The sequence below is a fragment of the Klebsiella quasipneumoniae subsp. quasipneumoniae genome, assembly GCF_020525925.1.
Lineage (GTDB): Bacteria > Pseudomonadota > Gammaproteobacteria > Enterobacterales > Enterobacteriaceae > Klebsiella > Klebsiella quasipneumoniae.
On the sequence record NZ_CP084876.1, the window covers coordinates 1,868,879 to 1,981,422 of the forward strand.

109 protein-coding genes and 3 pseudogenes (2 of these 112 running past the window's edge) are annotated in these 112,544 nt (G+C 58.6%); 59 read left to right on the forward strand and 53 right to left on the reverse strand.

The features are described from left to right. Positions 1–197 carry the 3' end of a copper homeostasis protein CutC gene (gene cutC / locus LGM20_RS09045; protein WP_044523991.1) on the forward strand. Its footprint begins 547 nt before the window's first position, so 197 of the gene's 744 nt are visible here — the last part of the coding sequence; the start codon falls outside the window, past its left edge; its stop codon occupies positions 195–197. Positions 198–277: 80 nt separating this feature from the next. On the opposite strand, the gene cmoB is transcribed toward cutC, so the two are convergent. From cmoB to LGM20_RS09070, 5 genes are read right to left on the reverse strand one after another with little or no spacing between them, the layout of a single operon-like run. Further along, positions 278–1,282, reverse strand: coding sequence for a tRNA 5-methoxyuridine(34)/uridine 5-oxyacetic acid(34) synthase CmoB (gene cmoB, locus LGM20_RS09050; RefSeq protein WP_044523989.1), 1,005 nt, complete (start codon positions 1,280–1,282; stop codon positions 278–280). Beyond that, positions 1,279–2,022, reverse strand: a complete 744-nt coding sequence (gene cmoA, locus LGM20_RS09055) for a carboxy-S-adenosyl-L-methionine synthase CmoA (protein ID WP_004203422.1) — start codon at positions 2,020–2,022, stop codon at positions 1,279–1,281. Before cmoA ends, cmoB begins: the two co-directional genes overlap by 4 nt. Before the next feature lie 39 nt (positions 2,023–2,061). Beyond that, the gene (locus LGM20_RS09060; RefSeq protein WP_008804243.1) at positions 2,062–2,457 is read right to left on the reverse strand and encodes an MAPEG family protein; all 396 of its coding nucleotides are present in this window, start codon (positions 2,455–2,457) and stop codon (positions 2,062–2,064) included. A gap of 52 nt (positions 2,458–2,509) precedes the next feature. Beyond that, a complete protein-coding gene (locus LGM20_RS09065) occupies positions 2,510–3,328 on the reverse strand; it encodes a DUF72 domain-containing protein (RefSeq protein WP_044523987.1) in 819 nt (272 codons plus the stop codon). Further along, on the reverse strand, positions 3,325–3,891 hold the full coding sequence (locus LGM20_RS09070) for a hydrolase (RefSeq protein WP_025711105.1): 567 nt from the start codon (positions 3,889–3,891) through the stop codon (positions 3,325–3,327). Before LGM20_RS09070 ends, LGM20_RS09065 begins: the two co-directional genes overlap by 4 nt. A gap of 267 nt (positions 3,892–4,158) precedes the next feature. On the opposite strand from LGM20_RS09070, the gene aspS reads away from it, so the two are divergent. The 6 genes from aspS to ruvB all read left to right on the forward strand — a co-directional run bounded on the left by aspS (position 4,159) and on the right by ruvB (position 9,425). Beyond that, positions 4,159–5,946 carry an aspartate--tRNA ligase gene (gene aspS / locus LGM20_RS09075; protein ID WP_023290254.1) on the forward strand — a complete coding sequence of 596 codons (1,788 nt, stop codon included), beginning with the start codon at positions 4,159–4,161 and terminating at the stop codon, positions 5,944–5,946. Between the two features lies 1 nt (position 5,947). Further along, on the forward strand, positions 5,948–6,391 hold the full coding sequence (gene nudB / locus LGM20_RS09080; protein ID WP_002911477.1) for a dihydroneopterin triphosphate diphosphatase: 444 nt from the start codon (positions 5,948–5,950) through the stop codon (positions 6,389–6,391). 27 nt (positions 6,392–6,418) lie between these two features. Then, positions 6,419–7,159 (forward strand): YebC/PmpR family DNA-binding transcriptional regulator, encoded by a 741-nt coding sequence (locus tag LGM20_RS09085; protein ID WP_002911459.1) that lies wholly within the window; start codon positions 6,419–6,421, stop codon positions 7,157–7,159. Between the two features lie 34 nt (positions 7,160–7,193). After that, the gene (gene ruvC, locus LGM20_RS09090) at positions 7,194–7,715 is read left to right on the forward strand and encodes a crossover junction endodeoxyribonuclease RuvC (protein ID WP_004203412.1); all 522 of its coding nucleotides are present in this window, start codon (positions 7,194–7,196) and stop codon (positions 7,713–7,715) included. Positions 7,716–7,794: 79 nt separating this feature from the next. After that, positions 7,795–8,406: a Holliday junction branch migration protein RuvA gene (ruvA, locus tag LGM20_RS09095; RefSeq protein WP_002911454.1), complete on the forward strand. Its 612-nt coding sequence runs from the start codon at positions 7,795–7,797 to the stop codon at positions 8,404–8,406. 8 nt (positions 8,407–8,414) lie between these two features. After that, positions 8,415–9,425: a Holliday junction branch migration DNA helicase RuvB gene (gene ruvB, locus LGM20_RS09100; protein ID WP_004148860.1), complete on the forward strand. Its 1,011-nt coding sequence runs from the start codon at positions 8,415–8,417 to the stop codon at positions 9,423–9,425. Positions 9,426–9,487: 62 nt separating this feature from the next. Here ruvB and znuB read toward each other — a convergent pair whose 3' ends face one another. Further along, a complete protein-coding gene (znuB, locus tag LGM20_RS09105; RefSeq protein ID WP_044523985.1) occupies positions 9,488–10,273 on the reverse strand; it encodes a zinc ABC transporter permease subunit ZnuB in 786 nt (261 codons plus the stop codon). Beyond that, positions 10,273–10,992 carry a zinc ABC transporter ATP-binding protein ZnuC gene (gene znuC, locus LGM20_RS09110; RefSeq protein ID WP_228958578.1) on the reverse strand — a complete coding sequence of 240 codons (720 nt, stop codon included), beginning with the start codon at positions 10,990–10,992 and terminating at the stop codon, positions 10,273–10,275. Before znuC ends, znuB begins: the two co-directional genes overlap by 1 nt. 111 nt (positions 10,993–11,103) lie before the next feature. On the opposite strand from znuC, the gene znuA reads away from it, so the two are divergent. The 3 genes from znuA to lpxM all read left to right on the forward strand — a co-directional run bounded on the left by znuA (position 11,104) and on the right by lpxM (position 14,472). Continuing rightward, complete coding sequence (gene znuA / locus LGM20_RS09115) at positions 11,104–12,048, forward strand: zinc ABC transporter substrate-binding protein ZnuA (protein WP_032428922.1); 945 nt, start codon at positions 11,104–11,106, stop codon at positions 12,046–12,048. A gap of 15 nt (positions 12,049–12,063) precedes the next feature. Further along, positions 12,064–13,383, forward strand: a complete 1,320-nt coding sequence (gene mepM / locus LGM20_RS09120) for a murein DD-endopeptidase MepM (protein ID WP_023290249.1) — start codon at positions 12,064–12,066, stop codon at positions 13,381–13,383. Positions 13,384–13,500: 117 nt separating this feature from the next. After that, on the forward strand, positions 13,501–14,472 hold the full coding sequence (lpxM, locus tag LGM20_RS09125) for a lauroyl-Kdo(2)-lipid IV(A) myristoyltransferase (protein WP_044523984.1): 972 nt from the start codon (positions 13,501–13,503) through the stop codon (positions 14,470–14,472). A gap of 30 nt (positions 14,473–14,502) precedes the next feature. On the opposite strand, the gene dcuR is transcribed toward lpxM, so the two are convergent. The 3 genes from dcuR to LGM20_RS09140 all read right to left on the reverse strand — a co-directional run bounded on the left by dcuR (position 14,503) and on the right by LGM20_RS09140 (position 17,968). Further along, positions 14,503–15,219, reverse strand: coding sequence for a two-component system response regulator DcuR (dcuR, locus tag LGM20_RS09130; protein WP_023290248.1), 717 nt, complete (start codon positions 15,217–15,219; stop codon positions 14,503–14,505). A gap of 53 nt (positions 15,220–15,272) precedes the next feature. Next, positions 15,273–16,958 carry an NAD-dependent malic enzyme gene (locus tag LGM20_RS09135; RefSeq protein WP_044523983.1) on the reverse strand — a complete coding sequence of 562 codons (1,686 nt, stop codon included), beginning with the start codon at positions 16,956–16,958 and terminating at the stop codon, positions 15,273–15,275. A gap of 62 nt (positions 16,959–17,020) precedes the next feature. Then, entirely contained in the window at positions 17,021–17,968 is a 948-nt protein-coding gene (locus tag LGM20_RS09140; RefSeq protein WP_044523982.1) for an AEC family transporter, read from the reverse strand. Between the two features lie 416 nt (positions 17,969–18,384). Between LGM20_RS09140 and LGM20_RS09145 the strand changes: the two genes are divergently transcribed. After that, entirely contained in the window at positions 18,385–19,719 is a 1,335-nt protein-coding gene (locus LGM20_RS09145) for a 2-hydroxycarboxylate transporter family protein (protein ID WP_044523981.1), read from the forward strand. A gap of 63 nt (positions 19,720–19,782) precedes the next feature. On the opposite strand, the gene pyk is transcribed toward LGM20_RS09145, so the two are convergent. Together pyk and LGM20_RS09155 are read right to left on the reverse strand one after the other, a co-directional pair. After that, positions 19,783–21,225 carry a pyruvate kinase gene (gene pyk, locus LGM20_RS09150; RefSeq protein ID WP_002911440.1) on the reverse strand — a complete coding sequence of 481 codons (1,443 nt, stop codon included), beginning with the start codon at positions 21,223–21,225 and terminating at the stop codon, positions 19,783–19,785. 125 nt (positions 21,226–21,350) lie between these two features. After that, positions 21,351–22,256, reverse strand: a complete 906-nt coding sequence (locus LGM20_RS09155) for a MurR/RpiR family transcriptional regulator (RefSeq protein ID WP_072096624.1) — start codon at positions 22,254–22,256, stop codon at positions 21,351–21,353. 159 nt (positions 22,257–22,415) lie between these two features. Here LGM20_RS09155 and LGM20_RS09160 point away from each other — a divergent pair, with 159 nt between their 5' ends. From LGM20_RS09160 to LGM20_RS09175, 4 genes are all read left to right on the forward strand, one after another. Next, complete coding sequence (locus LGM20_RS09160) at positions 22,416–22,565, forward strand: hypothetical protein (protein ID WP_032453387.1); 150 nt, start codon at positions 22,416–22,418, stop codon at positions 22,563–22,565. Between the two features lie 10 nt (positions 22,566–22,575). Next, positions 22,576–24,051: a glucose-6-phosphate dehydrogenase gene (zwf, locus tag LGM20_RS09165; protein ID WP_044523979.1), complete on the forward strand. Its 1,476-nt coding sequence runs from the start codon at positions 22,576–22,578 to the stop codon at positions 24,049–24,051. Positions 24,052–24,273: 222 nt separating this feature from the next. Next, positions 24,274–26,085, forward strand: coding sequence for a phosphogluconate dehydratase (gene edd, locus LGM20_RS09170; protein ID WP_023290242.1), 1,812 nt, complete (start codon positions 24,274–24,276; stop codon positions 26,083–26,085). Positions 26,086–26,123: 38 nt separating this feature from the next. Next, positions 26,124–26,765 (forward strand): bifunctional 4-hydroxy-2-oxoglutarate aldolase/2-dehydro-3-deoxy-phosphogluconate aldolase, encoded by a 642-nt coding sequence (locus LGM20_RS09175; RefSeq protein ID WP_002911423.1) that lies wholly within the window; start codon positions 26,124–26,126, stop codon positions 26,763–26,765. A gap of 58 nt (positions 26,766–26,823) precedes the next feature. Here the strand turns inward: LGM20_RS09175 and purT are convergent, their stop codons facing one another. Further along, positions 26,824–28,002 (reverse strand): formate-dependent phosphoribosylglycinamide formyltransferase, encoded by a 1,179-nt coding sequence (purT, locus tag LGM20_RS09180; RefSeq protein WP_044523978.1) that lies wholly within the window; start codon positions 28,000–28,002, stop codon positions 26,824–26,826. Between the two features lie 135 nt (positions 28,003–28,137). On the opposite strand from purT, the gene LGM20_RS09185 reads away from it, so the two are divergent. The 3 genes from LGM20_RS09185 (at position 28,138) to ptrB (ending at position 31,533) form a co-directional block, all read left to right on the forward strand. Beyond that, complete coding sequence (locus LGM20_RS09185; RefSeq protein WP_044523976.1) at positions 28,138–28,485, forward strand: YebG family protein; 348 nt, start codon at positions 28,138–28,140, stop codon at positions 28,483–28,485. A 207-nt stretch (positions 28,486–28,692) separates the two neighbouring features. Continuing rightward, a complete protein-coding gene (locus tag LGM20_RS09190) occupies positions 28,693–29,352 on the forward strand; it encodes a tellurite resistance TerB family protein (protein ID WP_032453375.1) in 660 nt (219 codons plus the stop codon). Between the two features lie 120 nt (positions 29,353–29,472). Further along, positions 29,473–31,533 carry an oligopeptidase B gene (gene ptrB, locus LGM20_RS09195; RefSeq protein ID WP_044523975.1) on the forward strand — a complete coding sequence of 687 codons (2,061 nt, stop codon included), beginning with the start codon at positions 29,473–29,475 and terminating at the stop codon, positions 31,531–31,533. Positions 31,534–31,536: 3 nt separating this feature from the next. Here ptrB and exoX read toward each other — a convergent pair whose 3' ends face one another. Continuing rightward, the gene (gene exoX, locus LGM20_RS09200; RefSeq protein ID WP_023290237.1) at positions 31,537–32,196 is read right to left on the reverse strand and encodes an exodeoxyribonuclease X; all 660 of its coding nucleotides are present in this window, start codon (positions 32,194–32,196) and stop codon (positions 31,537–31,539) included. A gap of 78 nt (positions 32,197–32,274) precedes the next feature. Then, complete coding sequence (locus LGM20_RS09205; protein WP_002911406.1) at positions 32,275–32,505, reverse strand: DNA polymerase III subunit theta; 231 nt, start codon at positions 32,503–32,505, stop codon at positions 32,275–32,277. A gap of 112 nt (positions 32,506–32,617) precedes the next feature. Here LGM20_RS09205 and yobA point away from each other — a divergent pair, with 112 nt between their 5' ends. Genes yobA through LGM20_RS09220 form a run of 3 tightly spaced genes read left to right on the forward strand, consistent with a single transcriptional unit; the run spans position 32,618 to position 34,220 of the window. Further along, positions 32,618–32,992 (forward strand): CopC domain-containing protein YobA, encoded by a 375-nt coding sequence (gene yobA, locus LGM20_RS09210; protein ID WP_032453372.1) that lies wholly within the window; start codon positions 32,618–32,620, stop codon positions 32,990–32,992. 3 nt (positions 32,993–32,995) lie between these two features. Then, positions 32,996–33,865, forward strand: coding sequence for a copper homeostasis membrane protein CopD (copD, locus tag LGM20_RS09215; RefSeq protein WP_044523974.1), 870 nt, complete (start codon positions 32,996–32,998; stop codon positions 33,863–33,865). Positions 33,866–33,881: 16 nt separating this feature from the next. Next, entirely contained in the window at positions 33,882–34,220 is a 339-nt protein-coding gene (locus LGM20_RS09220; protein ID WP_002911404.1) for a YebY family protein, read from the forward strand. Positions 34,221–34,859: 639 nt separating this feature from the next. On the opposite strand, the gene LGM20_RS09225 is transcribed toward LGM20_RS09220, so the two are convergent. Both LGM20_RS09225 and LGM20_RS09230 read right to left on the reverse strand, forming a co-directional pair. Next, positions 34,860–35,003 (reverse strand): Ecr family regulatory small membrane protein, encoded by a 144-nt coding sequence (locus LGM20_RS09225; protein ID WP_032425946.1) that lies wholly within the window; start codon positions 35,001–35,003, stop codon positions 34,860–34,862. A 100-nt stretch (positions 35,004–35,103) separates the two neighbouring features. Next, the gene (locus LGM20_RS09230; RefSeq protein ID WP_072413392.1) at positions 35,104–36,072 is read right to left on the reverse strand and encodes a VirK/YbjX family protein; all 969 of its coding nucleotides are present in this window, start codon (positions 36,070–36,072) and stop codon (positions 35,104–35,106) included. Positions 36,073–36,228: 156 nt separating this feature from the next. On the opposite strand from LGM20_RS09230, the gene pphA reads away from it, so the two are divergent. Next, positions 36,229–36,882, forward strand: coding sequence for a protein-serine/threonine phosphatase (pphA, locus tag LGM20_RS09235; protein WP_044523971.1), 654 nt, complete (start codon positions 36,229–36,231; stop codon positions 36,880–36,882). Here the strand turns inward: pphA and LGM20_RS09240 are convergent. The 5 genes from LGM20_RS09240 to yebS form a co-directional block, all read right to left on the reverse strand. Further along, the gene (locus tag LGM20_RS09240; RefSeq protein WP_002911395.1) at positions 36,879–37,070 is read right to left on the reverse strand and encodes a YdfD/YebW family protein; all 192 of its coding nucleotides are present in this window, start codon (positions 37,068–37,070) and stop codon (positions 36,879–36,881) included. The two genes, pphA and LGM20_RS09240, sit on opposite strands and share 4 nt — an antisense overlap. A gap of 97 nt (positions 37,071–37,167) precedes the next feature. Continuing rightward, entirely contained in the window at positions 37,168–37,407 is a 240-nt protein-coding gene (locus LGM20_RS09245; protein WP_044523970.1) for a YebV family protein, read from the reverse strand. 115 nt (positions 37,408–37,522) lie between these two features. Beyond that, entirely contained in the window at positions 37,523–38,953 is a 1,431-nt protein-coding gene (rsmF, locus tag LGM20_RS09250; RefSeq protein WP_044523969.1) for a 16S rRNA (cytosine(1407)-C(5))-methyltransferase RsmF, read from the reverse strand. 129 nt (positions 38,954–39,082) lie between these two features. Beyond that, positions 39,083–41,716 carry a PqiB family protein gene (locus tag LGM20_RS09255; protein ID WP_044523968.1) on the reverse strand — a complete coding sequence of 878 codons (2,634 nt, stop codon included), beginning with the start codon at positions 41,714–41,716 and terminating at the stop codon, positions 39,083–39,085. Then, on the reverse strand, positions 41,685–42,968 hold the full coding sequence (gene yebS / locus LGM20_RS09260) for a membrane integrity lipid transport subunit YebS (protein ID WP_032428915.1): 1,284 nt from the start codon (positions 42,966–42,968) through the stop codon (positions 41,685–41,687). The genes LGM20_RS09255 and yebS overlap by 32 nt, the downstream gene beginning before the upstream one ends. Positions 42,969–43,100: 132 nt before the next feature. On the opposite strand from yebS, the pseudogene LGM20_RS09265 reads away from it, so the two are divergent. The 4 genes and pseudogenes from LGM20_RS09265 to htpX all read left to right on the forward strand — a co-directional run bounded on the left by LGM20_RS09265 (position 43,101) and on the right by htpX (position 47,559). Then, a pseudogene (locus LGM20_RS09265) lies at positions 43,101–43,614 on the forward strand (GAF domain-containing protein). A gap of 81 nt (positions 43,615–43,695) precedes the next feature. Next, on the forward strand, positions 43,696–44,373 hold the full coding sequence (gene proQ, locus LGM20_RS09270; protein ID WP_023290227.1) for an RNA chaperone ProQ: 678 nt from the start codon (positions 43,696–43,698) through the stop codon (positions 44,371–44,373). A 19-nt stretch (positions 44,374–44,392) separates the two neighbouring features. After that, positions 44,393–46,441: a carboxy terminal-processing peptidase gene (prc, locus tag LGM20_RS09275; RefSeq protein WP_032453364.1), complete on the forward strand. Its 2,049-nt coding sequence runs from the start codon at positions 44,393–44,395 to the stop codon at positions 46,439–46,441. A gap of 233 nt (positions 46,442–46,674) precedes the next feature. Further along, positions 46,675–47,559: a protease HtpX gene (htpX, locus tag LGM20_RS09280; protein ID WP_023290225.1), complete on the forward strand. Its 885-nt coding sequence runs from the start codon at positions 46,675–46,677 to the stop codon at positions 47,557–47,559. Positions 47,560–47,628: 69 nt separating this feature from the next. On the opposite strand, the gene LGM20_RS09285 is transcribed toward htpX, so the two are convergent. After that, positions 47,629–48,999, reverse strand: a complete 1,371-nt coding sequence (locus LGM20_RS09285; RefSeq protein WP_044523967.1) for an MFS transporter — start codon at positions 48,997–48,999, stop codon at positions 47,629–47,631. A 177-nt stretch (positions 49,000–49,176) separates the two neighbouring features. On the opposite strand from LGM20_RS09285, the gene kdgR reads away from it, so the two are divergent. After that, on the forward strand, positions 49,177–49,968 hold the full coding sequence (kdgR, locus tag LGM20_RS09290) for a DNA-binding transcriptional regulator KdgR (protein ID WP_004203369.1): 792 nt from the start codon (positions 49,177–49,179) through the stop codon (positions 49,966–49,968). Between the two features lie 57 nt (positions 49,969–50,025). Here the strand turns inward: kdgR and LGM20_RS09295 are convergent, their stop codons facing one another. Next, positions 50,026–50,265 (reverse strand): YobH family protein, encoded by a 240-nt coding sequence (locus LGM20_RS09295; protein ID WP_023290223.1) that lies wholly within the window; start codon positions 50,263–50,265, stop codon positions 50,026–50,028. 159 nt (positions 50,266–50,424) lie between these two features. On the opposite strand from LGM20_RS09295, the gene mgrB reads away from it, so the two are divergent. The 6 genes and pseudogenes from mgrB to rlmA all read left to right on the forward strand — a co-directional run bounded on the left by mgrB (position 50,425) and on the right by rlmA (position 54,691). Continuing rightward, positions 50,425–50,568, forward strand: a complete 144-nt coding sequence (gene mgrB, locus LGM20_RS09300; protein ID WP_002911375.1) for a PhoP/PhoQ regulatory lipoprotein MgrB — start codon at positions 50,425–50,427, stop codon at positions 50,566–50,568. A 74-nt stretch (positions 50,569–50,642) separates the two neighbouring features. Beyond that, positions 50,643–50,933: a YebO family protein gene (locus LGM20_RS09305; protein WP_023290222.1), complete on the forward strand. Its 291-nt coding sequence runs from the start codon at positions 50,643–50,645 to the stop codon at positions 50,931–50,933. Between the two features lie 599 nt (positions 50,934–51,532). Continuing rightward, positions 51,533–51,604: pseudogene (locus LGM20_RS09310) on the forward strand (DUF2627 domain-containing protein); the annotation flags it as partial. Between the two features lie 85 nt (positions 51,605–51,689). After that, positions 51,690–51,899, forward strand: coding sequence for a transcription antiterminator/RNA stability regulator CspE (gene cspE, locus LGM20_RS09315; protein WP_001062678.1), 210 nt, complete (start codon positions 51,690–51,692; stop codon positions 51,897–51,899). Positions 51,900–52,086: 187 nt separating this feature from the next. After that, positions 52,087–53,835, forward strand: a complete 1,749-nt coding sequence (ftsI, locus tag LGM20_RS09320; protein ID WP_044523964.1) for a peptidoglycan glycosyltransferase FtsI — start codon at positions 52,087–52,089, stop codon at positions 53,833–53,835. A 61-nt stretch (positions 53,836–53,896) separates the two neighbouring features. Further along, positions 53,897–54,691: a 23S rRNA (guanine(745)-N(1))-methyltransferase gene (rlmA, locus tag LGM20_RS09325; RefSeq protein ID WP_044523963.1), complete on the forward strand. Its 795-nt coding sequence runs from the start codon at positions 53,897–53,899 to the stop codon at positions 54,689–54,691. 3 nt (positions 54,692–54,694) lie between these two features. Here the strand turns inward: rlmA and mntP are convergent, their stop codons facing one another. From mntP to manX, 5 genes are all read right to left on the reverse strand, one after another. Then, entirely contained in the window at positions 54,695–55,261 is a 567-nt protein-coding gene (mntP, locus tag LGM20_RS09330) for a manganese efflux pump MntP (RefSeq protein WP_023290219.1), read from the reverse strand. A gap of 419 nt (positions 55,262–55,680) precedes the next feature. Continuing rightward, complete coding sequence (locus LGM20_RS09335; protein ID WP_044523962.1) at positions 55,681–56,139, reverse strand: DUF986 family protein; 459 nt, start codon at positions 56,137–56,139, stop codon at positions 55,681–55,683. A 62-nt stretch (positions 56,140–56,201) separates the two neighbouring features. Next, positions 56,202–57,053, reverse strand: coding sequence for a PTS mannose transporter subunit IID (locus LGM20_RS09340; protein ID WP_004145526.1), 852 nt, complete (start codon positions 57,051–57,053; stop codon positions 56,202–56,204). Positions 57,054–57,065: 12 nt separating this feature from the next. Continuing rightward, the gene (locus tag LGM20_RS09345) at positions 57,066–57,866 is read right to left on the reverse strand and encodes a PTS mannose/fructose/sorbose transporter subunit IIC (protein ID WP_004203359.1); all 801 of its coding nucleotides are present in this window, start codon (positions 57,864–57,866) and stop codon (positions 57,066–57,068) included. Between the two features lie 56 nt (positions 57,867–57,922). Next, the gene (manX, locus tag LGM20_RS09350; protein ID WP_004203357.1) at positions 57,923–58,894 is read right to left on the reverse strand and encodes a PTS mannose transporter subunit IIAB; all 972 of its coding nucleotides are present in this window, start codon (positions 58,892–58,894) and stop codon (positions 57,923–57,925) included. Between the two features lie 446 nt (positions 58,895–59,340). Here manX and yoaE point away from each other — a divergent pair, with 446 nt between their 5' ends. Beyond that, positions 59,341–60,900 carry a CNNM family cation transport protein YoaE gene (yoaE, locus tag LGM20_RS09355; RefSeq protein WP_023290217.1) on the forward strand — a complete coding sequence of 520 codons (1,560 nt, stop codon included), beginning with the start codon at positions 59,341–59,343 and terminating at the stop codon, positions 60,898–60,900. Between the two features lie 36 nt (positions 60,901–60,936). Here yoaE and LGM20_RS09360 read toward each other — a convergent pair whose 3' ends face one another. From LGM20_RS09360 to pabB, 4 genes are all read right to left on the reverse strand, one after another. Continuing rightward, entirely contained in the window at positions 60,937–62,493 is a 1,557-nt protein-coding gene (locus LGM20_RS09360; protein ID WP_044523960.1) for an EAL domain-containing protein, read from the reverse strand. A gap of 189 nt (positions 62,494–62,682) precedes the next feature. After that, the gene (gene sdaA / locus LGM20_RS09365) at positions 62,683–64,047 is read right to left on the reverse strand and encodes an L-serine ammonia-lyase (protein WP_004203344.1); all 1,365 of its coding nucleotides are present in this window, start codon (positions 64,045–64,047) and stop codon (positions 62,683–62,685) included. Positions 64,048–64,209: 162 nt separating this feature from the next. Then, complete coding sequence (locus LGM20_RS09370; protein ID WP_023290215.1) at positions 64,210–64,788, reverse strand: CoA pyrophosphatase; 579 nt, start codon at positions 64,786–64,788, stop codon at positions 64,210–64,212. A 3-nt stretch (positions 64,789–64,791) separates the two neighbouring features. Continuing rightward, positions 64,792–66,147 (reverse strand): aminodeoxychorismate synthase component 1, encoded by a 1,356-nt coding sequence (gene pabB / locus LGM20_RS09375; protein WP_044523959.1) that lies wholly within the window; start codon positions 66,145–66,147, stop codon positions 64,792–64,794. An 88-nt stretch (positions 66,148–66,235) separates the two neighbouring features. Between pabB and LGM20_RS09380 the strand changes: the two genes are divergently transcribed. Further along, positions 66,236–66,421, forward strand: coding sequence for a YoaH family protein (locus LGM20_RS09380; protein ID WP_004203339.1), 186 nt, complete (start codon positions 66,236–66,238; stop codon positions 66,419–66,421). On the opposite strand, the gene LGM20_RS09385 is transcribed toward LGM20_RS09380, so the two are convergent. After that, positions 66,422–66,766 carry a RidA family protein gene (locus LGM20_RS09385; protein ID WP_002910910.1) on the reverse strand — a complete coding sequence of 115 codons (345 nt, stop codon included), beginning with the start codon at positions 66,764–66,766 and terminating at the stop codon, positions 66,422–66,424. A gap of 131 nt (positions 66,767–66,897) precedes the next feature. Between LGM20_RS09385 and LGM20_RS09390 the strand changes: the two genes are divergently transcribed. The 5 genes from LGM20_RS09390 to rnd all read left to right on the forward strand — a co-directional run bounded on the left by LGM20_RS09390 (position 66,898) and on the right by rnd (position 73,357). Then, positions 66,898–68,808, forward strand: a complete 1,911-nt coding sequence (locus LGM20_RS09390; RefSeq protein WP_004175456.1) for an ATP-dependent DNA helicase — start codon at positions 66,898–66,900, stop codon at positions 68,806–68,808. Positions 68,809–68,953: 145 nt separating this feature from the next. After that, positions 68,954–69,649, forward strand: a complete 696-nt coding sequence (tsaB, locus tag LGM20_RS09395; protein ID WP_023290213.1) for a tRNA (adenosine(37)-N6)-threonylcarbamoyltransferase complex dimerization subunit type 1 TsaB — start codon at positions 68,954–68,956, stop codon at positions 69,647–69,649. A 38-nt stretch (positions 69,650–69,687) separates the two neighbouring features. Continuing rightward, a complete protein-coding gene (locus tag LGM20_RS09400; RefSeq protein ID WP_032453356.1) occupies positions 69,688–70,269 on the forward strand; it encodes a Slp family lipoprotein in 582 nt (193 codons plus the stop codon). Between the two features lie 205 nt (positions 70,270–70,474). Then, positions 70,475–72,160 carry a long-chain-fatty-acid--CoA ligase FadD gene (fadD, locus tag LGM20_RS09405; RefSeq protein WP_085551111.1) on the forward strand — a complete coding sequence of 562 codons (1,686 nt, stop codon included), beginning with the start codon at positions 70,475–70,477 and terminating at the stop codon, positions 72,158–72,160. 81 nt (positions 72,161–72,241) lie between these two features. Next, positions 72,242–73,357 carry a ribonuclease D gene (rnd, locus tag LGM20_RS09410; protein WP_074186631.1) on the forward strand — a complete coding sequence of 372 codons (1,116 nt, stop codon included), beginning with the start codon at positions 72,242–72,244 and terminating at the stop codon, positions 73,355–73,357. Between the two features lie 77 nt (positions 73,358–73,434). Here the strand turns inward: rnd and minE are convergent, their stop codons facing one another. From minE to minC, 3 genes are read right to left on the reverse strand one after another with little or no spacing between them, the layout of a single operon-like run. After that, positions 73,435–73,704 (reverse strand): cell division topological specificity factor MinE, encoded by a 270-nt coding sequence (gene minE / locus LGM20_RS09415; RefSeq protein WP_004103270.1) that lies wholly within the window; start codon positions 73,702–73,704, stop codon positions 73,435–73,437. 3 nt (positions 73,705–73,707) lie between these two features. Continuing rightward, positions 73,708–74,520: a septum site-determining protein MinD gene (minD, locus tag LGM20_RS09420; RefSeq protein ID WP_002910900.1), complete on the reverse strand. Its 813-nt coding sequence runs from the start codon at positions 74,518–74,520 to the stop codon at positions 73,708–73,710. A gap of 23 nt (positions 74,521–74,543) precedes the next feature. Then, the gene (gene minC, locus LGM20_RS09425) at positions 74,544–75,242 is read right to left on the reverse strand and encodes a septum site-determining protein MinC (protein WP_023290209.1); all 699 of its coding nucleotides are present in this window, start codon (positions 75,240–75,242) and stop codon (positions 74,544–74,546) included. Positions 75,243–75,368: 126 nt separating this feature from the next. Here minC and LGM20_RS09430 point away from each other — a divergent pair, with 126 nt between their 5' ends. The 3 genes from LGM20_RS09430 to LGM20_RS09440 all read left to right on the forward strand — a co-directional run bounded on the left by LGM20_RS09430 (position 75,369) and on the right by LGM20_RS09440 (position 76,867). Further along, on the forward strand, positions 75,369–75,650 hold the full coding sequence (locus LGM20_RS09430; RefSeq protein ID WP_004203320.1) for a YcgL domain-containing protein: 282 nt from the start codon (positions 75,369–75,371) through the stop codon (positions 75,648–75,650). Positions 75,651–75,666: 16 nt separating this feature from the next. After that, complete coding sequence (locus LGM20_RS09435) at positions 75,667–76,326, forward strand: fumarylacetoacetate hydrolase family protein (RefSeq protein WP_044523955.1); 660 nt, start codon at positions 75,667–75,669, stop codon at positions 76,324–76,326. Positions 76,327–76,420: 94 nt separating this feature from the next. After that, positions 76,421–76,867, forward strand: a complete 447-nt coding sequence (locus LGM20_RS09440) for a YcgN family cysteine cluster protein (protein WP_017900197.1) — start codon at positions 76,421–76,423, stop codon at positions 76,865–76,867. Between the two features lie 6 nt (positions 76,868–76,873). On the opposite strand, the gene LGM20_RS09445 is transcribed toward LGM20_RS09440, so the two are convergent. From LGM20_RS09445 to nhaB, 3 genes are all read right to left on the reverse strand, one after another. Next, the gene (locus LGM20_RS09445) at positions 76,874–77,218 is read right to left on the reverse strand and encodes a TehB family protein (protein WP_044523954.1); all 345 of its coding nucleotides are present in this window, start codon (positions 77,216–77,218) and stop codon (positions 76,874–76,876) included. A gap of 150 nt (positions 77,219–77,368) precedes the next feature. Continuing rightward, positions 77,369–77,899: a disulfide bond formation protein DsbB gene (gene dsbB, locus LGM20_RS09450; protein ID WP_004203315.1), complete on the reverse strand. Its 531-nt coding sequence runs from the start codon at positions 77,897–77,899 to the stop codon at positions 77,369–77,371. A 128-nt stretch (positions 77,900–78,027) separates the two neighbouring features. Continuing rightward, a complete protein-coding gene (gene nhaB / locus LGM20_RS09455; protein ID WP_044523952.1) occupies positions 78,028–79,578 on the reverse strand; it encodes a sodium/proton antiporter NhaB in 1,551 nt (516 codons plus the stop codon). 248 nt (positions 79,579–79,826) lie between these two features. Here nhaB and fadR point away from each other — a divergent pair, with 248 nt between their 5' ends. Continuing rightward, positions 79,827–80,546, forward strand: a complete 720-nt coding sequence (fadR, locus tag LGM20_RS09460) for a fatty acid metabolism transcriptional regulator FadR (RefSeq protein WP_004203311.1) — start codon at positions 79,827–79,829, stop codon at positions 80,544–80,546. 74 nt (positions 80,547–80,620) lie between these two features. Here the strand turns inward: fadR and LGM20_RS09465 are convergent, their stop codons facing one another. Next, on the reverse strand, positions 80,621–82,153 hold the full coding sequence (locus tag LGM20_RS09465; protein ID WP_004203310.1) for a SpoVR family protein: 1,533 nt from the start codon (positions 82,151–82,153) through the stop codon (positions 80,621–80,623). A 76-nt stretch (positions 82,154–82,229) separates the two neighbouring features. On the opposite strand from LGM20_RS09465, the gene LGM20_RS09470 reads away from it, so the two are divergent. From LGM20_RS09470 to dadX, 3 genes are all read left to right on the forward strand, one after another. After that, on the forward strand, positions 82,230–82,376 hold the full coding sequence (locus LGM20_RS09470) for a hypothetical protein (RefSeq protein WP_032428909.1): 147 nt from the start codon (positions 82,230–82,232) through the stop codon (positions 82,374–82,376). Between the two features lie 98 nt (positions 82,377–82,474). Further along, a complete protein-coding gene (locus LGM20_RS09475; protein WP_044523951.1) occupies positions 82,475–83,773 on the forward strand; it encodes a D-amino acid dehydrogenase in 1,299 nt (432 codons plus the stop codon). 9 nt (positions 83,774–83,782) lie between these two features. Continuing rightward, positions 83,783–84,853 carry a catabolic alanine racemase DadX gene (dadX, locus tag LGM20_RS09480; RefSeq protein ID WP_023290204.1) on the forward strand — a complete coding sequence of 357 codons (1,071 nt, stop codon included), beginning with the start codon at positions 83,783–83,785 and terminating at the stop codon, positions 84,851–84,853. Between the two features lie 16 nt (positions 84,854–84,869). Here dadX and LGM20_RS09485 read toward each other — a convergent pair whose 3' ends face one another. Further along, positions 84,870–86,603 carry a potassium/proton antiporter gene (locus LGM20_RS09485; RefSeq protein WP_023290203.1) on the reverse strand — a complete coding sequence of 578 codons (1,734 nt, stop codon included), beginning with the start codon at positions 86,601–86,603 and terminating at the stop codon, positions 84,870–84,872. A 92-nt stretch (positions 86,604–86,695) separates the two neighbouring features. Next, complete coding sequence (gene ldcA, locus LGM20_RS09490; protein WP_044523947.1) at positions 86,696–87,610, reverse strand: muramoyltetrapeptide carboxypeptidase; 915 nt, start codon at positions 87,608–87,610, stop codon at positions 86,696–86,698. Between the two features lie 175 nt (positions 87,611–87,785). Here ldcA and emtA point away from each other — a divergent pair, with 175 nt between their 5' ends. After that, a complete protein-coding gene (gene emtA, locus LGM20_RS09495) occupies positions 87,786–88,397 on the forward strand; it encodes a membrane-bound lytic murein transglycosylase EmtA (protein ID WP_044523945.1) in 612 nt (203 codons plus the stop codon). A 32-nt stretch (positions 88,398–88,429) separates the two neighbouring features. Here the strand turns inward: emtA and LGM20_RS09500 are convergent, their stop codons facing one another. From LGM20_RS09500 to LGM20_RS09515, 4 genes and pseudogenes are all read right to left on the reverse strand, one after another. Further along, complete coding sequence (locus LGM20_RS09500; RefSeq protein ID WP_044523943.1) at positions 88,430–89,254, reverse strand: DUF2207 domain-containing protein; 825 nt, start codon at positions 89,252–89,254, stop codon at positions 88,430–88,432. 12 nt (positions 89,255–89,266) lie between these two features. Next, positions 89,267–89,986, reverse strand: coding sequence for a hypothetical protein (locus LGM20_RS09505; RefSeq protein ID WP_224222698.1), 720 nt, complete (start codon positions 89,984–89,986; stop codon positions 89,267–89,269). A gap of 311 nt (positions 89,987–90,297) precedes the next feature. After that, a pseudogene (locus LGM20_RS09510) lies at positions 90,298–92,418 on the reverse strand (TonB-dependent siderophore receptor). Between the two features lie 255 nt (positions 92,419–92,673). Then, complete coding sequence (locus LGM20_RS09515) at positions 92,674–94,407, reverse strand: alpha,alpha-trehalase (RefSeq protein ID WP_044523940.1); 1,734 nt, start codon at positions 94,405–94,407, stop codon at positions 92,674–92,676. A gap of 486 nt (positions 94,408–94,893) precedes the next feature. On the opposite strand from LGM20_RS09515, the gene LGM20_RS09520 reads away from it, so the two are divergent. From LGM20_RS09520 to LGM20_RS09545, 6 genes are all read left to right on the forward strand, one after another. Then, complete coding sequence (locus LGM20_RS09520; RefSeq protein ID WP_004180417.1) at positions 94,894–96,333, forward strand: circularly permuted type 2 ATP-grasp protein; 1,440 nt, start codon at positions 94,894–94,896, stop codon at positions 96,331–96,333. Then, complete coding sequence (locus tag LGM20_RS09525) at positions 96,327–97,256, forward strand: alpha-E domain-containing protein (RefSeq protein WP_002910835.1); 930 nt, start codon at positions 96,327–96,329, stop codon at positions 97,254–97,256. The genes LGM20_RS09520 and LGM20_RS09525 overlap by 7 nt, the downstream gene beginning before the upstream one ends. Continuing rightward, positions 97,253–98,068: a transglutaminase family protein gene (locus LGM20_RS09530; protein WP_044523937.1), complete on the forward strand. Its 816-nt coding sequence runs from the start codon at positions 97,253–97,255 to the stop codon at positions 98,066–98,068. Before LGM20_RS09525 ends, LGM20_RS09530 begins: the two co-directional genes overlap by 4 nt. 16 nt (positions 98,069–98,084) lie before the next feature. Then, positions 98,085–98,831 carry a proteasome-type protease gene (locus tag LGM20_RS09535; protein WP_023290198.1) on the forward strand — a complete coding sequence of 249 codons (747 nt, stop codon included), beginning with the start codon at positions 98,085–98,087 and terminating at the stop codon, positions 98,829–98,831. A 422-nt stretch (positions 98,832–99,253) separates the two neighbouring features. Beyond that, the gene (locus tag LGM20_RS09540; protein WP_162823517.1) at positions 99,254–100,240 is read left to right on the forward strand and encodes a fatty acid desaturase; all 987 of its coding nucleotides are present in this window, start codon (positions 99,254–99,256) and stop codon (positions 100,238–100,240) included. Beyond that, positions 100,233–101,033, forward strand: a complete 801-nt coding sequence (locus LGM20_RS09545) for a phosphate/phosphite/phosphonate ABC transporter substrate-binding protein (protein ID WP_044523933.1) — start codon at positions 100,233–100,235, stop codon at positions 101,031–101,033. The genes LGM20_RS09540 and LGM20_RS09545 overlap by 8 nt, the downstream gene beginning before the upstream one ends. A gap of 47 nt (positions 101,034–101,080) precedes the next feature. On the opposite strand, the gene LGM20_RS09550 is transcribed toward LGM20_RS09545, so the two are convergent. From LGM20_RS09550 to LGM20_RS09575, 6 genes are all read right to left on the reverse strand, one after another. After that, positions 101,081–102,505, reverse strand: coding sequence for an LLM class flavin-dependent oxidoreductase (locus LGM20_RS09550; RefSeq protein ID WP_319921955.1), 1,425 nt, complete (start codon positions 102,503–102,505; stop codon positions 101,081–101,083). After that, entirely contained in the window at positions 102,483–103,382 is a 900-nt protein-coding gene (locus tag LGM20_RS09555) for an ABC transporter substrate-binding protein (protein WP_044523928.1), read from the reverse strand. The genes LGM20_RS09550 and LGM20_RS09555 overlap by 23 nt, the downstream gene beginning before the upstream one ends. 61 nt (positions 103,383–103,443) lie before the next feature. Continuing rightward, the gene (locus LGM20_RS09560) at positions 103,444–104,112 is read right to left on the reverse strand and encodes an ABC transporter permease (protein WP_023290193.1); all 669 of its coding nucleotides are present in this window, start codon (positions 104,110–104,112) and stop codon (positions 103,444–103,446) included. Further along, positions 104,112–104,741, reverse strand: a complete 630-nt coding sequence (locus LGM20_RS09565; RefSeq protein ID WP_044523926.1) for an ABC transporter permease — start codon at positions 104,739–104,741, stop codon at positions 104,112–104,114. Before LGM20_RS09565 ends, LGM20_RS09560 begins: the two co-directional genes overlap by 1 nt. Further along, on the reverse strand, positions 104,734–105,822 hold the full coding sequence (locus LGM20_RS09570) for an ATP-binding cassette domain-containing protein (protein ID WP_044523923.1): 1,089 nt from the start codon (positions 105,820–105,822) through the stop codon (positions 104,734–104,736). Before LGM20_RS09570 ends, LGM20_RS09565 begins: the two co-directional genes overlap by 8 nt. Positions 105,823–106,259: 437 nt before the next feature. Further along, complete coding sequence (locus LGM20_RS09575) at positions 106,260–106,382, reverse strand: hypothetical protein (RefSeq protein WP_218811005.1); 123 nt, start codon at positions 106,380–106,382, stop codon at positions 106,260–106,262. Between the two features lie 197 nt (positions 106,383–106,579). Here LGM20_RS09575 and tdcA point away from each other — a divergent pair, with 197 nt between their 5' ends. The 5 genes from tdcA to pflB all read left to right on the forward strand — a co-directional run. Further along, a complete protein-coding gene (gene tdcA, locus LGM20_RS09580) occupies positions 106,580–107,518 on the forward strand; it encodes a transcriptional regulator TdcA (protein ID WP_032453338.1) in 939 nt (312 codons plus the stop codon). 93 nt (positions 107,519–107,611) lie between these two features. Further along, positions 107,612–108,601: a bifunctional threonine ammonia-lyase/L-serine ammonia-lyase TdcB gene (gene tdcB / locus LGM20_RS09585; RefSeq protein WP_044523922.1), complete on the forward strand. Its 990-nt coding sequence runs from the start codon at positions 107,612–107,614 to the stop codon at positions 108,599–108,601. A gap of 25 nt (positions 108,602–108,626) precedes the next feature. Beyond that, complete coding sequence (tdcC, locus tag LGM20_RS09590; RefSeq protein ID WP_032453337.1) at positions 108,627–109,958, forward strand: threonine/serine transporter TdcC; 1,332 nt, start codon at positions 108,627–108,629, stop codon at positions 109,956–109,958. 27 nt (positions 109,959–109,985) lie between these two features. Continuing rightward, a complete protein-coding gene (gene tdcD / locus LGM20_RS09595; protein ID WP_044523920.1) occupies positions 109,986–111,194 on the forward strand; it encodes a propionate kinase in 1,209 nt (402 codons plus the stop codon). 29 nt (positions 111,195–111,223) lie between these two features. After that, positions 111,224–112,544 carry the 5' portion of a formate C-acetyltransferase gene (gene pflB / locus LGM20_RS09600; protein ID WP_044523919.1) on the forward strand. Its footprint extends 974 nt past the window's final position, so only the first 1,321 of its 2,295 coding nucleotides appear in the window; the start codon lies at positions 111,224–111,226; its stop codon lies off the right edge, out of view.

Here is a 112,544-nt window from a genome sequence, read left to right on the forward strand (position 1 = left end):
ACCTGCCGCTGTTTCTGCAGGCGGGGGTGAAAGAGGTTCATAGCTCTGCAGGCCAGTGGTTGCCATCGGAAATGCGCTTTCGTCATCCAGGCGTTTCGATGTCAGCCGATCCCGATGCGGACGAATACAGGCGCTACGCCGTCAATGGCGCAGCGGTGGCGGAGATGAAAAAGATAATTTCCGCTGACAGAAGTTAAACGGTTTTTGCTGCACATCATGTCGCCCAATATGATGATTGCCCGTACCAGGCCCCTGCCCATTAAACAGGGGCCTTTTTTTATCTCGCTTTCTTCGCCAGCGACTGCTGCGTTTCCGGTTTGGTGGCGATAATCACCGCGCGCAGCGGCGCCGGATAGCCTTCCACGGTTTTGCGCTGATCCTGTGGGTCGAGGAAATCGGCCAGCGATTCGCTGGTCATCCATTCGGTGCGCCGCTGCTCTTCCGTCGAGGTGACGCAGGCGTCGACGATGCGCACATCGATAAACCCGCACTTCTCCAGCCACATTTTCAGGGCCGCCGCGGAGGGAATAAAATAGACGTTGCGCATCTGCGCATAGCGATCGCCCGGAACCAGCACCGTATTTTCATCGCCTTCGACCACCAGCGTCTCCAGTACCAGCTCGCCACCCGGCGCCAGCTGATCTTTCAGCTGCCACAGGTGGTCCAGCGGCGAGCGGCGATGGTAGAGCACGCCCATCGAGAACACGGTGTCAAAGGCCTCCAGCGCCGGGAGCTGCTCGATGCCCAGCGGCAGGAGATGCGCCCGCTGGTCGTTGCCAAGCAGCTTACGCACCGCTTCAAACTGGCACAGGAACAGCTGGGTGGGATCGATGCCGACCGCCAGATGCGCGCCCGCGCCGATCATCCGCCACATGTGATAGCCGCTGCCGCAGCCCACGTCGAGGATGGTCCGTCCGCTAAGATCGGACAGATGCGGCATGACGCGCTCCCATTTCCAGTCGGAGCGCCATTCGGTATCGATGTTGATGCCATACAGCGAATAAGGGCCTTTGCGCCATGGCATCAGGTTTTTAAGCAGGTTTTCTACCCGCAGCCGATGGCCTTCGCTGAGCGGCGTTTCGCTTTCGGCGGTGACGCTGTGCAGGAGGTCCAGACGCCAGGGCGTTAATTCCGGAAGAAACTCAACGGCGCGCTCCCATTCGCGAAACTTGCCGTGCAGGGCCTCGCGCTGCCAGGCGGCTACCTGGGCAGGCAGCGTCTCCAGCCAGTGAGACAGCGGGCTTTTGGCGATCAGCTGATAAAAGTTACTGAAGTCGATCATGCCTGCTCCCCGGATTTTACTGCCACCAGCGAGCCAAAGTTAAAGCACTGGAACCACAGTTCAGCATGTTCGAACCCCGCCTGACGCAGGCGTTTTTTATGGGTTTCCACAGAGTCGGTCAGCATCACGTTTTCCAGCATGCTGCGTTTCTGGCTAATCTCCAGCTCGCTGTAGCCGTTCGCGCGCTTAAAGTCATGATGCATATTGAACAGCAGCTCACCGACGTGGGCGTCTTCGAAGCTGAATTTCTCCGAGAGCACCAGCGCGCCGCCGGGATTCAGCCCCTGATAGACTTTATTCAGGATCGCCTGACGATCGCCCGGCTCAAGGAACTGAATGGTAAAGTTCAGGATCACCAGCGAGGCGTTTTCAATGGCCACATCGCGGATATCCCCTTCAATCACCTCGACCGGCGTCGGCGCTTTATAGGCGTCAATATGGCGACGGCAGCGCTCCACCATCGCCGGGGAGTTGTCGATGGCGATAATGCGACATCCCGGATGGCTAATATTGCGGCGCACGGAGAGGGTGGCGGCGCCCAGCGAACAGCCAAGATCGTAAACCTGGGTGTGGGGCTGAACGAAGCGCTCGGCCAGCATGCCGATCATCGAGATGATATTGGAGTAGCCAGGCACAGAACGCTGGATCATATCGGGGAAGACTTCAGCAACCCGTTCATCAAAGGTCCAGTCGCCAAGGCTGGCAATCGGCGCGGAAAAAAGCGTATCGCGGTGAGACATAACGTTAAACCCGAAAAAACGAAAACGGCGTATTGTGCGCTAACGGAGGGAGAAAACCAACTCCCAGGGCATATACCAGAGATTGGCCAGCACCATCAGCAACAACGCGCACCAGGTGGCGCTCATGCCGGAGCGGCGCCAGTGGTAGACGCGGTGATGAAAACCCCAGGAGTGCATCAGTCGTCCGACGATCAATAAAATGCCGCAAACGTGCACCATCCAGGTCTGGGCGCCGTTCATCTCCATAAATAACAGTAAAATGAGGCCAATCGGCACATATTCGACGGCATTGCCGTGAACGCGGATGGCGACCTGCAGCTCGCTGAAGCCGCCGTCGCCGTAGCCTACATGGTATTGGGTGCGCAAACGCACCACGTCAAATGAGAACTTCACTAACAATAACGCACCTAAAACGGCATACAGCGCGCTGACCATACGAAAACTCCCTTTAACTCTGGCAGATGGCTCCGGATATGATAGCAGGATATCAGAAAAGAGAAGATTGCTGCGGAATCGACGGCGCATTTCCTGCCGCCGGCAGGGCGGCGCGCAGATCGCCCCACAGGGTATCGACCAGCGTCGGCGCGTAGGCAATATCGGGGGTATGCAGGAACAGCCACGGCGTCCCTGACTGATGCCATTTCGGCAGCGTCTGCAGCCAGACGCGAAACAGTTCCCGGTTATGGACCATATCGTCGCCGCCGATAAAGCGCACCATTGGCTGCCGGGCGGTCATCACCGCATGCACCGGCACCTTCGGTTTCTTTTGTTGCGCGTCGATCATCGCCGGACTGGTGGCCGCAGCGCTATGGACCGGGCGGCTGTCGAGGATCACGCGGTTGACGCTGCGCTGGTGCAGCCCGCGGTTGAGCTGCTGTTCCGCTTCCCCTTTGGCGAAGAACTCGGGGTGACGAACTTCGACGCCGTAGGTGAAATCCTTCGGCAGTGCGTCGAGAAAATGCCATAGCGCCGGGAGATCGCGAGGGCCGAAGGTCGCCGGCAGCTGCAGCCAGTACTGGCCGATGCGCGAGGCCAGCGGCGCCAGGCGGGTGAAGAATTCATGGCTTAAATCGTCGCAGTGGCGCAGGGCGGCCTGGTGCGAGATAGTCGCCGGGAATTTAAAGCAGAAGCGGAAGTCATCGTGGGTCTGTTCGTACCAGCGGGCGACAATCTCCGGCTTCGGTAGCGCATACAGGGTGGTGTTGCCCTCGACGCAATTGAAGTGGCGGGCGTACTCTTCAAGGCTGGTGATGCCAAGGCGCACCCATTTCGGGTGCGACCACTGGGGAAGCCCAATATAAATCATAACGCGGCGAGGATCTCCTCGGTGCTGCGCACGCGGCCGATGCGCGGGAAAATATGCGTCATACTGCCCTGATGCTGCTCGGCGGAGGCGGCGCTGCAGGCATCTTCGGCAATGACCAGGTTAAAGCCCAGCTCCCAGGCGTTGCGGGCGGTGGATTCGACGCCGATGTTGGTGGAGATGCCGCAGAGAATAATGGTGTCGATACCGCGGCGACGCAGCTGAAGCTCAAGGTCGGTGCCATAGAACGCGCCCCACTGGCGTTTGGTCACTTCGATATCGCTCTCCTGCTTACCCAGCGTGGCCGGGTAGGTCCACCAGTTCTCAGGCAGCGTATGCGCCCCGGCCTGCGCGTCGACAGGCTGTTTCAGCGCTTCGGCGAAATCGGCCGACCAGCCGACGCGGACCATGATGACCGGCGAACCCTGTTGTCGGCACTTGTCTGCCAGGCGGGCGGCGCGCGCCACCACCTCGTCAGCCCGATGTGGGCCGCCGGCAAAAGGCAGAATGCCTTCCTGCAGATCGATCACCACCAGCGCCGTGTTTTTCGCATTGAGTTCTAACATGGTATCCCCGTATCTTCATCTGTTGTCAGGCGGCTACAATACCTTTGCGGCTTCAGCAAAAGGGTAACAAATTTTGTTAATTTATGTGAGTGTGGACGTTAAGCGCGCAGCAAAGCAGCGTACATCGTGCGTCGGACTTATCGAACGACAGAATTTCCAGTATAATAGCCGCCTTTTTTCATTCAGTTGTGACATCAGCTAAAGCTGCGACCTCGTCGCCTGCAGGGCAGACGACAATCCGCCGACGGCTAAGTTAAGGGATATCTCATGCGTACAGAATATTGCGGACAGCTTCGACAGTCCCACGTTGGGCAGCAGGTGACTCTGTGTGGTTGGGTCAACCGCCGTCGCGATCTCGGTAGCCTCATTTTTATCGATATGCGCGACCGCGAAGGCATCGTTCAGGTGTTTTTCGATCCGGATCGTGCGGATGCGTTGAAGTTAGCCTCTGAACTGCGTAATGAGTTCTGCATTCAGGTCACTGGCACCGTTCGCGCGCGTGAAGAGAAAAACATCAACGCGGACATGGCCACCGGCGCTATCGAAGTGCTGGCTTCCGATCTGACGATCATTAACCGCTCAGAATCGCTGCCGCTGGACTCCAATCACGTCAACACCGAAGAAGCGCGTCTGAAATACCGCTACCTCGACCTGCGTCGTCCGGAAATGGCGCAGCGTCTGAAAACCCGCGCGAAAATCACCAGCTTTGTGCGCCGCTTTATGGATGACCATGGCTTCCTCGACATCGAAACCCCGATGCTGACCAAAGCCACCCCGGAAGGCGCCCGCGATTACCTCGTGCCTTCCCGCGTGCACAAAGGCAAATTCTACGCGCTGCCGCAGTCGCCGCAGCTGTTCAAACAGCTGCTGATGATGTCCGGCTTCGACCGCTACTATCAGATCGTCAAATGCTTCCGCGATGAAGACCTGCGTGCCGACCGTCAGCCTGAATTTACCCAGATCGACGTGGAAACCTCCTTTATGACCGCGCCGCAGGTGCGTGAGATCATGGAAGCGATGGTGCGTCAGCTGTGGCTGGAGATTAAAGGCGTCGATCTGGGCGATTTCCCGATCATGACCTTCGCCGAAGCCGAACGTCGCTACGGCTCCGATAAACCGGACCTGCGTAACCCGATGGAGCTGGTGGACGTCGCCGACCTGCTGAAATCAGTGGAGTTCGCGGTCTTTGCCGGCCCGGCCAATGATCCGAAAGGGCGCGTGGCGGCGCTGCGCGTGCCGGGCGGGGCTTCTCTGACCCGCAAGCTGATCGACGAATACGGCAACTTTGTCAAGATCTACGGCGCGAAAGGGCTGGCCTATATTAAAGTGACCGAACGTGCCAAAGGCATGGACGGGATCAACAGCCCGGTGGCCAAGTTCCTGACCGCTGAAATCGTGGAAGCGATCCTCGACCGCACCGGCGCGCAGGACGGAGACATGATCTTCTTCGGCGCCGACAACAAGAAAGTGGTGGCCGACGCGCTGGGCGCGCTGCGTCTGAAGCTGGGCAAAGATCTGAGCCTGACTGACGAGAGCAAATGGGCGCCGCTGTGGGTGATCGACTTCCCGATGTTCGAAGACGACGGCGAAGGCGGCCTGACGGCGATGCACCATCCGTTCACCTCGCCGAAGGATATGACGGCGGACGAGCTGAAAGCTGCGCCGGAAGAGGCCGTGGCCAACGCCTACGATATGGTCATTAACGGTTATGAAGTCGGCGGCGGTTCGGTGCGTATCCACCGCGGCGACATGCAGCAGACGGTATTTGGTATTCTGGGCATTAACGAACAGGAACAGCGTGAGAAATTCGGCTTCCTGCTCGATGCGCTGAAATACGGTACCCCGCCGCATGCGGGCCTGGCGTTCGGTCTTGACCGTCTGACCATGCTGCTGACCGGCACCGATAACATCCGCGACGTTATCGCTTTCCCGAAAACCACCGCTGCCGCCTGCCTGATGACCGAAGCGCCAAGCTTCGCCAATCCGGCGGCGCTCAGTGAACTGGGTATTCAGGTTGTGGAGAAAGAGGCAAAAGCGTCTCTGGAGAACAAGTAATATGTCATTTAAGCTGCCCGTTTCGGTGCTGGTGGTGATTTACGCCGAAGATACCAAACGGGTGCTGATGTTGCAGCGGCGCGACGATCCCGCGTTCTGGCAGTCGGTCACCGGCAGCCTGGAAGCAGGAGAGACCGCGCTGCAGGCCGCCGCGCGTGAAGTAAAGGAAGAGGTCGCCATTGACGTTGCCTGCGAGCAACTGACCTTAATCGACTGTCAGCGCACGGTGGAGTTCGAGATATTTTCTCATTTGCGTCATCGCTATGCGCCGGGAGTGGAGCGTAATACGGAATTTTGGTTCTGTCTTGCGCTGCCTCATGAGCGGGAAATTACCTTTACCGAACATCTGGCCTACCGCTGGGTCAGCGCGACGGAAGCCGCTGCGCTGACCAAGTCGTGGAGCAACCGGCAGGCGATTGAAGAATTTGTAATTAACGCCGCCTGAAAGGGCGCGCTTTTTGGAGAGTTTTTTATGGCAGGTCATAGTAAATGGGCCAACACCAAACACCGCAAAGCGGCACAGGATGCCAAGCGCGGTAAAATCTTTACGAAAATCATTCGCGAACTGGTTACCGCAGCGCGTCTGGGCGGCGGCGATCCGGCGTCCAACCCGCGTCTGCGTGCGGCGGTGGATAAAGCGCTGTCTAACAACATGACCCGCGACACCCTGAACCGCGCCATCGCGCGCGGCGTCGGCGGCGATGAAGACGCGAACATGGAAACCATCATTTATGAAGGCTATGGCCCTGGCGGCACCGCGGTGATGGTGGAATGCCTGTCCGACAACCGTAACCGTACCGTTGCGGAAGTACGTCACGCCTTCACTAAAACCGGTGGTAACCTCGGCACCGACGGTTCCGTCTCCTACCTGTTCAGCAAAAAAGGCGTCATCTCCTTCGAGAAAGGCGATGAAGACACCATCATGGAAGCGGCGCTGGAAGCTGGCGCTGAAGACGTGGTGACCTATGACGACGGCGCGATCGACGTCTACACCGCCTGGGAAGAGATGGGCGCCGTGCGCGACGCGCTGGAAGCCGCTGGCCTGAAAGCCGACGCTGCCGAAGTCTCGATGATCCCGTCCACCAAAGCGGATATGGATGCCGAGACGGCGCCGAAGCTGCTGCGTCTGATCGATATGCTCGAAGACTGCGACGACGTGCAGGAAGTGTACCATAACGGCGAGATCTCCGACGAGGTCGCAGCCACCCTGTGATGCAGTCGCATCCACGGTTAACCGGAGGCGCGTGATGGCTATTATTCTCGGCATTGACCCGGGGTCGCGCGTTACCGGTTATGGCGTGATTCGTCAGGTTGGCCGGCAGCTGAGCTACCTTGGCAGCGGCTGTATCCGCACCAAAGTGGACGATTTGCCGTCGCGGCTGAAGCTGATCTACGCCGGAGTGACGGAGATCATCACCCAGTTCCAGCCTGACTTTTTCGCCATTGAGCAGGTCTTTATGGCCAAGAATGCCGACTCGGCGTTAAAGCTCGGGCAGGCGCGCGGGGTGGCGATCGTGGCGGCGACCAATCAGTCGTTACCGGTGTTTGAATATGCCGCCCGCCAGGTTAAGCAGACGGTTGTCGGCATCGGCAGCGCTGAAAAGAGTCAGGTCCAGCACATGGTGCGCACCCTGCTCAAGCTGCCTGCCAATCCGCAGGCGGATGCGGCGGATGCGCTGGCGATCGCCATCACCCATTGCCATGTCAGCCAGAATGCCGCGCAGATCAGCGAGACCCGGCTCAATCTGGCGCGAGGGCGCTTACGATAATCGCAAATCAGGCTGGATATCTATCCAGCCTTTTTTTATGATACCGCCAGATACTTAGACCATAACGCAGGAGCCCCACGTGATAGGCAGACTCAGAGGCATCATTCTCGAAAAACAACCCCCGCTGGTGTTGCTGGAAACGGCGGGCGTCGGCTATGAAGTGCACATGCCAATGACCTGCTTCTATGAGCTGCCGGAGGCCGGGCAGGAGGCGATTGTCTTCACCCACTTTGTGGTGCGTGAAGATGCCCAACTGCTGTATGGGTTTAACAACAAACAGGAGCGTACCCTGTTTAAAGAACTGATCAAAACCAACGGCGTAGGGCCAAAGCTGGCGCTGGCGATCCTCTCCGGCATGTCGGCGCAGCAGTTCGTCAACGCCGTTGAGCGGGAAGAGGTCGCCTCGCTGGTTAAGCTGCCGGGGATTGGCAAAAAAACCGCTGAACGCTTGATCGTTGAGATGAAAGACCGCTTCAAAGGGCTGCACGGCGATCTGTTTACCCCGGCCGCCGATCTGGTACTGACCTCACCGGCAGGCCCAACGGCGGACGATGCCGAGCAGGAAGCGGTTGCCGCGCTGGTCGCGCTGGGCTATAAACCGCAGGAGGCCAGCCGGATGGTCAGCAAGATCGCGCGTCCGGACGCCAACAGTGAAACGCTAATCCGCGAAGCGCTGCGCGCCGCGTTGTGAGGTAAGGGATGATTGAAGCAGACCGGCTGGTATCGGCAGACAGCAGCGGCTTCGAAGAGGCCGCTGACCGCGCCATCCGCCCAAAATTGCTGGCAGAGTATGTCGGCCAGCCGCAGGTGCGTTCGCAGATGGAGATTTTTATCCAGGCGGCGAAGCTGCGCGGCGACGCCCTCGATCACCTGCTGATTTTTGGCCCGCCAGGGTTGGGGAAAACCACCCTGGCCAATATCGTCGCCAATGAAATGGGGGTGAATCTGCGTACCACCTCCGGCCCGGTGCTGGAGAAAGCGGGCGATCTCGCCGCGATGCTCACCAACCTTGAACCGCATGATGTGCTGTTTATCGATGAGATCCATCGCCTCTCGCCGGTGGTGGAAGAGGTGCTCTATCCGGCAATGGAAGATTACCAGCTGGATATCATGATTGGCGAAGGTCCGGCGGCGCGCTCGATTAAAATCGACCTGCCGCCGTTTACCCTGATCGGCGCCACCACCCGGGCCGGTTCATTGACTTCGCCGCTGCGCGACCGCTTTGGCATCGTGCAGCGTCTGGAGTTCTATCAGATCCCCGATCTGCAGCATATTGTCAGCCGCAGCGCCCGCCATATGGGGCTGGAGATGAGCGACGAGGGCGCGCTGGAAGTGGCCCGCCGTTCACGCGGCACGCCGCGTATTGCCAACCGTCTGCTGCGTAGGGTGCGTGACTTCGCGGAAGTGCGCCACGACGGCACCATCTCCGCCGACATTGCCGCCCAGGCGCTGGATATGCTCAACGTCGATGCGGAAGGTTTCGACTATATGGACCGCAAGCTGCTGCTGGCGGTGATAGATAAGTTCTTCGGCGGACCGGTGGGGCTGGATAACCTCGCCGCCGCGATTGGCGAAGAGCGGGAAACCATTGAAGATGTGCTGGAGCCCTACTTAATTCAGCAGGGTTTTCTGCAGCGTACGCCGCGGGGAAGAATGGCGACGGTGCGCGCCTGGAATCATTTCGGGATTACGCCGCCGGAGATGCCGTAGTTCGCTACGGATGTGTCGTTCATCGGGAGACCCGGTCAGCAGCGCGACCGGGTTTTTCATTTTTAGCTGGCGGCTTTTTTCGTCATGCTGAGAATAAACAGCGCCGCGGCGCACAGCACCACCGATGGACCGGCCGGCGTGTCGTAGAAAGCCGAGAAGGTTAACCCGCCGGTGACGGCCAGCATGCCCACGCCCACCGCCACGGCGGCCATCTGCTCCGGCGTGTGGGCAAAACGGCGGGCGGTGGCGGCCGGGATAATCAGCAGGGAAGTGATGATCAGCGCCCCGACGAACTTCATCGCCACGCCGATAGTCAGGGCGGTGACCAGCATCAACAGCAGTTTGACCCGCTGCAGCTTCACGCCATCGACAAACGCCAGGTCCGGACTGATGGTCATCGCCAGCAGATTCCGCCACTGCCAGAGCAGAATGCCAATCACAATCACCACGCCCATGGCAATGGCGATCAGGTCCTGCGGGGTAACCGCCAGCAGATCGCCGAACAGGTACGCCATCAGATCGACGCGGACGTTAGACATCAGACTGACCACCACCAGCCCCAGGGAGAGCGCGCTGTGCGCCATGATGCCCAGCAGGGTATCGATCGCCAGATGCGGCCGTTTTTCCAGCCATACCAGCCCGCCGGCCAGCAGCAGGGTGACGGCGATCACCGCATAAAACGGATTGACGTTCAGCAGTAAACCGAAAGCGACGCCGAGCAGCGAGGCATGCGCCAGCGTGTCGCCGAAATAGGACATACGGCGCCAGACCACAAAGGAGCCCAGCGGGCCGGCGGCGCAGGCCAGCATCATCCCGGCCAGCCAGCCAGGTAACAAAAGTTCAATCATTAGCGGCTGTTTCCCCGACGCAGTACAATTCGCCCCTGAAGATCGTGGCGGTGATTATGGTGATGGCGGTAGATCCCCAGCTGTTCCGCGCCGCGCGGGCCGAACATGGAGATAAACTCCGGATGCATTGAGACGACCTCTGGTGCGCCGGAGCAGCAGATATGCTGGTTCAGGCACAATACCTCGTCGGTTTTGGCCATGACCAGATGCAGGTCGTGGGAGACCATCAGCACCGCGCAGTCCAGCTCATGGCGCAGCTGGTCGATAAGATCGTAGAGCGCAACCTGACCATTGACGTCGACGCCCTGGGTCGGTTCATCCAGCACCAGCAGTTGCGGGCGATTGAGCAGGGCGCGGGCCAGCAGCACGCGCTGGGTTTCTCCGCCGGAAAGTTTTTGCATCGGGGCGTCGATCAGATGCCCGGCCTGCACGCGCTTCAGCGCCGGCAGGATGTCGTCTTTGCGGGTGCCCGGACGCAAACGCAGGAAGCGGCTGACGGTCAGCGGCAGCGTGGCGTCGAGATGCAGTTTCTGCGGCACATAGCCGATCCGCAGGCGTTCTTCGCGCTTGATAACACCCTCTGTCGGTGCTACCAGCCCCAGAACCACCCGCACAAGCGTCGATTTGCCGGCGCCGTTGGGGCCCAGCAGGGTCAATATTTTGCCTGGCGTGAGAGCCAGCGAGATGTCAGACAGCACGCGGCGTTGGCCAAAGGCCACCGAGACATTTTCCAGCGTTACAAGGTTTGTCATAATCATTTAGGGGTTGCACAAGCTAGTGAATGTTATAATATCACATCACACTCACTCGTTTCGATGACTAGACGCATTATGTTACATAAAAATACGCTTCTTTGCGCTGGACTTGGCGCTGTTTTTTTGTTCGCACAGGTACCGCAGGCCAGTGCCGCCGTGGTGACTTCCATGAAACCGCTGGGCTTTATCGCGGCGGCTATCGCCGATGGGGTTACCGACACCCAGGTGCTGCTGCCCGATGGCGCCTCCGAGCATGATTATTCTCTCCGTCCTTCCGATGTAAAACGCTTACAGAACGCAGACTTAGTGGTGTGGATCGGTCCGGAAATGGAAGCCTTTATGGATAAGTCGACGCAAAGCATTGCGGCGAATAAAAAGGTGACTATCGCAGAGCTGGATGGGGTCAAACCGCTGCTGATGACCGGCGCTGACGACGATGACGATCATCATGGTCATGACCATGGCGCAGCGGAAAAAAGTGACGGCGATCACCATCACGGTATCTACAATATGCATCTGTGGTTATCCCCAGAGATAGCGCGGCTTTCGGCGGTTGCAATCCACGATAAATTATTGGAACTTATGCCGCAGAGTCGAGCCAAACTCGACAGCAACCTGCAGCAGTTCGAGGCCGCGCTGGCGGCGACCGACAAGCAGGTTAGCAATGAGCTGGCACCGCTGAAAGGAAAGGGCTATTTCGTTTTTCATGACGCCTACGGTTACTTTGAAAAACACTACGGTTTGACCTCGCTGGGGCATTTTACCGTCAACCCTGAAATACAGCCCGGTGCGCAGCGTTTACACGAAATCAGAACACAACTGGTTGAGCAGAAAGCCACTTGCGTTTTTGCTGAGCCACAGTTCAGGCCAGCGGTTATCGAAGCTGTTGCCCGGGGCACGTCTGTGCGCATGGGGACCCTGGATCCACTGGGTAGCGGAATTAAGCTGGGTAAAGCGAGTTACCCGCAATTCCTCACCCAGCTGGCGAATCAGTATTCGAGCTGCCTGAAAGGAGATTAACGAGGAAGTGAATACGTGCAACAGATAGCCCGCGCTGTCACTCAGGCATTTAACAATCTGCCACGACCTCATCGCGTCATGCTGGGGTCGCTTAGCGTTCTTACCTTAGCGGTCGCCGTCTGGCGACCCTACATTTACCACCCGGAATCCGCCCCCATCGTCAGAACCATTGAACTGGAAAAAAGCGAGATCCGCTCCCTGCTGCCGGAAGCCTCCGAGCCGATCGACCAGGCCCCGCAGGAAGAAGAAGCCATTCCTCAGGATGAACTCGACGAAAAAGCCGATAGCGATGCCGGCGGGCACGAATACGTGGTGTCGACCGGCGATACCCTCAGCAGCATCCTGAACCAGTACGGTATCGATATGGGTGATATCGCCCAGCTCTCCTCCGCCGATAAAGAGTTGCGTAATCTGAAGATTGGCCAGCAGCTCTCCTGGACCCTGACCGCCGACGGCGATCTGCAGAGTCTGACCTGGGAGATGTCCCGCCGCGAAACCCGCACCTACACCCGCGTGGCTAACGGCTTTAAAATGAGCAGCGAGCTGCAGAAAGGCGACTGGGTCAACAGCGTGCTGAAAGGCACCGTCGGCGCCAGCTTTGTCTCCAGCGCGCGCGATGCCGGGCTGACCAGCACGGAAATCAGCGCGGTGATCAAGGCCATGCAGTGGCAGATGGATTTCCGTAAGCTGAAGAAAGGCGATGAGTTCTCGGTATTGATGTCGCGCGAAATGCTTGACGGCAAACGCGAGCAAAGCCAGCTGCTTGGCGTGCGTCTGCGTTCTGACGGGAAGGACTACTTTGCCATCCGTGCCGAAGACGGAAAATTCTACGACCGCAACGGGACGGGGCTGGCGAAAGGCTTTATGCGCTTCCCGACGGCGCGTCAGTTCCGCGTCTCCTCTAACTTTAACCCGCGTCGTCTGAACCCGGTCACCGGGCGCGTCGCGCCGCACCGTGGCGTCGATTTCGCGATGCCGCAGGGAACGCCGGTGCTGGCGGTGGGTGATGGCGAAGTGGTGGTGGCCAAGCGTAGCGGCGCCGCCGGGTATTACGTGGCCATCCGCCACGGCCGTACCTATACCACTCGCTACATGCACCTGCGTAAGCTGCTGGTGAAGCCGGGGCAGAAAGTGAAGCGCGGGGATCGTATTGCGCTGTCGGGGAATACCGGACGCTCAACCGGGCCGCACCTGCACTACGAAGTGTGGATCAACCAGCAGGCGGTCAACCCGCTGACGGCGAAACTGCCGCGTACCGAAGGGCTGAGCGGCTCCGACCGTACCGATTATCTGGCGCAGGTCAAAGAGGTCGTTCCGCAGCTACGGTTTGACTAACCACCGGTCAGTGGAAAGCCGGTGCCCCAGGGCGCCGGCTTTTTATTTTGTAGGATACCCAACGTCTCGCTACACTATCCCATTATCTTGATTAAGCAGTCGATCTGCGGATTGGGCATGGAAACGAAAAAAAATAATATTGAGTTTATCCCTAAGTTTGAAAAATCTTTTTTACTGCCGCGCTACTGGGGCGCCTGGCTGGGGGTCTTTGCCTTCGCCGGTATTGCGCTGACGCCGCCTTCCTTTCGCGATCCGCTCCTCGGCAAACTCGGTCGTCTGGTCGGGCGTCTGGCGAAAAGCTCGCGCCGCCGGGCGCAGATTAATTTGCTGTATTGCTTCCCGGATAAAAGCGAGCACGAGCGGGAAGCGATCATCGACGCCATGTACGCCTCGGCGCCGCAGGCGATGGTGATGATGGCCGAGCTGGGCCTGCGCGATCCGCAGAAAATTCTCGCCCGCGTCGACTGGCAGGGTAAAGCGATCATCGACGAGCTGCAGCGCAATAATGAAAAGGTGATTTTCCTCGTCCCGCACGCATGGGGCGTGGATATCCCGGCGATGCTGATGGCCTCCGGCGGGCAGAAGATGGCGGCGATGTTCCACAACCAGGGTAACCCGGTCTTCGATTACGTGTGGAATACCGTACGTCGTCGTTTTGGCGGAAGGATGCACGCGCGCAACGACGGGATCAAACCGTTTATTCAGTCGGTGCGCCAGGGTTACTGGGGCTACTATCTCCCCGATCAGGATCACGGCGCTGAGCACAGCGAGTTTGTGGATTTCTTCGCGACCTATAAGGCCACGCTGCCGGCGATTGGCCGTTTAATGAAGGTATGCCGCGCCCGCGTCGTTCCGCTGTTCCCGGTCTACGATGGCAAAACGCATCGCCTGACGGTGCTGGTGCGCCCGCCGATGGACGATCTGCTGGACGCTGACGATACAACGATCGCCCGGCGGATGAACGAAGAGGTGGAGGTGTTTGTTACGCCGCACACCGAGCAGTACACCTGGATCCTGAAGTTGCTGAAGACGCGCAAGCCGGGTGAAATCGAGCCCTACAAACGCAAAGAGCTGTACCCTAAGAAGTAGTCTGCAGGCGCGCCAGTGGGCATTCCCGGCTCACTGGCTATATTGCGTCAGCAACATCATGTTCTCAGCCGCAAGCCGGTAACGATACTCCGGTCGGCCGGTGATACCGTAGTGATTGCTGGTGAAGAGCACGTTGATCTGCTCCAGCCAAATCAGGTATTTGCGGCATGAAACTCTGGAGATCTGCAGTGCCGCCGCCAGCTCATTGGTTGAAAAATCTCGCGCCTGATGAGCGATTATCCACCGGCACACCAGGCGAAGCGTTTGCGGCGTCAGCCCTTTCGGCAAGCGGCGGGGGCCGTCCTGTTGTTGAACCCCGCGGCGTAGCAGGGTGTCGATATCCGCCTGGGCGTAGCAGGATTTCGCTTGCTTCGCATCGCGTTTATTGCGCCAGGTTCGCAGGGCTTCCTCAAAGCGCGGAAACTGAAACGGTTTAATCAGGTAATCAACCACGCCATAGCGCAGCGCCGTCTGCACGGTGAGCGCATCGGCGGCGGACGTCATCATGATGACATCAATATTCCGCCCATCAGCGCGAAGCGCCGGCAGCAGGTCCAGGCCGCTCTCCTGTTGCATATAGACATCCAGCAGCAGCAGATCGATCGGCGCCAGATGGCTCAGCATCGCGTTAGCATCGGCGATCGTCGCCGCGACTCCGCAGCAGTGAAAATCAGCTACCTGGCTGATAAACAACCGGTTCAGTTCGGCCACCATAGGATCATCATCGACAATCAGCACATTGAACATGGGTGGTTCCCCCGAGTGGCGGGAAGCCAGCCGGCTTCCCGCGAGATGAGCGATCACAATGACGAACGTTTATACGCGGTGTAGCGCGCTCGCCAAAAGGTTTTATCGATGTTCGCCGCCAGCTGCGCCTCGTCAATCTGCGGCGCTACGCCGTCGAGTTGAGCCGCGCGGGCGACCTCTGCGGCAATAGCCCGTGAGATCATCTCGATCTCTTCCACCGGCGGCAGTAAACCGCCGGTTTCGCGGGTCGCCAGAGGCGAGTGGGCGGCCAGCGTTTTACTGCAGGTGATAAGCATTGCTTCGGTGACGCGCTCGGCTTTACTGGCAAGGATCCCCAGCCCCAGACCGGGGAAAATATAGGCGTTGTTGCACTGGGCAATGTCGTAGGTTTTGCCGTTATAGAAGACAGGGTCGAACGGGCTGCCGGTGGCGATGAGCGCGCTACCCCGGGTCCACTCCAGCAGATCCTTCGGCTGGGCCTCGGCTCGGGAGGTGGGGTTAGAGAGCGGCATAATAATCGGGCGCGGGCAGTGCCGATGCATCTCTTTCACTATCTCTTCGCTAAACAGCCCCGGCTGGCCTGACACGCCGATCAGCACGGTAGGGTGGACGTTGCGTACGACATCCATCAGCGACAGCTGGGCCGCCTCGGTATCCCAGTGGGCGATATTGGCTCGGGGGGTGACCAGCTCGCGCTGAAAATTGAGCAGATTAGGCATCTCATCAGTCAGCAGACCAAAGCGGTCAACCATAAAGATGCGGCGACGTGCTTCCGTTTCTGAGAGCCCATCATCCACCATCAGCGCAATGATTTTTTCCGCAATGCCGCATCCGGCCGAACCGCCGCCCAGGAAAACCACCCGCTGGTCGCGGAGCGACGTCCCGGCGGCGGCAGCGGCAGCGATCAGGGTTCCCGAGGTCACGGCGGCGGTTCCCTGAATATCATCGTTAAAACAGCACAGCTGGTGTCGATAGCGGTTGAGCAGTCGCGTGGCATTCTTTTGGGCAAAATCTTCAAACTGGAGCAATACAGTCGGCCAGCGCTGCTGAATGGCATGGACAAACATGTCCATAAACTCCAGGTACTGCTCATCGCTGATGCGCGGATGTCGCCAGCCCATATACAGCGGATCCTCCAGATGCTGCGGATTGTTGGTCCCGACATCTAACATAATGGGCAGCGTTGATGCCGGGTGAATGCCCCCGCAGGCGGTATATAACGAGAGTTTGCCAATGGGGATCCCCATACCGCCGATCCCCTGGTCGCCCAGCCCCAGAATACGCTCGCCATCGGTTACCACGATGACTTTAATATCGTTGCGGGAAAACCCCTGCAGCATCTCGTCAATATGGTGACGGTTGGGCCAGGAGATGAACAGGCCGCGTCCCCGGCGATATATTTCTGAAAAGTGTTCGCACGCTTCACCCACCGTCGGGGTATAAATAATGGGCAGCGTCTCTTTCATATGGCTGCGCAGCAGGTTATAGAATAACGTCTCGTTTGTGTCCTGAATATTTCTGAGATAAATATGGCGCGAAATGCTTTTTTTGAACTGACAAAACTGACCCCATGCGCGCTCGGTTTGTTCCTCAATGGTTTCCACATTGTGCGGTAACAGTCCCTGAAGATTAAACGCTGTGCGTTCGCTTTCCGTAAACGCGAGGCCTTTATTTAATAACGGGTTTTCCAGCAGGACAGCACCGTTATAGGGGGTGTATAAGGTTTCTGTGGCTAACATTACGTGACTCCTGAATATCAAATTAAAACATTGCCTGATGTCTTGGTGTTTTATTTCTGTGATTACGAAATGAGATAAATCATGACGCCTTCGGTGACCACACCGATGGCGGTGCCCAGCAAAATAGAAGATGAGGCGGGTTCAATATAGGTATCGCTGCGCAGGGCAAACATCCCCGCCGCGATAGCGGAAGGCGTCGCACCAATGATAATAACCTGTTGCATCAGGGTATGACTGAGCCCAAAGGCCAGCCCGGCCAGCGCCATCATGGCCGGCTGGATCAGGTTTTTAATACTAATGTTGGTGCAGGTTTGAATATTGACCGTCGGACGTTCACCGTAAAACAGCAGCCCAAGGGCGAACAGTGACAGACCGCCGGCGATTTTACCCACCATTTCGACGGGCACGCTGAGCAGAGGCGGCAGCTGGATCCCGGCCAGGCTGAGCAGCACCCCGGAAATGGGGATCCAGACAATGGGATTTCGCACGGCGTTAAGTAGGTTTTGCAGGATCAACTGCTTGGCGTGGAGCTGGGGAGCCTCAGCGTCTCCGGGCTGGTCTCCCATGCGGATCAGGATGATGGTCAGAGGGATCATCAACACGCTGGTCACCAGGTTTCCGATAAGCACCCCGAGAAAGCCCTCCGGACCTATCAGCACCGCCAGCACGGGGGCGCCAAAGTAGGCCATATCGGGGAAGGCGCAAACCAGCGACTGAATCGCGCTGGTTTTAATATCATGACGAAAAACGTAGCGCGAGATCAGTAGCGTAAGAAAATACGACCCCATCAGACCAATAACCAGCACCGCCATAAAGGTGAAGTTTTTTATTTTATCCGGGCTGGTATGTAATGCGCCGATAAAAAGATGAAAAGGAAGGGCAAAGCGGATAACCACCGTGGCAAGAACGGAGGCGTCCTCACGGCGGGTATAGCCGAGTTTACCGCTAAGCCATCCGAGCAGCATGATAAATACCAACGGGAAAAGAGATTGCAAGAGCAGTGAAGGCATAAAATGTCCTGACATATATTATCGGGTTGTTGTGCTGCCAATCTAACGATCCCCTAATATTTAAAAGGTGATAGCCATCACAGTCATCTGGCTTTAAATAATTTCGCCTTGGCTACTTTACTTACAAATAGAGAAAAGATTATTAAATCATAGCGTTGTATTAACAGAGTTCATTATTTTAGCTGGCGATAACTTTAGCTTCGCGATAATAAATTAAATTACTTAAAATAAACTTTATGGCTCAGTCACAAAGCCGGCAGCGTTAATACGGTTGTCGTTTTTAGTTTTAAAGTCCTGTGCTACCGTTTCAGTGTATTTAGTTGATACGGCGTTTAGTGCTTTTTAGTTCATAGTGCTGCGCGATTTTAATATTGCATCCTGACCCTACGTGACCTCCTTATTATTCAGGTAAAAATATGAAAAATAATTCACTCAACCACCCGATAGATAAAACGTTGCCGAACGGGCAAGCGACTCGACTTTTCGCCAATATCGAAGTCGGCGCCGTGCCGTTAACGCTGTTTATAGGTATTGCCGCGATAGTGGCGCTCTCCGCTGGCGCGGGGTTGTTGCCAAAAAACATGATTGGCGGACTGGCGGTCATCATGACCCTCGGGTTCGCACTGGCGAAAATTGGCCGCATGGTGCCGGTGTTAAAAGATATTGGCGGTCCGGCGATTTTGTGTCTGATGACGCCCTCAGTGCTGGTCTACTTTGGCGTATTTGAAGCGCATACGCTCGATACCGTGCATTTGCTGATGAAGGAGGCCAATCTCCTCTATTTCGTCATCGCCTGCCTGGTGGTCGGCAGTATCCTTGGCATGAACCGCACGATTCTGATCCAGGGGATGGTGCGCATGTTTGTCCCGTTGGTGGTCGGAACCGGCGCGGCAATCGTAACCGGCCTGCTGGTGGGCAGCTTATTCGGCTACAGTATGTATCACACCTTCTTCTTTATCATTGTGCCGATTATCGGCGGCGGCATCGGCGAAGGGATCCTGCCGTTGTCGCTGGCTTATTCGGCGATCCTCGGACAGGCGCCAGATGTCTACGTGGCCCAACTGGCGCCGGCGGCGGTGGTGGGTAACATCTTCGCCATTATCTGCGCCGGCATTCTGGCCCGCATGGCCGCTCGTCGCCCGGCGCTGTCCGGCAACGGGATGCTGATCCGCAGCCATGAAGATAATAGCGTCTTTGCGCAAAATCAGAGTACGCAGCCCACCGATTTTCAACTCATGGGCGCCGGGTTGCTGATGATTTGCGCCTTTTTCATCATCGGCGGTCTGCTGGAGAAGGTGGTGCATATTCCGGGGCCGGTTCTGATGATTCTGGCGGCGGTATTCTGCAAATATACAAAAGTTATCCCGGCGGCGATGGAGCTGGGGGCGCACAGTTGCTACAAGTTCGTCTCCGCCGCGCTGGTGTGGCCGCTGATGATCGGCCTGGGCATGCTGTATGTACCGCTGGAGAGCGTGGTCTCGGTCTTCTCCGTTGGCTACGTCGTGGTGTGCGGCTCCATTGTCATTGCCATGGCGCTGAGCGGGTTCTTTATCGCTTCACGCCTTAATATGTATCCTGTGGAAGCCGCCATCGTTACCAGCTGCCACAGTGGGCTGGGCGGAACGGGGGATGTCGCCATTCTCTCGGCCTCAAACCGCATGGGATTGATGCCGTTTGCACAGATTGCGACGCGTATCGGTGGGGCGTCGACGGTGATCGCTGCGACGCTATTGCTGAGCTGGATGGTGTAGCCTGCCGGGCGTTGGGCAAAAAAATACCTGCCAGCCGTAGCGCTGGCAGGTAGAGACCGAGGCTTACTCGACGGTGAGGATACGCGTGGTGTTGGTGCTGCCGATGGTGCTCATCACGTCACCCTGGGTAACGACCACCAGATCGCCGGAGACCAGGTAGCCTTTGTCCCGCAGCAGATTGACGGCATCGTGCGCAGCGGCCACCCCGTCATTCTGGCTGTCGAAGAACACCGGCGTCACCCCGCGGTAGAGGGCGGTCAGGTTCAGGGTGCGCTCGTGGCGGGACAGGGCGAAAATCGGCAGACCGGAGCTGATGCGCGAGGTCATCAGCGCGGTACGGCCCGATTCGGTCATGGTGATGATGGCCGTGATGCCTTTCAGGTGGTTGGCGGCATACATCGCCGACATGGCAATCGCTTCTTCCACGTTGTCGAACTGGACGTCCAGACGGTGTTTGGAGACATTGAGGCTCGGGATTTTTTCGGCGCCCAGACAGACGCGCGCCATCGCGGCCACGGTTTCCGACGGGTACTGACCGGCAGCGGTTTCCGCGGAGAGCATCACCGCATCGGTACCATCCAGCACGGCGTTGGCCACGTCCATGACTTCCGCACGGGTCGGCATCGGGTTGGTGATCATCGACTCCATCATCTGGGTGGCGGTGATGACGGAACGGTTCAGCTGACGCGCACGACGAATCAGCGCTTTCTGGATGCCCACCAGCTCCGGATCGCCGATTTCGACCCCGAGGTCACCGCGGGCAACCATCACCACATCGGAGGCGAGGATCACGTCGTCCATGGCGTCCTGGTCGCAGACGGCTTCCGCACGCTCGACTTTGGCGACGATTTTCGCATCGCAACCGGCATCGCGCGCCAGGCGACGGGCGTAGTTCAGGTCTTCGCCGCAGCGCGGGAAGGAGACGGCGAGATAGTCGACGCCGATTTTAGCGGCGGTGACGATATCGGCCTTGTCTTTGTCAGTCAGCGCTTCGGCAGACAGGCCGCCGCCCAGCTTGTTAATCCCTTTGTTGTTGGACAACGGGCCGCCGACGGTCACTTCGGTGAACACTTTCATCCCCTGAACTTCGAGGACTTTCAGCTGCACGCGACCATCGTCGAGCAGCAGGATATCGCCGGGCACGACGTCCGCCGGCAGGCCTTTATAGTCGATTCCGACTTTCTCTTTGTCGCCTTCGCCCTTGCCGAGGTTGGCGTCGAGCAGGAATTTGTCGCCGACGTTGAGGAAAATTTTGCCTTCTTTAAAGGTCGATACGCGAATTTTTGGTCCCTGGAGGTCGCCGAGGATGGCTACGTGACGGCCCAGTTTTGCCGCAATCTCACGCACTTTATCGGCACGGAGCTGATGATCTTCCGGGGTGCCGTGAGAGAAGTTCATACGCACTACGTTTGCGCCCGCGGCGATAACTTTTTCCAGGTTGTTATCGCGGTCAGTTGCCGGGCCTAAGGTAGTAACGATTTTGGTTCTGCGAAGCCTTCTGGACATGTAATACTCCGTTGACTGATACAACTTTGGTGTTGCGTGAACATGGATTCGGTAGCGCCAGCCTGCAACGTCGCACAGCCGGATCGTTATCGAAGGTGTAATGGGGTACTGCTTGTTATCAACTTTTATTGATTATCACTGGGTACGAACGGTTCTTTATCAAAACGCGATTCCTTCAGCGCTTCCTTGACCCTCTTCAAGTTATCTCTGAATTTTGCTCCCCGGCGCAGGGTAAAGCCAGTTGCCAGCACGTCAATGACGGTCAACTGGGCCAGACGCGAGACCATTGGCATATAGATGTCGGTATCTTCCGGCACATCCAGGGTAATGGCCAGCGTGGCTTCCCGGGCCAGCGGCGAGCCGGGGGAGGTGAGGGCGATCACCATGGCATCGTTTTCACGGGCCAGCTGCGCCAGCTCCACCAGGCTCTTGGTCCTGCCGGTATGCGAGATAATCACCACCACATCATCGTCATCGCAATTCATACAGCTCATGCGTTGCAGGACAATGTCGTCGGAATAGATGACCGGCACGTTAAAGCGGAAAAATTTGTTCATCGCGTCATGAGCGACCGCCGCCGAAGAGCCCAGGCCGAAAAAGGCGATTTTTTTGGCCTGAGTCAGGAGATCCACCGCGCGATTCACTGCCGACATGTCGAGAGAATGATGGACCTGATCTAAACTCGCCATGGCCGATTCAAATATTTTTCCCGTGTATGACTCAACGCTGTCGTCTTCATCAACATTGCGGTTAACATAGAGTGTGCCGTGCGCAAGGCTCTGGGCGAGATGCAGTTTGAAATCAGGAAAGCCACGGGTTTCGAGACTGCGGCAAAAGCGATTGACGGTCGGTTCGCTCACCCCGGCCTCAAGGGCGAGGGCGGCGATGCTCGAATGAATAGCCTGCGCGGGGGTGGCAAGGATCACTTCCGCCACTTTGCGTTCAGATTTGCTAAGGTGTTCCAGTCGGGACTGGATTTTTTCCAGCATGTTCATTAGTAACAGGGCGCTCATCAATGGAAACGATTTCATTAATGGGTGAAATCATCGGGCGTTTTAGCAAGAATATACCCCTCCGCAAGCGCAAGCGGTGAGGAATGACGGGAAAAAATGTTGTTTTTTTTCATTACATGATCAGAGTCGTATTTTACTGACCTGAAACAGGAACAAACAACGAACAATATCAGCCAGATGCCCAAATCATCGCCGAATGTTTTCACCCTGTGCGGTTTTCCCGCCGCAAACGGAGGGGAAGGCTTTCGGGAAATACGTAAACACAGTACAGTGCAGTGTAAGAAAATTACAAATATAGCCTGGCAAAAGCACCAGACTATCAACTGAGGAGAATGACATGGCGGTAACGCAAACGGCCCAGGCATGCGACCTGGTCATTTTCGGCGCGAAGGGCGACCTGGCGCGGCGTAAATTGTTGCCTTCCCTGTATCAGCTTGAAAAGGCGGGCCAGATCCACGCCGACACCCGGATCATTGGCGTCGGCCGTGCCGACTGGGATAAAGCGGCTTACACCAAAGTGGTGCGCGAAGCGCTGGAAACCTTCATGAAGGAAAAAATTGATGAAGGTTTGTGGGATTCCCTGAGCGGACGCCTGGAGTTCTGTAATCTTGACGTCAATGACACCAGCGGATTCAGCCGCCTGGGCGACATGCTGGACCAAAAGAATCGCGTCACCATCAACTATTTCGCCATGCCGCCGAGCACCTTTGGCGCCATCTGTAAAGGTCTGGGCGAAGCGAAGCTCAATGCCAAGCCTGCGCGCGTGGTCATGGAAAAACCGCTGGGCACCTCGCTGGAAACCTCGCGGGAAATCAACGATCAGGTCGGCGAGTTTTTTGAAGAGTGCCAGGTCTACCGTATCGACCACTACCTCGGAAAAGAGACGGTGCTCAACCTGCTGGCGCTGCGCTTTGCCAACTCCCTGTTCGTCAATAACTGGGACTGCCGTACCATCGATCATGTGGAAATCACCGTCGCGGAAGAGGTAGGCATTGAAGGGCGCTGGGGGTACTTCGACCAGGCCGGACAGATGCGCGACATGATCCAGAACCACCTGCTGCAGATCCTGTGCATGATTGCCATGTCGCCGCCGTCCGATCTCAGCGCCGACAGCATCCGTGATGAAAAGGTTAAAGTGCTGAAATCCCTGCGCCGTATTGACCGCTCCAACGTGCGCGAGAAAACCGTTCGCGGCCAGTACACCGCCGGCTTTGCCCAGGGCAAAAAAGTGCCAGGCTACCTCGAAGAAGAGGGGGCGAACAAAACCAGCAACACCGAAACCTTCGTGGCGATCCGCGTTGATATCGATAACTGGCGCTGGGCTGGCGTACCGTTCTATCTGCGCACCGGCAAACGTCTGCCGACCAAATGTTCCGAAGTGGTGGTTTATTTCAAAACGCCGGAGCTGAACCTGTTTAAAGAGACCTGGCAGGAGCTGCCGCAGAACAAGCTGACCATTCGTCTGCAACCGGACGAAGGGGTGGATATTCAGGTCCTGAACAAAGTGCCGGGCCTCGACCACAAGCATAACCTGCAGATCACCAAGCTGGATCTGAGCTACTCCGAAACCTTCAACCAGACGCATCTGGCCGATGCCTATGAACGTCTGCTGCTGGAGACCATGCGCGGTATCCAGGCGCTGTTCGTCCGCCGTGATGAAGTGGAAGAGGCGTGGAAGTGGGTGGACTCCATCACCGAAGCCTGGGCGGCCGACCGCGATGCGCCGAAACCGTATCAGGCCGGGACCTGGGGACCCGTGGCCTCGGTGGCCATGATCACCCGCGATGGCCGCTCGTGGAACGAGTTCGAGTAAGCTCGCGGTCTTATCCGTCAGGGGTATTTTACCGGTAACATGATCTGACGCAGAAAGTCGCACGCTTTTTAATCTTTTAAGCCCCGTGAGGATTCACCCACGGGGCTTTTTTTATTACACTGCCTACAGACATTTTGCCCCTGAGCGCTGGTGTTGGTGGCTTCGGGCACCAAAACACGTCATCTCGCAGCGGCCGGACAGATAAAATTTTGAGGAGCCTTTATGAATTCGACAATGTTACGGGTAACAAATCGCATTATCGAACGGTCGCGTGATACCCGCGCGGCTTACCTCGCAAGGATTAACCAGGCCAAAACCGACACCGTGCATCGTGCGCAACTGGCCTGCGGCAATCTGGCTCACGGTTTCGCGGCCTGTCAGGCCGACGACAAAGCCTCCCTGAAAAGCATGTTGCGCAACAACATCGCCATCATCACCTCCTATAACGATATGTTGTCCGCCCATCAGCCCTACGAACACTACCCGGATATCATTCGCAAAGCGCTGCACAGCGCCAATGCGGTCGGCCAGGTGGCCGGCGGCGTGCCGGCGATGTGCGACGGCGTGACCCAGGGACAGGACGGCATGGAGCTCTCTCTCCTGAGTCGCGAAGTGATCGCCATGTCCGCGGCCATCGGCCTGTCGCATAACATGTTCGATGGCGCGCTGTATCTCGGCGTGTGCGATAAAATTGTGCCCGGACTGACCATGGCGGCGCTCTCATTCGGCCACCTGCCGTCGGTCTTTATTCCCTCCGGTCCGATGGCCAGCGGCCTGCCTAATAAAGAGAAGGTTCGCATTCGCCAGCTGTACGCAGAGGGCAAAGTTGACCGCATGGCGCTGCTGGAGTCCGAAGCCGCTTCTTACCACGCTCCGGGGACCTGTACGTTCTACGGTACGGCAAACACCAACCAGATGGTGGTGGAGTTTATGGGCATGCAGCTGCCGGGATCGTCCTTCGTCCATCCGGATGCCCCGCTGCGGGAAGCGCTGACCGCCGCCGCCGCGCGCCAGGTCACCCGCATGACCGGCAATGGCAACGAGTGGATGCCGTTGGGCAAAATGTTTGACGAAAAAGTGGTGGTCAACGGCATTGTGGCGCTGCTGGCGACCGGCGGTTCCACCAACCACACCATGCACCTGGTGGCGATGGCCCGCGCGGCGGGCATCATCATTAACTGGGATGATTTCTCCGACCTGTCAGACGTGGTGCCGCTGCTGGCGCGCCTCTACCCCAACGGCCCGGCGGATATCAACCATTTCCAGGCGGCGGGCGGCGTTCCGGTTCTGGTGCGCGAGCTGCTGAAAGGCGGCCTGCTGCATGAGGACGTTCACACCGTCGCCGGCTTCGGCCTGTCGCGCTACACCCTCGAGCCGTGGCTCAACAACGGCGAGCTGGACTGGCGGGAAGGCGCGACGGCGCCGCTTGACGATCAGGTCATCGCGACGTTCGAGAAACCGTTCTCCCGTCACGGCGGCACCAAAGTGCTGAGCGGTAACCTCGGCCGTGCGGTCATGAAAACCTCGGCAGTCCCGGTAGAGAACCAGGTGATCGAAGCGCCGGCGGTGGTGTTCGAGAGCCAGCACGACGTGTTGCCGGCCTTTGAAGCGGGTCTGCTGGACAAAGACTGCGTGGTGGTGGTCCGTCATCAGGGGCCAAAAGCGAACGGGATGCCAGAATTACATAAACTTATGCCGCCACTTGGTGTATTATTGGACCGCCGTTTCAAAATAGCGCTGGTGACCGATGGCCGACTCTCTGGCGCCTCCGGTAAAGTCCCGTCAGCCATCCATGTCACGCCTGAAGCCTATGATGGTGGGTTGCTGGCGAAAGTGCGCGATGGCGATCTTATTCGCGTGAACGGGCAGACGGGGGAACTGACGCTGCTGGTGGACGATGCCGAACTGGCGGCGCGTCAGCCGCATATCCCTGACCTCAGCGCGTCGCGCGTAGGAACCGGTCGGGAGATGTTTGGGGCGCTGCGTGAGAAGCTCTCTGGCGCGGAGCAGGGCGCAACCTGCATCACTTTTTAAGACGATTAAATTTCTAGATCTGGCGAGAGAAAATCCTGATGAAAAACTGGAAAACAACAGCAGAAGCAATCCTCACCTCCGGTCCGGTTGTCCCGGTTATCGTAGTGAAAAAGCTGGAACACGCGGTACCGATGGCGAAAGCGCTGGTCGCGGGCGGCGTGCGCGTCCTGGAAGTGACTCTGCGCACCGAGTGTGCCCTGGAGGCGATCCGCGCGATTGCTAAAGAAGTGCCGGACGCGATTGTCGGCGCGGGCACGGTTACCAACGTCGAGCAGCTGAAAGCGGTAACAGAAGCCGGCGCGCAGTTCGCTATCAGCCCGGGGCTGACCGAATCTCTGCTGAAAGCGGCGACCGAAGACGGCACTATTCCGCTGATCCCGGGGATCAGCACCGTCTCCGAGCTGATGCTGGGCATGCAGTACGGTCTGAAAGAGTTTAAATTCTTCCCGGCGGAAGCCAACGGCGGCGTGAAAGCGCTGCAGGCGATTGCTGGTCCGTTCGGTCACATTCGTTTCTGCCCGACCGGCGGTATCTCCCCGGCCAACTACCGTGATTACCTGGCGCTGAACAGCGTGCTGTGCATCGGTGGTTCCTGGCTGGTGCCGGCCGACGCCCTGGAAGCTGGCGACTACGATCGCATCACCACCCTGGCGCGTGAAGCGGTGGAAGGCGCGAAGTAAACCGCGCCTCAAGGTCAACAACCCGGTCAGCGGCAACGCGACCGGGTTTTTTTATTATTTATCCTTCGACGATAATCGCCGCGGCGGCGGTTTTAGCCCGCGCCACGGCCTCTTCCACTGAATCGGCGACGGCGAGGGTCACCCCCAGACGACGGGTGCCGTCAATCTCCGGCTTGCCGAACAGACGCAGCTGCAGGCCAGCTCCGACGGCCGACTGCAGCTGGCCGAAGCTGACGTTCTGGCTGGTCAGCTGCGGAAGGATCACCGCGGAAGCGGCTGGGCCATACTGGCGGATGGCGCCGACGGGCAGCCCAAGAAAGGCGCGAACGTGCAGAGCGAATTCCGAGAGATCCTGCGAAATAAGCGTCACCATTCCGGTGTCGTGCGGGCGCGGGGAGACTTCGCTGAAGATCACCTCGTCGCCGCAAACGAACAGCTCCACGCCGAACAGGCCATGCCCCCCCAGCGCCAGCACTACCTTACGGGCGATATCCTGAGCGCGTTCAAGGGCCAGGTCGCTCATCTGCTGCGGCTGCCAGGATTCACGATAATCGCCATCTTCCTGACGATGGCCGACCGGGGCGCAGAAATGCACGCCATCGACGGCGCTGACGGTGAGCAGGGTGATTTCAAAGTCGAAATTCACCACCCCTTCGACGATCACCCGCCCGGCGCCGGCGCGGCCGCCCTGCTGGGCGTAGCGCCAGGCTTCGCTGAGCTGGTCAGCCGAGCGAATAAAGCTCTGGCCTTTACCGGAGGAGCTCATCACCGGTTTGACGATGCACGGCAAGCCGATCTCCGCGACCGCCGCGCGGAAGGCGTCTTCACTGTCGGCGAAACGGTAGCTGGAGGTGGGGAGCTGCAGCTCTTCCGCCGCCAGACGGCGAATGCCTTCGCGGTTCATGGTGAGCTTCGCTGCCCGCGCCGTGGGGACCACTTTCTGCCCGGCCTGCTCCAGTTCGACCAGGGTATCGGTGGCGATAGCTTCGATCTCCGGCACGATGTAATCAGGTTTTTCCTGTTCGATCAGCGCGCGCAGGCTCTCGCCGTGCAGCATATTGATGACGTGGGCGCGGTGGGCGACCTGCATCGCCGGGGCATCGGGGTAGCGGTCGACGGCGATAGTTTCAATGCCCAGACGCTGACATTCAATGGCGACTTCTTTACCCAGCTCGCCGGAGCCTAACAGCATAACTTTGGTGGCTGCCGGGCGCAGCGCGGTGCCTAATACAGTCATAACTCTCTTCCGCAGTAAAAAAAGATGCGGTCGATTATAAACGAAAACGTTTGCGTCTGTCTTTACGCGCGTGAGTTGAGTCCGGAAGGGAAATTTGTTATACTGTATAAAAATACAGTGTCGAGAGGCTGCAGCATGGCGGTTGAAATTAAATATGTGGTGATCCGCGAAGGTGAGGAAAAAATGTCTTTTGCCAGCAAAAAAGAGGCCGACGCTTACGACAAAATGCTCGATCTGGCAGAGGTGCTGAATGACTGGCTGGTAGCATCGCCGCTGGAAATGGACGATGCCCAGCGCGATATCATGGCGATGTGGCTGGCGGAGCGTAAAGAGGCGCTGCAGCATATCCTGCGCGCCGGCAAACTGCCGGAGCAGGATGCGACTGCGCACGATGCTCCCGCGCCGTCAACGGACGCAGAGGCTACCCCGGCGGAAGATGCCGCCGCGCCGGCTGCCAAAACGCGGAAAGCCAAAGCGGCCTGATGGCTGGCGGTTAGCCACTGGCGGGCTGGCGGGCTGGCGGGCTGGCGGGCTGGCGGGCTGGTTGGTCGGTTGGTCGGTTGGTCGGTTGGTGGGTTGGACCCGGTACCGCCGCCGCGCGCACCTTTGCGCATCTTTAGCCATATCTAACATTTCCTGACATCGCGTCGTTTAGGCTGATAACAGTGTTTGTCACCTGAGAGGAAAACCATGGCTAACTGGTTAAATCAACTGCAGTCGCTGCTCGGACAGCAGGGCGCGTCGCCGTCCGGCGAATCGTCAAAAGGGAGCGCCCTGCTGCCCGGCGCCATCGGCGGGCTGGCAGGGCTGTTGGTGGCCAGCAAATCGTCACGCAAGCTGCTGGCGAAATATGGCACCAGCGCGCTGCTGGCTGGCGGTGGGGCAGTAGCGGGTACTGTGTTGTGGAACAAGTATCAGCAGAAAATGCGCGCTCAGAACACACCCGCCCCGACACCAGAGACGGCTGCGGCGCCGGCGGATGTCGATCCGCGCAGCGTGCGGCTGATCACCGCCCTGGTGTTTGCCGCCAAAAGCGATGGGCATATCGACGATCACGAGCGGGCGAAGATTGAAGCCCAGCTTCGGGAGGCCAATATTGACGTTCAGGCCCGGGTCCTGATCGACCAGGCGCTGGCTCAGCCGCTGGATCCGCAGCGTCTCGCCGAGGGCATCGTTGACCCGCAGGAGGCGCTGGAGATCTACTACGTCAGCTGCGCGGTGATCGATATCGACCACTTTATGGAGCGCAGCTATCTCAACGCCCTGGGTGAGGCCCTGGCGTTGCCAAAAGATGTCCGGGCCGACATCGAACAGGATATCCAGTCACAAAAACAGGCGCTAAGCGTTTAAATTATCACGTTTCGCTTGCATCGCCCGCGTCTTTTGCCACCCTTATAGACACGTCATCATTCAGGCGCCACCCTGCGGCCTGAATGCTCTTGTGTCACGAAAAAGCAGCAGAAGAATAACATGCCACCTAAAGCCAAACGGATCCCTCACGCCATGACCTTGCATGGCGATACACGCATCGATAACTATTACTGGCTGCGCGACGATGAACGCGCGCGGCCTGATGTGCTGGAATATCTGCACGCGGAAAACGCCTACGGCAAACAAGTGATGGATTCGCAGCTCAGCCTGCAGGAGCGTCTGCTGAAAGAGATTATCGACCGCATTCCGCAGCGGGAAGTCTCGGCTCCCTACAGCAAAAACGGCTTTCGCTATCGTCAGGTGTACGAGCCGGGCTGCGAATACGCTATCTACCAGCGCCAGTCGGTGCTGAAAGAGGAGTGGGACGAGTGGGAGATCCTGCTTGATGCCAACCAGCGGGCGGCGAAAAGCGAGTTTTACACCCTGGGGGGGCTGGGCATTGCGCCCAACAACCAGCTGATGGCGGTGGCGGAAGATTATCTCTCCCGCCGCCAGTACGGGCTGCGCTTTTGCGACCTCAGCAACGGCGAGTGGTATCCGGAGACCCTGGAAAATGTCACCTCCGGCTTTGCCTGGAGCAACGATTCACGCTTTGTGTGGTATGTGCGTAAACATCCCACCACGCTGCTTCCTTATCAGGTCTGGCGCCACACCGTCGGGACGCCGGCGCAGAGCGACGCGCTGGTCTATGAGGAAAAAGATGAGACCTTCTACGTCAGCGTGCATAAAACCACATCCCAGCAGTTCGTGGTGATCTATCTCTCCAGCGCCACCACCAGCGAAGTGCTGCTGCTCAACGCCGAATTGCCAGACGCCGAGCCGGTCTGCTTCCTGCCGCGGCGTAAAGATCATGAATATAGCCTCGATCACTATCAGCACGCTTTTTATCTGCGATCCAACCGGGAGGGGAAGAATTTTGGCCTCTACCGTACCGTGCTGCGCGATGAAGGGCAGTGGACCACGCTGATCCCGCCGCGTCACGACGTGATGCTCGAAGGATTTACCCTGTTTACCGACTGGCTGGTCGTCGAGGAGCGTCAGCGCGGCCTGACCAGTTTGCGGCAGATTAACCGCAGGACCCGGGAGGTGGTAGGGATCGCCTTTGACGATCCGGCCTATGTCACCTGGCTTGCCTATAACCCGGAGCCTGAAACGTCGCGCCTGCGCTACGGCTACTCCTCGATGACCACGCCCGACACCCTGTTTGAGCTGGATATGGATACCGGCGAACGACGGGTGATCAAGCAGCAGGAGGTTAAGGGGCTGGACACCCGCTGCTATCAGAGCGAGCACCTGTGGGTAACCGCCCGCGATGGCGTCGAAGTCCCGGTCTCGCTGGTCTATCATCGCGACCATTTTCGTAAAGGGAGCAATCCGCTGCTGGTCTATGGCTATGGCTCGTATGGCGACAGTATCGATGCCGATTTCAGCGCCAGCCGGCTGAGCCTGCTCAACCGGGGCTTTGTCTACGCTATCGCCCACGTTCGCGGCGGCGGCGAGCTGGGCCAGCAGTGGTATGAGGATGGAAAATTCCTGTGTAAGAAAAATACCTTCAACGACTATCTGGACGTCTGCGACGCGCTGCTGGCCCAGGGGTACGGCGACCCGCGGCTCTGCTATGGCATGGGCGGCAGCGCCGGCGGGATGCTGATGGGGGTGGCCGTTAACGAGCGTCCAGAGCTGTTCCACGGCGTAATAGCTCAGGTGCCGTTCGTCGACGTGGTGACCACCATGCTGGATGAGACCATTCCGCTGACGACCGGCGAATTTGAAGAGTGGGGGAACCCGCAGGATGAAACCTATTACCACTACATGAAAAGCTACAGCCCCTACGACGGCGTGAAGGCGCAGGCGTATCCGCATATGCTGGTGACCACCGGGCTGCACGATTCCCAGGTGCAATACTGGGAGCCGGCGAAGTGGGTGGCGAAACTGCGTGAACTGAAAACCGACGATAACCTGCTGCTGCTCTGCACCGATATGGACTCCGGCCATGGCGGAAAATCCGGGCGCTTTAAAAGCTATGAGGGAGTGGCGCTGGAGTACGCCTTTTTCATCGCCCTGGCGCAGGGGACACTGCCGGGGAAAGCGGCAGTGTAGGGGCTATTCCCCGAGGTAATGCTTGAGCGTGAGGCGCAGCTCGGGGCTCATGCGGTCGAGATTGTTGAATAACCAGCGCAGATAGCCTGGATCGTTTTCAGCAATCTCGGCGACGGCTTTACCGCGGTATTTGCCGAAGGTGAAGGTGGTGAGCAGCGCCGGCCGACCGGTGATATCGGCCATTTCGTCAGGCGTCCAGCCGGAAACGTTGATGATATCCAGCAGCAGCGCAGCGGTGATATAGCAGTCATACAGCGCCCGGTGGTGATGCAGCCCCGGCGGCGTGGCCACGTTCAGCTTACGTGATTTATAGAGCCCCATATTGCTGTATTTGATCCCCGGCCACAGCCGGCGGGCCAGCTTCATGGTACAGATCCACTCGCCATGCATCTCCGGTAACACCCGACGATCGAAGCTGGCGTTATGCGCGACATACCACGGGCTGCCATGATAGTGCGGAATAATCTCCTCAATCCATGGCTTATCGGCGACCATCTCTTCGGTAATCCGGTGGATAGCCATCGCCTGCGGGCTGATGGGGCGGTCAGGACGCACCAGATGACTCATGGGATTGGTGATCTGCCCGTCGACAATGTCGACCGAGGCGACTTCAACGATGCCCCCCTGCAGTCCGCAGGTTTCGGTATCAATGACGCGCAGCATGGCTCGCTCCAGAGCAAAACAATAAGCGTAAAGCAATTGGCTGGGCTTGCCAACCGACGGCGAGGGGGGAAGTAGGCATTATTTCTGTTTCGGCTCCCAGGGCAGGCGGGACAGCGAGACGGAGGCCAGCCGATGGGCGATCAGTCGTTCGCGGAACCAGTCGCGCAGATGGGCGGGCTGTTCACGCTCGACCAAATCAGCGACCACCGGCATATTATACCGCTCTTTGAAGGCGACGCCGGCGGCGGCGAGATCGACGTTGACTTTATCCATCTCATCTTGCGAAATTTTGGCCAGATTTCTTTCCATCATACACTCCACTCTGCTTGTAAACCCGGTCAGGGCCTGACGCCCGGCTCGACTCTGCCATTATACAGGGTTATTCTCTGTGCTACAGACATAACAAAAGGGAATGACGAATATGCGACTTCTTGCTGGACGCGCGATGCGCCTCTCCGTTGCGTTTGCCGGGCTATTAACCGCGACGGGCGCGCTCGCCCACGCTCACCTGCAGCAGCAGATCCCTGCCGCCGGCGCGCAGTTGGCGGCTTCTCCGCAGACGCTGACGCTCAGTTTCTCCGAAGGCATTGAACCCGCGTTCAGCGGGGTGTCCGTCACCGGTCCGCAGCAGCATGCGGTGGCCACCGGCAAACTGACCCGCAGCGCCGACAATCCCACCCAGGTCACCGTGCCTGTGGCGGAAACCCTGCGGCCGGGAGAATACACTGTGGCATGGCATGTAGTTTCAGTGGATGGCCATAAAACCAAAGGGCAATACACCTTTAGCGTGAAGTAAGCGATGCTGACCGGGCTCTATATTACCCTGCGTTTTGGGCATTTTATCGCCCTGATGCTGGCTTTTGGCTGCGTGCTGTATGGCGCCTGGTGGGCGCCGGTGCCGCTGCGACGCGTACTGATGCTGCGCTTCTATCCGCTGTTGCGCCCGCTGCTGCTGATCGGCGCGCTCTCTACCCTGGCGCTGTATCTGCTGCAGGGGGGGATGATGGGCGAGGGCTGGGCGGATGTCTGGCAACCCGCCGTCTGGCAGGCGGTGGCGGGTACCCGCTTCGGCGGGGTGTGGATCTGGCAGATCCTGCTGGCGTGGATCGCCCTCGCCGTGGTGTGGATCCGTCCCCGCCACGGCGCTCGCCAGCTGGTGGCCCTGCTGGTGGCCCAGCTGCTGCTTTCCGCTGGGGTAGGGCATGCCGCCATGCATGATGGTTTACTCGGCGCCCTGCAGCGGACTAATCATGCTGTCCACCTCTTCTGCGTCGCCAGCTGGTTCGGCGGCCTGTTGCCCTTTATCTATTGCCTGCGCCTGGCGCAGGGGCGCTGGCGGCAGGCCGCGGTCTATACCATGGCGCGCTTTTCACGCTACGGGCATCTGGCCGTCGCCGGCACCCTTGCCAGCGGGGCGATCAATGCGCTGTTGATCCAGGGAGGATTGATTGGCGCATCGCCCTGGGGACGTCTGCTGTTGATCAAATGTGCGCTGGTGGCCGGGATGGTGGTAATTGCGTTAGTGAACAGGTATGTTCTGGTACCGCGCATGTCGGCAAGCGGTTCGCGGGCGGAAAGCCTGATCCTGCGAACCACGCAGGCCGAGATAGGGCTGGGCGCGCTGGCGCTGCTGGCCGTCAGCCTGTTTGCCACCTGGGAACCTTATTGAATTAACTGGCAAAATCATGAAAAAAATTGTTCTGACCATGTTGTTACTGGCAAGCTCCGGCGCTGCTCTGGCGGCGCCGCAAATTATCACCGTGAGCCGCTTTGAGGTAGGAAAGGAGAGCTGGGCGTTCAACCGTGAAGAGGTGATGTTGACCTGTCGTCCGGGCAATGCCCTCTACGCTATCAACCCGAGCACCCTGGTCCAGTATCCGCTCAATGAGGTGGCTGAGCAGCAGGTCAAAGCCGGCAAAACCACTGCCCAGCCGATCTCGGTGATCCAGATCGACGATCCGCAGCACCCTGGGCAAAAAATGAGCCTCGCGCCGTTTATCGAGCGCGCGCAGAAGCTCTGCTAGATTTTCGCGCTATCTCGCTGTAATGACATAAAAAAAACCGCCCTTGCTGGACAACGGCAGTGGCGGTTTTTTCGCTAACAGCGCCCTCTTTTCCAGGAATTATTCGGCCACATTGGCCGCAGACTGGAAAAGCTGACGCGTTAAACTATTCTTATAGTGCAAGGCGACTTAGCCTGCATTAATGCCAACTTTTAGCGCACGGCTCTCTCCCAAGAGCCATTTCCCTGGACCGAATACAGGAATCGTATTCGGTCTCTTTTTATCTTAATCTGTCTGCTTTCGCGATGACCAGCGACATCCTGTCAGTCAATCACCAGGCTGGCCTCTGGATGTCCCGTTATAGCACACCGTTTTTAGCATACACAATTCATTTACACACAAATTGTATCCTGCGGAAGAACGATATGGGGAAGGCGGAACCGTAAGCGAGGGGAGAGGAAAAGAAAAAACCTGCACCTAAACAGGCCCGGCGTGCAGGTTAACTGGCGGGCCAACATCGGAAGTCTGCTAGTATACCTATTTGTATGATAAATAGAATAAACAAAACCTTATTGATTTGGCAATTCATGCGATTAGTCGTCCGCGCCCCACTACGTGGCGGGAAATAATATTCAGAGGTGTAGTTTCGGGCAAACAGTATTATTCCGGAACGCTGAAGGTGGGAAATATCTGACTCTCCAGATAGCAGAGTAAAAGCCAAATTTCATCGCTGAAAATAAACCATATGCTGCCCAGCAGCACGACCGCCAGAATAATCAGCAGAAAAATTTCGGTTTTACTCATCATGCTAACGACTATCCAATGGCCTGCGGGACCATGATAGTAGCGAAATAAGAACATAATAAGCAAACGCCGCGTAACGGGGCGTCGCTGGTCGCGAAATTTACATGCCCGGCAGCGGCTGCGTCAATATTGCCACCTGCTCCGCCAGCTGATCCAGCAGCTGGAATCGACGCCGGTATTCGGCCCGTTTTTTACTGGCGATGCTCTCCAGCGGTTTTCTTTCCAGACGCAGCGGTAGCTGCCAGCGCCAGAGGCTTTCCGGCTTGCCGTCGATGGATTGCCAGAACTCGTCATAGCTGGCGTGGAAATGGCGCCCCTTGCTCAGGCGATAGCGCAGGGCGCGGAACACATGGCCGTTATCGCTGACGCCGTAAATCGCCGCGATATGGCTGCGAGCGGCCAGCAGCCAGATAAACTCCAGCAGCAGGCGCTTCGGGAACAGACCGTAGCAGGCGCGGGTCGCCTGCTTGATCACCTCATGAGAAACGTGGCGTCGCGGTCCCTGTAAACCGCCGATGACCAGCTGCCAGGCGTCGCCCTCCCGGGTCACGCTGAAGGTCGCGCTGGCCAGCAGGGTATGGTCGCTGTCGCGCAGCCATAGGGTGGTTTCACCCTCACGCTCGGCTTTCCCGGCCGAAGAGGCCGAGAGGGTAAACTGGCGTTCATCCTTTCCATTGAGCGTCAGCAACGGGACCTCGCACACCGCGGTCATGGCATGCGCCAGCCGCGACCCGCGCAGGGTATCGACATAGCGATAATGGCTTATGACCGCCATCGCCCGCTGCCAGGCGTTGAGATCGCGCGTCAAATATTGACGGTGCACTTTCCCCGGCAGCGTCGCCTGCGCCGTCAGCAGCTGGTTAAAATCGTCACGAGCGCTCAGCGCCTCCAGCATCGCTTTGGTAGGGCTATAAAATAACGCCGTGCGCAGCAGAAACTTAAAGCGGTAATTTTTCTGCCGCCAGATAGGTGCGGGTGTTAATCTGCCCATCACCAGATCGGCAATGAGATGCGAGCGCGGCGTAAGCACGCTGGATGAATGCAGGCTGTTGTCTGTCACGATAAACACCTCGTTGTTATTTCCTGCTATTTTAAAGCGAGGCACTGATAAGCTTAATGCTCTGGCCGACTATATTTGCCGTTTGTTTAAAATCGATTGAGGTGTAAATAAAAAACAGCGGCTGTAAGCTGGAATTACCTATAATTACGGCATAGAGGTAATTATATGTATCAGCGTATTAATGGCAGCGACTGGCGTAATATCTGGCTGATGGGCGATCTGCATGGCTGCTTTGCGCTGCTGATGGAGCGCCTGCGCCGGCTACGCTTTGATCCCTGGGCCGATCTGCTGATCTCGGTTGGCGATCTGATCGATCGCGGGCCGCAAAGCGCTAACTGTCTCGGCCTGTTGCGCAGCCGCTGGTTCAGGGCCGTGCGCGGGAATCATGAGCAGATGGCGCTGGAGGCGCTGGAGAGCGGAGATATGACGCTCTGGCAGATGAACGGCGGCGACTGGTACGCCCGGAGCAACGTGCGGCAGCGAGCTGACGTCGATCGGCTGCTGGCGCGCTGTCAGCGGCTGCCGTTGATTATTGAAGTGGAGTGCGCAAAGTCGCGGCATGTGATCGCCCATGCCGATTACCCGGCGCCGGTCTATCGCTGGCAGCAGCCGGTGGATCCCCAGCGGGTCCTGTGGAGCCGCCATCGTCTGAGTGAACATCTGGCGGGGCGTCATGGCGCTATCGCCGGGGCTGACCATTTCTGGTTTGGCCATACCCCGCTTCGCGCGCGTTGTGACTACGACAATCAACACTATATTGACACCGGCGCCGTGTTCGGCGGCACGCTGACCCTGGTGGCGCTGCAGTCGGCAGGCTAAAAGTCACTGTATTCGCTGGCGGGTTGCCAGAAGCCGTCAATAAAATCTTCTATCGGGTAGCAGCCGCCGTGGCGGATCCGCTGATCTTCCATCGCCACCAGGCACTGCGTTTCCTCGCGGTAGACGTCAACCACAATGTCCTCGCAGCCGCCATCCAGATAGCAAATAAACAACACTAAGGCAAACATCCTGGCCTCATGTCCGGGGGCACATACTCTTTAGTGTAGGGGATGACGGCGGGACGGGGAAATAAATAACCCGTCTCAGGCGACGGGTTCATTGGTGTCAGGCAAGGCGCATGACCCAGGCATCGGACTGGCGGTCGTAATGTTTACGGTAGAGGACGGAATGTTCACCATTGAGAATCGCGGGAACGCTGGTATCGGCATCCCAGGCGTCAAGCTGCATACATAAATCTGGATCGGATTTGCAGGGAATGCTTAACGTTCGCTCACCCTGATGTTCACCATGCAGTTCGGCATCGTCTATCTCAAACACGCCGATGCGGACATTGGTTTTACTCATCGCTTCACCCCATTTTTCAGCTGAGTTGTGGTACGACCAGTTGCGGCCGTCATTTTTCAGCGTAGTCAATGGGGGGAAAACCGCCAGTCAAAAAGTGCGTATTTTTTGCGCGGCGTCACACCTTGCCGGCAAAAAGTTTCCCATCGCGTACCAGCTCGCGCGGATAACTGTTCTTCAGACGGGAGCCGACGCGCTTGGCGAGGCCCAGCGGCACGCCCTGGAAGGTCACAATGGCTTCGTCCAGCGCTGGCGGGGTTTGCGGATAGACGTCGCGTCCGCGATACCACGCTTCCGCCTCCTCCAGCGTCAGCTCGAAGGCGCGCTGCGGCGCGGCAAAGGCAATAACCGCCTCATGCTGCCAGCGATAACCCTTATTGTGCAGCTCCGCCAGGCGCACGCCAATGCGCGAAAACCGCACCCGACCAAACAGAGGCTCCATAGACTGCGGAAACAGCCATAGCTCTTTATCTCGTTGCCACAGCGTGTGGCTCGCGTCCCATTCCAGGCCGACAGCGCGGGCGGCGGCGGTCGCCGCTGCGGCTTCCCGGCCCTTCAGCGGCACAAACGGGAACTTGCCGACCTTATAGCCCGGCGCCGGGAGCGGATCGATCGCCGCAGTCTTGCGCAGGCGAGCGACAAAGAAGCCTTCACAATCGTAGATCTGCGGGAAGACATGCAGAAATCCCTCCGCGGTTAGGGCATCGGCCGCGCCGGGAAACAGCGCTCCCAGCGGCTGGATCTCTACCGCCTGCGGGTAACGGGACAGCAGCCAGTGAATGACTGACTGATTTTCTTCCCGGTTCAGGGTGCAGGTCGAATAGACCAGCGTCCCGCCAGGGCGCAGGGCATGGAAAGCGCTGTCGATAAGTTCGCGCTGGGTGGCGGCGATGTCGAGGTTGCTCTCCGGCGACCAGTTTTTCAGCGCGTCCGCATCTTTGCGCACCACCCCTTCGCCGGAGCAGGGGGCATCAAGCAGAATGGCGTCGAAGGCTTCGGGCAATGCCGCGCCGAACACCCGGCCGTCGAAATGGGTCAGGCCGACGTTGCTGATGCCGCAGCGGCTGATGTTGGCATGCAGCACTTTCACCCGGCTGGCGGAGAACTCATTCGCCAGGATGCCGCCCGCATTGCCCATCCGGGCGGCGATCTGGGTGGTTTTCGACCCCGGGGCGGCGGCAACGTCCATGACCCGTTCAGGCTGCGGGTTGTCGGCGAACAGGGCGGCGACCGGCAGCATTGAGCTTGCCTCCTGAATATAGAACAGCCCGCTGAGGTGTTCGGCGGTGCTCCCCAGCGGCAGCGCATCGTCGTCCCGCTCGATCCAGAATCCCTCCTCACACCAGGGGACCGGCGTCAGCTGCCAGCCATAGGGCGCGACCAGAGAGAGGAAATCATCGACGCTAATTTTCAGCGTATTGACGCGAATACTTCGGCGTAGCGGGCGCTGACAGGCGGCGATAAAGTCGTCGAAAGAGAGGTGCGCCGGCATTGCCGCGCGCATTTGAGCGAGAAACGCTTCAGGGAAATAGACAGTATTTTCGGCCACGGGCAGCGCACCACAGAAAAAAAGGGTGCGCAGTTTAGCACAAACGCCCCGGTGCAGGACACCGGGGCGTGCGGTTTGTCGTCTGCCCGCCGCCGGCGTTTGCCGGGGCGGGAGAAGGGGAGGTGAGGATTACTGCGGCAGGGCGGTGCCCCACTCCCGCCACTCTTTCGGCTCGCTCTCCAGCAGCAGGAAGTGCTTGCCGTCCTGGGCCTTCGGCGCCAGCGGCGTACCCGGCGGCGTGGCAAAGGCGATCCCGCCGCGGATAAACTGATTGAAGGTCCCGGTTTTCACCACGCCGCCAACCAGGCCGAAGTCGAGGCTGTAACCTGAGGCCAGCCAGAACACCGAGTTATTGCGCACCAGGTACTGGTAGCGCTTGCTGATGCGCATCTTAACCATGACCCGGTCAGACATCGATCCCAGCGACAGACCGGTCACCGTCCCGACTTCCAGACCGCGGAACAGCACCGGCGTACCGATGCCAAGCGATCCGGCCTCCGGCGCTTCCACCACGATATTCAGACCGTCGATATAGCGCGAGTCGCTGATCGTCGTATCCTGGATCTCAAAGTCGCGACGCGCCGGGCCGCGTCCAGGCTCAACGTTAATATAGGACTGGAACAGGGTGTCGAGATGCTCCACGCCTGCCGCGGAGATCTGCGGGGTGATCACCGAGAAGCGAGTCCCGGCGCGGGCAAACGTGCCGACGTATTCCGGGTAAAGCACGGCTTTCGCCTGCACCTCGTTTTTGGCGGTGATCAGCTCCAGGGACTGGATCTGACCGATATCAATGCCGAGATAGCGAATCGGCATCCCGGCCGCCATCTTCCCGGCATCGAACGCGTGCAGGGTGATCTGGCCGCCCACGGCGCGCGCCGCCGTTTCAGAAGCGTAAAGGATGCGTTTATTATTCAGCCGCGCGTTGGCGCTGCTGCCGTTGAGGTTATCGAAACTGATCGCTCCTTTAATGGCGCGGGCCAGCGGCGAGGCCTGAACGGTGAGCCCGTTGCCGTCAAGTTTGACCTTCGCACCCCCTTCCGCCCAGAAGACGCTGTTGTTGGTCAGCAGGTAGCGGTACTCCGGCTTGATATGCAGATCGATATCGAAAGCGTCTTTGCGCGGTTTGACGGCGATGATCTCGCCGACGGCGAATTTACGATACAGCACCACCGAGCCAGCCTGAACGTCAGGCAGCGTCTCAGCGGAGAGGCTCAGGGTGGTGGTCGGCACTTCGCTCAGGCTGTTTTCCTGCGCCTTTTCGAGGTTGGCATACAGCGGATAGCTGCTCTGCATTTCGCCTTTTTCACCCGGGATCACCCGGATCCCGCCGTTCACCCATTCGCTGGCGCTGGCGCCCAGCACCTGCACGCCATCGAGCCCCACTTTGACGTCCAGACGACTGTTCACCACAAACTTGCTGTCGCCGCGAATCAGATCGCGGTATTCCGGGGCAATCGCCACCTGGAAGGTCACCCCTTTGGCCGTCAGCTTGCGCTCCAGCACCTGGCCAACTTTCACCCCGTGCAGCACCAGCGGCTGGCCGCCGTCGATCCCGTAGCTCTCCGGCGCCGAAAGGGTGACGGTGGCGACATTGGGCTCCTCCAGCAGCGCTTTATCCGCTGGCATGACGGAGAAGTGATTACGCGGTTCGCCTTCGCCGGGCACCAGCTCAAAGGTTTTGCCGGTGAGCAGGGCGCTGACGCTGGGGTTATCAAGGGAGATCTTCGGCTTCTTCATCTGAATCAGCGTTTTCTCCCGCAGCAGGGTCACCACGCTCGGGTCGACGGTCATCTCGCCCGTGACTTTGCCGCCAGGGTTAAGATTCAGTTTGCTTAACTGGCCCACTTCCAGCCCCTGATACATCAGCGGCGTCGAGCCCGCTTTCAGGCCGTCGCCGTCCGGCAGGTCGAGGGTCACCACCACCCCGCGCTGACTGTGCGCCAGGTCTTCGTACAGATGATAGTCATCGTTTTGCGACGCGACCTGCGAATCGGCAGGGGAGTCAAAGGCGATGGCGCCGTTCACCAGCGCAGAAAGGTTCTCCAGCTGCACTTTGGCCCCGCTCAGGCCGACGTCGGCTTTGATCCCGGAGACGTTCCAGAAACGGCTGCCTTTTTTCACCAGGTTGGTAAACCGGCGCTCGATCAGCACATCAATGGTGACCCCCTGGTTATTGTCATTCAGCGTGAAGTCATACACGCGCCCGACCGGGATCTTACGGAAGTAGACCAGCGAGCCGCTGCTCAGAGAGCCAAGGTCGGGCGCCTGCAGGTGGATCATCAGCTCGCCGTTGTTGATGCGGTATTTGGGCTGGGTGTCGAGGGCGACGAAGTGATCTTCGGGTTCGCCCTTGCCCGGCATCATGCCGATGTAGTTCCCACCCACCAGGGCATCCAGTCCTGACACGCCGGCCAGAGAGGCTTTCGGCGTCACCAGCCAGAACTGCGTATCTTTGCGCAGCGCCTCTTTCATATCGCGTTTGATGCTGGCGGAAACTTCAATTTTACTCAGGTCTTTACTGAGACTGATGTCCTGGACGGTACCGACTTCCACCCCCTGATAGCGGATAGGCGTCCGCCCCGGCACGATGCCGTTAGCAGACTGGAAATCGATAGTGATCGTCGATCCACGGTCGTCAAAACTGGTCCAGATGAGCCAGGCGGCAATCAGCAGCGCGATGACCGGCAGCAGCCAGAATGGCGAGATACGACGTTTGGTTTTTATTCTGGCTTCAGTCTGCGAAGCGGGCGTTTCCTGACTCATGTGCGTCCCAAAGTAAGCGGCTGTCCAGCCATTCAACTGCAAGAATAGTTAAAATTACCGCGCCACCGAAGTAAACCGCGGCCGGCCCCATCGTAAAGGCGAGGAGCTGATCGCGATTGATTAGCGACATGGTGAGTGAGATAACAAACAGATCCAGCATCGACCAGCGGCCAATCCAGGTTATCAGCCGCAGCAGCAGGATGCGGGTGCGCAGCCCCTGCTCGCATTTGAATTGTATGCTGAGCAGCAGGGTAAATAACACTATAACTTTGGTGAATGGCACCAAAATACTGGCGATAAACACCACGCCGGCGATGGCGATATTGCTGCTGGCGAGGGAGATGATCCCGGAGAGGATGGTGTCTTCCTGGCGCGCGCCGTTAACGTAAATGATGGAGATCGGCAGCAGGTTGGCCGGTAAGAGCAAAATCAGCGAGGCAATCAGCGCCGCCCAGCTGCGCTGCAGGCTCTGCGGTCGGCGATGGTGCAGCGGCGTGTGGCAGCGCCGGCAGCGGCCGCGGGCGTCGCGGTAGCCGGTGTAGTGGCAGCCGGTGCACACCTGCAGATTGTTATCGGCGCGGGTCGCCGGCCGTTCGGGATAGAATCGCTCCCACAGCTCTTCGACGTTCATATGGATAAGCGTCAGGATGCTCAGCAGCGTCAGGGAGATAAATGCCACGAGGCCGATGCCGGGCTGCAGAAAGGCGTAATCCTGCACCTTGATGGAGGCGACGCCGATGCCCACCAGATAGATATCCAGCATGACCCACTCCTTGAGCTTACCGAGCATTAGCAACACCGGACGCAGGTTCATCCCCAGCACGTTGCCCAGCCACAGATAGCTAATCGAAACCACCAGCAGCACCGGGGCGACCACCGCGCAAAAGAGCACCATCGCGGCGGTAAGCGGATCGCCCTGCGCGGTCATCTGCCAAATGCCATGCAGGACGTTGGCGTCAATGCGTACCCCCAGCAGGTGAAGGCGCAGCAGGGGTTCGGACCAGGCAAAGGGCATTAACAGCAGCATCGCCAGGGCCATGCTGCCCAGACGGGTCAACGACCAGTCGCGGCCATCGCGCACCTTTGCGTTACAGCGCGGACACCAGGCGCTTTGGTTGCGTTTAAGCACCGGTAAGCGAAAGAGCATGTCACACTGCGTACAGCGCTGATAATGCGCATAGGGAAGCGGTGTGCTCACGGCATGCACGACCATCTTATTCGCAGGCTTAAGGGTGGATGTTTTTATCGGCATTTAATACGTACAGGAATGAATGTATCCCACTATCTTAACCTATGAATGAATTCATCTTGAGCCCAAGCGCATTTAATGCTTATTTTAGTAGGCTGTACGTATCAGGCAGTAAGACAACCAAGTGAAGATATAATGAGCAAAACAGAATTTTACGCGGATTTGAACCGCGATTTCCAGGCATTAATGGCAGGTGAAACCAGTTTCCTGGCGATGATCGCCAATACCAGCGCGCTGCTGTTTGAACGACTGGGCGAGGTCAACTGGGCCGGTTTCTATCTTCTGGAAGGCGATACCCTGGTGCTGGGGCCGTTCCAGGGCAAACTGGCCTGCGTGCGGATCCCGGTCGGGCGCGGCGTATGCGGCGCGGCGGTGGCGCAAGCCCAGGTGCAGCGCGTCGAGGACGTCCACGCGTTTGACGGCCACATCGCCTGCGATGCCGCCAGTAATTCGGAAATTGTCTTCCCCCTGCGCGTGAACGACCAGATTATCGGCGTGCTGGATATCGACAGTCCGGCTTACGGCCGCTTCACTGCTGAAGATGAGCAGGGGTTGCGCACGCTGGTCGAGCATCTGGAAAAACTCATCGCGGCCACTGATTATCAAAAAATCTTTACCCGTGTCGTGGGATAATCAACGGATAACGTAGCATTTAGCGAGGACGTCATTATAATGTCGCCTGTTCATGCCTGCGGCTTGTTGGCTACGTCCGTTGTAATCAGGAAATTTCATGGAAAATCAACCTAAGTTGAATAGCAGTAAAGAAGTTATCGCCTTTCTGGCCGAACGTTTCCCTCAGTGCTTCAGCGCTGAAGGCGAAGCGCGCCCCCTGAAAATCGGAATTTTTCAGGATCTCGTTGAGCGAGTGGGTGGTGAGATGAATCTCAGCAAAACCCAGCTTCGCGCTGCATTACGTCTCTATACCTCGAGCTGGCGCTATCTCTACGGCGTAAAAGCCGGCGCTATCCGCGTTGACCTGGACGGCAACCCGTGCGGCGAACTGGAAGAGCAGCACATTGCCCATGCGCGTCAGCAGCTGGAAGAAGCGAAAGCTCGCGTTCAGGCGCAGCGCGCTGCCCAGCAGGCGAAAAAACGCGAAGCCGCTGCCGCTGCAGGCCAGCCGGATGAAGGCGTTCGCCGCGAGCGTAAACCGCGTCCTCAGCAGCCGCGTCGTAAAGAGGGTGCTGAACAGCGTAAACCGCGTCCTGTTGCAGCCAAAGCTCCGCGTGAAGAGCGTCTTACTCCGGTATCGGATGTTTCCGTTCTGACCGTCGGCCAGGCGCTGAAGGTAAAAGCAGGCAATAACGCAATGGACGCCACCGTTGTGGAAATCACCAAAGATGGCGTTCGTGTACAGCTGACTTCTGGTATGTCAATGATTGTACGCGCAGAACACCTGGTGTTCTGAAACGGAGGCCGGGCCAGGCATGAACACATTTTTTAAAATCACCGCGCTTGCGGGCCTGCTGGCAATAGCAGGCCATGCGTTCGCTGTTGATGAAATAACCCGTGCAGATCAAATCCCCGTGCTGAAAGAAGAGCCGCAGCACGCGACGGTGAGCGAGCGCGTGACATCGCGCTTTACCCGCTCTCACTACCGTCAGTTCGATCTCGACAACGCCTTCTCGGCAAAGATTTTTGACCGTTATCTGAACCTGCTGGATTACAGCCATAATGTGCTGCTGGCCAGCGATGTGGCGAAGTTCGCGGCGAAAAAAGACCAAATCGGCGACGAACTGCGCACCGGGAAACTGGACGTCTTCTATGACCTCTACAACCTGGCGCAGCAGCGCCGCTTCGAGCGCTATCAGTATGCGCTGAAGGTGCTGGAACGTCCGATGGACTTTACCGGCAACGATAATTTCAACCTTGACCGCTCCAAAGCGCCGTGGCCGAAAGACGAGGCCGAGCTGAACAAGCTGTGGGACGCCAAGGTGAAATTTGACCAGTTAAGCCTGAAGCTGGCGGGGAAAGACGATAAAGAGATCCGCGACACCTTAACCCGTCGCTATAAGTTCGCTATCCGTCGTCTGGCGCAAACCAACAGCGAAGATGTCTTCTCGCTGGCGATGACCGCCTTCGCCCGCGAAATCGACCCGCACACCAACTATCTGTCGCCGCGCAATACCGAGCAGTTCAACACCGAGATGAGTCTCTCACTCGAAGGGATCGGCGCTGTGCTGCAGATGGATGATGACTACACGGTCATTAATTCGCTGGTGGCGGGTGGTCCGGCTGCGAAGAGCAAAGCGATCAGCGTCGGCGACCGCATTGTCGGCGTCGGCCAGACCGGGAAGTCGATGGTCGATGTGATTGGCTGGCGTCTGGATGACGTCGTGGCGCTGATTAAAGGGCCGAAGGGCAGCAAGGTTCGCCTTGAGATCCTGCCGGCCGGCAAAGGGGCCAAGACGCGTATCGTCACCCTGACCCGCGAACGTATCCGTCTGGAAGACCGCGCGGTGAAAATGTCGGTGAAAACCGTCGGTAAAGAAAAAGTCGGCGTGCTGGATATCCCGGGCTTTTACGTCGGCCTGACCGATGACGTGAAAGTGCAGTTGCAGAAGCTGGAAAAACAGAACGTCAGCAGCGTGGTTATCGATCTGCGCAGCAACGGCGGCGGGGCGCTGACCGAAGCGGTATCGCTCTCGGGGCTGTTTATTCCGTCCGGCCCGGTGGTGCAGGTGCGGGATAACAATGGCAAGGTGCGCGAAGACAGCGATAACGATGGCGTAGTCTATTACAAAGGGCCGCTGGTGGTGCTGGTTGACCGCTTTAGCGCCTCAGCGTCTGAGATCTTTGCCGCCGCAATGCAGGATTATGGCCGCGCGCTGATCGTTGGCGAGCCGACCTTCGGTAAAGGTACCGTACAGCAGTATCGCTCGTTGAATCGTATCTACGATCAGATGCTGCGTCCGGACTGGCCGGCGTTAGGTTCCGTTCAGTACACCATCCAGAAGTTCTACCGCATTAACGGCGGCAGTACTCAGCGCAAAGGCGTAACGCCGGATATCATGATGCCAACCGGAAATGAAGATCGCGAAACCGGCGAGCAGTATGAAGACAACGCGCTGCCGTGGGATAGCATCAACGCGGCCACCTACGTGAAGTCCGGGGACCTCGCCCCGTTTGGACCGGAACTGCTCAAGCGCCACGACGAGCGTATTGCCCAGGATCCTGAGTTCCAGTACATCATGAAGGATATTGCCCGTTATAACGCGATGAAGGACAAACGTAACATCGTCTCTCTGAACTACGCGCAGCGTGAAAAAGAGAACGAAGAGGATGATGCGATTCGTCTGGCGCGGATTAACGATCGCCTGAAACGCGAAGGCAAACCGCCGCTGAAAAAACTGGACGATCTGCCGAAGGATTACCAGGAGCCGGATCCATATCTTGATGAAACGGTCCATATCGCGGTAGACCTGGCGCATCTCGAAAAAGCGCGCCCGGCGGTGGAACCGCCGGCCAGCCAATAAGTCGCAACGGGCACCCTGAGAGGTGCCCGTTTTTTTTTGCGCCTGGTCATCGCCATTCAGCTCATCTAACAAAATGTCAACCTGCTCTGCCGCTGTCAGCAAGATGCTACAAAATGTAAAGTTGTGTTTTTATCGTGACTTAGCGGGGGCTGATGGTTGAAAATTGCAGCCTGACCCATACGATGTGGGTAATCGCATAGTGCGTTTTGTTAAATTGAGGTAAAAAGAAAATTATGATGCGAATCGCGCTTTTCCTGCTGACGAACCTGGCAGTGATGGTCGTGTTCGGGCTGGTGTTAAGCCTCACGGGGATCCAATCCAGCAGCATGACCGGTCTGTTGATTATGGCCCTGCTGTTCGGCTTCGGTGGTTCTATCGTTTCGCTGATGATGTCGAAATGGATGGCGCTGAAGTCTGTGGGTGGGGAAGTGATCGAGCAGCCGCGCAACGAAACGGAACGCTGGCTGATGAACACCGTTGCGCAGCAGGCGCAGCAGGCGGGCATTGCCATGCCGCAGGTGGCTATCTATCACGCCCCTGACATTAACGCCTTCGCTACCGGCGCGCGTCGCGACGCCTCGCTGGTCGCCGTCAGTACCGGGCTGTTGCAAAACATGAGCCGTGATGAAGCGGAAGCGGTCATCGCCCATGAAATCAGCCACATCGCCAATGGCGATATGGTCACCATGACGCTGATCCAGGGGGTGGTAAACACCTTCGTTATCTTTATCTCCCGCGTTATCGCGCAGATTGCGGCCGGCTTCCTCGGCGGCAACCGGGAAGATGAAGGCGAGAGCAGCAATGGCAACCCGCTGATCTACTTCGCTGTCGCCACGGTGCTGGAGCTGGTGTTCGGTATTCTGGCCAGCATTATCACCATGTGGTTCTCTCGTCATCGCGAGTTCCATGCTGATGCCGGCTCGGCGCGCCTGGTGGGCCGCGAGAAGATGATTGCCGCCCTGCAGCGTCTGAAAACCAGCTATGAGCCGCAGGAAGCCAGCAGCATGATGGCGTTCTGCATTAATGGTAAAGCGAAATCCATGAGCGAGCTGTTTATGACCCACCCGCCGCTGGACAAGCGTATTGAAGCCCTGCGTAGCGGTGAATATCTGAAATAGTCCGTCATCTGACGCTGAAAATAAAAATCCGCAGCCCGAAGGCTGCGGATTTTTTTTTGTCCTTCATCGTCAGGCTGCGCGCGGCTGGGTGACGCGCAGACCGCTAATCAGCGCAGCGACGGTCGCCAGGATGCCGGCCAGCAGCAGGGCGGTGTGGGTGCCGCTGTTGCCGAGCAGGTTGAACAGCAGGGCCACCAGCGCGGCGCCGGTGCTCTGGCCGAGCAGGCGAGCGGTGCCCAGCATGCCGCTGGCGCCGCCGCTGCGATGGCTCGGGGCCGAGGCGACAATGGTGTGGTTGTTGGGCGACTGGAACAGCCCGAAGCCGGCGCCGCACAGCGCCATACGCCAGATAATATCCAGATCGGTGGGCGACGCCGGAAGCAGCGCCAGACCGAACAGGCCGCAGGCCATAACCAGCAGCCCAATGGCCCCCAGCAGCCCCGCATGGCATTTCTCGATTAAATAGCCGGCCAGCGGCGCCATCACCATCGTCGCCAGCGGCCACGGCGTCAGCAGCAGGCCGGTTTCCACTTCGCTGCGCCCCATCATCGTCTGCAGGAAGAAAGGCAGAGAGACCATCGCCAGCATCTGTGCGCAGAAGGAGCAGATGGAGGTGCAGATTGAGAGGGAGAAGAGCGGGATGCGCAGCAGATCGACCGGCAGCAGCGGGACGGGCATCGTGAGCTGACGGCGAACGAAGAAAAAGCCTACCACCAGCATAGCGGCGACCTCCGCCAGCACCAGCTGCGTGGACTGGCCCTGGGCGAAACCGCTCAGGGCGGTGATCAACAGCCCGAAGGTCAGCGCGTTCATGATGGCGCTCGGCAAATCGAAGCGGACGATTTTGCTGCGCGCGCTGTTGGGCGGCAGAAAGCGCATGGCCAGGACAAAGGCGACGATGCCGAGAGGCACGTTAATTAAAAACAGCCATTGCCATGAGGCGAGGGAGAGGATGGCGGCGGCGATCGTCGGGCCTGCCGCCGAAGAGACGGCGACGACAAAGGAGTTGATACCCATGCCGCGACCGAGAAAGCGCTGCGGATAAATCAGGCGGATCAACGCCGTGTTTACGCTCATCAGCGCGGCGCCGCCTAGTCCCTGGGCGACGCGGGCGAAGGTCAGCATTTCGAGGCTGCGCGACAGGGCGCAGGCCAGCGAGGTAAAGATAAACACCACCAGGCCTATCTTATAGATACGGCGATAACCGACCATGTCGCCGAGGAAAGAGAGCGGCAGCAGGGCGATAACAATGGCGATTTGGTAGGCGTTAACGATCCAGATTGAAGCCGCCGGCGAGGCGTTAAGATCGCTGGCGATGGTTGGCAGCGCGACGTTGGCGATAGCCCCGTCGAGCACGGCCATGGTCAGCCCAAGCACAATGGTCAGAATGGCGCCATAGCGTTGCGGCAGCGGCACGCCATCGGATGAATTTTTATCCATGGTGAATATAAGTCTTGAATGAAACGGTTTTTTGAATGATGAGTTTAGCATTGATTATTCCGCAGTATGTCGCAGATTTGTAACGAAGTGGCAGAAGAATGATTGCGGCGCAGAGGCGGCGAATTTATAATAAAAACCGGTTCTAAATTTTATAAAACAGTTACGACGAGGTGATAAATGGCAGGTGCAGATTTGGATAAACAGCCAGATTCTGTCTCTTCGGTATTGAAGGTTTTCGGCATCCTGCAGGCGCTGGGTGAAGAGCGTGAAATTGGCATTACCGAACTGTCCCAGCGCGTCATGATGTCGAAAAGCACCGTTTATCGCTTTTTACAGACCATGAAATCACTGGGCTATGTGGCGCAGGAGGGAGAGTCTGAGAAATACTCCCTCACGCTCAAACTGTTCGAGCTGGGCGCGCGCGCGCTGCAGAACGTCGATCTGGTGCGCAGCGCCGATATTCAGATGCGGGAACTCTCCCGCCTGACGAAAGAGACTATCCATCTCGGCGCGCTGGATGAAGACAGTATTGTTTACATTCACAAGATTGATTCAATGTATAACCTGCGGATGTACTCGCGTATCGGCCGTCGCAACCCGCTGTACAGCACCGCGATTGGCAAGGTTCTGCTGGCGTGGCGCGATCGGAGCGAAGTGGAGCAGATCCTTGACGGCGTGGAGTATAAACGCAGCACCGAGCGGACCATCACCAGTACCGCTGAGTTGCTGAAGGTGCTGGATGGCGTTCGCGAGCAGGGGTATGGCGAAGATAACGAAGAGCAGGAAGAGGGGCTACGCTGCATCGGGGTGCCGGTATTCGACCGTTTCGGCGTGGTCATTGCCGGGCTGAGTATCTCTTTCCCGACCTTACGTTTCTCTGAAGAACGTTTGCATGAATATGTGGCGATGCTGCACCAGGCGGCGCGCAAGATTTCTGAGCAGATGGGATATAACGACTACCCCTTCTGACACGGCGCTGAAGCATTCGGCGACCGCGGCGCTATCGTCGCGGTCGCCGGTTCGATCTTAGCCGTTATCGACGACGGTTGCGCTTTTACGCAGCAGCGGGCAGCTGCTGACGCCGATCACGCCGCTATTGGAATGCACATAAAGTGCGGTACTGACCCCACGGGCGGTGAGATATTGACACTTCAGGCCCAGACCGCCGACGTTTTCTTCACTGTGGAATAATACCCCGTAGCCGCTTAATAATACGCCAATCCATAAGATAGCCACTACGACAATAGTACGAATGATTAATCGCATTGATGCCTCATTATTTGTAAGATCCTTGCCGTGATTTTGACACGAACACGTTTTGAAACAAGTCGATGATTCCTAAACTTGCCTTTCGTATTACAGTTAGCCGCGGTTTAAGAAGGCCGTGTTATCCTGGCGACATAAAGTACTGATGCGGAGAGTGGAGTGAAAAAATTACGGTGGGTTTTACTGATAGTCATCATAGCAGGCTGCCTGTTGCTGTGGACTCAGATGCTTAACGTAATGTGCGACCAGGATGTTCAGTTTTTCAGCGGCATTTGCACTATCAACAAATTTATCCCGTGGTAAGACATTTTTCTGACGACTGATTTCCTTCTGCGCCGCGGGTGGTAGAATGAACGCCTTCTCTTTGAGGTGGTGAAATGAGTGAGTTACTAAATCCTGGGATCTTAAATCTGGCATCGCTGGCCGTGTCTGTGGCGCTGCTGCTTGTCGGTCTGTTGTTATGGTTCTTCGTCAACCGCGCCAGCTCGCGGGCGAATGAGCAGATAGAACTGCTGCAGGCGCTATTGGATCAGCAAAAGCGGCAGAATGCGCTGCTACGTCGCCTGTGCGAAGCCAGTGCGCCGGAAAAAGAGGACGTGGCTGAGCCGACCGTCGCCGGTAAGGCGAAAGGGGAGGACGAGTTTATCCGCCTGGTGGCAGAGCGCTAAGTACCTCGACAGGTGTGCATCATAAGATGCGCACCTGCATGATAGCGGGCGGTAATATCTTATTCTTATTCCATTATTCCATTATTCCTTTCTCAATGTACTATCCCCTTTTTTACACGCTGTAAATAAAGTGATCCCCGCCGCGTTTATTGTTGGATAACGTGACGCTGTCATCTTTTTTTCATTATTAAGGTGCAGAATTAGCACTATTTTTAGCGTGATGACTAACAGGTTTTATTATCACTACACTGGCGTGGCTTTAGCGATTTTTCGTCTGGGGTTATAACGAATTTTGCGCATCAATATTCATCATGGCCCGCCAGTCGCCCGTATACTGGCAGTTCGTATACGGACATACCTGGACGAAGCGAAGTTGTTGAGCTATGGTAAAAAAGTTGCCGTTACCGGGCTGCGCTCTTGCGTTATTGATAACCGCCATAGCGCCTTGCCAGGGGCGACAAACACGCATAAATGTGCAGGCGATCAAAGGATTACCTTATAATTTGTGCGAACGATCGAGACACGTTTAAAAATGGCTTGCCATTATTTACGTAGTGTGTGATAACACCTTTCGGGTTAAACGAGGTACAGTTCTGTTTATGTGTGGCATTTTCAGTAAAGAAGTCCTGAGTAAACACGTTGTCGTTGAATACCGCTTCTCTGCCGAACCTTAAATTAGTGCCTCATGCAGTTATGTGTCAGTTTTATCTATGTAAACGCCAGCAGGCGAAGAAAACAGTCTAAGGAATTTTGCAAATGGCAAAGATTAAAGGTCAAGTTAAGTGGTTCAACGAGTCTAAAGGTTTTGGTTTCATTACTCCGGCTGATGGCAGCAAAGACGTGTTCGTACACTTCTCCGCTATCCAGGGTAACGGCTTCAAAACTCTGGCTGAAGGCCAGAACGTTGAGTTCGAAATTCAGGACGGCCAGAAAGGTCCGGCTGCAGTTAACGTAACTGCTATCTGATACAAGACCACTCTTCTTGTATAAAAGCCTCGCCTGCGCGGGGCTTTTGCGTTTTTATTGCAAAGCATGTCATTTTTCCCCCTCTCGTCGCGTCTTGTTGCAAATACTCAACTTTATTAGCATTGTGTAGCAGTCTGTTTTGCTAATTTTCTGTTAAATCAGTTGGTTGCAAAACAATGCCGGAGCTATGGTGCTAAATAAAAAAATGAAGTCCGCCGCCAGCTTTACCCCGATTCGCTTCGGGTTACTCTGCGTGGCCATACTCGGTTGTCTGGGACTGCTATTGGCCCGCGTGGGCTGGCTGCAGATTATTTCCCCCGATAATCTGGTAAAACAAGAGGATATGCGTTCTCTGCGCGAAGAGCCCGTTGCGGTTGAGCGGGGGATGATCACCGACCGGGAAGGACGACCGCTGGCGGTGAGCGTTCCGGTCAGCGCAATCTGGATCGACCCGCAGACCACCATGGAGAAGGGCGGCGTCGGCTACGGACCCCGCTGGCAGGCGATGGCCGAAGCGCTGCATCTCAACCTCGGGGAACTGGCCCAGCGGGTACAGAGCCATCCCCACGCCCGCTTTCTCTATCTGGCGCGGCAGATCAATCCCGAGCAGGCGGCGTGGATTGATAAACTGCATCTGCCAGGCGTCTACCTGCGCGATGAATCGCGGCGTTTCTATCCGGCAGGCCATGTGGCAGCCAATCTGCTGGGCTTTACCAATGTCGATAATCAGGGCATCGAAGGGGTGGAGAAAAGCTTCAACGCCCAGCTGACCGGTAAACCCGGGCGACGTCTGGTGCGGAAAGATAAACATGGCAATGTGATTGAGAACATTACCGAAGTACCGCCGGTGCCGGCGCATAATCTGCAGCTGAGTATCGATGAGCGCCTGCAGACGGTGACGGAAGATGCCCTCGACAACGCTGTTCGCTGGAATAAAGCCGAGTCCGGGGCGGCGGTGCTGATTAAAATCGATACCGGCGAGATCCTGGCGATGGCCAGCTATCCGGACTTCAATCCCAACAATCGCGATGCCGCAACGCTGGATGATTTTCGCAACCGGGCCATCAGCGATACCTTCGAGCCGGGGTCGACCGTCAAACCGCTGGTGATCATGACCGCGCTGCAGCAGGGGATTGTCCAGCCGGACAGCGTCGTGGACACTCATCCGTTTGTCCTCGACGGCCACCGTATCCGCGATGTCGGCTATTATCCGGAGCTGAGCCTGACCGGCATCCTGCAGAAATCCAGCGATACCGGCGTATCGCATCTCTCGCTCGCCATGCCGGTGCAGCATCTGATTGACACCTATACGGCTTTCGGCTTCGGCGAGCCGACGGGGTTGGGGTTGACCGGCGAAAGCGCCGGGCTGATGCCGCATCGTCGTTACTGGGGGCAACTGGATCGCGCCACCTTCGCTTTCGGCTATGGTTTGATGGTTACCCCGCTCCAGCTGGCGCATGTTTACGCCACCATCGGCGGCTTCGGCATACAACGACCGTTGTCGATCACCCGCATTGATCCGCCGGTGATTGGCACGCGCGTAATGCCGGAGAATATTGTTCACAGCGTGGAGCATATGATGGAGAGCGTGGCGCTCCCGGGCGGGGGCGGTACCAAAGCGGCGGTGCGCGACTACCGGGTGGCGGTTAAAACGGGGACGGCGAAGAAAATCGGTCCGGACGGCAAATATATCGACAAATATGTCGCCTATACCGCCGGCGTGGCGCCCGCCAGCCGTCCGCAGTTCGCGCTGGTTGTAGTGATGAACGATCCGAGCAATGGCTCCTATTACGGCGGGGCCGTTTCCGCCCCGGTATTCAGCCAGATTATGGGCGATGTCCTGCGGCTGGAGAACGTCATGCCGGACGGCATGCCACAAGGGGCGGAGAATCTGATCGTTATGCACGACAGCCAGCCGCTGGCGCCGGCGCTGTAACAGTGGTCTGCAGGGGCGAATAGCGCTACACTTTCGCCCTTTCAGCGACACCGGAGCCGTCATGTCATACAGTTGCCCCCTTTGCCACGCGTCGCTCAGCCGTAGCGACAATCACTATTCCTGCCCGCAGCGGCACCAGTTCGATCTGGCGAAAGAGGGGTACGTCAATCTGCTACCGGTGCAGTTCAAACGGTCGCGCGATCCCGGCGACAGCGCTGAGATGATGCAGGCCCGTCGGGCGTTCCTCGACGCCGGGCATTATCAGCCGCTGCGGGACGCTATCGCTGAGCGACTGCGGCACGCTACCCCTCAGGCATTACTGGATATCGGCTGCGGCGAAGGATATTACACCCACGCATTTGCCGCCATCGCCAGCCGCAGCTGGGGGCTGGACGTGTCGAAGCCGGCAATCCGCGCGGCGGCGAAACGCTATCCGCAGGTGAATTTTTGTGTCGCCTCCAGCCAGCGGCTGCCATTCTCCGATAACAGCTTCGATGCGGTAGTGCGCATTTACGCCCCCTGCAACGCCGGTGAGCTGGCGCGGGTGGTGCGGCCTGGCGGATGGGTGATCACTGCCACGCCGGGACCCCGCCATCTGCTGGAGCTGAAAGGGCTGATTTACGATGAGATCCGCCTGCATGAGCTGAAGACGGAAGCGATGCCGGGGTTCCGCCTGAATGCTCAGCAGCAGCTGGCTTATCCGATGACCCTGACGGGAAGTGAAGCGCAGGCCCTGCTGCAGATGACGCCGTTCGCGTGGCGGGCCAAAGCCGAAGTGCATGACGCGCTGCGTCAGCAGGCGACCTTTGGCTGCCAGACCGATTTTATGATCCATTGCTGGCAGCGTGAGGAGTAAAGCTTAACCGGCGAAATGGCTCCAGAGAATTTCGCTGCCGATGCCAATCAGTACGATACCGCCGAGAATTTCGGCCCGTTTGCCCAGCAGCGGGCCGATAAAGCGACCCACCATAATCCCCAGCGTCGACATGATAAAGGTGGCGCAGCCGATCGCCAGCGCGGTGGTCACAATGCTGACCTGCAGGAAGGCCAGACCGACGCCGACGGCCATCGCGTCAAGGCTGGTGGCGAAGGCGGTGGTGACCAGCAGCCAGAAGCCATGCCGGCGGGGCGCCTCGCACGCCTCGTCGCTATCGCCGCGAAGCCCTTCAACAATCATCCGCCCGCCGAGAAACACCAGCAGAATAAAAGCAATCCAGTGATTCCACTCGAGCACAAACTGGCTGGCCAGCATGCCCAGTCCCCAGCCGACCAGCGGCGTCAGGGTTTCAATGGCGCCAAAAATCAGCCCGGTGCGTACAGCTTCTGAGAATTTGGGTTTATGCAGGGTGGCGCCTTTGCCGATAGAGGCCGCGAAGGCGTCCATAGACATGCCGAAAGCGAGAAGAAGGGTTGCGGATAAATTCATGTGCCTGTCCTGACCGGGGATAATCCATATGACACATCGCTGCCCCCAGTAAATATACGCGGAGCCGCTCAATGGCTGAGCAATACGTACAGCAGTGATGTATCTATGGTCTCGCCTGATTGAATCACTTCAACCCGTACGTGCCACGTTTTGCAACGAGTATGTTGACACGTACATTTCCTGACGGGCAGGAAATCGGCTACTCCCCAACGACGGGCGCAACCTTAACATATTTTTAGAATATAAAACAATAACAGAAGAGGGCTATTTTAATAACCAAATGATAACGATTTTCATTTGAATTTATAAGTAAATAAATAGTTAATGAAAAACAGAAGGGCAGAGGGGGAAATATAGCCATGGCTATATAATTCCCCAGACGAAATCTGAAAAAACATAGCGTTGGCTATATTTTTAACTCATTGAGTTGAAACGAGAAGTTTGTATATTTTCTCCAGATCGTCGATATTTCGTACGCGAATCAGCAGCCGCCGTTGCTCTAATTGCATCACCAGCACGCCGTCCTCGGATAAATTCATCTCTTTAATTCGCTGATATTCTATCCACACGTTGGCGAAGAAAAAGCCGCGCGGTTTAAAAATGATTTTCGGCGTACGGATCCAGAATAAATAGAGTCCCATCAGCGCCAGCGCAGATAATAGCCAGGTGGTGATCGCGGTGCCGTGCTGGGTGATGTTGTTATAGATCAGAATGGCGATGAGGCCGACAAAGATCATGCCGTCAACGCGGCTGCGGCGAAGCAGGGGGATGGCCAGCAGCACCGGGCCGTTGCGCCTCGGCATAATAACCTGGTCATACACCGCGTAGGCCAGTAGCGCAAGGATAAACAGGATGATCACCAGGTCCGTGAATGTCATTGCTTTGCGTTCCTCCTGATAAAAAAAAGCCGGGGGCAAGCCCCCGGCGTACAACCTGGAAATTACAGACCCAGCAGACCGACAGCGTAGCCCGCGATACCGATGACAAAGAAGCCAACGATGATCCACAGCGGGTTAACTTTCTTACGCAGCAGCCACATACAGGCGAAGGTCAACAGCAGCGGTACCAGGCCCGGCATCAGCTGGTCGAGGATCGTCTGCACCGTGGTGACGTGAACCTGTCCGTCAGAGCCGGTGATTTTTGACACCACCATCGGAATGTTCACGTGCGTCCACTTGTTAACCAGCGCCCCCATGACAAACAGGCCGAGGATTGACGCCCCCTCAGTCAGTTTCTGCAGGAAGCCGCCGCCCATATCTTTCACGATGTCCACGCCTTTGCGGTAACCGTAGGCGACGCCATAGTAGCGGGTCAGTAGTCGCACCGCGTTGAACAGGATAAAGAACAGCAGAGGTCCGAGCAGGCTTCCGCTCATCGCGATCCCGGCGCCTAAGGCCGCGAACACCGGACGCACCGTACCCCAGAAGATCGGGTCGCCGACGCCGGCCAGCGGCCCCATCAGACCGACTTTGATGCCGTTGATGGCGCCATCGTCAATCTCTGCGCCATTGGCGCGCTGCTCTTCCATCGCCAGCGTTACGCCCAGTACCGGCGCGGCAACGTAAGGATGGGTATTGAAGAACTCAAGGTGACGCTTAATCGCCTGCTTACGCGCATCGTTGTTCTCCGGGTAGAGACGACGAATCGCCGGAACCATAGAGAAGCAGAAGCCCAGCGCCTGCATACGTTCGAAGTTCCATGAACCCTGGAACAGGTTAGAACGAATGAACACGCCACGAATATCACTCTGAGTGAGTTTTTTCTCGGTGGTATTTTTAGTCATATCAACCATTTAGCTCACCTGTTAGTCCAGTTCGTTATCGAGATCGTTGTTACCAGCCGCCTGAGCCGGGGCACCGGCGACGCGGTTATATTTCGGGCTCAGCTGGATGTAGAGGATTGCCATGACCGCGCCAATCACGCCCAGGGCCACCAGGTTGAAGTTGGTGAAGGCGGCGGTGACGAAGCCGAGGTAGAAGAACGGCATCAGGTAGCCCGCGCGCATCATATTGATGACCATCGCGTAACCTACAACCACGATCATGCCGCCGGCGATGTTCAGGCCGCTGGTAACCACTTCAGGGATCGCATTCAGCAGGCCCTGGACTTCGCTGGTACCGACGGAAATGGCCACGATGACGGCCGGGATAGCGATACGCATCGCCTGCAGGAACAGGGATGAGACGTGCAGCCACGACAGGGCGGTCAGGTTGCCATTCTCCGCCGCTTTATCCGCTGCGTGCTGGAAGGCTACGGTGATGGTACGCACGATGATGGTCAGCACCTGGCCTGCAGCCGCCAGCGGGATAGCCAGCGCGATGCCGGCGCCGATGCTCTGATGGCCGGCAATAACCAGAACGGTGGAAATAATGGACGCCAGCGCGGCATCAGGGGCAACCGCCGCACCGATGTTCATCCAGCCCAGGGCGATCATTTCCAGCGTACCGCCGATGATAATACCGGTTTTCATATCGCCGAGAACGGCGCCGATCAGCGTACAGGCGACCAGTGGACGGTGGAACTGAAATTCATCAAGCACCGACTCCATACCCGCAATACACGCGACGATGAACACCAGCACAATCTGAAGAAGGGTAATCTCCATTGTACTTCTCCTGTTGATTAAGTCTTAAAGTGAAAACTGGGGCGCGATCGTCCGGGTTATTTATCAACCTTGGCGATCAGATCCATCATTTTCAGTTTCGGGTCGGTGGACACTTTACGTGCCTCCAGCTCGATACCGCGTGCGTTCAGCTTGTTAAACGCCTCAATATCTTTGGCATCGACCGAAATCGCGTTGTTAACCTGGGTTTTGCCCTGGCGGAACGCCATACCGCCGATGTTGACGCTGGTGATTTTCACGCCGCCCTCGACGACGCGCTCAACGTCGGTCGGGTTAGTAAACAGCAGCATCACGCGCTGTCCGGCGTACATCGGGTTGTTGTAGACGCGGATCATTTTGGCGACGTCCACCACGTGGGCGGTGACGCCCGGCGGCGCAACCTGGGTCAACAGGGTTTTGCGCACGGTATCCGCGGCGACTTCATCGCTGACGACGATGATGCGGGTGACGTTGGTCTCTTTGGTCCAGCGGGTGGCGACCTGACCATGGATCAGGCGGTCGTCGATACGCGCAAGGCCAATGACCATGTAGTCATTCGGGCCCATCGGTTTGGCCGGGGCGGCGGCTTTTGGCGCCGCGGCAGGAGCGGGCGCAGGGGCCGCTTTTTCCACCGGTTTGGCCTTCAGCGCTTTCACACCTTCGCTGCCGGTCTCTACCGCTAAGGCGACCAGCTCATCAAAGGAAGGATCGTCATCGCGGGCCATGAAGGTTTCCACCAGCATCGGGATGTTGACGCCGGCGATGACTTCGTAATGCTCTTTATCGACGACAATGCGGCTCGCAGCGTTGAACGGGCTGCCTCCCCATGTATCGACGAGAAACAGCACGCCTTTACTGGTATCCAGTTTTGCCAACTGGGCATTGTATTTCTCGATCAGCGTTTCGGCGTTTTCACCCGGAACGAAATCGATCCAGCCAACGTTTTCCTGCTCGCCCAACAGCATCTCTGCTGTTTTCAGCAGCTGTTCTGCAGCCCAACCATGTGTGCCTATTACAATAGCAATCGTCACTTGCTACCTCCTTTATTATCGTGAATGCATCATCTGCTTTGATACATCCTGAATCACTCTTGAGGACAAAATCGATTCAGTTAGGGTGTAAGATAGAAAATAGTTACTACCGCGAATTATTTTAGACAGTGAAAAAATAATTAATGTGATGAAGATCCGTTAATCAGGCATCGCCTGGTAATAATTTTGCAGCGCAAAAAATAGCCTTAGTTATTGCAAATTCAGGTAAATCTTTTCCAATTTCGATCTATATTTTGCTATGTTTAACTTCCGTTTAATTACTCAGGAGTATAGGGCATAGCCCGCAGTATGGACCGTCATCGACGTCTTTTCACTTTCTGGCACCTGGTTGCCACCTCCACGCATCACGCTTATCTCTCAGCATCTATTGTCGCGTCCGCGCATGACATGGCGATGACTGACGTTGCCGCTAACCGGAGTCGCACATGGAATTGTTAATGGATCCCTCAATCTGGGCCGGCCTGTTGACGCTTATCGTTCTGGAAATTGTGCTCGGTATCGATAACCTGGTGTTTATTGCCATCCTGGCGGACAAGCTGCCGCCGAAGCAGCGTGATAAAGCGCGACTGATCGGCCTGTCGCTGGCGCTGGTGATGCGCCTGGGGCTGCTGTCGGTGATCTCCTGGATGGTGACGCTGACTAAACCGCTGATTACTATCGCCGATTTCTCCTTTTCCGGGCGTGACCTCATCATGCTGCTCGGCGGGATCTTCTTGCTGTTCAAGGCGACAACCGAGCTGCATGAACGGCTGGAAAACCGCCAGCATGACGCCGGGCACGGGAAAGGCTATGCCAGTTTCTGGGTGGTGGTACTGCAGATCGTGGTGCTGGATGCTGTCTTCTCTCTGGATGCGGTGATCACCGCGGTCGGGATGGTGAACCATCTGCCGGTGATGATGGCGGCGGTCGTGATCGCGATGATTATGATGCTGCTGGCGTCCAAGCCGTTGACGCGCTTTGTCAACCAGCACCCGACGGTGGTGGTGCTCTGTCTGAGCTTCCTGTTGATGATCGGCCTGAGCCTGGTGGCGGAAGGGTTTGGCTTCCATATTCCGAAAGGGTACCTGTACGCGGCGATCGGTTTCTCGATCATCATTGAGTTCTTTAACCAGGTGGCGCGCCGCAACTTTGTTCGTCACCAGTCGACGCTGCCGCTGCGCGCCCGTACCGCGGATGCGATCCTGCGCCTGATGGGCGGCCGTAAACAGGCCTCCGTCAACCATGACGCCGACAGCCCGGCGTCGGTGCCGGTACCGGAGGGCGCCTTTGCGGAAGAAGAGCGCTACATGATTAACGGCGTGCTGACGCTGGCTCAGCGCTCTCTGCGCAGCATCATGACCCCGCGCGGGGAAATCAGCTGGGTGGACGCTGAGCAGAGTGAAGATGAAATTCGCCGTCAGCTGCTTTCGTCGCCGCACAGCCTGTTCCCGGTCTGCCGCGGAGAACTGGACGAAATCATTGGCATCGTGCGGGCGAAAGAGATGCTGGTGGCCCTGGAGTCGGGCGAAAACGTCGCGGCGCTGGCCTCCGCCTCTCCGGCGATTGTGGTGCCTGAAACGCTGGACCCGATCAATCTGCTCGGCGTCCTGCGTCGCGCGCGCGGCAGTTTCGTCATCGTGACCAATGAATTTGGCGTGGTGCAGGGGCTGGTGACGCCGCTGGACGTCCTTGAAGCGATCGCCGGTGAATTCCCGGACGCCGATGAGACGCCGGAGATCGTTATCGATGGCGACGGCTGGCTTATTAAGGGGTCGACCGACCTGCATGCGCTGCAGCAGGCGCTGGGGCTGGATCCGCTGATCAATGACGATGAGGATATTGCCACCGTTGCCGGTCTGGTGATCTCCGCCAATGGCCATATCCCGCGCATTGGCGACGTGGTGTCGCTGCCGCCGCTGCATTTCACCGTGGTGGAAGCGAATGACTACCGGGTCGATCTGGTACGCGCGGTGGTCACCCGTCCGCCGAGCGACGAAGAAGAATAATCGTCCTGCGCGCCGGTTCCCGTGGGGGCCGGCGAGTTATTCTGTTGCCTCTTGACTGGCCAGCCACGCCGGGAACGCCTCCACCGGCATCGGCCGCGCATAATAAAACCCCTGCAGCACATCGACGCCGTGGTTTCTGAGGTAGCTTTCCTGCTCCAGCGTCTCCACCCCTTCGGCAACGGTAATAATATTCAGCCGGTTGGCGAGGGAGATAATGATATCGGTCACCGTGGCATTGACGCTGTCTATCCCCACCGAGCTGGTAAACGAGCGGTCAATCTTCAGCACGTCCGGGCGCAGTTTTTCCAGCCATGAGAGCGAACTGTTGCCGGTGCCAAAGTCATCGATCGCCAGCTGTACGCCTTTCAGGTGCAGATCTTCGGCCATATGCTGGTCGCCATCCTGCAGGACATCGCGTTCGGTCAGCTCGACCACCAGCTGTTGTACCGGGTTCATGCTGAACCAGTAATTATGCAGGTCATGCAGCAGTAAGCCGTTGGCGAAGTGGCGGGCAGCGACGTTAATGGCGATATGAAATTGGCGGTCGCTGGGAAAAACATCCAGACGGCGGGCGGTTTCGGCAATGACGTAGCGGGTGAGGGGGATGATCAGATTGTCCCCTTCGGCGATGGGAATAAACACCTCCGGCGAAATCGCTCCGCGGCGAGGGTTGTTCCAGCGCAGCAGGATCTCCACCCCGCAGCAGCGGCCGCTGCGCGCATCCTGCAGCGGCTGGCACCAGAGGGCAAACTCCCGGGCGGAAATACCGAGGCTTATCTCCCGCGAGAAGCTCATTCTTCCGGCGGTGGCCAGCCAGGCGATGCCGGTCATTAGCAGGCTGAAGATCAGCGCCAGCGGCAGCTCGCCGGGCAGTTCTTCGAGGGCGATTGTCGAGGCGCCAGGGCCGTTGATGTTGATGGTAAACGGAAACTCGCTAGAGCGTTGGCGATAAATCACCGTTCCCTGCGGGCTATGCGTTTTATCGAGAAGCCCATCGCGGCTGCTAAAATAACGATCGCCAACCTGCAGGCTGACGTCGCTTATCAGGGATGATTTTTCGTTGAGAATTAAGGTCCCCAGCAGCTCGATATTGACAATCAACATCACGCCGTCCTGGCCGCTTTCCGGGGTGGGGTACCACTGGATCAATACCGGCGTCCCTTTAAGCAGCGATTTCTCGGTTGAAAAGAGCAATAAGGGATGGGGGGCTGGCAGCGAGGGCTGCAGCTGGTGTAAATCCGCCTGCCGTTGCCCGAAAATACTCGAACAGTAAACGATACCGTCCTTCACGAGGACGACGGAACGAACGGTCTGCAACGAGGCTGCCATTTTGCGCAGGGTCAGATGGATATCCGGGCAGCGTTTGCCCACCAGAGGAAGCAGGGTGGTGCGCTCCGCGCTCAGCGGGCGCAGGATATTATTCAGCGCCGCCACCCGCTGGCTGGCGGCCGTGCGGATATAGTCTTCATTTTCGCTACGCTGCGAAATAAATCGAATGGCTAAGGTGGCGCCCAGGGTCACCAGGGCGACCAGCAGGCAGACTATAATGCGTTTGCGGCGATAGGCCGTAATGACTTTTTGTGCAGTCTGCATGTGCGACACCCTGTCGACAGGACGAGTGGTTAAGCGTGGCTTATTTAATAGAGCAATTGTAGTGGCAGAATATCGCCAGGTATAGAAAAAAGAAAATGCGCCACGGAGGGCGCATCAGGAAGGCAGGGGCTTTTAGTTACCCTCGCTCCGCGCCTGCGCCCCGGGAGGCGGCAGGCGAAAGCCAACATGTTAGTCACACTGAACTTTAATCGCCAGGCCGCCTCGCGAGGTTTCGCGGTACTTGGCGTTCATGTCTTTGCCGGTTTCGTACATGGTCTCGATCACTTTATCGAGCGAGACGCGCGGTTCGCTGGTGCGGCGCATCGCCATCCGCGCGGCGTTGATCGCTTTCACGGAGGCGATGGCGTTACGTTCTATGCACGGCACCTGTACCTGGCCGGCGACCGGGTCGCAGGTCAGGCCGAGGTTGTGTTCCATACCGATCTCCGCCGCCACGCAGACCTGCTCCGGGCTGGCGCCGAGCAGTTCAGCCAGACCCGCCGCCGCCATCGAGCAGGCGACGCCCACTTCGCCCTGACAGCCGACTTCGGCGCCGGAAATGGAGGCATTCATCTTGTACAGCGCGCCGATCGCACCGCAGGCCATAAAGTAGCGGATATAGATCTCCGGGCTGACGGATTCGATAAAGTGATCGTAATAGGCGAGTACCGCCGGAACGATGCCGCAGGCGCCGTTGGTCGGCGCGGTCACCACGCGACCGCCGGCGGCGTTCTCTTCATTGACCGCCAGCGCGAACATGTTGACCCAGTCAACCACGTTCATCGGATCGCTGGAGAGCTTATCGCTGGCCACCAGCAGACGACGCAGCGCCGAGGCGCGACGCGGCACGCGCAGCGGGCCAGGCAGCACGCCTTCGGTGTTCATGCCGCGGTCGATACAGGCGCGCATGGTCTGCCAGACATTAGCGAAATAGTCCTCGATCTCTTTTTTGCTGTGCAGCGCCAGCTCGTTCTGCATCACCATCCCGGAGAGCGACAGGCCGGTCTCTTTGCAGTAGGCCAGCATTTCCTGCGCCGATTTAAACGGGTAGGGCACCTGCAGTTCGTTGGCGTTTTCTTTGCCGAAGTGCTCTTCGTCGACGATAAAGCCGCCGCCAATCGAGTAATAGGTCTTGCAGTAGATCTCTTTCTCGCCGGCCCAGGCATGAATGGTCATGCCGTTTTCGTGCAGCGGCAGATTGTCGCTGCGAAAACGCATGCCGTCATCCGCCGGGAAGTCGACTTCGTGCTGACCGTTGGCCAGCAGCAGACGGCCGCGTGTCTCGACGTCACGGATAAATGCCGGTATCGCGTCTATATCGACCGTATCGGGCTGATTGCCCGCCAGTCCCATGATAATGGCGATGTCCGTATGGTGGCCTTTGCCGGTTAATGACAGCGAACCGTAGACGTCAACCGCCACGCGGGTCACTGCATTAAGCAATCCTTTTTCGACCAGGTCATCGACGAACTGTTTACCGGCCTTCATCGGGCCAACAGTGTGGGAAGATGAGGGACCAATCCCCACCTTGAACATGTCGAATAGACTAATCACGATAATACTCCTGACAGGGTTACCGCGGGTGCGGTAACGATGTAATAACTGCGCATAGTGTAAGAGGGAAGCGCCCTGTCAGTTCAACTATTCACATGAATTAAACTAATGGATAACCGCGATTTTACTAATAGTGAGAGCGCCCTCTCATAATCAGTATAGCTAAGGGCGCGCGCCTATCTGCAGCGCCAGCTCGCGAATGATCCCGGCGGTCATCCCCCAGACAAAATAATGCTGGTACCAGGAGAGCCAGACGCGGTGGTCGTTGCCCCGGCGGTGGATATCGAGCGGATGATAGCGCCCGAGGCGCAGGGCCTCGGCGAGCGGCATTTCAAATACCGCGGAGACTTCGTCCTGGCTGGCGTGATAGTGCAGATCCGGCGGAATAATACCCACCACCGGCGTCACCTGGAAGCCGGTGACGCTGTCCACCGGCGGCAGAACGCCAATCACCTCAACCGTCTCCGGCGGGATTGCCACCTCTTCCTGGGCTTCGCGCAGAGCGGCGGCGATAAGGGTCGCATCGGTATTATCTACCGCCCCGCCGGGAAAGGCGACCTGGCCGGCGTGCTTGCGCAGCAGCGGCGAGCGCTGGGTCAGCAGCAGGCCAGGCTGCGGCCGGCGCACGATCGGCACCAGTACCGCCGCCTGCCGCTGATTGAGCGCATGGCGCGAAGGCTGAGGGCGCAGCAGCTGGAAGCGGGACAGAAAATCATCCAGATTGAGGGCGTGGTCCGCCATGGTCTAGTTCTCCAGTTGGTGCAGGATACGATTAACTTTATCAAAAGTTTCCTGATATTCCGCATCTTCCTCGCTGTCCGCGACGATACCGCCTCCGGCGGAGCAATACATTTGCCCCTGCCAGGCCGTCAGGGTGCGAATGGTGATGCTGGTATCCATATTGCCGCAATAGCTCAGATAGCCGACGCTCCCGCACCAGGCGTTGCGTCGCTGGGGTTCCAGTTCATCAATAATCTCCATCGCCCGTACCTTCGGCGCGCCGGTGATCGACCCTCCGGGGAAGGCGGCGCGCAGCAGATCGCTGGCATGAAGCGTCGCCGGCAGGCGGGCGGTGATGGTGCTGACCAGATGATGGACCGCCGGGAACGGCTCCACGACGAACAGCTCGGGGACCCGCACGCTGCCCGGGACGGCGACGCGGCCGATGTCGTTGCGCATCAGGTCGACAATCATTAAATTCTCAGCGCGGTCTTTCGGCGAGTTCGCCAGCTTCTCCGCCTGCTGCGCATCCGCCAGCGGCGAATCGAGCCGCGGCAGGGTGCCCTTAATCGGGCGCGTCTGGATCTCACCCTGGCGGAGCTGAATAAATCGCTCCGGCGACAGGCTTAAAATCGCCCCTTCCGCAAGGCGGATGAAGGCGCTAAAGGGGGCGCGGTTGGCAGCGTTCAGCCGGCGGAAGGCCTGCCATTCATCCCCGACGTAGCGGGCCTGAAAACGCTGGGCGAGGTTGACCTGATAGCAGTCACCGCTGCGCAGATAGGCCTGCACCTGACGAAATTTCTCGCCGTACTGCTGGCGGCTCATATTTGACTGCCAGGCCGAGGTCAGGGCGAAGGTTTCACCCGGCGCCGGCGTTTGCGCCTCCAGCCACTGCAGACGCTGCTGCGGGTCGTCATAGCAGAGCAGCGAAACCTGCTGGTGCTGATGGTCGACGATCAGCGCCCAGTCATAAATCCCCACCGCCATATCCGGCAGCGCGATATCGGCCTGCGCGGCAGCGGGAAGTCGCTCAAAACGGCGGCCCAGATCGTAACCGAAAAGCCCCAGCGCGCCGCCAAGAAACGGCAGATCCTCATGGGGCTGCGGCGTGAACGGCTGACGATCCAGCTGCTGCTGAAGCAGTTGCAGCGGATCGTCAGCCGAGACACAAACGGTCTCGCCGTCATCGATCCAGGTCTGTTCACCGCGCGTCAGCAACGTGGCGCGCGGGGCCGCCACCAGGATATCAAAACGGTTATGCGGATGGTCGGCAAAGCCGGAATGCAGCAGCATCGCCCAGGGCGTGGCGCTTAACGGCGTAAAATAGTATTCGGCGGCATCCGGGCGCCAGGGCAGGGTAATAATCGCGGGGGACAACATCTTTCTCGATCCTGAACGTTACCGTCCCTCTGGCGTAGGCGGGGACGGCGTGAAATAATTACGCCCCCCAATGTAGCAGGAGTACAAGATGTTTGCAGGTTTACCTTCGCTGAGCCACGAGCAACAGCAAAAAGCGGTCGAACGTATCCAGGAACTGATGGCCCAGGGGATGAGCAGCGGCCAGGCGATTGCCCTGGTGGCGGAAGAGCTACGCGCGACGCATACCGGCGAACGGATCGTCGCGCGCTTTGAAGATGAAGACGAAGACGAGTAATTACACCGCGGCGATGATTTTGATCTCAACTTTATATTGCGGGTTCATCAGCGTCGCTTCCACCGTGCAGCGCACCGGGGCGTGACCGGCTACCACCCAGGCGTCCCAGGCTTTATTCATCGCCGCAAAGTCGCTTTTGTCGGCAAGGAAAATAGTGGCGTCAAGAATACGCGACTTGTCGCTGCCCTGTTTTTCCAGCACCGCGTCAATCTGCGCCAGGGTGTTGGCGGTCTGCTCGAAGGCATCGGCATCAAGATTCGCCGGCACGCCGGTGTAGTAAAGGGTTTGATTGTGGATCACTACATCTGACCAGCGGGCTTCGGCATCAATACGCGTAATTGTCATTTCTCATTCCTCTTTGAGCATTCCATTCGGCAGCGGCAAGACTGCCATAATGTTCCGCTCGCGTCACTACCCGGACTGGCGAAACGCCGTCCTCCCTGACATAATCACTGTCCAAATAACCAGGGGGCAATGTGATCGACGATTTTGCAGCAGACGGCCAGCTAGCCAAAGCCATACCGGGATTTAAACCGCGCGAGCCGCAGCGCCAGATGGCGGTGGCGGTCAGCGAAGCGATTGAGGCCTCCCGGCCGCTGGTGGTGGAAGCGGGGACCGGAACCGGTAAAACCTACGCTTACCTGGCGCCGGCGCTGCGGGCGAAAAAAAAGGTGATTATCTCCACCGGGTCGAAAGCGCTGCAGGATCAGCTCTACAGCCGCGATCTGCCCACCGTCGCCAAAGCGCTCAAATTCACCGGCAAACTGGCGCTGCTAAAAGGGCGCTCCAACTACCTGTGCCTCGAACGCCTGGAACAGCAGGCGCTGGCGGGCGGCGATCTGCCGGTGCAAACCCTCAGCGACGTGATCCTCCTGCGCTCCTGGTCGAACCAAACCCAGGATGGCGATATCAGCACCTGCGCCAGCGTGGCGGAAGATTCCCAGGCCTGGCCGCTGGTCACCAGCACCAACGATAACTGCCTCGGCAGCGATTGCCCGCTGTATAAAGATTGCTTCGTGGTGAAGGCGCGTAAAAAAGCGATGGATGCCGACGTGGTGGTGGTCAACCATCATCTGTTTCTTGCCGATATGGTGGTCAAAGAGAGCGGCTTCGCCGAACTGATCCCCGAGGCGGAGGTGATGATCTTCGACGAAGCCCATCAGCTGCCGGATATCGCCAGCCAGTACTTTGGCCAGTCGCTCTCCAGCCGCCAGCTGCTGGATCTGGCGAAAGACATCACCATTGCCTACCGCACCGAACTGAAAGACACCCAGCAGCTGCAAAAATGCGCCGACCGCCTCGCGCAAAGCGCCCAGGATTTTCGCCTGCAGCTGGGGGACCCGGGCTACCGCGGCAACCTGCGCGAGCTGCTGGCGGACAGCCACATTCAGCGGGCGCTGCTGCTGCTCGATGATGCTCTTGAACTGTGTTACGACGTCGCCAAACTTTCGCTGGGGCGCTCGGCGCTGCTCGACGCCGCCTTTGAGCGCGCCACGCTTTATCGCGGGCGTCTGAAGCGGCTGAAAGAGATCAATCAGCCGGGCTACAGCTACTGGTATGAGTGCACCTCGCGCCACTTTACCCTTGCGCTGACGCCGTTGACCGTGGCCGAGAAGTTTAAAGAGGTGATGGCGCAGAAGTCGGGAAGCTGGATCTTTACCTCGGCGACGCTGTCGGTAAATGACGATCTACATCACTTCACCGCCCGGCTGGGGATCGACGAGGCGCAGACTCTGCTGCTGCCTAGCCCCTTTGACTATCAGCATCAGGCGCTGCTCTGCGTACCGCGTAATCTACCGCTGCCGAACCAGCCCGGCGCGGCGCGCCATCTGGCGGCCATGCTTAAACCGCTGATCGAGGCTAACGACGGTCGCTGCTTTATGCTGTGTACTTCGCACGCCATGATGCGCGATCTGGCGGAGCAGTTCCGCGCCACCATGACCCTGCCGGTGCTGCTGCAGGGGGAGACCAGTAAAGGCCAGCTGCTGCAGCAGTTCGTCAGCGCCGGCAACGCCCTGCTGGTGGCCACCAGCAGCTTCTGGGAAGGGGTCGATGTGCGCGGAGACGCGCTGTCGCTGGTGATCATCGATAAGCTGCCGTTTACCTCGCCGGACGACCCGCTGCTGAAAGCGCGGATGGAAGATTGCCGGCTACGCGGCGGAGATCCGTTCGATGAAGTGCAGCTCCCGGACGCGGTGATCACCCTCAAGCAGGGGGTAGGCCGGCTGATCCGCGATATCGACGACCGTGGGGTGCTGGTTATCTGTGACAACCGGCTGGTGATGCGCCCTTACGGCGCGGTGTTCCTGGCCAGCCTGCCGCCCGCGCCGCGGACCCGCGATATCCGCCGGGCGGTGCGCTTCCTCGCCGTGCCGCCGGCAAGGTAATCCGCCCTAAAATGTGTTAAGCTGCGCGCCATTTTGTTAATTAGCGGTTCCCACTAGACTTCGGGCGGTGTGGCGACGGATTGACCGTCTGCCGGTAAACAGGCTGCCTGAAGGCCTGAACTATGTAACGAGAGCGTGACCACCCATGCGAATTTTGGCTATCGATACCGCCACAGAGGCCTGCTCCGCGGCGCTGTGGAATGATGGCACCCTTAGTGCTCATTTCGAAATTTGTCCCCGCGAACACACCCAACGTATCCTGCCGCTGGTGCAGGAGGTTCTCACCGAGAGCGGCACCACCCTGACCGAGCTGGACGCGCTGGCCTTTGGCCGCGGCCCGGGCAGCTTTACCGGCGTGCGTATCGGCATCGGTATCGCCCAGGGGCTGGCGCTCGGCGCGGAGCTGCCGATGATCGGCGTTTCCACGCTGGCCACCATGGCGCAGGGCGCCTGGCGCAAAACCGGCGCCACCCGCGTGCTGGCGGCGATTGACGCCAGGATGGGTGAAGTCTACTGGGCTGAGTACCAGCGCGACGAGCAGGGCGTCTGGCACGGCGAAGAGACGGAAGCGGTGCTCAAACCGGACGCGGTGGCCGAACGGCTGGCGCAGCTTTCCGGCGAATGGGCCACCGTCGGCACCGGCTGGCAGGCGTGGCCGGATCTGGCGAAAGAGAGCGGACTGACCTTAAGCAGCGGCGAAATTGAACTGCCGGCGGCAGAGGATATGCTGCCGTTAGCCTGTTATCTGCTGGCGGCAGGGAAAACCGTGGCCGTGGAGAAAGCGGAGCCGGTTTATTTGCGTAACGAGGTGGCGTGGAAGAAACTTCCGGGCCGCGAGTGAATCTCAGTAACAAGAAGACTGAGAAAAGGAGTCGCATCATGGCGGGTCAAAAACAGGGCGTTCGCTGGCTGCTGGCCGCGGCGGTTGCCGTTGCGCTGAGCGGCTGCGTATCGGTGCCGGATGCCATCAAAGGCACCAGCCCCACGCCGCAGCAGGATTTGGTGCGGGTGATGAACGCCCCGCAGCTGTACGTTGGTCAGGAAGCGCGCTTTGGCGGCAAGGTGGTCAACGTGCAGAACCAGCAGGGTAAAACCCGCTTAGAAATCGCTACCGTGCCGCTGGACAGCGGTGCGCGGCCGGAACTGGGCGAACCCTCGCGCGGGCGAATCTTTGCCGATGTTAACGGCTTCCTCGATCCGGTGGACTTCCGGGGCCAGCTGGTGACCGTGGTCGGGCCGATTGCCGGGGTGGTCGATGGCAAAGTGGGTAGCACGCCCTACAAATTTATGCTGATGAACGCCACCGGCTACAAACGCTGGAACGTGGTGCAGCAGGTGGTGATGCCCCCGCAGCCCATCGACCCGTGGATGCTGGGTCCCCGCCCCTGGGGGTACGGCTATGGCGGATGGGGATGGTACAACCCCGGCCCTGCTGAGGTAAGAAACGTTGTAACTGAATGATTTTGTTGTTTTTGTTAGTTCAAAGAAACAGCGGCCAGTCCGCTGTTTCTTTGTTTTCAGTCGAATAAGAAAAAAAATAGTGACGCGCTTCGCAACCTGCTCATTGCCTAATTAATAAACTGGTACGCTGAGTTAATATAATGTTAACAAAATGTATTTCCCAGGGGCTGTGATGACGACGAATAACTATTTCAGAGGTGATGCAGTGAAAAAGGTTTGGCTAAACCGTTATCCCGCAGATGTTCCGGCGGAGATAAATCCTGACCGCTATCAATCCCTGGTTGAACTGTTTGAACATGCCACCACCCGCTACGCCGACCAACCGGCGTTTATCAATATGGGTGAAGTGATGACCTACCGTAAGCTGGAAGAGCGCAGTCGCGCCTTCGCCGCTTACCTTCAGGAGGGCTTAGGGTTACAGAAGGGCGATCGGGTGGCCCTGATGATGCCTAACCTGCTGCAGTATCCGGTGGCCCTGTTTGGCATCCTGCGCGCCGGGATGATCGTGGTCAACGTCAACCCCTTATATACCCCGCGTGAACTGGAGCATCAGCTCAACGACAGCGGCGCGGCGGCGATCGTCATCGTCTCCAACTTTGCCCATACCCTGGAAAAAGTGGTGGCGAAGACCCAGGTGAAACACGTGATCCTGACGCGCATGGGCGATCAGCTCTCCACCGCCAAAGGCACGCTGGTGAACTTTGTGGTTAAGTACATCAAGCGCCTGGTGCCGAAGTACCATCTGCCGGATGCCATCTCGTTTCGCAGCGCGCTGCAGCACGGCTATCGCATGCAGTACGTGAAGCCGGAGATCGTAGCGGAAGATCTGGCGTTTCTGCAGTACACCGGGGGCACTACCGGGGTGGCTAAAGGGGCGATGCTGACCCATCGCAACATGCTGGCCAATCTCGAGCAGGTCAATGCCACCTACGGCCCGCTGCTGCATCGCGGCAAAGAGTTCGTGGTGACCGCGCTGCCGCTGTATCACATTTTCGCCCTCACCATGAACTGCCTGCTGTTTATCGAGCTGGGCGGGCAGAATCTGCTGATCACCAACCCGCGCGACATACCCGGACTGGTGAAGGAGCTGGCGAAATATCCCTTTACCGCCATGACCGGGGTTAATACGCTGTTCAACGCCTTGCTGAACAACAAAGAGTTCCAGCAGCTTGATTTCTCCTCGCTGCACCTCTCCGCCGGCGGCGGCATGCCGGTGCAGCAGGCGGTGGCTGAGCGCTGGGTAAAACTGACCGGGCAATATCTGCTTGAGGGCTACGGACTGACCGAGTGTTCGCCGCTGGTCAGCGTCAACCCCCACGATATCGACTACCACAGCGGCAGCATTGGTCTGCCGGTGCCTTCCACCGAAGCCAAACTGGTGGATGATGACGATAACGAAGTGGCGCCGGGCCAGCCTGGCGAACTCTGTATCAAGGGGCCGCAGGTGATGCTGGGCTACTGGCAGCGACCTGACGCGACGGATGAGATCATCAAGAACGGCTGGCTGCACACCGGGGATATCGCGGTGATGGATGAAGAGGGGTTCCTGCGCATCGTCGATCGGAAAAAAGATATGATCCTGGTGTCGGGTTTTAACGTCTATCCGAATGAAATCGAAGATGTGGTCATGCAGCACAGCGGCGTGCTGGAGGTGGCGGCCATCGGCGTGCCGTCCGGCAGCAGCGGCGAAGCGGTGAAGATCTTCGTGGTGAAGAAAGATGCCGCATTAACCGAAGAAGCGCTGATTACGTTCTGCCGACGCCATTTGACCGGCTATAAGGTGCCGAAACTGGTGGAATTCCGTGACGAACTGCCGAAATCCAACGTCGGGAAAATTTTGCGGCGAGAACTGCGTGACGAAGCGCGCGCTAAAGTGGACAATAAAGGCTGAGTAACGAATGAGTCGCCAGACGCCGGCTACGCCGGCGTTTTTTATGGGCGCAAGTTAAGAGAGTATGCTTTGAACTATCAGATGATCACCACCGACGATGGCCTGCGCGCTGTCTGCGAAGCGGCAAGCGCGGCCTCCGCCGTCGCTCTGGATACGGAATTTGTCCGTACCCGCACCTATTACCCGCAGCTGGGCCTGCTGCAGCTGTTCGACGGCCACCAGGTCTCTCTGATCGATCCCTTGACGATTAACGACTGGGCGCCGATGCGCGACCTGCTGCTCAATCCGGATGTGACCAAATACCTGCATGCCGGCAGCGAAGATTTAGAAGTCTTCCTCAACGCGTTCAACCTGATGCCGCAGCCGCTGATCGACACCCAGATCCTGGCGGCTTTCTGCGGTCGGCCGATGTCCTGGGGCTTTGCCTCGATGGTGGAAGAGTATTCCGGGGTCGCGCTGGACAAAAGCGAATCCCGCACCGACTGGCTGGCGCGACCGCTAACCGAGCGTCAGTGTGAATACGCTGCGGCCGACGTCTGGTACCTGCTGCCGATCGCCAGCCAATTAATGGCGGAGACCGATCGCGCGGGCTGGCTATCGGCGGCACTGGACGAATGTCGCCTGATGCAGCAGCGCCGTCAGGAGGTGGTCGACCCGGCCGAGGCCTGGCGCGATATCGGCAACGCCTGGCAGCTGCGTACCCGCCAGCTGGGCTGCCTGCAGCTGCTGGCGGAGTGGCGTCTGCGCAAAGCGCGTGAGCGCGACCTGGCGGTGAACTTTGTGGTGCGGGAAGAGCATCTGTGGAGCGTGGCGCGCTATATGCCCACCAGCCTCGGCGAGCTCGACAGCCTCGGGTTGTCCGGTAGCGAAATTCGCTTCCATGGCAAAACGCTGATCGGCCTGGTCGAGAAAGCCCAGGCGCTGCCGGAGTCGTCGCTGCCGGCGCCGCTGCAGAATCTGATCGACATGCCGGGCTACCGCAAAGCCTTTAAAGAGATTAAAGCGCTGGTGCAGGAAGTGAGCGCGGAGAAGGGCGTAAGCGCGGAGCTGCTGGCGTCGCGTCGACAGATCAACCAGCTGCTGAACTGGCACTGGCAGCTGAAAACGCAGGCCGCTGAACCTGAGCTGATTTCCGGTTGGCGTGGTGAGCAAATGGGCGAACGGCTGATGACGCTGTTAAACGACTATCCGCGCTAGCGGGCGGTCTGGTTCAGGCTATAAAAAAACCGGCGGCGCGTGGCGTAGCCGGTTTTTTTTCGGGATGGAACAGCAGGTCAGGGTTTCGACTCTTCCGTTTCGGGTAGGGTCACGTTCAGCTCAAGAATAGAAATATCACCGTCCCGTTGCTCCAGCTGCACGCTGACCATCTCCGGGTCGATCTGCACGTATTTACAGATCACTTCCAGGATATCTTTGCGCAACTGCGGCAGGTAATGCGGCTCCGCGTCCCCGCGGCGGCGCTCGGCGACGATGATTTGCAGGCGTTCTTTCGCAATATTAGCCGTGTTCTTTTTTCGCGAGAGAAAAAAGTCGAGTAAAGCCATAATTTATCCTCCGAACAGGCGTTTGAGGAATCCTTTCTTCTCTTCTTCAATGAAGCGGAAAGGGCGTTCTTCTCCGAGCAGACGTTCAACGGTATCGGCATAGGCTTTGCCTGCGTCCGACGCGGCATCGAGGATCACGGGCTCACCCTGGTTGGATGCGCGCAGGACTGACTGGTCTTCCGGGATCACGCCCACCAGGTTGATGCGCAGAATCTCCAGCACGTCTTCCATGCTCAGCATATCGCCTTTATTGACGCGGCCTGGATTGTAGCGGGTCAGCAGCAGGTGCTCTTTGATCGGCTCTTCGCCATTTTCCGCGCGGCGGGATTTGGAGGCGAGAATGCCAAGGATACGGTCGGAGTCGCGAACGGAGGAGACTTCCGGGTTGGTGGTGATAATGGCTTCATCAGCGAAATAGAGCGCCATCAGCGCACCGGTTTCAATGCCTGCCGGGGAATCACAGACGATGAAATCGAACTCCATCTTCTTCAGTTCTTCGAGAACTTTGTCGACGCCTTCGCGGGTCAGGGCGTCTTTATCCCGGGTCTGGGAAGCCGGGAGAATGTAGAGGTTTTCCGTGCGCTTATCTTTGATCAGCGCCTGGTTCAATGTGGCATCGCCCTGGATGACGTTGACGAAATCATAAACGACGCGACGTTCGCAGCCCATAATCAGGTCGAGGTTACGCAGGCCGATGTCGAAGTCGATAACGACGGTTTTCTTTCCCTTCTGGGCCAAACCTGTAGCGATGGCCGCGCTGGAGGTGGTCTTGCCAACGCCCCCTTTACCCGAAGTCACAACAATAATGCGTGCCATAGAAATTCCTTGTTAAAAAGGGATTAATTTAACGGTTGAATTGTCAAAGCGCTTTCGCCTAAACGCAGGCGTGCCGCTTTGCCATAAAATTCGGCCGGGATGTTATCGCTCAGCCAATATTCCCCGGCGATGGAGACCAGCTCCGCCGCAAGGTGGGTACAAAATATCTGGGCGTCTCTGTCGCCACCGGCGCCTGCCAATGCGCGTCCTCGCATCATGCCATATACATGGATATTGCCGTCAGCGATAAGTTCCGCGCCGGCACTCACATGATTTGTAACAATAAGATCACAGTGTGGCGCATAAATGCGCTGACCGGAACGTACCGGCTGGTCAATCAAACGCGTTTTTGTGATCTGGTTAGCAACTGGCGGCGGCGGGGCAGGTTCGGACGGTGCCGGACGAGGGGCTTTTTCTTTCCCTTCGGTTAATAACGGGATACCGGCGCGGTCGATTTCGGTTTTCAGGCGCGGGATTTTGCATCCGCTGACGCCCATAATACGTAAACCGGTCGCGGCGATAGCCTCGTTGACGGCGCGCCATTCGACGCTCTCCTCGACGCTGGCGATATTCACCACCACCGGAGCATGGCGTAAAAAGGCGGGAGCCTGGGCGATTTTGTCTTCTAACGCCTGACGAATAACCTCGGGATTTGCATCGTGCAAATGAACGACAGATAACGTGAAGCTACTGCCTTTAAGTTCGATTGGCGTATTTGACATCCTGGCCTTACTCAATTTGCTGTTTATCGACCGCCGAAGTGCGGTGATATTCCGAAGACTAAAAGGCATGTTATAGTCACTCATATATTGAGGCAAGTGACCACGGGTCTAATTCCGAGTAAAACTATGTTTTGTGTGATCTATCGAAGTACTAAACGTGAACAAACCTATTTATACGTTGAAAAAAAGGACGATTTCTCACGCGTTCCTGACGAGCTGATGCGCGGCTTCGGCACGCCGCAAATGGCGATGCTGCTGCCGCTGGATGGGCGCAAAAAACTGGTTAACGCCGACCTCGAAAAAGTGAAACAGGCGTTAAGCGAACAGGGCTATTACCTGCAACTTCCTCCGCCGTCTGAAAATCTACTAAAGAAACACCTGGCGGAACAGGGGAAACAATCCGATTAACCCACGAGGGAAAATAATGTACCAACATCATAACTGGCAGGGAGCGCTCCTGGATTATCCGGTGAGCAAAGTGGTTTGCGTCGGCAGTAATTATGCAAAGCACATCAAGGAAATGGGCAGTGCGACGCCGGAAGAGCCGGTGCTGTTTATTAAACCTGAGAGCGCGCTGTGCGATCTCCGTCAGCCGTTGGTGCTTCCTGAGGGGCTGGGCTCGGTGCATCACGAAGTCGAGCTGGCGGTGCTGATCGGCGGTACGCTGCGTCAGGCGACGGAAGAGCATGTGCAGAAAGGGATTGCCGGCTATGGCGTCGCATTGGATCTCACCCTGCGCGACCTGCAGGCGAAGATGAAAAAGGCCGGACAGCCGTGGGAAAAGGCCAAAGGCTTCGATAACGCCTGTCCGATCTCCGGCTTTATTCCGGCCGCCGAGTTCCACGGCGACCCGCAGAATACGCCGTTAAGCCTGAAGATTAACGGCGAGGTGCGCCAGCAGGGCACCACCGCCGACATGATCCATCAGATCGTGCCGCTGATCGCCTATATGTCGCGCTTCTTTACTCTCAAAGCCGGGGACGTGATCCTCACCGGCACCCCGGAAGGGGTAGGGCCGCTGCACAGCGGCGACGAGCTGGTGGTCGGCTTCAACGGCCTGTCGCTCACCACCCGGGTACTGTAAGCGCGGTTTGCCGCCTTTTGGGGCGGCAAAACTTGCATCGTCGTGCCAGACTGGTTATAAGGTGCACCCTTAACTGGCAACGACGGACACTTCGATGAGCGAACAACCTTTCTGGCAACAAAAAACCCTGGATGACATGACCGACGCGGAGTGGGAATCGCTGTGTGACGGTTGCGGCCAGTGCTGCCTGCATAAGCTGATGGATGAAGATACCGATGAGATCTACTTCACCAACGTCGCCTGCCGTCAGCTCAATATCAAAACCTGCCAGTGCCGTAACTACGAGCGTCGCTTCGAATATGAGCCGGACTGCATCAAGCTCACGCGCGAAAATCTGCCGACTTTCGAATGGCTGCCGCCGACCTGCGCCTATCGCCTGCTGGCGGAAGGCAAGCCTCTGCCGGCCTGGCACCCGCTGCTGACCGGCTCAAAAGCGGCGATGCACGGCGAACGCATCTCCGTCCGTCATATTGCGGTGCCCGAGTCCACCGTTGTCGACTGGCAGGACCACATCCTTAATCTGCCTGACAGGGCGCGGTAAGCGCCGTCACGCTTTTTTCGCGTGGAACAGCCCGTTTTCACCGTCGGTTTCATCCGCCACCCAGAAGTGAATATTGAAGCGGGCATCGTCGCTGAGTTCGACGCGGTGCCAGTACTGCGGCGGACTGGCGGCAAACTGCCCGGCATGAATGACGACTTTTTTCTCCGGCTCCGTCGCCTGTTCATTGGCAAAACCGTAATAGGTCACCGTACCTTCCATGACGCACAGCTGACCGAAGACGCCGGCTGCGGTGTTGTGGTGGCTCAGCAGGGCGGCGGGGACGTTCTCTTTGGTAAAGAACGGGGTGGAGCGTTTAACTTTCCAGTCTGCGGGGATCAGTAAAGATGACATGTGAGCTCCTGTGGGGCTATATAAGATGTATTTAATATGCATCTTTTGATGGCCGTGGTCAACCGCAGACAGGAAACGATTCAGCGATGAACAGCAGGCACAAAAAAACGCCCCGGAGGGCGTTTCATGATGCGCGGGACTCACAGCGGCTTAGCGGCCAAACAGATCGCGCTTTTTCGCTTTAAAAGGCTGAGCAACGATCACCAGGATAGCCACCACCAGATAGGCCGCGAAAATGCCCACCAGCCATTGCGGCATCTCCAGCGACAGGAACTGCCACTGGCGTACCGAACAGTCGCCGGACGCGACAAACACCTGCGGCAACCATTTATCCAGCGGCAGCCAGCTCGGGAAGCGGGCGGCGAAATCACAGGTTTGGAACGGCGATGGGTGCAACTGGATCATCGTATGTTCCCACGCCAGCTGCAGCCCACGTACCGCGCTGTACAGCCAAATCAGCATGGCGACATAGCGCAGCGGCGTTTTGGGGGCAATGGCGCCCACCAGCCCCGCGCCCATGATGCCAAACAGGGCGCAGCGTTCATAAATGCACATCACACACGGCTGCAGCAGCATCACGTGCTGGAACCACAGCGCGACGAGTTCGAGAATGAACGCGGTCAATGCCATCAGGAGCCAGGCGCCGCGTCCCCGCGAGCACTGGTTTAAATATTGCAACATAATCATTTCCCTGGAAGATGCTAAATCATGGCAGTGTAAACGAAAACCGAACCGACGCCAGCGGCCCGGCGGAAAATATTACGTAACTGGTTATTGAATCGCCCGGGCGAACCCGGGCGACGGGTGGATCAGGGCAGGGTGGGGGTAACCAGCCAGCCGTGAGCCAGCAACCATTCGGTGACCGGCATCAGGGTGAACTCGACGCACAGCAGGCCGACCAGCGTCAGCACGAGGGTGTAGGGCAGAGCCATCCACACCATGCGGCCATAGGAGAGCCGGATAAGCGGCGCCAGCGCGGAAGTCAGCAGGAAGAGGAATGCCGCCTGGCCGTTCGGGGTGGCCACTGACGGCAGGTTGGTGCCGGTATTGATCGCCACCGCCAGCATCTCAAACTGCTTCAGGCTGATGGCGCCATGCTCGAGGGCGGTTTTCGCTTCGTTGATGTAGACCGTACCGACAAAAACGTTATCCGAGATGGACGACAGCAGGCCGTTAAACAGATAAAACAGCGACAGCTGCGCGTGCGGCGAGGCCTGCAGAACAAACTCGATGACCGGCGTGAACAGCTGCTGGTCGATGATCACCGCCACGACGGCAAAGAATACCGTCAGCAGCGCGGTGAAGGGCAACGCCTCGGTGAACGCCTTGCCAATCGCATGTTCATCGGTCACGCCGGTAAAGGTGGTAGCGAGAATGATCACCGACAGGCCAATGAGGCCGACTTCGGCAAGGTGCAATGCGAGGGCTGCGATCAGCCAGACGCCAATCAGCGCCTGGGCAATCAGCCGCAGCCGTTCCTGACGACTGCGCTGCGCGCGGCTGCGATCGTCAAAGTCCTGCAGCACCTTTCGGACCGTCGGCGGCAGCGGTTCGCCGTAGCCAAACAGGCGATACTTTTCCACCAGCAGACAGGTCAGCAGCCCGCAGACCAGCACCGGCAGCGTGATGGGCGACATGCGAATGAAGAATTCGCCAAAATGCCAGCCCGCCGCTTTGGCGATAATTAAGTTTTGCGGCTCGCCGACCATGGTCATGACGCCGCCGAGCGCGGTACCGACGCCGGCGTGCATCATCAGGCTGCGCAGAAAACCGCGGAACTGCTCCAGCACCTCGCGGTAGTGCTGATCGATATGGCTGTCGTCCTGCACATCGCTATCGTCGGGGCGCGCCGAGGCGACGCGGTGATAGATGCCGTAAAACCCGACGGCGACGCTAATCACCACCGCCACCACGGTGAGCGCATCGAGAAAGGCGGAGAGGAAGGCGGCGGCCAGGCAGAAGGCCAGCGACAGCAGCATTTTGCTGCGGATGCCGAGCAGCAGGCGCGTAAAGACGAAGAGCAGCAGCTGCTTCATAAAGTAGATGCCCGCCACCATGAACATCAGCAGGAGCAGCACTTCCAGGTTGCTGGCGATCTCATCCCGCACATGACCCGGGCTGGTCATGCCGATCAGCACCGCTTCAAATGCCAGCAGCCCCCCCGGCAGCAGTGGATAGCACTTCAGCGCCATGGCGAGGGTAAAGATAAACTCAACCACCAGCAGCCAGCCGGCGACAAACGGCGCTAAGGCGAACACCAGCGGATTGATGATTAAGAAAATAATTAATGCCAGCTTGTACCAGTCAGGCGACTGGCCAAGAAAATTGCGCCACAGCGCGCGGCCATAAGAAATTTCCACGACAGAATCCTTCCCCGTCAATTAGTACATGATTTTGTGCGTAACGATTGGCAAGAGTATCAGCTGAGCAAAATGAGAAGCAACTTTCTTCGCAGCGCGGCGGCGGTTACGGGAGAGAAGGAAAAGCGTAAAGTAAAAACGGAAAATGAAACGGCGATCCCTTTTTAATTCACTTGCGATGCTATCTGCGCTATAGCGGCTCTGGTATGATGAGTGCAATTGCAACAATGTGTAATGGAAATATTATTATGGTCATTAAGGCGCAGAGCCCTGCGGGTTTCGCGGAAGAGTATATCATTGAGAGCATCTGGAATAACCGCTTCCCACCTGGATCGATTCTCCCCGCTGAACGCGAGCTTTCTGAGCTGATCGGTGTCACCCGCACCACTCTGCGCGAAGTGTTGCAGCGTCTGGCGCGTGACGGCTGGTTGACCATTCAGCACGGCAAACCCACCAAAGTGAACAACTTCTGGGAGACCTCCGGGCTGAATATCCTTGAAACGCTGGCGCGTCTCGATCACGACAGCGTCCCGCAGCTGATTGATAACCTGCTCTCCGTGCGCACCAATATTTCCACGATTTTTATTCGCACCGCGTTCCGTCAGCATCCGGATAAAGCGCTGGCGGTGCTGGACAGCGCCCGGGAAGTGGAAGATCACGCCGACGCCTTCGCCGACCTCGATTACAACATTTTCCGCGGTCTGGCGTTCGCCTCCGGCAATCCGATCTATGGTCTGATCCTCAACGGCATGAAGGGGCTGTATACCCGCATTGGCCGCCACTATTTCTCCAGCCCGGAAGCGCGCAGCCTGGCGCTGGGCTTTTATCATCAGCTGGCGAAGGTGTGCGAAGGCGGCCTGCACGATCAGGTGTATGAGCTGGTTCGTCGCTACGGCCATGACAGCGGCGAGATCTGGCACCGGATGCAGAAATCGCTGCCCGGCGATTTAGCCATGAATGTGCGTTAAGCTGGCTATTCGCCATCGATAAACACAATAAGGGGGCCGATGGCCCCCTTCGTCGTTTTATACGTCCCGTAAAGCTATAGCGCGTTCGGCCGCGCCGGGCAGCGGTCCAGTAGCTCAATGCTGCCGTCGGCGTTCTGCTGCTCCAGCAGCACATCGAACCCCCACAGACGATGCACATGTTTCAGCACTTCGCGCCGCCCTTTGTCCAGCGGGACGCGGTTGTGCGGCACATAGCGCAACGTCAGCGAGCGGTCGCCGCGCAGGTCAACGTTCCACACCTGGATATTCGGCTCAAGATTGCTGAGGTTATATTGCGCTGAGAGCTTGTTGCGGATCTCGCGATAGCCCTCTTCGTTGTGGATCGCCGAGATCTCGAGATAATTGTTGTGGTCGTCGTCGAGCACGGTGAAGAAGCGGAAATCGCGCATGATCTTCGGCGACAGGAACTGGCTGATAAAGCTCTCATCCTTGAAGTCGCGCATGGCGAAATGCAGCGTTTCCAGCCAGTCGGAACCGGCGATATCCGGGAACCAGTACTTGTCCTCTTCGGTGGGCGACTGGCAGATGCGCTTGATGTCCTGGAACATGGCGAAGCCCAGCGCGTAGGGGTTAATCCCACTGTACCACGGACTGTTGTATGGCGGCTGGAACACCACGTTCGTGTGGCTGTGGAGAAACTCCAGCATAAAGCGCTCGGTCACTTTCCCTTCGTCATAGAGATGATTGAGGATGGTGTAGTGCCAGAAGGTGGCCCACCCCTCGTTCATCACCTGGGTCTGTTTCTGCGGGTAGAAATACTGGCTGACTTTGCGCACGATGCGCAGGATCTCGCGCTGCCACGATTCCAGCAGCGGGGCGTTCTTCTCCATAAAGTACAGCAGGTTCTCCTGCGGTTCGGAAGGGTAGCGGCGGGCGGACTCAATCGCCTTCTCCTCTTCGCGCTTCGGCAGGGTGCGCCACAGCATATTCACCTGGCTCTGCAGATACTCTTCCCGGCTTTTCTGCCGCGCCTTCTCCTCCTGCAGAGAGATTTTTTGCGGACGTTTATAGCGGTCGACGCCGTAGTTCATCAGCGCATGGCAGGAGTCGAGCAGTTTCTCCACTTCGTCGACGCCATAGCGTTCTTCGCACTCGGTAATGTATTTGCGGGCGAAGATCAGGTAGTCGATGATTGAGCTGGCGTCGGTCCAGCTGCGAAACAGGTAATTGTTTTTAAAGAACGAGTTATGCCCGTAGCAGGCGTGCGCCATCACCAGCGCCTGCATGGTGATGGTGTTTTCTTCCATCAGGTAGGCGATACAGGGGTTGGAGTTGATGACAATCTCATACGCCAGGCCCTGCTGGCCGTGCTTATAGGCCTGCTCGGTCTCAATGAATTTTTTGCCGAACGACCAGTGCGGATAGTTGATGGGCATGCCGACGCTGGAGTAGGCGTCCATCATCTGCTCGGAAGTAATGACTTCGATCTGGTGCGGGTAGGTGTCAAGACGATAGAGCTTAGCGACCCGGTCCACTTCGGCCAGGTAGGTCTCCAGTAACTCAAACGTCCAGTCGGGTCCATCGCTTAAACGGGTGGTGTCCCTGTTCATGGAGTCAATCGTAGCCATTAGCGCGCCCTCGTTGTTGTTGGTTTTCTCTGAACGGAAAACCTCTAAACAAGCATAGAACACCGCACAGCAAACTGTGTTGTCAGCCAATCGCTTTTCTTCGCGATTTCCCCATCTCAAAGCCGTTTTTTGCGCTTATTTACAGAATATAATGCTGGGTAAAAATAAAGCGCAGCATGAGATCGTAAATCTCGCAGCGCAGGGCTGGTGCGGTTTGCTGTGAGTTAAGTCACCATAAATAAAGCGTATGTTGAATAATATTTTCATCTGAGTTATCAATTTGTAATTAGATGATTGTTCTTTAACTGTTACGGAGTCGCTATGCGTGTCGTCATACTGGGAAGTGGGGTGGTTGGGGTAGCCAGCGCGTGGTATTTGAGTCAGGCGGGTCATGAGGTGACGGTTATCGACCGTCAGCCCGGTCCGGCAGAGGAGACCAGCGCGGCCAACGCCGGGCAGATTTCTCCCGGCTATGCGGCGCCCTGGGCGGCGCCGGGGGTGCCGCTGAAGGCGATAAAATGGATGTTCCAGCGCCATGCGCCGCTGGCGATCGGCCTTGACGGCACGTCGTTCCAGCTGAAGTGGATGTGGCAGATGCTGCGCAACTGCGACACCCGCCACTATATGGAGAACAAAGGCCGGATGGTGCGCCTGGCGGAGTACAGCCGCGACTGCCTGAAGGCGCTGCGCGACACCACCGGCATTCAGTATGAAGGGCGTCAGGGCGGGACGCTGCAGCTGTTCCGTACCGCCAAACAGTATGAAAACGCCACCCGCGACATCGCGGTGCTGGAGGACGCCGGCGTGCCGTATCAGCTGCTGGAGGCGAAGCGGCTGGCGGAAGTGGAGCCCGCGCTGGCGGAGGTCAGCCACAAACTGACCGGCGGCCTGCGCCTGCCAAACGATGAAACCGGCGACTGCCAGCTGTTTACCACCCGTCTGGCGGCGATGGCGGAACAGGCCGGGGTCACCTTCCGCTTCAATACCCCGGTGGACGCCCTGCTGCAGGAGGGCGATCGCATTGCCGGGGTGAAATGCGGCGATGAGATTATCAAAGGCGACGCCTATGTGATGGCCTTCGGCTCCTACTCGACGGCGATGCTCAAGGGGCTGGTGGATATTCCGGTCTACCCGCTGAAAGGCTATTCGTTAACCATCCCGATTGCCCAGGAAGACGGCGCGCCGGTTTCCACTATCCTTGATGAGACGTATAAAATCGCCATCACCCGTTTCGATCAGCGCATTCGCGTCGGCGGTATGGCCGAGATCGTCGGTTTTAACAAAGCGCTGCTGCAGCCGCGTCGGGAAACTCTGGAAATGGTGGTGCGCGACCTGTTCCCGCGCGGCGGCCACGTTGAGCAGGCCACCTTCTGGACCGGCCTGCGGCCGATGACGCCGGACGGCACGCCGGTGGTCGGGCGCACGGCGTTTAAAAACCTGTGGCTCAACACCGGTCACGGTACCCTCGGCTGGACCATGGCCTGCGGCTCAGGGCAGCTTATCAGCGATTTGATCTCCGGCCGCACGCCGGCGATCCCTTACGACGATCTGGCGGTCGCCCGCTACAGCCCCGGGTTCACCCCGGCGCGTCCGCAGCATCTGCATGGCGCACACAACTAAGGAGCTTGCATGACCCGTCCGGTAGTGGCCAGCATCGACCTGCTGGCCTTGCGGCAGAATTTACAGATAGTGCGTCGCGCGGCCCCCGGGTCGCGCCTGTGGGCGGTGGTCAAAGCTAATGCTTATGGCCATGGCGTGGCGCGGGTATGGAGTGCGTTGAGCGCGGCGGATGGTTTCGCCTTGCTCAACCTGGAAGAGGCGATCCTGCTGCGCGAGCAGGGCTGGAAAGGTCCGATCCTGCTACTGGAGGGCTTCTTCCATGCCGATGAGCTGGCGGTGCTGGATCAATATCGCTTAACCACCAGCGTTCACAGCAACTGGCAGATTAAGGCGCTGCAGCAGGCGAAGCTGCGCGCGCCGCTGGATATCTATCTCAAGGTGAACAGCGGCATGAACCGGCTGGGCTTTATGCCGGAGCGGGTGCATACCGTCTGGCAGCAGCTGCGGGCGATAAGCAACGTCGGCGAGATGACGCTGATGTCGCACTTCGCGGAGGCGGAGAACCCGCAGGGGATTGTCGAGCCGATGCGCCGTATTGAACAAGCGGCGGAGGGACTGGATTGCCCGCGCTCGCTGGCTAACTCGGCGGCGACCCTCTGGCATCCGGAAGCGCATTTTGACTGGGTTCGACCGGGCATCGTGCTGTATGGCGCGTCGCCCTCCGGGCAGTGGCAGGATATCGCGAACACCGGCCTGAAGCCGGTGATGGCCCTGCGCAGCGAAATCATCGCCGTGCAGAACCTGCGCCCCGGCGAGGCGATCGGCTATGGCGGCCTGTATCGCACCACCCAGGAGCAGCGGATCGGCATCGTCGCCTGCGGCTATGCCGACGGCTATCCGCGGGTGGCGCCGAGCGGCACGCCGGTGCTGGTGGACGGCGTGCGGACCACCACCGTCGGGCGCGTGTCGATGGATATGCTGGCGGTCGATTTAACCCCCTGTCCGCAGGCCGGGATTGGCGCGCCGGTCGAACTGTGGGGCAAAGAGATTAAAATCGACGACGTGGCGGCCAGCTGCGGCACCGTCGGCTATGAGCTGATGTGCGCCCTGGCGCCGCGGGTGCCGGTTGTGACGCTGTAACGTATTCCGGGGCGGATCACTCCGCCTCGTCTTCCGCGACCCGGACCCCTACCTTCAGCACGTGATCGTTCTCTTTTTCCGCTACTGTCCACACCATCCCGGCGAACTCCACCTGGTCGCCCACCACCGGCGCGGCGCCCAGCAGCTGCTGAACCACTTCCCCCAGCGACTGCTGATGTTCGCGGAACTCCTCTCCGCCGTCGATGCCGTAGATTTGCGCCACATCGGCGAAGCGGGCCTCGGCATCAAGGATAAAGTCGCCGAAAAAGCGCTGGTCGAGCGCCACCGGCGGCGACTGGCTGAACATTTTGCCCAGCGCAGGCAGGTCGTGTTCCCGGCCAATGACGCACAGGATATCGCCTTCCCGCAGGCGGGTGCTGCCGGTGGGGTGCAGCAGGACATTGTTGCGAAACAGCGCGGCAATCCGCGTCTCCGGCGGCATATGCAGGTCGCGCAGCGCCGCGCCGATGCACCATTTATCGGCCCCCAGCTGGTAGACGAACTGCTCCCACGGGTTTTCCGGGTGAATATCCAGCCCGACGCGGGAGATGGGCCAGCTGACGGGGGGCACCACCACTTTGGCTTTTTTCGCCGCCCACGATAGCGAGGTGCCCTGCAGCAGTAGCGACACCAGCACCACGAAGAAGGCGACATTGAAGAACAGGCGGGCGTTGTCCAGGCCGGCCATCATCGGGAACACCGCGAGAATAATCGGCACCGCGCCGCGCAGGCCAACCCAGCTGATAAACACCCGTTCACGGAGGTTAAATCCGCGGAACGGCAGCAGACCGGCAAACACCGACAGCGGACGGGCAATGAAAATCATCCACATCGACAGCAGCAGCGCCGGGATAGCGATCGGCAGCAGGTCGGAGGGCGTCACCAGCAGGCCCAGCACCAGGAACATGGCGATTTGCGCCAGCCACGCCAGACCGTCGAAGTTCTGCAGGATACCGTGCCGGTTGCGGATCGGCCGGTTGCCCAGCAAAAAGCCGCAGAGATAGACGGCGAGGATACCGCTGCCGTCGAGGGTGGTGGTGACGGCGAAAATCATGATCCCGCCGCTCAGCGCCAGCAGCGGATAGAGCCCGGCGGGCAGCACGATGCGGTTGATCATCTGCAGCAGCAGGTAGCCGCCGCCGAGGCCGATGACGATCCCGAGGCCAAACTGTTGAATGATATGCACGGCGAACATCCAGCTGAGGCCGGTCTGGTGCTGCTGGATCATTTCGATCAGGGTGATGGTCAGGAAAACCGCCATCGGGTCGTTACTGCCTGACTCAATTTCCAGCGTCGAGCCGACGCGCTCGTTGAGCCCCTTGCCGCCGAGCAGCGAGAAGACCGCCGCGGCGTCGGTGGAGCCGACAATGGCGCCGATCAGCAGGCCTTCGATCATATCCAGTTTGAACAGCCAGGCTGCCATCATCCCGGTGAGCGCCGAAGTGATCAGCACCCCGACCGTCGCCAGCGACAGCGCCGGCCATAGCGCCACGCGAAAGGAGCTGGCCTGGGTGCGCATCCCGCCGTCCAGCAGGATCACCGCCAGCGCCAGGTTACTCACCATGTAGGCGAAGGGGTAGTTGTCGAAGGGGATGCCGCCGATGCCGTCAATGCCTGCCAGCATCCCGATAGCCAGAAAGATGACCAGAATCGGGATGCCAAGGCGAGAAGAAAAGGAGCTCAATAAGATACTGCAGGTTACTAAAACAGAACCCAGAATAAACAGACTAATGACCGCAGCGGCGTCCAATGTTCACGTACTCCCTGACTGGCGTGAAAAAATGGCTAAAAGTGACACTATTTTAACAATTCGCAGGGGATCCGCCTATGCGTCTGACAAATTTATTCTGCCAGCACCGGGTGGCCGCTGATTGTCAGGGTGGTGGCCGCCGCCTGATTCACCAGCCGCGCGCGCGCCCCCAGCGGCAGGGTCACCGTGCGCTGCTCGTGACCAAACTCCAGTCCGCTAATCATCGGTACAGAGAGCTGCTGGCGCAGGTAATCAAAGACCTGCGGCAGGTCGTATCCCGCGTCATAGTCGTTCGGCGTGCCGCCGGTGAAGCTGCCGAAGATCACCGCCTTCTGCGCCGCCAGTACGCCGCTGTGCAACAGCTGAAGCAGCATGCGTTCGACGCGGAACGGGTGCTCATTGATATCCTCCACCACCAGGATGCCGTCGCGGATCGCCGGCAGCCACGGGGTGCCGATAAGCGAGGTCAGCATCGCCAGATTCCCGCCCCACAGGGTGCCTTCCACCCGGCAGTTCGGCCCTTCGCCCGGCCATTCGAGGGTGAATTCCGGCTGGCGCAGCGCCTGCCAGAAATGGTGTTCGGTAAACGGATCGAGGGTCTCCGCGCCGAAGTTGCCCGCGAGCATCGGCCCGCTGAAGGTGACGACATTGCCCAGGGCCAGCAGGCCCGATTGGATGGCGGTGAAATCGCTGTGGCCGCAAATCAGCAGCGGGTCGCGCTGCTGGCGGGCAATCAGCCCCTGCCAGTCGATATGCGGCAGCAGACGACTGGCGCCGTAGCCGCCGCGCACCGCGAGGACGATCCGGTTGCGCCCGGGCAGCTGGGCAAGCTGGTTAATATCGGCCAGCCGTTCATGTTCAGTCCCGGCGAAACGCTGCAGCCGGCGGGGAATGACCTGCTGGTGGGCCACCTCGTGTCCGGCCTGCTGCAGACGCTCGACGCCGCGGGCCGCCGCCTGCTGGTTGATGCAATATCCGGATGGCGCGACCAGATAAAACTGAGACATGATAATTCCTTGCTATGAATGAAAGGGTTATGATGCCGCCTGGAATGGCGATTGTCATCTCCAGGTGGCTAACTTCAGTCCGCACCCGTCATCCTTCTGGCTGTCGGCGGGCGGGGGACGTACCGCTGCCGTCGTTCTGCAGCATGATGGCGTTTGGGTAGATAAGGATAGATGTGTGAAATTGAGATGGTTGCTTATTTTAGTCGTTTTTCTGGCCGGTTGTAGTTCGAAACATGATTACACCAATCCGCCGTGGAACCCCGAGGTCCCGGTGAAGCGGGCGATGCAGTGGATGCCGATCAGTGAAAAAGCCGGCGCCGCCTGGGGCGTGGATCCGCAGCTGATCACGGCGATCATCGCCATCGAGTCGGGCGGTAACCCTGCGGTAGTGAGTAAATCCGGCGCCGTCGGGCTGATGCAGCTTAAGCCGTCGACCTCCGGACGCGATGTCTATCGGCGAATGGGCTGGCGCGGCGAGCCGTCGGTCAGCGAGCTGAAAAACCCGGAACGGAATATCTCGATGGGGGCCGCCTATCTGAGCATTCTGGAAAACGGCCCGCTGGCGGGGATCAAAGACCCGCAGGTGATGCGCTATGCGGTGGTGGTCTCCTACGCCAACGGCGCGGGCGCGCTGCTGCGCACCTTCTCGTCAAACCGGCAGGACGCCATCGAGGATATTAACGATCTTGACGCCGATGAGTTCTTCGAGCATGTGGTGAAAAAACACCCGGCTCCGCAGGCGCCGCGCTATATCTGGAAGCTGCAGAAAGCGCTGGATGCCATGTAGCCTTACCTTCGCCCCGCCGGTCTGGCGGGGTCCTAATCCTCGGTACGCAGCGACGTGATAACGCTAATCGGCGCTATTAACGCTTTATATTCCCGGTAGCGCTCGGGAAGCGATTCCACGCCGTTTACCGCCACGCAGAGCATGGCCGTCGCGTCATCCTCCTGAGCGCCTTTATGCGCTAACGCTTTTTGTAACGCATTGATGCAGGCATGGGCGTCATGATGCGAAATGCCGTTGATATCGAGACGAATGGTTTTGCAAATGGCCTCTGTCCATAATCCGCCCCACAGAACGCAACCCGTGGGCATGAGCAGGCAACTGAAGATGCTGTAAGCGGTGAGGTCGAGCCAGATAACGGTCTTACTGACAACGATAACGCAGAGGGCGATCGAAGGGATGCTGATGGCCAGCATATTCCATCCGCGGCGCAGCGGACTTAAGGCTAAACCCGCGCTTGCTATCTGTTCCTGCCAGAGGTTACGTCCGGCAATACTCAGGCTGCAGGGCAGATCTTCATGACACGGCTTTCGCACCGCAAAATGGTCAAATAGTATGCTTTCAATGACGTTCATTTCGTGGTTTGCATAGCGTCCGTTGGCCAAAACCTGCCCGGGCTCCGGGCTCCACAGATGCTTATTACTGAGTAAGCTGAACATTGCCAGCTGAATCACCCGGGTCCCTTCTCCGGTCAGCCAGGCCAGCAGCCAGGGGCTAACCTCCATCGCGTGCGGCTGGGGCTGAGCCGCTGGCCGCGTCAGGATAATCATTATACCGATAGCAATATAGATACCCGGGACGATAAGCATAAAACCGCCGAGAAACAGCAGTGGATGCAGATGCATCATAAAATGCCACATACCATCCCCTCGTTAATCCAGCCTCTGCAGACAAAAGGGATACTTAATAAGGTTGATGATTTTTACATATTCACCAAATCTTTCGGGAAGCAGGGCGGTTTTACCGATCGCCACGCAATAATCGGCGTTTTCATCGGTCAGGGTGTCTGCGTCAGCAATAAGCGTCTCCTTCAGGGTATCAATATAGTGATGAAAGATATTAACGGCGATCCCTTCCCGGTCCAGCCGGGTGGCATTTAAGGTGATGCATAACAGCCACAGCCACCACAGGCCGGAAATCATCCCCATTGTCAGCCAGCTGAATACGCTGGAGTGAATTATCGCCTGATTATCAAAAAGCGTTTTCCAGGCGAGCGCGGCGATTAATAGCAGGGAGGGCGCGGCAATCAATATCATATTCCACATGTGGTGCGTTGGGCTGAGCCGTAGCCCTTGGCTGTAAGGATCGGTGGTCCAGTGGTTCTTTTCGGCGACGTGCAGAGAAAGCGGCAGATCCTGGTAACTGGATTTTGGCGTAGCGAAATGGTCAAACAGTATTTTTTCCACACAGGTCATTTTGCATTCTGCGTACTGCTGATTAGCGCAAAGCTGAATATCCTCCGCCGAAGGGATAAGGGTGACATAGTTTTTTCTTAACAGCCTGAACATGGCCAGCTGAATGACGCTGGTGGCGCTATTATGCAGCCAGGCTAAAAAAGAGGGAGACAGGGAATAGGGGAGCGGAACAGGCATGCTTTTTTCAGTGGCGCGGGTTTTCGCAATAATTATATTTACCAGAATATATATCACTGTGGTGGATGATATATGGTAACCCATAAATGATAACGGATGTAAATTGGCGAGATAGCTAACGAAAGGGTTCACTTTTATTCCTTGTGAGCGTCCTAACCTGTTTTCGCCAGCATATTAAGTCCTCTCATCACAGGGGGCAAGTGAAATAATGGCTTGGCATCTTTAAGTCAATATTAGCCATCAAAGCGTGACGTCACCTGTTAACGAAAGCCTCCGCCGTCACGGGCGGAGGCTTATCTTTACGCTGTCAGTTAAAAGTCGTAGCCGACGGTAGCCATCACGCTGCGCTCTGCTCCCCAGTAGCAGTTGCCGGTGCCGTAGCAGCCGGAAACGTATTCACGATTGCCGATATTGTTGGCGTTAACCTGCACATAAGCGCCTTTCAGCCCCGGCGACCAGACGCCGAGGTCGGCCCGCATCATGGCATCCATCAACGTCACCGACGGCAGCCGCGCGGTGTTGGCATCATCCGCCCACTGTTTGCCGATGTAGCGGACGCCGGCGCCCACCGAGATCCCCGCCGGGAACTGATAGCGCGCCCAGAAGGAGGCCATCTGATCCGGGGTCAGCTGCGGCGTGTTGTTGTCGGTACCGTCCTTAGTGTCCTGGAAGCGCAGACGATTCCAGGTATACGAGGCGATAGTGCTCAGCTGCGGCGTGATCTGATGGTGCGCTTCCAGTTCGACGCCCTGGGAATGCACTTTCCCCGCAGGAATATAGGTGGCGGTGGCGATGTTCGGGTCGCGGGTGGCGACATCCTTTTGCGTCAGGTCGTAAATCGCGATGCTATAGAGGTCGCTGCTGCCCGGCGGCTGGAACTTCAGGCCGGCTTCAAACTGTTCGGCGGTGGTCGGTTTCAACGGTTTGCCATCCGCGCCGGGCAGCATCGCCGGCGTAATCGCCTGACTGTAGCTCAGATAGGGTGAAAGCCCGTTGTCCAGAGCGTACAACAGCGAGGCGCGGCCGCTGATATGATCGTCTGAACGGCGGTTCGAGGTGCCCTGGGTGTCGCTGACCTGCTGGGAAACGATGCGGTCATAGCGGGCGGAAACATCCATATGCCAGCGGTCCCAGACCATCTCATCCTGCAGATACAGCCCGGTCTGGTAGTAGCGGCGATTATTGTCATCGCTGTAGGTCACGGTATGCCCGGTCTGGGCGGTATAGCCGGTAAACGGGTTAAGCGGCGCCGCGCCGCCGGCGCCGGTCCACAGATCGTTGCGGAAGCGATGATATTCGGCGCCGAGGATCAGGGTATGCGCCAGATCGCCAGTGTTGAAATCGGCGCGCAGGCGGTTATCGGTTGACCAGCCGTCCAGCGAACCGCGCGAGCCGCTGTAGCCGCGGGCCAGCCTATCGCTGTCATCTATCCAGCCGACCTGGTAGACCTGATCGAGGGAGACGTTGGTGTGGGTGTAGCTCCCGGCGGAATAGACCGACCAGACGTCGGTGAACTGGTGGTCAAACTCATAGCTGTAGATCTGCTGACGGCGCTGATAGCCATCTCCCGGATCGCCCTCGTTGGTGCTGGTGGAGAGCTTACGGCCATTGTGCGCGAAGCGGGTGCCGTCCAGCGGCAAAGAGCCATGATAGCCGCCGGAAGGATCTTTTTGCAGATAGGCGCGCAGCAGCAGCGAGGTGTCGCTGTCCGGCTGCCACAGCAGGGAAGGCGAAATGGCGTAGCGCTCTTCGCGGGTATGGTCATACTGCGTGTCGCTGCTGCGGGTCATACCGATCAGCCGCCATGCCCACTGCTCATTGATGGCATCGGTGTAATCGAAGGCCGCACCTTTGGTATTTTGCGTTCCGCCAGTCAGGCGGACGTGGCCCTGCTGACTGAACTGCGGGCGCTTGGAGGTCAGGTTGACCACGCCGCCCGGCACGCTTTGCCCGTAGAGCGCGGAGGAAGGGCCGCGGATCACATCGACGCGTTCGATAAACTATGGGTCGATCTGCACAACGTTATGGCTGCCGCCGTCGCTCATCAGGCGCATGCCGTCGAGGAACAGGTTATCGACGTCGCCGCCGTGGTAGCCGCGCAGGGAGATGGCGTCAAACCGGGTGGCGCCGCCGCCGAAGCTGGAGTAGACCCCTGGGGTATATTCCAGCGCCTGGCTGATGGTATTCGCCCCCTGATCCGCCATCTGCTGGCGGGTGACAACCGACACCGACTGGGCGGTGGTGATTAACGGCTGGTCGGTTTTCGTCGCCCCGAGCGAGGTGCTGGCGCTATAGCCTTCAGTCGGCGCGCTGGCAGACGCCGGCGGGCTGGCCGTCACCACCACCGTCTCTTCGGCCTGCGCGGTGAAGGGAAGTGCGACCGCGAGGGCGTACAGCAGCCCCGGGCGTTTTCGAGAAATAGCCACGTTCATAAGATCATCCTGAACCAGCGCGGTCTGGTACTCCTGTACGCCGCCGCGGGAAAAACGAATCTGTCATTATTCGTTAAAAAGTAATGCGAATTATTATTGTTTGTATTTGTGCAATCAAGCGAAAAGGTGACCTGTTCAGCGCGAGGGGGTGGAGAGGTGTTTCCCGCGAGCCGCAGAATGGGCCTGCGCGGGAGGGTCGTGACCAGGGAGACCGCTTCACCCCTACCGATTTTTGTAGGGGGAAGCGGAACAGCGTCAGGAGCCGGTCTTTTGCGGTGCTGCAGGGGCGGGGTCGTTAGCGGCGGGTTTGTCCTGTAGTGAAGGCGTTGTCGCCGGACGGGTGGCGGGCAGCGCATCGCAGGGTTTCTCCTGCGGGCAGATCAGGTCCAGCATCTTAAGGGTGACGCCGTTGGTCCAGCCAAAACCGTCCTGCAGTGGATATTCCCCACCGCCGCCGCCGGTGCCGGTCGAACTCACATCATACTTCTCCACCAGCTTTTGTTTGCTGTCATAGGTATGCTGCACGTTGGTCAGGAAACGCCAGCTGACCTCCATGGCGATCTTCTGCTGGCCATAGTTTTGCAGCCCCTCGACGGCCACCCACTGCAGCGGCGCCCAGCCGTTGGGGGCGTCCCACTGCTGGCCGCTGTTGACGGTGGTGGTGGTCAGCCCGCCGGGTTTGAGCAGCCGCGACTCGGCGGCGGCCGCCACTTTCGTCGCCCGCTCGCGTGACGCGGCATTGACGTACAGCGGGAACAGCGCCGCGGCGGTCAGCTGATTGCGCACCTTGTGGCTTTTCAGATCGTAATCGGCGTACCACCCCTCTTTTTCATTCCACAGGTATTTCTCGATAGCCTGCTGGCGGGTGTTGGCCAGCGCATCGTACCGCGTAGCGCCAGCGCTGTCCCCCGCAGCTTTACTGGCGCGGGCGAGGGTTTTCTCCAGATGGAACATCAGGGCATTGAGATCGACCGGAACAATCGAGGTGGTGCGAATGGTGGCGAGCTGCTGCGGATTGTCCATCCAGCGGGAGCTGAAATCCCAGCCGGAAGCGGCGGCGGAGCGCAGGTCGCGATAGATCTCAGTGGCCGGACGATTCGGGTTGCTTCTGGCGGTTTTGACGTCGTCAAGCCAGGACTCGGGGCGCGGGGTGTCGTTATCGTCCCAGTAGCGGTTGAGCAGCGCGCCATCGGCCATCCGCACCGCCCGTTTGTCGGCGCTGCCGGGAGCCAGCGCGTCCGCCCCTGCCATCCAGTAGCGATACTCTTTCTCCAGCTGCGGCTGGTAGGTTTTCAGCACCTGGTCGCCATCGTGCGTCGCCAGCAGGCTTACCATAAAGGAGAAGAAGGGGGGCTGCGAACGGCTGAGGTAATAGGTGCGGTTACCGTTGGGGATATGGCCCCAGGTGTCAATTTCCGCGGCGAAGTTGGCGACCATATCTTCGACTTTATCCCAGTGACCGCTTTCGGCAAGACCCAGCATGGTGAAATAGCTGTCCCAGTAATAGACTTCGCGAAAGCGTCCTCCGGGGACCACGTAGGGCTTAGGCAGCGGCAGCAGCGAGTCCCACTTTTCCACCTCGACGGTGCTGCGGGTCAGGACCGGCCACAGGCCGTCGATATGCTGACGCAGGGTTTGCCCTTTGGGCGGCACATAGGTGTCGTTCTCTTTCGGCAGCGTGAAGTTCAGCTCGACGAAGTGGCGCAGGTCGAAGCTGGCCTGGTTTTTTTGCATCCGGTAATCGGCAAGGATCATCAGCGGATCGCTGTTAGGGATCGCGTCGGCGAAGGTTTTTTGATCGGCAAAGAGCTTCGCGCTCTGGACATCATTGAACAACGGGCCCAGCAGAATATCCGGCGAGGGTGGCGGCGCGGTTTTGCCGTCTTCCGCCTGGACATTCAGGCTCATCAGGGCGAGCAGGGCGCCGCCGATCGCCAGGCGCAGGGAACAGGGCAAAGCAGCGGGACGATGTGCATCAGTACTCGTCATGGGGAGTTCTCCTTATCATTATCGACTGCGGGCCACGACGTTTGGCCATCCAAAAACCTTAGACGAATATCTGCCGCTGCGCGTGTCAGGGGTAACATTTTGCGCGAAAACAGAGGATTTACCTGCCTGGTTTTCTGCTACAACCGCCGGCAACGCGATTAGGCTTACAGGCAAGCCAAGGCGCCCGGGCCACTGGCCACGGCGCGCTGGCGGCGGGTACCAGCGGATCGAGAGGGGCTGTGAGGTCCGGCCTGCGGCACACTGGCTGACGGCGCTGGCGTCCACCATGGCGCAAAAATCGTCGCCCTGCCTCACGACGGTGCAACCGCAGCCGGGCGCAGGCGGCCATCGTGGCGATTTTTTGCACAATCAGACGGCGGGTCAGAACCGATTTGCACAACGCCGCGGCGGCGGATGACCTGGCATAATTAATGCTTATCTCTTACCGGGATTACCACAAAGTGAGTACAACCGGAGGAGACGGCCATGATAAAAATAACGCTTCCTGACGGGCATTATTATGACGAGATGCTGACCGCCCAGGGTGAACAGCGGCCGCACTATAATGCCTGGTGGCAATGGTTTCGCAACACCGATCAATTCTCTATCCGGCAGAAAAAAGCGCAAGCGGAACTGCTCTTTCACCGTATCGGCATCACTTTTAACGTTTACGGCGAGGATGAAGGGACCGAGCGGCTGATCCCGTTTGACAGCGTGCCGCGGATCATTCCCGCCGGGGAGTGGCAGCGCATTGACCGCGGTATACGCCAGCGGGTGAAAGCGCTGAACGCTTTCCTCTATGACATCTATCATGAGCAGAATATCCTGCGTGCGGGGCTGATCCCGGCCGAACAGGTGCTGGCCAACGAGCAGTATCAGCCGTGCATGCAGGGCATCAACCTGCCAAACAACACCTATGCCCATATCACCGGCGTCGATATGGTGCGCAATAACGACGGTCAGTACTACGTGCTGGAGGATAATCTGCGCACGCCGTCCGGTGTCTCCTACATGCTCGAAAACCGTAAGATGATGATGCGCCTCTATCCGGAGATGTTCGAGCAGCATCACATTGCGCCGGTGGAGCGCTACCCGAGCTACCTCCTGCAGACCCTGCGCGAAAGTTCGCTGGTGGATGATCCCTGCGTCGTGGTGATGACGCCGGGTCGCTTCAACAGCGCCTACTTCGAGCACAGCTTCCTGGCGCAGCAGATGGGGGTCGAGCTGGTGGAAAGCGCCGACCTGTTTATTAAAAACGGCGCGGTGTATATGCGCACCACCGAGGGGCCGCGGCGGGTGGATGTGATTTATCGCCGCATCGATGACGCCTGGCTCGACCCGCTGGCCTTCCGCGCCGATTCGATGCTCGGCGTACCGGGGCTGCTGTCCGTTTATCGCGCCGGCGGCGTGGTGCTGGCCAACGCCATCGGCACCGGGGTGGCCGACGACAAATCGATCTATCCGTACGTCCCGGAGATGATCCGCTTTTACCTCGGCGAACAGCCGATCCTCAGCAATATCCCCACCTGGCAGTGCCGGAAAGCGGAGGACCTGCGCTACGTGCTGAGCAATCTGGAGCTGATGGTGGTCAAGGAGGTCCATGGCGCCGGGGGCTACGGCATGCTGGTCGGCCCGCGTTCCACCAAAGAGGAGCGGGAGGCCTTCCGCCAGCGCCTGCTGGCCAATCCGGCCAACTATATCGCCCAGGACACCCTCGCGCTGTCGACCTGCCCGACCTTCGTTGATGAAGGGCTGTCGCCGCGGCATATCGATTTACGCCCCTACGTGCTGTCCGGGCAGGAGATGCGGCTGGTGCCTGGCGGCCTGACCCGCGTGGCGCTGACCGAAGGGTCGCTGGTGGTCAACTCGTCGCAGGGCGGCGGAACCAAGGATACCTGGGTGATGGAGGATGACGCATCATGCTAAGTCGTACGGCGAGTGAACTGTTCTGGATGGCCCGCTATCTTGAGCGGGCGGAGAGCTACGCCCGGGTGCTGGACGTGACCTGGAAATTATCAATGATCCCCCGCCACAGTCAGCAGTCGCGAGATCTGGCGCTGCCGCTGAATTTGTCGATGACCCACGAGCTGTTTCAGGCGCGCCACGCCCGCTTTACCATGAGCAATCTGCTCAACTTTTTTGCCCTCGATGGCAACAACCCCTGCAGTATTTACAGCTGCGTGGAGATGGCGTGGAACAACGCGCACGCGGTGCGCGGCAGTCTGTCGGCCGAAGTGTGGGAGAGCATCAATGCCACCCGCATCGAGCTGCGAACCCTCCGCCAGCAGGGGCTGGGCGAGCTGGGGAGCGACGGCTTTTTCGAGTGGGTGAAAGAGCGGGTGCATCTGTTTCGCGGGGCGGTGATTGGCACGCTGCTGCGCAACGACGCCCTGAGCTTTATCGGTATCGGCACGCTGATCGAGCGTGCGTTCGCCACCACCCAGCTGCTGCTGATTAAGGATCAACAGCTGACCAACGATCCGGACCCGGTGCGCGAATACTACCGGCTGGATACCCTGCTCAATGCGGTCAGCGCCCGCGAAGCATACAACAGCCTCTACCGCCAGCCGGTCAGTCGCGAAACGGTGATGGAGCTGCTGATCCTGCGTAATGATATTCCACGTTCGCTGCGCGCCAGCATTGCCGACCTGGTGGGCGAACTGGAGAAGATCGCCAACGATCGCTCCTATCAGCCGCTGCGCCTCGCCCATCAGCTCAACGTTGACCTGCGCTTCAGCACCCGTGACGACCTGGCGCAGGCGGACCTGCAGACCACGCTTAACGGACTGCTGGCGAGAATTAACGCCCTGTCCGACAGCATCAGACAAACCTATCTGGAGGCCTTATGAAACTGGTCATCGATCATCTCACCCGCTACGGCTACGATGAAGAAGTGAAGTTTTCCACCCAGTATCTGCGCCTGACGCCTCGCAGCACCGGACGGCAGACCATCACCGCCTGGACGCTGACCCTGCCGGACGGCGCGGCGGTGACCACCACCGACGGTTGGGGCAATGTGCTGCATGTGCTGACGCTGGATAACCCGCACAAAGAGATCACCATCCGCGCCAGCGGGATTGTCGATATCGCCGACGAGGGGGAAGAGACGCGTGATGAAGAGGCCGAGCTGCTGTCGCCGCTGGTTTTTCTGCGCTCTACGCCGCTGACCCGCGCCGATACGGCGATCCGCGATTTTGCCCAGCGCCTCTATCGTCCCGATGCGGCGGAAGAGAGTTTGAATCAACTGATGGCGGATCTGCTGTTAAGAATGCCATACTCCCCCGGCGCGACCCAGGTGCAGGACTCCGCTGCCGACGCCTTCGCCCGGGCGAAGGGAGTGTGCCAGGATCATACGCATGTTTTTCTCGCCTGCTGCCGGGCGCTGGAGATCCCGGCGCGCTACGTCAGCGGCTATGTTTACAGCGATAACGCCCAGCATGTGGCGATGCATGCCTGGGCGGAAGTGTGGCTCGACGGCCGCTGGCTGTCGTTTGATATCACCAATAATACCCGTCGTCTGAATCAGCATCTGCGGCTGGCGACCGGGCTGGATTATCTCGACGCCTGCCCGGTACGGGGCACCCGGTTGGGCGGCGGCGGGGAGATTATGTTAACCAACGCTGAAGTGCGCGAACACAGCCAGCAGGCGCAGCAGCAATAATACGGGAATAACCGCAATGACCTACTGTGTGGCCATGTGCCTGGCGGATGGACTGGTGTTTGCTTCCGACTCCCGCACCAACGCGGGCGTCGACCATATTGCCACTTTTAAAAAGCTGCACGTTTTCCATCAGGAAGGGGAACGGGTGCTGGTGCTGCAATCCGCCGGCAACCTGGCCACCACCCAGAGCGTGATAAGCCTGCTCAGCGCCCGGATCCGTACCCAGCAGGAGCCGAACCTGATGCAGGTGACTTCCCTCTACGACGCCGCCATGCTGATCGGGAAAACGCTGCTGGAGGTGATCCAGCGCGACAGCAGCAACCAGCAAAACTGCAGTAACACCAACTTCAACTGCAACCTGCTGCTTGGCGGCCAGATCGCCGGCGAAACCCATCGTCTGTTCCATATTTATCCGGAGGGCAACTTTATTGAAGCCACCCGCGACACGCCTTATTTCCAGATTGGCGAAAGCAAGTACGGCAAGCCGATCATCGATCGGGTGCTGACCATCGATACGCCGCTGGAGCAGGCGATGTGCTGCGCGTTGATCTCCATTGACTCGACGCTGCGCAGTAATCTGTCCGTCGGTCTGCCGCTGGATACGCTGCTCTACCGCAGCGGCAGCCTGAGCAGCGCCGGGCAGCATCGCATCACCGACAGCGATCCCTACTTCAACCGCATCCGCAAGGCGTGGTCGGAAGGGCTGTTGCACACCTTCCGGACCCTGCCGGCCTGGACCCCAGCGGAGCGGGAAGAGGAGTAGTCTCTGCGCCGCTCCGCCGGCCACGCCGGCGCGAAGGCGGATAAGGCGCCAGCCCCCAGCGGGCAAGAAAGGGGGTACGTTGCCTGCGGTGGATTGCCGGGCGGCGCTGCGCTAACACCGGCCTGCAGTGACCGGGGATCGACGTTCATCCCGTAGGCCCGGCAAGCTTAGCGCCGCCGGGCGATGGGCCATCTTAACCGGATGGTGGTTGCAGCGAACGTCTCCCCTTAACTCATACCACGGCTGTCAGAATCCCACGCTATTTGCACGCCATCGACCCGTTGCGCCATCGACGGCATTCTCTGATTCATGCGGAACGCAAACGCGCTTTTTGGCAAAGCTAAGTAAATTAAATACTTTGTTATTTAACGTGTTATCTCACATCTTCGGAGGAAATGAGGCAACACGGCAAGGTATGGGAAGTGAAGGAAAAGAAGACGGCTGTCTATGTGGATGAGCAACAGCGCATCCTGATCCGCCAGCTGGCGCGCAGCTGGCTGTGGCGCAGCGAGCTGCCGACCTGGCTGCTGATTGTGACGGTTTACGGCGGCTGGTTTGCCTGTGTGACGAGCTGGCGGACGCTGGGACTGTTTCCGGCCACGCTGCTGCTAATCTGGTTTACCGCCTGGTATATGTCCTTACAGCATGAGCTGATCCATGGGCATCCCACCCGGCTGGCATGGTTCAACCAGCTGCTGGGGACGCTGCCGCTGGCGGTCTGGTATCCCTACGGCGTCTACCGCGACAGCCATCTGGCGCACCATCGCAACCATCTGCTGACGCACCCCGAGGACGACCCCGAGTCGTACTATGTGACGGCGGAAAGCTGGCAGCGCTTCTCTGCCTGGCAGCGCCGTCTTATCCACCTGCGCAATACCTTCTGGGGGCGTCTGCTGCTGGCGCCGCTGATGGATATCGTTCACACCCTGCGTAGCGCGCTGCGGGCTTTCCGCGCGGGCGACCGCCGCGCCATCGCCATGTGGAGCCTGCATCTGTTTCTGTTGACGGGTCTGCTGGCCTGGATGGCGGCGCAGGGTTTTTCCCCGCTGTGGTTTGTGCTGGCGGTGAGCTACCCGGCGCTGGCCCTGACCAAAGTGCGCTCTTTTCTCGAACACCGGGCCGCGGATGACCCGCTGGCCCGCTCGGTGATCAACGAGGCCGGGCTCCCCTGGCGGGTGCTGTTCCTCAATCTCAACTACCATGCGGTACACCATGACCTGCCAGGGGTCCCCTGGTACGCTTTACGTCGGCTGTATCTGCATCGCCAGGCGGCTTATCTGCAGCGTAATCAGGGGTTCCTGGTGCGCGGGTACGGTGAGTGGCGACGCCATTTTAGCCGCCGGGCGGTGGCGGTGAACGCCCATCCAGGCTTTGGCGAACAGGCGCAGGCGGGAGGAGAACATGGCTGAACGTATGACCTTTCCTATGTATGCCATCCACCGACAACAGACCCAGGCCCTGCGGCTGGCGGTGCAGTCGCTGCTGGCTGAACGCGGCGTGAAGGTGGCGGAGGACCCTCCGGCGGCCGATCCCGAGGATCTGCTGGCCCACTGGCGCCAGCCGGGGCTGTTGCTGAGCCAGACCTGTGGCTATCCGCTGGTGACCCAGCTGCCGGAGGTGCAGACGGTGGGCTGCTTCCACTACGCCGCGCCCGGTTGCGAGGGGCGCCGCTACCGCAGCCTGCTGGTGGTTCGCGAAGCGGATAGTCACCGGATGCTGGCGGACTTTTTTGGCCGCCGCGCGGTGTGCAATGCCGAGCACTCGCAGTCTGGCTACAACGTGCTGCGCAAAATGGTCGCGCCGCTCTCCCGGCAGGGGCGATTTTTTTCGGCGGTGGTGTTCAGCGGCAGCCATCGGCAGTCGCTGCGCGAGCTGCAGCAGGAAAACGCCGATATCGCCGCCATCGACTGCGTGACCTACGCTCTGCTGCAGCGCCATCAGCCGCAGGCCCTGGCAGGCCTGGCGGCGATCGGCTGGAGCCCGGCCGCGCCAGGCCTGCCGCTGATCACCGCCGGCGCCACCCCGGCGGCGACGCTGAACAGCCTGCGCGAGGCGCTCCAGCAGCTGGTGAGCGATGCGCGCTATCGTCGCCTGTGCGACGCCTTGCTGATCTGCGGCTATAGCGATATGTCGCGGGAGGCCTATGCTCCGCTGCTGGCGTGGCGGGATGAGGCCGCGGCGCTGGGGGTCAGTCAGCTGTAGGTAAAATGCCCCGGCCAGCGATCTGCGCCGGGGCGGGCCATGGCAAGCTACGGCGTCGGCGGTAACGCGGGGCGGGACGGGGCGGTGAAGCGGTTTTCCACCGCCGGCAGACCGAGCTTTTCACGCAGGGTGCCGGGCGGATAGCGGTCGCGCATGACGCCGTTACGCTGCAGAAGCGGCACCACCTGGTCAATAAAGCGGTCAAAGTCTCCCGGCAGCAGCGGGAACATCAGGTTGAACCCATCGGCGGCGCCCGCCTGCCAGGTCTCCGTTAAGGTGGCGGCAATCTCCTCGGCGCTGCCCAGCAGCAGCCAGCTATCAGAACTCTGTAATAACAACTTCCCCAACTCCAGCAGGGTGAGCTGCGGATCGTACTGGCGGATAAGCTTCAGCGCGGTACGGATGCCGTCAAAGCTCTCTTCATTGGGGAGCGGCGGCAGAGGTTGGTCCCGCGGCAGGGCGCTGAGATCCATTCGAAGATAAGAGGAGAGCAGATCGATAGCCATCTGGTCGCTCATGAGCTGCTCGTTAAGCTGCTGGCGGGCCGCCTTCTCCTCGCCGGAGTTCACCACCACCGGCAGGACCCCGGCGATGATTTTGAAATGGGCCGGATCGCGCCCGTGCTGGCGCAGCCGCTGGTTCATCTCTTCGCGATAGGCCAGCCCCTCGGCGACCGAATGAATAAACACGAAGTGCATATCAGACCAGGCGGCGGCCAGCGCTTTTCCCGCCTCCGAAGAGCCGGCCTGCACCAGCAGCGGATGGCCCTGCGGCGGGCGAGGTACGTTGAGCGGGCCGCGGACGCGGAAGTACTCGCCCTGATAGTCGAGGTGATGCACCTTGTCGGCATCGGCGAAGACTCCGCGCGCTTTATCAAAGATTGCCGCGCCATCTTCCCAGGAATCCCACAGGCGAGTGACCACGTCGATGAATTCATTGGCCCGCTGGTAGCGGGTGCCGTGGCGGGGAAGCTGCTCCAGACCGAAGTTTGCCGCTTCTTCTTCCAGCCATGACGTCACCACATTCCAGCTTGCCCGGCCATTGCTGAGGAAATCCAGCGAGGCAAAGTACCGGGCGAGATTATAGGGTTCGTTATAGGAGGTCGACGCGGTGGCCATCAGGCCGATATGCTCCGTTACCGCGGCGAGGGCGGAGAGCAGCGTCAGGGGTTCAAGCCGGGCGTTGGCATAGTGGCTCAGGCCGCTGGGCACCGTATCCCACACCGCGATATGGTCGGCGACAAAGATAGCGTCCAGGGTCGCCGCTTCGGCCTTACGCGCCAGGCTGGCGTAATAGTCGAGGGTAAATATGTCCGCTTCAGGCGCGTCAGGGTGGCGCCAGGAGAAACGGTAATCCCCCTGTGGGTTATAAAAGAAGAGGTTCAGGATCATGTGTCGGTTAGACATAGCGTAGACTCGCGGCTGAACGCCATCCGTGGCGGGGTGACGGTCAGTGTTGGGATAGGTTGGCATTAACCCACTGTTCGGCGACGGCCGCCGGATCTTTATGCTGGAGATCTACCTGCTGGTTGAGGGCAATCAGCGTGGCATTGTCCAGCTTGCCGGAAACCTCATTGAGCACGGCGCCTATCTCCGGCGTCAGACTGGCTTTGCGCACCAGCGGCACCACGTTCTGACTCGGTTGTTCATGTTTATCATCCTCGAGGACCACCCATTTCTCCTTCGCCAGATTGCCCTGGGTGGAGACGACCGTCGCGACGTCGATTTTGCCCGAATTGAGCGCCAGCCGGGTGAGCGGCCCACCCATGTCCAGCGATTTCACCGCTTTGAACTCAAGACCATAGACGCGCTTCAGCCCCGGCAGGCCCAGGGCGCGTACCGCCAGCTCCGGCGGTCCGCCGATCACCAGCTGCGGGGCGACGGGCCTCAGGTCGGAGAGGGTGCGCAGATGGTATTTCTCCGCGGTCTCGGTACGTACCGCCCAGGCGGTGATCGAGGTGGCCGGGGCCGGGTTCAGCAGGGTGAAATCGGCGGGCAGGGCCTGGGCCAGCTCTGCGCTGACGTCCTGCTGGCTGGTGGCCTCGGTTTTGCCGTTATAGAAATTGAGCAGGGCGCCAAGATATTCCGGAACGATATCGATCTCACCGCTCTGCAGCGCCGGAATAATAATTTCCCGGTTGCCGAGGTTGAGACGGGTGTTGGCCTCAATATGATTTTTCTTTAGCGCGCTGGCGTAGATGTTGGCGAGAATGGAGCTTTCGGTAAAGTTGGCCCCGCCCACGGTGACGCCGGCGGCAAAGGTGTTAACGCTCAGACTGAAGAGCCCGGCGGCCAGCAGCGAGAGACGAAATCGACGGGCGGTGACGGCCTTGCCAAATAATTGCTTCATAATACCTCTTGTATTTTCAGGTTAATCAGCGCCAGGCGCTGAGGGTAATGTCAGGTACACGTTAATAAGGCGCGGCAATTCGGCGGTGGGTCAGGCGTCCGGCGCAGCGGGCGAAAAGCAGTTCGCCGCCTATCGCCAGCAGGGAAACCACCAGCGAACCGCCGATCACCTGCGGGATATCCCGTTGCCCGAGGCCATCGATCAGAAAACGTCCCAGCCCGCCCAGGCCGGCATAGGCTGCGACTACCGCCGTGGCGATAAGCTGGACCAGCGCGGTGCGCATCCCGGCGAGGATCAGCGGCGCCGCCAGCGGGATCCGCAGCTGCCACAGGCTTTGCCAGGGGGTCATACCCAGCGCGATGGCCGCATCGCACAGCGGGCGGTCGGCGTGATAAATCCCCACCCAGGTGTTAGTGAGAATGGGCGGAATAGAAAGCGCGATCAGCGCCGCCAGCACCGGGATATCGTTAAAGCCGAAAACGATGATGCATAATAAAATCAGCCCTAACGAAGGGATGGCGCGGCCAAGATTAAACAGGTTGATCACCACGAAGGCGCCTTTGCGCCAGTAACCCAGGGCGATGCCGAGCGGCAGGGCAATGGCGCAGGCAACGGCCATGCTGACCAGCACGTAATATAGGTGTTGGCCCAGGCGCAGCAGGATGCCATCGTCGCCCAGCCAGTGCTCCGGCTGGGTTAACCAGTGAAAGGTGGCGAGAAGCAGCGTCATCATTTCGCCCACGGCGTTAGCCAGTCGCCGAGACGGGCAATCAGCCCGTCAAAGACCAGCGAAAGTACAAGACTGAGGACCAGGCTGACGACAATTGGCGTCAGAAAGTCCTGATTAAAGCCCGCCATCAGCAGCTGCCCGAGCCCGCCCTGACCGATCAGCGCGGTGACAGTGACCAGGCCGACCAGCGTCACCGAGGCAATGCGCAGCCCGGCAAACAGAGAGGGCAGCAGCAGCCACAGCTCGATATCGAAGAAGCGGAAACCGCGGGTGTAGCCGAGCGCCCGCGCCGACTCCAGCGCCGCCTGCGGCAGCTTCTCCATGCCGGCCAGCACGTTGCGCAGCAGGATCAACAGCGAGTACAGCGTCAGGCCAATCAGCGAGGTGGTCAGCGACAGCCCGGTAAACGGCAGCAATAAAATAAACAGCGCCAGCGAGGGAATGGTAAACAGCACGCCGCAGAGGGTGATGAGCGGCTGCGCCGTCGCGGGCCAGCGCAGGGTAATGGCTAACAGGCCGCCGGTGAGCAGGGAGCCGAAAAACAGCGCCAGCAGGACCATCCGCGCATGCTGCCAGAGAAGATCGCCGATCATCGCGCGGTTATCGATAACCCAGCCCCAGTCAATCATGAGGTCTCACCCCCACCGCGCCGTCGAGCACCTGCTGCAGCAGGGCGTGGGACACCGCCCCCTGGTATTGTCCTTCGCTATCCACATGCACCAGCACGCCGGTCGCCACGTCGAGCAGCGCGCTGTAGGCGAAACGCAGGCTGTGGCTGCTGGCGAGCGGGCGCTCCACCGGCAGGGTGAGACCGTGTTGCGGATCGAACCAGTGCAGCGGACGTCGCTGGCGGTCAAGCACCAGGCGCAGCGGGCTGGCCAGCGGTGGATGGGCGCTGGCGATCGGCGTCAGCGCTTCGTCGAGCAGGGGGACATCGTGACGCGGCAGCTGGCCGACCTGAATCATACCCAGCCGTTTCAGATTGGGCTCCGGGCCGATAAAGCGGCGCACGAACTCGCTCGCCGGGTGGGCCAGAATACGGTCGGGGGTATCAAACTGCGCCAGCACGCCGCCTTCCTGGAAAATGGCGATTTTATCGCCGAGGCGGATCGCTTCATTGATGTCGTGGGTCACTAATACAATGGTTTTCTGCAGCCGCTGCTGCAACAGCAACAGCTCGTCCTGGAGGCGTTCACGGACCACCGGGTCGATGGCGGCGAAGGGCTCATCCATCAGTAAAATCGGCGGATCGGCGGCGATGGCGCGGGCGATGGCCACGCGTCCCTGCTGGCCGCCGGAGAGCTGATGCGGATAGCGGTGCAGCAGATGGCTGTCGAGCGACATCAGCGCTACCAGTTCGTCAATGCGCGCGCTGATGCGCGCTTTGCTCCAGCCCGCCAGCCGCGGCACGGTGGCGATATTTTGCGCCACGGTACGATGGGGAAAGAGCGCGGCGCTTTGCATCACGAAGCCGATCTGGCGGCGGACCTGGATAATATCAGCGTCAGCGAGGCGGACGCCCTGAATATAGACGTCGCCGCTGTCGGGAATATCCAGCTGGTTGATCATCCGCAGGATGGTGGTTTTTCCGCAGCCGCTCGGGCCGACGAAAGTGCAGAATTCGCCATGATCAATATCCAGACTGAGGTCGCGAATGGCCGGCTGGGCGCTGCCTGAATAGGTTTTGAAAAGATGCGCTAATTTTATCATGGCGGAATTCAACACTCTGAATAATAAAGTCCTGACCCGGAAAAAGTGGCGCCGGGATCCAGGCTCAAACTACAGAGCGCCTGCGGGGAGGGCAAATACGTTATTTGCATTTGCATAGTGAAAAGCTGGTTAATCAGTTGCGGTGGAAGAGAGGCCGGGAGGTTGTTTTATGGATTTGTGATCGGCAACACAAATGACTGCCTGCCAGGCGCCGCAAAAGATAAATTGCCAGGGTTGATTTTAATCAAAGTATGACCGCCTGCGATATGGCGGAAAAAGCCGCCCCCTCCGCCGCACAAGAAAAACAAGATTGTGAATTTAATGTTTCTTTGATGTAAATAATGCCTGCGCCTTTTTCCCGCCCGCCGCCGATAAAATGTGATGCCAAACCGACTTGTCGTTAAATAATGGCGTTGATTATGTCCGCTTTTTATTCTTTACAGCATTAATTTAATTTTCGCCTTTTTTATCGCCCTGACGGCGCGGGTCAAATAGCGTACAAAAAGCGTATTTTTTATCGCCATTTTGCCGTCGATGTTATCGCCATCAATTATTTTTATCCCCGCATTCGGTTACGGCAATAAACGCGCAAACGACGTTCACTATGATCTTAACGCATTGATTTTAAATGGATTATTCTGGGTGGGGAATCCTGCTAATCGGCCACGGCGGAGCCTTTGTGAGAGCTCTCACATAACCCGCTAATCGCGATTTGTTACACTTTCCGCCGTCAACAAAGGAATGAAAGTGAGACGTGATGAATACTTTTTCTCTGCCTAAAACTCAGCATCTGGTGGTTTTCCAGGAAGTGATCCGCAGCGGGTCAATCGGGGCTGGAGCAAAAGCGTTAGGACTCACTCAGCCGGCGGTCAGTAAAATCATTGGCGACATGGAAAGCTATTTTGGCAGCGAATTAATCGTCCGGCGAAATACCGGCGTCTCGCTCACCGAGGCCGGGCAGGTATTTCTGAACTGGTCAGAGGCGATCACCCGGGAAATGAAAAATATGGTCAATGAAATGAATGCGTTGACCAACAGCACGGTGGTGGATGTCTCCTTTGGTTTTCCCTCGCTGGTGGGGTTTACCTTTATGTCGGAGATGGTGCATCAGTTCAAAATGACCTTCCCCAAGGCGCGGGTATCGATGTATGAGGCGCAGCTCTCTGCCTTCTTGCCGGCGATCCGCGACGGGCGCCTCGACTTTGCCATCGGGACGCTGAGCGATGAGATGAAGCTGCAGGACCTGCACGTCGAGCCGCTGTTTGAGTCTGAGTTTGTGCTGGTGGCGAACCGGGCGCGGATCGGCAACGGCACCGTCCGCCTGGCCTCGCTCCAGCACGAGCAGTGGGTGCTGCCGGAGACCAATATGGGCTACTACAGCGAACTGCTGACCACCCTGCAGCGCAGCGGCATCCGCCGTGAAAATATCGTCAATACCGATTCGGTGGTGACGATCTATAACCTGGTGCTCAATGCCGATTTTTTGACGGTCATTCCCTGCGACATGACCACGCCGTTCGGCTCGAGCCAGTTTGTCACCATCCCCATTAAAGAGGCCTTGCCGGTGGCGCGCTATGCGGCGGTGTGGTCGAAAAATTACCGGCTGAAAACCGCGGCGGCGTCGCTGGTGGAGATGGCGAAACAGTATTCATCGGGGCAGGGCAACCGCCACTGGCAGCCAATAGAAATTGCCTGACTGATATTAATTAAATAATCCAACAACCATCCTCGCTGTTGTCAGCAGGATGACGCCCGGTCATTGACTTTATATTAAGATACAGAGGCCATAATGCATATTACCTACGATCTTCCGGTATCCATTGACGATATTCTCGAAGCGAAGCAACGCCTGACAGGAAAAATATATAAAACGGGTATGCCGCGGTCGAATTATTTTAGCGAACGCTGCAAGGGTGAAATATTTCTTAAATTCGAAAATATGCAGCGCACGGGTTCATTTAAAATTCGCGGCGCCTTTAATAAGCTCTGCGGCTTAACCGCAGCGGAAAAACGCAAAGGGGTGGTGGCCTGCTCAGCGGGCAACCACGCCCAGGGCGTCTCGCTCTCCTGCGCCATGCTCGGCATTGACGGGAAAGTGGTGATGCCGAAAGGGGCGCCGAAATCAAAAGTCGCCGCCACCTGCGATTATTCGGCGGAGGTGGTGCTGCATGGCGATAATTTTAACGATACCCTCGCCAAAGCCAGCGATATTGTTGAACTTGAAGGCCGTATCTTTATTCCCCCCTATGACGATCCCCAGGTTATTGCCGGGCAGGGCACCATCGGTCTCGAAATATTAGAAGATCTGTATGACGTGGATAATGTCATTGTGCCGATTGGCGGCGGGGGCTTAATTGCCGGCATCGCGATTGCGATTAAATCTATTAACCCGACGATCCGCATTATCGGCGTGCAGTCGGAGAATGTTCACGGCATGGCCGCCTCCTGGTACGCCGGAGAGATCACCAGCCATCGCCACGCCGGCACCTTAGCCGATGGCTGCGATGTCGCCCGCCCGGGAAAACTGACCTATGAAATCGCCCGCCAGCTGGTGGATGACATCGTCCTCGTCAGCGAGGACGACATTCGCCAGAGCATGGTCGCCTTAATTCAGCGCAATAAAGTGATCACCGAAGGGGCCGGAGCGTTGGCCTGCGCCGCGTTATTAAGCGGCAAATTAGACAGCTATATCCAGAACCGCAAAACGGTCAGCCTGATTTCCGGCGGCAATATCGATCTCTCGCGGGTATCGCAAATTACCGGTTTTGTTGACGCTTAATTCAATACATAAGTGAGGACAGGATATGAGTACGACTGAGAGCATTGCATCCAGCCAGACAAGCCTTTCGTCCTGGCGTAAATCCGACACCACCTGGACCCTGGGCCTGTTTGGCACCGCCATCGGCGCCGGGGTGCTGTTTTTCCCCATCCGCGCCGGCTTCGGCGGGCTGATCCCGATCCTGGTGATGCTGGTGCTGGCCTATCCCATCGCCTTCTATTGCCACCGGGCGCTGGCGCGGCTGTGCCTGTCGGGGGCTAACCCCTCCGGCAATATCACCGAAACGGTGGAAGAGCATTTTGGCAAAACCGGCGGGGTGGTGATCACCTTTCTGTACTTCTTCGCCATCTGCCCGCTGCTGTGGATTTATGGCGTGACGATCACCAATACCTTCATGACCTTCTGGGAGAACCAGCTGCAGATGCCGGCCCTCAACCGCGGAGTGGTGGCGCTGCTCCTGCTGCTGCTGATGGCGTTTGTCATCTGGTTTGGCAAAGACCTGATGGTCAAGGTGATGAGCTATCTGGTGTGGCCGTTTATCGCCAGCCTGGTGGTGATCTCCCTGTCTCTAATCCCTTACTGGAATAGCGCGGTGATTGATCAGGTGAACCTCAGCGATATCGCCTTAACCGGTCACGACGGCATTCTGGTGACAGTGTGGCTGGGCATCTCCATTATGGTGTTCTCCTTTAACTTCTCGCCGATCGTCTCCTCGTTTGTGGTCTCCAAACGCGAAGAGTATGAAGCGCAGTTTGGCCGGGAGTATACCGAACACAAATGCTCGCAGATCATCTCCCGGGCCAGCATGCTGATGGTGGCGGTGGTGATGTTCTTCGCCTTCAGCTGCCTGTTTACCCTCTCGCCGCAGAACATGGCGGACGCCAAGGCGCAGAATATCCCGGTGCTCTCCTATCTGGCGAACCACTTTGCCTCGATGTCGGGCGCCAAATCCACCTTTGCCACCCTGCTGGAGTATGGCGCGTCGATCATCGCCCTGGTGGCCATCTTCAAATCGTTCTTCGGCCACTATCTCGGCACCCTCGAGGGGCTGAACGGTTTGATCCTGCGTTTCGGCTATAAAGGGGATAAAACCCGGGTCTCCAGCGGCAAGCTCAATACCCTGAGCATGGTGTTCATCATGGGCTCGACCTGGGTGGTGGCCTATGCCAACCCCAATATCCTCGACCTGATTGAGGCCATGGGCGCGCCCATTATCGCCTCGCTGCTGTGCCTGCTGCCGATGTACGCCATTCGTAAAGCGCCTTCGCTGGCCAAATACCGTGGCCGTCTCGATAACCTCTTTGTGACCGCCATTGGTCTGCTGACCATCCTCAATATCGTTTACAAACTGTTCTAATCCGGCTCAGGCCACGCGGAGTACAACATGACTGAATTTCCGGTAGTGCTGGTGATCAACTGCGGCTCGTCGTCGATCAAATTTTCCGTACTGGACGCCGCCAGCTGCGACTGCCTGCTCAACGGCGTAGCCGAGGGCATCAACGCGGACCAGGCGTCTCTCTCGCTCAACGGCGGCGAGCCGGTGGCGCTGGCGCCGCGCGGCTACGAAGGCGCCCTGCAGGCGATTGCCGGGGCATTAGCCCAACGCGATCTTATCGACAGCGTGGCCCTGATTGGCCACCGCGTCGCCCACGGCGGCGACCTCTTCACCGAGTCGGTCATTATCAGCGAGGAGGTTATCGACAATATTCGCCAGGTATCGTCCCTGGCCCCGCTGCATAACTACGCCAGCCTTAGCGGCATCGCCTCGGCGCAGCGGCTGTTCCCGGGGGTCATGCAGGTGGCGGTCTTTGATACCAGCTTTCACCAGACCCTGGCCCCGGAAGCCTTTCTCTATGGCCTGCCGTGGGAGTATTACCAGAACCTCGGGGTGCGCCGCTATGGCTTCCACGGAACCTCTCACCGCTATGTCTCCCGGCGCGCCCTGGCGCTGCTCGGGTTGCCGGAGCAGGAGAGCGGCCTGGTGATCGCCCACCTGGGCAATGGCGCCTCGATCTGCGCGGTGCGCAACGGCCGCAGCGTGGACACCTCGATGGGGATGACGCCCCTGGAGGGGCTGATGATGGGCACCCGCAGCGGCGATGTCGACTTCGGCGCCATGGCGTGGATTGCCGCGGAAACCCGGCAGACCTTCAGCGACCTGGAGCGGGTGGCCAACACCGCCTCCGGCCTGCTGGGGATCTCCGGCCTTTCCTCCGACCTGCGGGTACTGGAGCAGGCCTGGCATGAGGGCCATGCCCGCGCCCGCCTGGCGATCAAAACCTTCGTCCATCGCATCGCCCGCCATATCGCCGGCCACGCCGCCGCGCTGCAGCGTCTCGACGGCATTATTTTCACCGGCGGGATTGGCGAAAACTCGGTGCTGATCCGTCGGCTGGTGAGCGAGCGGCTGGCGGTCTTTGGCCTTGAGATGGACGCCGCCCGCAACCAGCAGCCTAATTCGGCCGGCGAGCGCCTGATCTCCGCCGACGGCAGCCGGGTGCGCTGCGCGGTTATCCCCACCAATGAAGAGCGCATGATTGCCCTCGATGCGATCCGCTTAGGCCGGATCCACACCGCGGCGGCGCTGGCCTGATTTTTTTATTCTGTAGAGAGACGATGTTCATGAAAGTAGATATCGACACCCACGACGCACGATACGCCGACGCCTGGCAGGGCTTTCGCGGGACGGCGTGGCAAACGCAGATTAACGTTCGCGACTTTATTCAGCATAACTACACCCCTTACGAGGGCGATGAGTCCTTCCTCGCCGACGCGACGCCGGCCACCACCGCCCTCTGGAAGCAGGTGATGGCCGGGATCCGCGTCGAGAACGCCACCCATGCGCCGGTGGATTTCGACACCAATGTCGCCACCAGCATCACCGCCCACGCGGCGGGCTATATCAACCAGCCGCTGGAAAAGATCGTCGGCCTGCAAACGGACCGGCCGCTGAAGCGCGCCCTGCATCCCTTTGGCGGCATCAATATGATCAAAAGCGCCTTCGAGGCCTATGGCCGCGAAATGGACCCCGATTTTGAGTATCAGTTTACGGCGCTGCGCAAGACCCACAATCAGGGCGTATTTGACGTCTATTCCCCGGATATGCTGCGCTGCCGTAAGTCCGGGGTGCTGACCGGGCTACCGGACGGCTACGGTCGCGGACGGATCATCGGCGATTACCGCCGCGTGGCGCTGTACGGCATTCGCTTTCTGGTCCGCGAACGTGAGCTGCAGTTTGCCGACCTGCAGCCGGCCCTTGAACGCGGCGAGGCGCTGGAGGCCACCCTGCGCCTGCGCGAAGAGCTGGCCGAACAGCGGCGCGCGCTGCAGCAGATGCAGGAGATGGCGGCCCGTTACGGCTGCGATATCTCCCACCCGGCGCGCACCGCCCGGGAGGCGGTGCAGTGGCTCTACTTCGCCTACCTGGCGGCGGTGAAGTCGCAGAACGGCGGCGCCATGTCGCTGGGACGCACGGCCACCTTCCTTGACATCTATATTGACCGCGATCTGCGCGCCGGTTTACTCAATGAGGAGCAGGCCCAGGAGCTGATTGACCACTTCATCATGAAGATCCGCATGGTGCGTTTCCTGCGTACCCCGGAATTTGACTCGCTGTTCTCCGGGGATCCCATCTGGGCGACGGAAGTCCTGGGCGGTATGGGGCTGGATGGCCGCACCCTGGTCAGTAAAACCACCTTCCGTTACCTGCATACCCTGCACACCATGGGTCCGGCGCCGGAGCCGAACCTGACCGTGCTCTGGTCGCAGGCGCTGCCGGTGGCGTTTAAAAAATACGCCGCCCGGGTCTCTATCGCCACCTCGTCGCTGCAGTATGAGAACGACGATCTGATGCGCAGCGATTTTCACAGTGACGACTACGCCATCGCCTGCTGCGTCAGCCCGATGGTGATCGGCAAGCAGATGCAGTTCTTCGGCGCCCGCG

What these genes read in the sequence shown, in the direction of transcription:
- LGM20_RS09430 (WP_004203320.1), top strand. Translation starts at nt 75,369, where the DNA reads ATGTTTTGTGTGATCTATCGAAGTACTAAACGTGAACAAACCTATTTA.
- LGM20_RS09190 (WP_032453375.1), top strand. Translation starts at nt 28,693, where the DNA reads ATGGCTAACTGGTTAAATCAACTGCAGTCGCTGCTCGGACAGCAGGGC.
- LGM20_RS09335 (WP_044523962.1), bottom strand. Translation starts at nt 56,139, where the DNA reads ATGACATTCACGGACCTGGTGATCATCCTGTTTATCCTTGCGCTACTG.
- cspE (WP_001062678.1), top strand. Translation starts at nt 51,690, where the DNA reads ATGGCAAAGATTAAAGGTCAAGTTAAGTGGTTCAACGAGTCTAAAGGT.
- LGM20_RS09440 (WP_017900197.1), top strand. Translation starts at nt 76,421, where the DNA reads ATGAGCGAACAACCTTTCTGGCAACAAAAAACCCTGGATGACATGACC.
- LGM20_RS09380 (WP_004203339.1), top strand. Translation starts at nt 66,236, where the DNA reads ATGTTTGCAGGTTTACCTTCGCTGAGCCACGAGCAACAGCAAAAAGCG.
- LGM20_RS09220 (WP_002911404.1), top strand. Translation starts at nt 33,882, where the DNA reads ATGAAAAAAATTGTTCTGACCATGTTGTTACTGGCAAGCTCCGGCGCT.
- kdgR (WP_004203369.1), top strand. Translation starts at nt 49,177, where the DNA reads ATGGCAGGTGCAGATTTGGATAAACAGCCAGATTCTGTCTCTTCGGTA.
- yebS (WP_032428915.1), bottom strand. Translation starts at nt 42,968, where the DNA reads ATGCCGATAAAAACATCCACCCTTAAGCCTGCGAATAAGATGGTCGTG.
- LGM20_RS09155 (WP_072096624.1), bottom strand. Translation starts at nt 22,256, where the DNA reads ATGAAATCGTTTCCATTGATGAGCGCCCTGTTACTAATGAACATGCTG.
- ldcA (WP_044523947.1), bottom strand. Translation starts at nt 87,610, where the DNA reads ATGTCTCAGTTTTATCTGGTCGCGCCATCCGGATATTGCATCAACCAG.
- znuA (WP_032428922.1), top strand. Translation starts at nt 11,104, where the DNA reads ATGTTACATAAAAATACGCTTCTTTGCGCTGGACTTGGCGCTGTTTTT.
- LGM20_RS09570 (WP_044523923.1), bottom strand. Translation starts at nt 105,822, where the DNA reads ATGATAAAATTAGCGCATCTTTTCAAAACCTATTCAGGCAGCGCCCAG.
- yoaE (WP_023290217.1), top strand. Translation starts at nt 59,341, where the DNA reads ATGGAATTGTTAATGGATCCCTCAATCTGGGCCGGCCTGTTGACGCTT.
- LGM20_RS09070 (WP_025711105.1), bottom strand. Translation starts at nt 3,891, where the DNA reads ATGTTAGAACTCAATGCGAAAAACACGGCGCTGGTGGTGATCGATCTG.
- LGM20_RS09435 (WP_044523955.1), top strand. Translation starts at nt 75,667, where the DNA reads ATGTACCAACATCATAACTGGCAGGGAGCGCTCCTGGATTATCCGGTG.
- LGM20_RS09065 (WP_044523987.1), bottom strand. Translation starts at nt 3,328, where the DNA reads ATGATTTATATTGGGCTTCCCCAGTGGTCGCACCCGAAATGGGTGCGC.
- LGM20_RS09285 (WP_044523967.1), bottom strand. Translation starts at nt 48,999, where the DNA reads ATGGATAAAAATTCATCCGATGGCGTGCCGCTGCCGCAACGCTATGGC.
- prc (WP_032453364.1), top strand. Translation starts at nt 44,393, where the DNA reads ATGAACACATTTTTTAAAATCACCGCGCTTGCGGGCCTGCTGGCAATA.
- LGM20_RS09555 (WP_044523928.1), bottom strand. Translation starts at nt 103,382, where the DNA reads ATGAAGCAATTATTTGGCAAGGCCGTCACCGCCCGTCGATTTCGTCTC.
- LGM20_RS09400 (WP_032453356.1), top strand. Translation starts at nt 69,688, where the DNA reads ATGGCGGGTCAAAAACAGGGCGTTCGCTGGCTGCTGGCCGCGGCGGTT.
- minC (WP_023290209.1), bottom strand. Translation starts at nt 75,242, where the DNA reads ATGTCAAATACGCCAATCGAACTTAAAGGCAGTAGCTTCACGTTATCT.
- LGM20_RS09160 (WP_032453387.1), top strand. Translation starts at nt 22,416, where the DNA reads ATGCCCAAATCATCGCCGAATGTTTTCACCCTGTGCGGTTTTCCCGCC.
- LGM20_RS09565 (WP_044523926.1), bottom strand. Translation starts at nt 104,741, where the DNA reads ATGATTGACTGGGGCTGGGTTATCGATAACCGCGCGATGATCGGCGAT.
- LGM20_RS09345 (WP_004203359.1), bottom strand. Translation starts at nt 57,866, where the DNA reads ATGGAGATTACCCTTCTTCAGATTGTGCTGGTGTTCATCGTCGCGTGT.
- LGM20_RS09560 (WP_023290193.1), bottom strand. Translation starts at nt 104,112, where the DNA reads ATGACGCTGCTTCTCGCCACCTTTCACTGGTTAACCCAGCCGGAGCAC.
- mntP (WP_023290219.1), bottom strand. Translation starts at nt 55,261, where the DNA reads ATGAATTTATCCGCAACCCTTCTTCTCGCTTTCGGCATGTCTATGGAC.
- znuB (WP_044523985.1), bottom strand. Translation starts at nt 10,273, where the DNA reads ATGATTGAACTTTTGTTACCTGGCTGGCTGGCCGGGATGATGCTGGCC.
- LGM20_RS09135 (WP_044523983.1), bottom strand. Translation starts at nt 16,958, where the DNA reads ATGTTAGCCACAGAAACCTTATACACCCCCTATAACGGTGCTGTCCTG.
- LGM20_RS09545 (WP_044523933.1), top strand. Translation starts at nt 100,233, where the DNA reads ATGGCTGAACGTATGACCTTTCCTATGTATGCCATCCACCGACAACAG.
- LGM20_RS09225 (WP_032425946.1), bottom strand. Translation starts at nt 35,003, where the DNA reads ATGAGTAAAACCGAAATTTTTCTGCTGATTATTCTGGCGGTCGTGCTG.
- pabB (WP_044523959.1), bottom strand. Translation starts at nt 66,147, where the DNA reads ATGTTGTCCCCCGCGATTATTACCCTGCCCTGGCGCCCGGATGCCGCC.
- ptrB (WP_044523975.1), top strand. Translation starts at nt 29,473, where the DNA reads ATGCCACCTAAAGCCAAACGGATCCCTCACGCCATGACCTTGCATGGC.
- minE (WP_004103270.1), bottom strand. Translation starts at nt 73,704, where the DNA reads ATGGCTTTACTCGACTTTTTTCTCTCGCGAAAAAAGAACACGGCTAAT.
- LGM20_RS09550 (WP_319921955.1), bottom strand. Translation starts at nt 102,505, where the DNA reads ATGCCAACCTATCCCAACACTGACCGTCACCCCGCCACGGATGGCGTT.
- LGM20_RS09060 (WP_008804243.1), bottom strand. Translation starts at nt 2,457, where the DNA reads ATGGTCAGCGCGCTGTATGCCGTTTTAGGTGCGTTATTGTTAGTGAAG.
- dadX (WP_023290204.1), top strand. Translation starts at nt 83,783, where the DNA reads ATGACCCGTCCGGTAGTGGCCAGCATCGACCTGCTGGCCTTGCGGCAG.
- LGM20_RS09370 (WP_023290215.1), bottom strand. Translation starts at nt 64,788, where the DNA reads ATGGCGGACCACGCCCTCAATCTGGATGATTTTCTGTCCCGCTTCCAG.
- tdcC (WP_032453337.1), top strand. Translation starts at nt 108,627, where the DNA reads ATGAGTACGACTGAGAGCATTGCATCCAGCCAGACAAGCCTTTCGTCC.
- LGM20_RS09515 (WP_044523940.1), bottom strand. Translation starts at nt 94,407, where the DNA reads ATGACGAGTACTGATGCACATCGTCCCGCTGCTTTGCCCTGTTCCCTG.
- zwf (WP_044523979.1), top strand. Translation starts at nt 22,576, where the DNA reads ATGGCGGTAACGCAAACGGCCCAGGCATGCGACCTGGTCATTTTCGGC.
- ftsI (WP_044523964.1), top strand. Translation starts at nt 52,087, where the DNA reads ATGGTGCTAAATAAAAAAATGAAGTCCGCCGCCAGCTTTACCCCGATT.
- pyk (WP_002911440.1), bottom strand. Translation starts at nt 21,225, where the DNA reads ATGTCCAGAAGGCTTCGCAGAACCAAAATCGTTACTACCTTAGGCCCG.
- LGM20_RS09245 (WP_044523970.1), bottom strand. Translation starts at nt 37,407, where the DNA reads ATGAGTAAAACCAATGTCCGCATCGGCGTGTTTGAGATAGACGATGCC.
- htpX (WP_023290225.1), top strand. Translation starts at nt 46,675, where the DNA reads ATGATGCGAATCGCGCTTTTCCTGCTGACGAACCTGGCAGTGATGGTC.
- ruvB (WP_004148860.1), top strand. Translation starts at nt 8,415, where the DNA reads ATGATTGAAGCAGACCGGCTGGTATCGGCAGACAGCAGCGGCTTCGAA.
- nudB (WP_002911477.1), top strand. Translation starts at nt 5,948, where the DNA reads ATGTCATTTAAGCTGCCCGTTTCGGTGCTGGTGGTGATTTACGCCGAA.
- cmoB (WP_044523989.1), bottom strand. Translation starts at nt 1,282, where the DNA reads ATGATCGACTTCAGTAACTTTTATCAGCTGATCGCCAAAAGCCCGCTG.
- LGM20_RS09340 (WP_004145526.1), bottom strand. Translation starts at nt 57,053, where the DNA reads ATGGTTGATATGACTAAAAATACCACCGAGAAAAAACTCACTCAGAGT.
- LGM20_RS09385 (WP_002910910.1), bottom strand. Translation starts at nt 66,766, where the DNA reads ATGACAATTACGCGTATTGATGCCGAAGCCCGCTGGTCAGATGTAGTG.
- tdcD (WP_044523920.1), top strand. Translation starts at nt 109,986, where the DNA reads ATGACTGAATTTCCGGTAGTGCTGGTGATCAACTGCGGCTCGTCGTCG.
- dsbB (WP_004203315.1), bottom strand. Translation starts at nt 77,899, where the DNA reads ATGTTGCAATATTTAAACCAGTGCTCGCGGGGACGCGGCGCCTGGCTC.
- LGM20_RS09140 (WP_044523982.1), bottom strand. Translation starts at nt 17,968, where the DNA reads ATGCCTTCACTGCTCTTGCAATCTCTTTTCCCGTTGGTATTTATCATG.
- LGM20_RS09525 (WP_002910835.1), top strand. Translation starts at nt 96,327, where the DNA reads ATGCTAAGTCGTACGGCGAGTGAACTGTTCTGGATGGCCCGCTATCTT.
- LGM20_RS09295 (WP_023290223.1), bottom strand. Translation starts at nt 50,265, where the DNA reads ATGCGATTAATCATTCGTACTATTGTCGTAGTGGCTATCTTATGGATT.
- LGM20_RS09085 (WP_002911459.1), top strand. Translation starts at nt 6,419, where the DNA reads ATGGCAGGTCATAGTAAATGGGCCAACACCAAACACCGCAAAGCGGCA.
- proQ (WP_023290227.1), top strand. Translation starts at nt 43,696, where the DNA reads ATGGAAAATCAACCTAAGTTGAATAGCAGTAAAGAAGTTATCGCCTTT.
- LGM20_RS09360 (WP_044523960.1), bottom strand. Translation starts at nt 62,493, where the DNA reads ATGCAGACTGCACAAAAAGTCATTACGGCCTATCGCCGCAAACGCATT.
- tdcB (WP_044523922.1), top strand. Translation starts at nt 107,612, where the DNA reads ATGCATATTACCTACGATCTTCCGGTATCCATTGACGATATTCTCGAA.
- LGM20_RS09255 (WP_044523968.1), bottom strand. Translation starts at nt 41,716, where the DNA reads ATGAGTCAGGAAACGCCCGCTTCGCAGACTGAAGCCAGAATAAAAACC.
- LGM20_RS09240 (WP_002911395.1), bottom strand. Translation starts at nt 37,070, where the DNA reads ATGTTTGCCTTAGTGTTGTTTATTTGCTATCTGGATGGCGGCTGCGAG.
- purT (WP_044523978.1), bottom strand. Translation starts at nt 28,002, where the DNA reads ATGACTGTATTAGGCACCGCGCTGCGCCCGGCAGCCACCAAAGTTATG.
- ruvC (WP_004203412.1), top strand. Translation starts at nt 7,194, where the DNA reads ATGGCTATTATTCTCGGCATTGACCCGGGGTCGCGCGTTACCGGTTAT.
- aspS (WP_023290254.1), top strand. Translation starts at nt 4,159, where the DNA reads ATGCGTACAGAATATTGCGGACAGCTTCGACAGTCCCACGTTGGGCAG.
- lpxM (WP_044523984.1), top strand. Translation starts at nt 13,501, where the DNA reads ATGGAAACGAAAAAAAATAATATTGAGTTTATCCCTAAGTTTGAAAAA.
- edd (WP_023290242.1), top strand. Translation starts at nt 24,274, where the DNA reads ATGAATTCGACAATGTTACGGGTAACAAATCGCATTATCGAACGGTCG.
- LGM20_RS09305 (WP_023290222.1), top strand. Translation starts at nt 50,643, where the DNA reads ATGAGTGAGTTACTAAATCCTGGGATCTTAAATCTGGCATCGCTGGCC.
- copD (WP_044523974.1), top strand. Translation starts at nt 32,996, where the DNA reads ATGCTGACCGGGCTCTATATTACCCTGCGTTTTGGGCATTTTATCGCC.
- LGM20_RS09465 (WP_004203310.1), bottom strand. Translation starts at nt 82,153, where the DNA reads ATGGCTACGATTGACTCCATGAACAGGGACACCACCCGTTTAAGCGAT.
- LGM20_RS09530 (WP_044523937.1), top strand. Translation starts at nt 97,253, where the DNA reads ATGAAACTGGTCATCGATCATCTCACCCGCTACGGCTACGATGAAGAA.
- LGM20_RS09205 (WP_002911406.1), bottom strand. Translation starts at nt 32,505, where the DNA reads ATGGAAAGAAATCTGGCCAAAATTTCGCAAGATGAGATGGATAAAGTC.
- fadR (WP_004203311.1), top strand. Translation starts at nt 79,827, where the DNA reads ATGGTCATTAAGGCGCAGAGCCCTGCGGGTTTCGCGGAAGAGTATATC.
- dcuR (WP_023290248.1), bottom strand. Translation starts at nt 15,219, where the DNA reads ATGTTCAATGTGCTGATTGTCGATGATGATCCTATGGTGGCCGAACTG.
- LGM20_RS09145 (WP_044523981.1), top strand. Translation starts at nt 18,385, where the DNA reads ATGAAAAATAATTCACTCAACCACCCGATAGATAAAACGTTGCCGAAC.
- LGM20_RS09505 (WP_224222698.1), bottom strand. Translation starts at nt 89,986, where the DNA reads ATGCCTGTTCCGCTCCCCTATTCCCTGTCTCCCTCTTTTTTAGCCTGG.
- tdcA (WP_032453338.1), top strand. Translation starts at nt 106,580, where the DNA reads ATGAATACTTTTTCTCTGCCTAAAACTCAGCATCTGGTGGTTTTCCAG.
- LGM20_RS09475 (WP_044523951.1), top strand. Translation starts at nt 82,475, where the DNA reads ATGCGTGTCGTCATACTGGGAAGTGGGGTGGTTGGGGTAGCCAGCGCG.
- LGM20_RS09500 (WP_044523943.1), bottom strand. Translation starts at nt 89,254, where the DNA reads ATGTGGCATTTTATGATGCATCTGCATCCACTGCTGTTTCTCGGCGGT.
- tsaB (WP_023290213.1), top strand. Translation starts at nt 68,954, where the DNA reads ATGCGAATTTTGGCTATCGATACCGCCACAGAGGCCTGCTCCGCGGCG.
- LGM20_RS09175 (WP_002911423.1), top strand. Translation starts at nt 26,124, where the DNA reads ATGAAAAACTGGAAAACAACAGCAGAAGCAATCCTCACCTCCGGTCCG.
- exoX (WP_023290237.1), bottom strand. Translation starts at nt 32,196, where the DNA reads ATGCTGCGCGTCATTGATACCGAAACCTGCGGACTGCAGGGGGGCATC.
- LGM20_RS09445 (WP_044523954.1), bottom strand. Translation starts at nt 77,218, where the DNA reads ATGTCATCTTTACTGATCCCCGCAGACTGGAAAGTTAAACGCTCCACC.
- rlmA (WP_044523963.1), top strand. Translation starts at nt 53,897, where the DNA reads ATGTCATACAGTTGCCCCCTTTGCCACGCGTCGCTCAGCCGTAGCGAC.
- LGM20_RS09520 (WP_004180417.1), top strand. Translation starts at nt 94,894, where the DNA reads ATGATAAAAATAACGCTTCCTGACGGGCATTATTATGACGAGATGCTG.
- LGM20_RS09535 (WP_023290198.1), top strand. Translation starts at nt 98,085, where the DNA reads ATGACCTACTGTGTGGCCATGTGCCTGGCGGATGGACTGGTGTTTGCT.
- LGM20_RS09185 (WP_044523976.1), top strand. Translation starts at nt 28,138, where the DNA reads ATGGCGGTTGAAATTAAATATGTGGTGATCCGCGAAGGTGAGGAAAAA.
- cmoA (WP_004203422.1), bottom strand. Translation starts at nt 2,022, where the DNA reads ATGTCTCACCGCGATACGCTTTTTTCCGCGCCGATTGCCAGCCTTGGC.
- yobA (WP_032453372.1), top strand. Translation starts at nt 32,618, where the DNA reads ATGCGACTTCTTGCTGGACGCGCGATGCGCCTCTCCGTTGCGTTTGCC.
- pphA (WP_044523971.1), top strand. Translation starts at nt 36,229, where the DNA reads ATGTATCAGCGTATTAATGGCAGCGACTGGCGTAATATCTGGCTGATG.
- rnd (WP_074186631.1), top strand. Translation starts at nt 72,242, where the DNA reads ATGATCACCACCGACGATGGCCTGCGCGCTGTCTGCGAAGCGGCAAGC.
- minD (WP_002910900.1), bottom strand. Translation starts at nt 74,520, where the DNA reads ATGGCACGCATTATTGTTGTGACTTCGGGTAAAGGGGGCGTTGGCAAG.